This is a genomic window from Thalassorhabdus alkalitolerans, assembly GCF_042656525.1.
GTDB classification, from domain to species: Bacteria; Bacillota; Bacilli; order Bacillales; family Marinococcaceae; genus Thalassorhabdus; species Thalassorhabdus alkalitolerans.
Genome location: NZ_JBHSOZ010000009.1, coordinates 1 through 110,950, shown reverse-complemented (window position 1 = coordinate 110,950; position 110,950 = coordinate 1). Strand labels below are relative to the sequence as shown.

The 110,950-nt window shown below is 41.7% G+C and carries 110 protein-coding genes, 19 tRNA genes, 3 pseudogenes and 1 riboswitch; of the genes and pseudogenes, 34 read left to right on the top strand and 98 right to left on the bottom strand.

The window, feature by feature from the left end:
- Positions 1-81: 81 nt before the first annotated feature.
- The 13 genes from ACFPU1_RS14940 to ACFPU1_RS14880 all read right to left on the bottom strand — a co-directional run bounded on the left by ACFPU1_RS14940 (position 82) and on the right by ACFPU1_RS14880 (position 1,902).
- A tRNA-Ile gene (locus ACFPU1_RS14940) sits at positions 82-158 on the bottom strand.
- 103 nt (positions 159-261) lie between these two features.
- Positions 262-335: transfer RNA gene (locus ACFPU1_RS14935), tRNA-Gly, on the bottom strand.
- 6 nt (positions 336-341) lie between these two features.
- Positions 342-418 (bottom strand) — tRNA-Pro (locus ACFPU1_RS14930).
- A 4-nt stretch (positions 419-422) separates the two neighbouring features.
- Positions 423-499 (bottom strand) — tRNA-Arg (locus ACFPU1_RS14925).
- 21 nt (positions 500-520) lie between these two features.
- Positions 521-608, bottom strand: a tRNA-Leu gene (locus ACFPU1_RS14920).
- A gap of 30 nt (positions 609-638) precedes the next feature.
- A tRNA-Leu gene (locus tag ACFPU1_RS14915) sits at positions 639-724 on the bottom strand.
- Positions 725-733: 9 nt separating this feature from the next.
- Positions 734-808: transfer RNA gene (locus ACFPU1_RS14910), tRNA-Gln, on the bottom strand.
- 27 nt (positions 809-835) lie between these two features.
- Positions 836-911 (bottom strand) — tRNA-Asp (locus ACFPU1_RS14905).
- 23 nt (positions 912-934) lie between these two features.
- A tRNA-Val gene (locus ACFPU1_RS14900) sits at positions 935-1,010 on the bottom strand.
- 7 nt (positions 1,011-1,017) lie between these two features.
- Positions 1,018-1,092, bottom strand: a tRNA-Glu gene (locus ACFPU1_RS14895).
- 9 nt (positions 1,093-1,101) lie between these two features.
- Positions 1,102-1,192 (bottom strand) — tRNA-Ser (locus ACFPU1_RS14890).
- A gap of 2 nt (positions 1,193-1,194) precedes the next feature.
- Positions 1,195-1,269, bottom strand: a tRNA-Asn gene (locus ACFPU1_RS14885).
- Between the two features lie 180 nt (positions 1,270-1,449).
- Positions 1,450-1,902 carry a SprT family protein gene (locus ACFPU1_RS14880; protein WP_385942605.1) on the bottom strand — a complete coding sequence of 151 codons (453 nt, stop codon included), beginning with the start codon at positions 1,900-1,902 and terminating at the stop codon, positions 1,450-1,452.
- A gap of 106 nt (positions 1,903-2,008) precedes the next feature.
- Here ACFPU1_RS14880 and cmpA point away from each other — a divergent pair, with 106 nt between their 5' ends.
- Positions 2,009-2,125, top strand: coding sequence for a cortex morphogenetic protein CmpA (gene cmpA / locus ACFPU1_RS14875; RefSeq protein ID WP_157049861.1), 117 nt, complete (start codon positions 2,009-2,011; stop codon positions 2,123-2,125).
- Between the two features lie 14 nt (positions 2,126-2,139).
- Here cmpA and ACFPU1_RS14870 read toward each other — a convergent pair whose 3' ends face one another.
- The 14 genes from ACFPU1_RS14870 to acpS form a co-directional block, all read right to left on the bottom strand.
- Positions 2,140-4,323, bottom strand: a complete 2,184-nt coding sequence (locus ACFPU1_RS14870; RefSeq protein WP_385942603.1) for a Tex family protein — start codon at positions 4,321-4,323, stop codon at positions 2,140-2,142.
- 126 nt (positions 4,324-4,449) lie between these two features.
- The gene (locus tag ACFPU1_RS14865; RefSeq protein WP_100400722.1) at positions 4,450-5,052 is read right to left on the bottom strand and encodes a SpoIIE family protein phosphatase; all 603 of its coding nucleotides are present in this window, start codon (positions 5,050-5,052) and stop codon (positions 4,450-4,452) included.
- Positions 5,053-5,871 (bottom strand): RNA polymerase sigma factor SigB, encoded by an 819-nt coding sequence (gene sigB / locus ACFPU1_RS14860; protein WP_054636573.1) that lies wholly within the window; start codon positions 5,869-5,871, stop codon positions 5,053-5,055. It abuts the gene before it with no gap.
- Positions 5,828-6,316 (bottom strand): anti-sigma B factor RsbW, encoded by a 489-nt coding sequence (gene rsbW, locus ACFPU1_RS14855; RefSeq protein WP_054636572.1) that lies wholly within the window; start codon positions 6,314-6,316, stop codon positions 5,828-5,830. The genes sigB and rsbW overlap by 44 nt, the downstream gene beginning before the upstream one ends.
- A complete protein-coding gene (locus ACFPU1_RS14850; protein ID WP_385942600.1) occupies positions 6,313-6,648 on the bottom strand; it encodes an STAS domain-containing protein in 336 nt (111 codons plus the stop codon). Before ACFPU1_RS14850 ends, rsbW begins: the two co-directional genes overlap by 4 nt.
- Before the next feature lie 137 nt (positions 6,649-6,785).
- Positions 6,786-7,799, bottom strand: coding sequence for a PP2C family protein-serine/threonine phosphatase (locus ACFPU1_RS14845; protein ID WP_385942598.1), 1,014 nt, complete (start codon positions 7,797-7,799; stop codon positions 6,786-6,788).
- Between the two features lie 14 nt (positions 7,800-7,813).
- Positions 7,814-8,227, bottom strand: coding sequence for an anti-sigma regulatory factor (locus tag ACFPU1_RS14840; RefSeq protein ID WP_054636571.1), 414 nt, complete (start codon positions 8,225-8,227; stop codon positions 7,814-7,816).
- A 2-nt stretch (positions 8,228-8,229) separates the two neighbouring features.
- The gene (locus tag ACFPU1_RS14835) at positions 8,230-8,586 is read right to left on the bottom strand and encodes an STAS domain-containing protein (protein WP_054636570.1); all 357 of its coding nucleotides are present in this window, start codon (positions 8,584-8,586) and stop codon (positions 8,230-8,232) included.
- Positions 8,587-8,611: 25 nt separating this feature from the next.
- On the bottom strand, positions 8,612-9,439 hold the full coding sequence (locus ACFPU1_RS14830) for an RsbT co-antagonist protein RsbRA (RefSeq protein WP_054636569.1): 828 nt from the start codon (positions 9,437-9,439) through the stop codon (positions 8,612-8,614).
- 413 nt (positions 9,440-9,852) lie between these two features.
- Positions 9,853-10,143, bottom strand: a complete 291-nt coding sequence (locus ACFPU1_RS14825) for a CopG family ribbon-helix-helix protein (protein ID WP_374701240.1) — start codon at positions 10,141-10,143, stop codon at positions 9,853-9,855.
- 229 nt (positions 10,144-10,372) lie between these two features.
- Entirely contained in the window at positions 10,373-11,518 is a 1,146-nt protein-coding gene (gene alr / locus ACFPU1_RS14820; protein WP_385942595.1) for an alanine racemase, read from the bottom strand.
- A gap of 140 nt (positions 11,519-11,658) precedes the next feature.
- The gene (locus ACFPU1_RS14815) at positions 11,659-12,717 is read right to left on the bottom strand and encodes a LolA family protein (protein ID WP_054636567.1); all 1,059 of its coding nucleotides are present in this window, start codon (positions 12,715-12,717) and stop codon (positions 11,659-11,661) included.
- A gap of 49 nt (positions 12,718-12,766) precedes the next feature.
- A complete protein-coding gene (locus ACFPU1_RS14810) occupies positions 12,767-14,305 on the bottom strand; it encodes an NAD(P)H-hydrate dehydratase (protein WP_385942593.1) in 1,539 nt (512 codons plus the stop codon).
- A gap of 78 nt (positions 14,306-14,383) precedes the next feature.
- Positions 14,384-14,734 carry a holo-ACP synthase gene (acpS, locus tag ACFPU1_RS14805; protein WP_385942591.1) on the bottom strand — a complete coding sequence of 117 codons (351 nt, stop codon included), beginning with the start codon at positions 14,732-14,734 and terminating at the stop codon, positions 14,384-14,386.
- Between the two features lie 145 nt (positions 14,735-14,879).
- Here acpS and ACFPU1_RS14800 point away from each other — a divergent pair, with 145 nt between their 5' ends.
- Entirely contained in the window at positions 14,880-15,647 is a 768-nt protein-coding gene (locus tag ACFPU1_RS14800) for a rhomboid family intramembrane serine protease (RefSeq protein WP_385942590.1), read from the top strand.
- 122 nt (positions 15,648-15,769) lie between these two features.
- On the opposite strand, the gene ACFPU1_RS14795 is transcribed toward ACFPU1_RS14800, so the two are convergent.
- The 7 genes from ACFPU1_RS14795 to ACFPU1_RS14765 all read right to left on the bottom strand — a co-directional run bounded on the left by ACFPU1_RS14795 (position 15,770) and on the right by ACFPU1_RS14765 (position 21,916).
- A complete protein-coding gene (locus ACFPU1_RS14795) occupies positions 15,770-16,663 on the bottom strand; it encodes a metal ABC transporter solute-binding protein, Zn/Mn family (protein WP_385942588.1) in 894 nt (297 codons plus the stop codon).
- Positions 16,664-16,981: 318 nt separating this feature from the next.
- Entirely contained in the window at positions 16,982-17,287 is a 306-nt protein-coding gene (locus ACFPU1_RS14790) for a hypothetical protein (RefSeq protein WP_385942586.1), read from the bottom strand.
- Positions 17,288-17,823: 536 nt separating this feature from the next.
- Positions 17,824-18,885: an ABC transporter ATP-binding protein gene (locus tag ACFPU1_RS14785; RefSeq protein ID WP_385942584.1), complete on the bottom strand. Its 1,062-nt coding sequence runs from the start codon at positions 18,883-18,885 to the stop codon at positions 17,824-17,826.
- A 436-nt stretch (positions 18,886-19,321) separates the two neighbouring features.
- On the bottom strand, positions 19,322-20,557 hold the full coding sequence (locus tag ACFPU1_RS14780; RefSeq protein WP_385942583.1) for a hypothetical protein: 1,236 nt from the start codon (positions 20,555-20,557) through the stop codon (positions 19,322-19,324).
- Positions 20,554-21,093, bottom strand: coding sequence for an RNA polymerase sigma factor SigX (locus ACFPU1_RS14775; protein ID WP_385942581.1), 540 nt, complete (start codon positions 21,091-21,093; stop codon positions 20,554-20,556). Before ACFPU1_RS14775 ends, ACFPU1_RS14780 begins: the two co-directional genes overlap by 4 nt.
- Before the next feature lie 376 nt (positions 21,094-21,469).
- The gene (locus ACFPU1_RS14770) at positions 21,470-21,640 is read right to left on the bottom strand and encodes a transposase (RefSeq protein WP_083465429.1); all 171 of its coding nucleotides are present in this window, start codon (positions 21,638-21,640) and stop codon (positions 21,470-21,472) included.
- A 129-nt stretch (positions 21,641-21,769) separates the two neighbouring features.
- A complete protein-coding gene (locus ACFPU1_RS14765; protein ID WP_054636561.1) occupies positions 21,770-21,916 on the bottom strand; it encodes a BH0509 family protein in 147 nt (48 codons plus the stop codon).
- Between the two features lie 188 nt (positions 21,917-22,104).
- Here ACFPU1_RS14765 and ACFPU1_RS14760 point away from each other — a divergent pair, with 188 nt between their 5' ends.
- A complete protein-coding gene (locus tag ACFPU1_RS14760; protein ID WP_385942578.1) occupies positions 22,105-22,947 on the top strand; it encodes a GerMN domain-containing protein in 843 nt (280 codons plus the stop codon).
- Between the two features lie 252 nt (positions 22,948-23,199).
- On the opposite strand, the gene ACFPU1_RS14755 is transcribed toward ACFPU1_RS14760, so the two are convergent.
- Entirely contained in the window at positions 23,200-23,613 is a 414-nt protein-coding gene (locus tag ACFPU1_RS14755; protein WP_385942577.1) for a universal stress protein, read from the bottom strand.
- A 288-nt stretch (positions 23,614-23,901) separates the two neighbouring features.
- On the opposite strand from ACFPU1_RS14755, the gene ACFPU1_RS14750 reads away from it, so the two are divergent.
- From ACFPU1_RS14750 to trhA, 3 genes are all read left to right on the top strand, one after another.
- Positions 23,902-24,498 carry a cell wall hydrolase gene (locus tag ACFPU1_RS14750; RefSeq protein WP_385942575.1) on the top strand — a complete coding sequence of 199 codons (597 nt, stop codon included), beginning with the start codon at positions 23,902-23,904 and terminating at the stop codon, positions 24,496-24,498.
- A gap of 195 nt (positions 24,499-24,693) precedes the next feature.
- On the top strand, positions 24,694-25,002 hold the full coding sequence (locus ACFPU1_RS14745; protein WP_385942573.1) for a winged helix-turn-helix transcriptional regulator: 309 nt from the start codon (positions 24,694-24,696) through the stop codon (positions 25,000-25,002).
- A gap of 68 nt (positions 25,003-25,070) precedes the next feature.
- Positions 25,071-25,715, top strand: coding sequence for a PAQR family membrane homeostasis protein TrhA (gene trhA, locus ACFPU1_RS14740; RefSeq protein WP_385942571.1), 645 nt, complete (start codon positions 25,071-25,073; stop codon positions 25,713-25,715).
- A 69-nt stretch (positions 25,716-25,784) separates the two neighbouring features.
- On the opposite strand, the gene ACFPU1_RS14735 is transcribed toward trhA, so the two are convergent.
- From ACFPU1_RS14735 to ACFPU1_RS14720, 4 genes are all read right to left on the bottom strand, one after another.
- On the bottom strand, positions 25,785-26,396 hold the full coding sequence (locus tag ACFPU1_RS14735) for a nitroreductase family protein (RefSeq protein ID WP_385942569.1): 612 nt from the start codon (positions 26,394-26,396) through the stop codon (positions 25,785-25,787).
- 186 nt (positions 26,397-26,582) lie between these two features.
- Positions 26,583-27,230, bottom strand: a complete 648-nt coding sequence (locus ACFPU1_RS14730; protein ID WP_385942567.1) for a CAP domain-containing protein — start codon at positions 27,228-27,230, stop codon at positions 26,583-26,585.
- A gap of 232 nt (positions 27,231-27,462) precedes the next feature.
- Positions 27,463-27,615 (bottom strand): hypothetical protein, encoded by a 153-nt coding sequence (locus tag ACFPU1_RS14725; RefSeq protein WP_198509004.1) that lies wholly within the window; start codon positions 27,613-27,615, stop codon positions 27,463-27,465.
- A 151-nt stretch (positions 27,616-27,766) separates the two neighbouring features.
- Positions 27,767-28,768, bottom strand: coding sequence for a hypothetical protein (locus tag ACFPU1_RS14720; RefSeq protein WP_385942564.1), 1,002 nt, complete (start codon positions 28,766-28,768; stop codon positions 27,767-27,769).
- A 300-nt stretch (positions 28,769-29,068) separates the two neighbouring features.
- Between ACFPU1_RS14720 and ACFPU1_RS14715 the strand changes: the two genes are divergently transcribed.
- Positions 29,069-29,911 (top strand): STAS domain-containing protein, encoded by an 843-nt coding sequence (locus ACFPU1_RS14715; RefSeq protein WP_385942562.1) that lies wholly within the window; start codon positions 29,069-29,071, stop codon positions 29,909-29,911.
- Positions 29,912-30,056: 145 nt separating this feature from the next.
- Positions 30,057-31,643: a peptide chain release factor 3 gene (locus ACFPU1_RS14710; RefSeq protein WP_385942559.1), complete on the top strand. Its 1,587-nt coding sequence runs from the start codon at positions 30,057-30,059 to the stop codon at positions 31,641-31,643.
- 117 nt (positions 31,644-31,760) lie between these two features.
- Here the strand turns inward: ACFPU1_RS14710 and ACFPU1_RS14705 are convergent, their stop codons facing one another.
- Positions 31,761-32,432 (bottom strand): TVP38/TMEM64 family protein, encoded by a 672-nt coding sequence (locus ACFPU1_RS14705; RefSeq protein WP_385942557.1) that lies wholly within the window; start codon positions 32,430-32,432, stop codon positions 31,761-31,763.
- A 356-nt stretch (positions 32,433-32,788) separates the two neighbouring features.
- Here ACFPU1_RS14705 and ACFPU1_RS14700 point away from each other — a divergent pair, with 356 nt between their 5' ends.
- The 3 genes from ACFPU1_RS14700 (at position 32,789) to ACFPU1_RS14690 (ending at position 35,992) form a co-directional block, all read left to right on the top strand.
- Complete coding sequence (locus ACFPU1_RS14700; RefSeq protein WP_385942555.1) at positions 32,789-33,652, top strand: Cof-type HAD-IIB family hydrolase; 864 nt, start codon at positions 32,789-32,791, stop codon at positions 33,650-33,652.
- 322 nt (positions 33,653-33,974) lie between these two features.
- Positions 33,975-35,543, top strand: coding sequence for a Na+/H+ antiporter NhaC family protein (locus tag ACFPU1_RS14695; RefSeq protein ID WP_385942553.1), 1,569 nt, complete (start codon positions 33,975-33,977; stop codon positions 35,541-35,543).
- A gap of 209 nt (positions 35,544-35,752) precedes the next feature.
- Positions 35,753-35,992 (top strand): hypothetical protein, encoded by a 240-nt coding sequence (locus ACFPU1_RS14690; protein WP_100400692.1) that lies wholly within the window; start codon positions 35,753-35,755, stop codon positions 35,990-35,992.
- A gap of 157 nt (positions 35,993-36,149) precedes the next feature.
- Here the strand turns inward: ACFPU1_RS14690 and ACFPU1_RS14685 are convergent, their stop codons facing one another.
- Both ACFPU1_RS14685 and ACFPU1_RS14680 read right to left on the bottom strand, forming a co-directional pair.
- Positions 36,150-36,569, bottom strand: a complete 420-nt coding sequence (locus ACFPU1_RS14685; protein WP_385942550.1) for a universal stress protein — start codon at positions 36,567-36,569, stop codon at positions 36,150-36,152.
- 65 nt (positions 36,570-36,634) lie between these two features.
- Positions 36,635-38,074, bottom strand: coding sequence for a SulP family inorganic anion transporter (locus ACFPU1_RS14680; RefSeq protein ID WP_385942611.1), 1,440 nt, complete (start codon positions 38,072-38,074; stop codon positions 36,635-36,637).
- Positions 38,075-38,519: 445 nt separating this feature from the next.
- Here ACFPU1_RS14680 and ACFPU1_RS14675 point away from each other — a divergent pair, with 445 nt between their 5' ends.
- On the top strand, positions 38,520-39,131 hold the full coding sequence (locus ACFPU1_RS14675; RefSeq protein ID WP_385942549.1) for a YusW family protein: 612 nt from the start codon (positions 38,520-38,522) through the stop codon (positions 39,129-39,131).
- Between the two features lie 52 nt (positions 39,132-39,183).
- Here the strand turns inward: ACFPU1_RS14675 and ACFPU1_RS14670 are convergent, their stop codons facing one another.
- The 3 genes from ACFPU1_RS14670 to nirB (ACFPU1_RS14660) form a co-directional block, all read right to left on the bottom strand.
- On the bottom strand, positions 39,184-39,831 hold the full coding sequence (locus ACFPU1_RS14670) for an HD domain-containing protein (protein WP_083465425.1): 648 nt from the start codon (positions 39,829-39,831) through the stop codon (positions 39,184-39,186).
- 181 nt (positions 39,832-40,012) lie between these two features.
- A complete protein-coding gene (gene nasC / locus ACFPU1_RS14665) occupies positions 40,013-42,160 on the bottom strand; it encodes an assimilatory nitrate reductase catalytic subunit NasC (protein ID WP_385942546.1) in 2,148 nt (715 codons plus the stop codon).
- A gap of 35 nt (positions 42,161-42,195) precedes the next feature.
- Positions 42,196-44,553 (bottom strand): nitrite reductase large subunit NirB, encoded by a 2,358-nt coding sequence (gene nirB / locus ACFPU1_RS14660; RefSeq protein ID WP_385942544.1) that lies wholly within the window; start codon positions 44,551-44,553, stop codon positions 42,196-42,198.
- A 365-nt stretch (positions 44,554-44,918) separates the two neighbouring features.
- On the opposite strand from nirB (ACFPU1_RS14660), the gene moaC reads away from it, so the two are divergent.
- Positions 44,919-45,410 (top strand): cyclic pyranopterin monophosphate synthase MoaC, encoded by a 492-nt coding sequence (moaC, locus tag ACFPU1_RS14655; RefSeq protein ID WP_385942542.1) that lies wholly within the window; start codon positions 44,919-44,921, stop codon positions 45,408-45,410.
- 17 nt (positions 45,411-45,427) lie between these two features.
- On the opposite strand, the gene ACFPU1_RS14650 is transcribed toward moaC, so the two are convergent.
- The 6 genes from ACFPU1_RS14650 to ACFPU1_RS14625 all read right to left on the bottom strand — a co-directional run bounded on the left by ACFPU1_RS14650 (position 45,428) and on the right by ACFPU1_RS14625 (position 52,079).
- Positions 45,428-45,994, bottom strand: a complete 567-nt coding sequence (locus tag ACFPU1_RS14650) for a GNAT family N-acetyltransferase (RefSeq protein WP_385942540.1) — start codon at positions 45,992-45,994, stop codon at positions 45,428-45,430.
- A 7-nt stretch (positions 45,995-46,001) separates the two neighbouring features.
- Positions 46,002-46,556 carry a GNAT family N-acetyltransferase gene (locus ACFPU1_RS14645; protein WP_385942538.1) on the bottom strand — a complete coding sequence of 185 codons (555 nt, stop codon included), beginning with the start codon at positions 46,554-46,556 and terminating at the stop codon, positions 46,002-46,004.
- A gap of 279 nt (positions 46,557-46,835) precedes the next feature.
- Entirely contained in the window at positions 46,836-47,159 is a 324-nt protein-coding gene (gene nirD, locus ACFPU1_RS14640) for a nitrite reductase small subunit NirD (RefSeq protein WP_157049859.1), read from the bottom strand.
- 14 nt (positions 47,160-47,173) lie between these two features.
- Positions 47,174-49,612 carry a nitrite reductase large subunit NirB gene (gene nirB / locus ACFPU1_RS14635; protein ID WP_385942535.1) on the bottom strand — a complete coding sequence of 813 codons (2,439 nt, stop codon included), beginning with the start codon at positions 49,610-49,612 and terminating at the stop codon, positions 47,174-47,176.
- Between the two features lie 187 nt (positions 49,613-49,799).
- On the bottom strand, positions 49,800-51,260 hold the full coding sequence (cobA, locus tag ACFPU1_RS14630) for a uroporphyrinogen-III C-methyltransferase (protein ID WP_385942533.1): 1,461 nt from the start codon (positions 51,258-51,260) through the stop codon (positions 49,800-49,802).
- Positions 51,261-51,626: 366 nt separating this feature from the next.
- Positions 51,627-52,079 carry a hypothetical protein gene (locus ACFPU1_RS14625; protein ID WP_385942531.1) on the bottom strand — a complete coding sequence of 151 codons (453 nt, stop codon included), beginning with the start codon at positions 52,077-52,079 and terminating at the stop codon, positions 51,627-51,629.
- A gap of 129 nt (positions 52,080-52,208) precedes the next feature.
- On the opposite strand from ACFPU1_RS14625, the gene ACFPU1_RS14620 reads away from it, so the two are divergent.
- A complete protein-coding gene (locus tag ACFPU1_RS14620) occupies positions 52,209-52,574 on the top strand; it encodes a rhodanese-like domain-containing protein (protein ID WP_385942529.1) in 366 nt (121 codons plus the stop codon).
- A 72-nt stretch (positions 52,575-52,646) separates the two neighbouring features.
- Here ACFPU1_RS14620 and ACFPU1_RS14615 read toward each other — a convergent pair whose 3' ends face one another.
- On the bottom strand, positions 52,647-53,015 hold the full coding sequence (locus ACFPU1_RS14615) for a DUF2512 family protein (RefSeq protein ID WP_385942527.1): 369 nt from the start codon (positions 53,013-53,015) through the stop codon (positions 52,647-52,649).
- Positions 53,016-53,457: 442 nt separating this feature from the next.
- Between ACFPU1_RS14615 and ACFPU1_RS14610 the strand changes: the two genes are divergently transcribed.
- Positions 53,458-54,162 (top strand): C40 family peptidase, encoded by a 705-nt coding sequence (locus tag ACFPU1_RS14610; RefSeq protein WP_385942525.1) that lies wholly within the window; start codon positions 53,458-53,460, stop codon positions 54,160-54,162.
- A gap of 299 nt (positions 54,163-54,461) precedes the next feature.
- Here the strand turns inward: ACFPU1_RS14610 and ACFPU1_RS14605 are convergent, their stop codons facing one another.
- Together ACFPU1_RS14605 and ACFPU1_RS14600 are read right to left on the bottom strand one after the other, a co-directional pair.
- A complete protein-coding gene (locus tag ACFPU1_RS14605; RefSeq protein WP_100400675.1) occupies positions 54,462-54,698 on the bottom strand; it encodes a hypothetical protein in 237 nt (78 codons plus the stop codon).
- A gap of 77 nt (positions 54,699-54,775) precedes the next feature.
- Entirely contained in the window at positions 54,776-55,276 is a 501-nt protein-coding gene (locus tag ACFPU1_RS14600; protein WP_385942523.1) for a DUF421 domain-containing protein, read from the bottom strand.
- Between the two features lie 310 nt (positions 55,277-55,586).
- Here ACFPU1_RS14600 and ACFPU1_RS14595 point away from each other — a divergent pair, with 310 nt between their 5' ends.
- Both ACFPU1_RS14595 and ACFPU1_RS14590 read left to right on the top strand, forming a co-directional pair.
- Positions 55,587-56,063, top strand: a complete 477-nt coding sequence (locus tag ACFPU1_RS14595) for a hypothetical protein (RefSeq protein WP_385942521.1) — start codon at positions 55,587-55,589, stop codon at positions 56,061-56,063.
- Between the two features lie 40 nt (positions 56,064-56,103).
- The gene (locus tag ACFPU1_RS14590; protein ID WP_385942519.1) at positions 56,104-56,484 is read left to right on the top strand and encodes a YndM family protein; all 381 of its coding nucleotides are present in this window, start codon (positions 56,104-56,106) and stop codon (positions 56,482-56,484) included.
- Between the two features lie 19 nt (positions 56,485-56,503).
- On the opposite strand, the gene ACFPU1_RS14585 is transcribed toward ACFPU1_RS14590, so the two are convergent.
- The 8 genes from ACFPU1_RS14585 to ACFPU1_RS14550 all read right to left on the bottom strand — a co-directional run bounded on the left by ACFPU1_RS14585 (position 56,504) and on the right by ACFPU1_RS14550 (position 64,391).
- Complete coding sequence (locus ACFPU1_RS14585; protein ID WP_054636530.1) at positions 56,504-57,319, bottom strand: class I SAM-dependent methyltransferase; 816 nt, start codon at positions 57,317-57,319, stop codon at positions 56,504-56,506.
- A 233-nt stretch (positions 57,320-57,552) separates the two neighbouring features.
- Positions 57,553-59,190 (bottom strand): Na/Pi cotransporter family protein, encoded by a 1,638-nt coding sequence (locus ACFPU1_RS14580; protein ID WP_385942516.1) that lies wholly within the window; start codon positions 59,188-59,190, stop codon positions 57,553-57,555.
- Between the two features lie 326 nt (positions 59,191-59,516).
- The gene (gene arsA, locus ACFPU1_RS14575; protein WP_385942514.1) at positions 59,517-61,268 is read right to left on the bottom strand and encodes an arsenical pump-driving ATPase; all 1,752 of its coding nucleotides are present in this window, start codon (positions 61,266-61,268) and stop codon (positions 59,517-59,519) included.
- A 12-nt stretch (positions 61,269-61,280) separates the two neighbouring features.
- Positions 61,281-61,640 (bottom strand): arsenite efflux transporter metallochaperone ArsD, encoded by a 360-nt coding sequence (gene arsD / locus ACFPU1_RS14570; protein ID WP_385942512.1) that lies wholly within the window; start codon positions 61,638-61,640, stop codon positions 61,281-61,283.
- Between the two features lie 14 nt (positions 61,641-61,654).
- Positions 61,655-62,077 carry an arsenate reductase (thioredoxin) gene (gene arsC, locus ACFPU1_RS14565; protein WP_385942510.1) on the bottom strand — a complete coding sequence of 141 codons (423 nt, stop codon included), beginning with the start codon at positions 62,075-62,077 and terminating at the stop codon, positions 61,655-61,657.
- A gap of 16 nt (positions 62,078-62,093) precedes the next feature.
- Complete coding sequence (locus tag ACFPU1_RS14560; protein WP_385942508.1) at positions 62,094-63,398, bottom strand: arsenic transporter; 1,305 nt, start codon at positions 63,396-63,398, stop codon at positions 62,094-62,096.
- 15 nt (positions 63,399-63,413) lie between these two features.
- Complete coding sequence (locus ACFPU1_RS14555; RefSeq protein ID WP_385942506.1) at positions 63,414-63,767, bottom strand: ArsR/SmtB family transcription factor; 354 nt, start codon at positions 63,765-63,767, stop codon at positions 63,414-63,416.
- Between the two features lie 375 nt (positions 63,768-64,142).
- The gene (locus tag ACFPU1_RS14550) at positions 64,143-64,391 is read right to left on the bottom strand and encodes a GlsB/YeaQ/YmgE family stress response membrane protein (RefSeq protein WP_385942504.1); all 249 of its coding nucleotides are present in this window, start codon (positions 64,389-64,391) and stop codon (positions 64,143-64,145) included.
- Positions 64,392-64,718: 327 nt separating this feature from the next.
- Here ACFPU1_RS14550 and ACFPU1_RS14545 point away from each other — a divergent pair.
- Together ACFPU1_RS14545 and ACFPU1_RS14540 are read left to right on the top strand one after the other, a co-directional pair.
- A pseudogene (locus ACFPU1_RS14545) lies at positions 64,719-65,261 on the top strand (peptidoglycan-binding domain-containing protein); the annotation flags it as partial.
- Positions 65,262-65,423: 162 nt separating this feature from the next.
- Positions 65,424-65,774, top strand: a complete 351-nt coding sequence (locus tag ACFPU1_RS14540) for a C40 family peptidase (RefSeq protein WP_385942609.1) — start codon at positions 65,424-65,426, stop codon at positions 65,772-65,774.
- An 83-nt stretch (positions 65,775-65,857) separates the two neighbouring features.
- On the opposite strand, the gene ACFPU1_RS14535 is transcribed toward ACFPU1_RS14540, so the two are convergent.
- The 7 genes and pseudogenes from ACFPU1_RS14535 to rpsN all read right to left on the bottom strand — a co-directional run bounded on the left by ACFPU1_RS14535 (position 65,858) and on the right by rpsN (position 72,565).
- Complete coding sequence (locus ACFPU1_RS14535) at positions 65,858-66,721, bottom strand: MBL fold metallo-hydrolase (protein WP_385942502.1); 864 nt, start codon at positions 66,719-66,721, stop codon at positions 65,858-65,860.
- 251 nt (positions 66,722-66,972) lie between these two features.
- Positions 66,973-67,212, bottom strand: a pseudogene (locus ACFPU1_RS14530) (metal-sensitive transcriptional regulator).
- A 93-nt stretch (positions 67,213-67,305) separates the two neighbouring features.
- A complete protein-coding gene (locus ACFPU1_RS14525; protein WP_385942500.1) occupies positions 67,306-68,436 on the bottom strand; it encodes an NAD(P)/FAD-dependent oxidoreductase in 1,131 nt (376 codons plus the stop codon).
- An 83-nt stretch (positions 68,437-68,519) separates the two neighbouring features.
- Positions 68,520-69,833: pseudogene (locus ACFPU1_RS14520) on the bottom strand (6-phospho-beta-glucosidase); the annotation flags it as partial.
- A gap of 85 nt (positions 69,834-69,918) precedes the next feature.
- Positions 69,919-71,091: a GTP-binding protein gene (locus ACFPU1_RS14515; protein ID WP_385942498.1), complete on the bottom strand. Its 1,173-nt coding sequence runs from the start codon at positions 71,089-71,091 to the stop codon at positions 69,919-69,921.
- An 18-nt stretch (positions 71,092-71,109) separates the two neighbouring features.
- Complete coding sequence (locus ACFPU1_RS14510) at positions 71,110-72,261, bottom strand: FAD/NAD(P)-binding protein (protein WP_385942496.1); 1,152 nt, start codon at positions 72,259-72,261, stop codon at positions 71,110-71,112.
- Positions 72,262-72,295: 34 nt separating this feature from the next.
- Positions 72,296-72,565, bottom strand: a complete 270-nt coding sequence (gene rpsN / locus ACFPU1_RS14505) for a 30S ribosomal protein S14 (RefSeq protein WP_054636579.1) — start codon at positions 72,563-72,565, stop codon at positions 72,296-72,298.
- 346 nt (positions 72,566-72,911) lie between these two features.
- Between rpsN and ACFPU1_RS14500 the strand changes: the two genes are divergently transcribed.
- Together ACFPU1_RS14500 and ACFPU1_RS14495 are read left to right on the top strand one after the other, a co-directional pair.
- Positions 72,912-74,042 (top strand): metal ABC transporter solute-binding protein, Zn/Mn family, encoded by a 1,131-nt coding sequence (locus tag ACFPU1_RS14500; RefSeq protein WP_385942493.1) that lies wholly within the window; start codon positions 72,912-72,914, stop codon positions 74,040-74,042.
- Between the two features lie 172 nt (positions 74,043-74,214).
- Positions 74,215-74,952, top strand: a complete 738-nt coding sequence (locus ACFPU1_RS14495) for a ZIP family metal transporter (RefSeq protein WP_385942491.1) — start codon at positions 74,215-74,217, stop codon at positions 74,950-74,952.
- A gap of 78 nt (positions 74,953-75,030) precedes the next feature.
- Here the strand turns inward: ACFPU1_RS14495 and ACFPU1_RS14490 are convergent, their stop codons facing one another.
- From ACFPU1_RS14490 to ACFPU1_RS14480, 3 genes are all read right to left on the bottom strand, one after another.
- Positions 75,031-76,716, bottom strand: a complete 1,686-nt coding sequence (locus ACFPU1_RS14490) for an ABC transporter permease (protein WP_385942490.1) — start codon at positions 76,714-76,716, stop codon at positions 75,031-75,033.
- Between the two features lie 27 nt (positions 76,717-76,743).
- Positions 76,744-77,865, bottom strand: coding sequence for an extracellular solute-binding protein (locus ACFPU1_RS14485; protein WP_385942488.1), 1,122 nt, complete (start codon positions 77,863-77,865; stop codon positions 76,744-76,746).
- Between the two features lie 165 nt (positions 77,866-78,030).
- Complete coding sequence (locus ACFPU1_RS14480) at positions 78,031-78,900, bottom strand: VanW family protein (RefSeq protein ID WP_385942486.1); 870 nt, start codon at positions 78,898-78,900, stop codon at positions 78,031-78,033.
- A 235-nt stretch (positions 78,901-79,135) separates the two neighbouring features.
- Between ACFPU1_RS14480 and ACFPU1_RS14475 the strand changes: the two genes are divergently transcribed.
- Complete coding sequence (locus ACFPU1_RS14475; RefSeq protein ID WP_385942484.1) at positions 79,136-80,461, top strand: cytochrome P450; 1,326 nt, start codon at positions 79,136-79,138, stop codon at positions 80,459-80,461.
- Positions 80,462-80,746: 285 nt separating this feature from the next.
- Here ACFPU1_RS14475 and ACFPU1_RS14470 read toward each other — a convergent pair whose 3' ends face one another.
- On the bottom strand, positions 80,747-81,664 hold the full coding sequence (locus ACFPU1_RS14470) for an aldo/keto reductase (protein WP_385942482.1): 918 nt from the start codon (positions 81,662-81,664) through the stop codon (positions 80,747-80,749).
- 232 nt (positions 81,665-81,896) lie between these two features.
- Here ACFPU1_RS14470 and ACFPU1_RS14465 point away from each other — a divergent pair, with 232 nt between their 5' ends.
- Both ACFPU1_RS14465 and ACFPU1_RS14460 read left to right on the top strand, forming a co-directional pair.
- Entirely contained in the window at positions 81,897-82,625 is a 729-nt protein-coding gene (locus ACFPU1_RS14465; RefSeq protein ID WP_385942480.1) for a YetF domain-containing protein, read from the top strand.
- A gap of 29 nt (positions 82,626-82,654) precedes the next feature.
- Positions 82,655-83,017, top strand: a complete 363-nt coding sequence (locus tag ACFPU1_RS14460; RefSeq protein WP_385942478.1) for a DUF4363 family protein — start codon at positions 82,655-82,657, stop codon at positions 83,015-83,017.
- A 63-nt stretch (positions 83,018-83,080) separates the two neighbouring features.
- Here ACFPU1_RS14460 and ACFPU1_RS14455 read toward each other — a convergent pair whose 3' ends face one another.
- Positions 83,081-83,971, bottom strand: coding sequence for a hypothetical protein (locus tag ACFPU1_RS14455; RefSeq protein WP_385942477.1), 891 nt, complete (start codon positions 83,969-83,971; stop codon positions 83,081-83,083).
- A 478-nt stretch (positions 83,972-84,449) separates the two neighbouring features.
- Positions 84,450-86,252 (bottom strand): glutamine--fructose-6-phosphate transaminase (isomerizing), encoded by a 1,803-nt coding sequence (gene glmS, locus ACFPU1_RS14450; protein WP_385942475.1) that lies wholly within the window; start codon positions 86,250-86,252, stop codon positions 84,450-84,452.
- A 183-nt stretch (positions 86,253-86,435) separates the two neighbouring features.
- Between glmS and ACFPU1_RS14445 the strand changes: the two genes are divergently transcribed.
- A complete protein-coding gene (locus ACFPU1_RS14445; RefSeq protein ID WP_385942473.1) occupies positions 86,436-86,597 on the top strand; it encodes a hypothetical protein in 162 nt (53 codons plus the stop codon).
- Positions 86,598-86,787: 190 nt separating this feature from the next.
- On the opposite strand, the gene glmM is transcribed toward ACFPU1_RS14445, so the two are convergent.
- From glmM to sigW, 5 genes are all read right to left on the bottom strand, one after another.
- Positions 86,788-88,134 (bottom strand): phosphoglucosamine mutase, encoded by a 1,347-nt coding sequence (gene glmM, locus ACFPU1_RS14440; RefSeq protein WP_054636510.1) that lies wholly within the window; start codon positions 88,132-88,134, stop codon positions 86,788-86,790.
- Positions 88,135-88,170: 36 nt separating this feature from the next.
- A complete protein-coding gene (locus ACFPU1_RS14435) occupies positions 88,171-89,466 on the bottom strand; it encodes a CdaR family protein (protein ID WP_385942471.1) in 1,296 nt (431 codons plus the stop codon).
- Positions 89,459-90,286, bottom strand: a complete 828-nt coding sequence (gene cdaA / locus ACFPU1_RS14430) for a diadenylate cyclase CdaA (RefSeq protein ID WP_054636508.1) — start codon at positions 90,284-90,286, stop codon at positions 89,459-89,461. Before cdaA ends, ACFPU1_RS14435 begins: the two co-directional genes overlap by 8 nt.
- Positions 90,287-90,473: 187 nt before the next feature.
- Positions 90,474-91,100, bottom strand: a complete 627-nt coding sequence (locus ACFPU1_RS14425; RefSeq protein ID WP_385942468.1) for an anti-sigma factor — start codon at positions 91,098-91,100, stop codon at positions 90,474-90,476.
- A gap of 18 nt (positions 91,101-91,118) precedes the next feature.
- On the bottom strand, positions 91,119-91,682 hold the full coding sequence (sigW, locus tag ACFPU1_RS14420; RefSeq protein WP_054636505.1) for an RNA polymerase sigma factor SigW: 564 nt from the start codon (positions 91,680-91,682) through the stop codon (positions 91,119-91,121).
- A 215-nt stretch (positions 91,683-91,897) separates the two neighbouring features.
- Between sigW and ACFPU1_RS14415 the strand changes: the two genes are divergently transcribed.
- On the top strand, positions 91,898-92,065 hold the full coding sequence (locus tag ACFPU1_RS14415; RefSeq protein ID WP_269758173.1) for an aspartyl-phosphate phosphatase Spo0E family protein: 168 nt from the start codon (positions 91,898-91,900) through the stop codon (positions 92,063-92,065).
- Positions 92,066-92,237: 172 nt separating this feature from the next.
- Here ACFPU1_RS14415 and ACFPU1_RS14410 read toward each other — a convergent pair.
- From ACFPU1_RS14410 to ACFPU1_RS14370, 9 genes are all read right to left on the bottom strand, one after another.
- A tRNA-Ala gene (locus ACFPU1_RS14410) sits at positions 92,238-92,313 on the bottom strand.
- An 8-nt stretch (positions 92,314-92,321) separates the two neighbouring features.
- Positions 92,322-92,395: transfer RNA gene (locus ACFPU1_RS14405), tRNA-Gly, on the bottom strand.
- A gap of 6 nt (positions 92,396-92,401) precedes the next feature.
- A tRNA-Gly gene (locus ACFPU1_RS14400) sits at positions 92,402-92,476 on the bottom strand.
- A 214-nt stretch (positions 92,477-92,690) separates the two neighbouring features.
- Positions 92,691-92,766, bottom strand: a tRNA-Lys gene (locus ACFPU1_RS14395).
- Positions 92,767-92,782: 16 nt separating this feature from the next.
- A tRNA-Tyr gene (locus ACFPU1_RS14390) sits at positions 92,783-92,868 on the bottom strand.
- A 101-nt stretch (positions 92,869-92,969) separates the two neighbouring features.
- Positions 92,970-93,044 (bottom strand) — tRNA-Glu (locus ACFPU1_RS14385).
- Positions 93,045-93,210: 166 nt separating this feature from the next.
- A complete protein-coding gene (locus ACFPU1_RS14380; RefSeq protein WP_385942464.1) occupies positions 93,211-94,428 on the bottom strand; it encodes a D-alanine--D-alanine ligase family protein in 1,218 nt (405 codons plus the stop codon).
- A gap of 20 nt (positions 94,429-94,448) precedes the next feature.
- Positions 94,449-96,035 carry a UDP-N-acetylmuramoyl-tripeptide--D-alanyl-D-alanine ligase gene (locus ACFPU1_RS14375; RefSeq protein WP_385942461.1) on the bottom strand — a complete coding sequence of 529 codons (1,587 nt, stop codon included), beginning with the start codon at positions 96,033-96,035 and terminating at the stop codon, positions 94,449-94,451.
- Positions 96,036-96,041: 6 nt separating this feature from the next.
- Entirely contained in the window at positions 96,042-96,821 is a 780-nt protein-coding gene (locus tag ACFPU1_RS14370) for an alpha/beta fold hydrolase (RefSeq protein ID WP_385942458.1), read from the bottom strand.
- A 453-nt stretch (positions 96,822-97,274) separates the two neighbouring features.
- On the opposite strand from ACFPU1_RS14370, the gene ACFPU1_RS14365 reads away from it, so the two are divergent.
- From ACFPU1_RS14365 to cydS, 4 genes are all read left to right on the top strand, one after another.
- On the top strand, positions 97,275-98,165 hold the full coding sequence (locus tag ACFPU1_RS14365) for a manganese catalase family protein (RefSeq protein ID WP_054636500.1): 891 nt from the start codon (positions 97,275-97,277) through the stop codon (positions 98,163-98,165).
- Between the two features lie 253 nt (positions 98,166-98,418).
- Positions 98,419-99,750, top strand: coding sequence for a cytochrome ubiquinol oxidase subunit I (locus tag ACFPU1_RS14360; RefSeq protein ID WP_385942455.1), 1,332 nt, complete (start codon positions 98,419-98,421; stop codon positions 99,748-99,750).
- A gap of 13 nt (positions 99,751-99,763) precedes the next feature.
- Positions 99,764-100,780 carry a cytochrome d ubiquinol oxidase subunit II gene (locus ACFPU1_RS14355; RefSeq protein WP_385942452.1) on the top strand — a complete coding sequence of 339 codons (1,017 nt, stop codon included), beginning with the start codon at positions 99,764-99,766 and terminating at the stop codon, positions 100,778-100,780.
- On the top strand, positions 100,758-100,907 hold the full coding sequence (cydS, locus tag ACFPU1_RS14350; RefSeq protein WP_374701239.1) for a cytochrome bd oxidase small subunit CydS family protein: 150 nt from the start codon (positions 100,758-100,760) through the stop codon (positions 100,905-100,907). Before ACFPU1_RS14355 ends, cydS begins: the two co-directional genes overlap by 23 nt.
- A 55-nt stretch (positions 100,908-100,962) precedes the next feature.
- On the opposite strand, the gene ACFPU1_RS14345 is transcribed toward cydS, so the two are convergent.
- Complete coding sequence (locus tag ACFPU1_RS14345) at positions 100,963-101,256, bottom strand: hypothetical protein (RefSeq protein WP_385942449.1); 294 nt, start codon at positions 101,254-101,256, stop codon at positions 100,963-100,965.
- A gap of 312 nt (positions 101,257-101,568) precedes the next feature.
- On the opposite strand from ACFPU1_RS14345, the gene ACFPU1_RS14340 reads away from it, so the two are divergent.
- Entirely contained in the window at positions 101,569-102,957 is a 1,389-nt protein-coding gene (locus ACFPU1_RS14340) for an MFS transporter (protein ID WP_385942447.1), read from the top strand.
- Between the two features lie 31 nt (positions 102,958-102,988).
- Here the strand turns inward: ACFPU1_RS14340 and ACFPU1_RS14335 are convergent, their stop codons facing one another.
- Genes ACFPU1_RS14335 through eutH form a run of 3 tightly spaced genes read right to left on the bottom strand, consistent with a single transcriptional unit; the run spans position 102,989 to position 105,569 of the window.
- A complete protein-coding gene (locus tag ACFPU1_RS14335) occupies positions 102,989-103,651 on the bottom strand; it encodes an SOS response-associated peptidase (protein WP_385942444.1) in 663 nt (220 codons plus the stop codon).
- A gap of 39 nt (positions 103,652-103,690) precedes the next feature.
- Complete coding sequence (locus tag ACFPU1_RS14330) at positions 103,691-104,452, bottom strand: 3-oxoacyl-ACP reductase (protein ID WP_385942441.1); 762 nt, start codon at positions 104,450-104,452, stop codon at positions 103,691-103,693.
- 25 nt (positions 104,453-104,477) lie between these two features.
- A complete protein-coding gene (gene eutH / locus ACFPU1_RS14325) occupies positions 104,478-105,569 on the bottom strand; it encodes an ethanolamine utilization protein EutH (protein WP_385942438.1) in 1,092 nt (363 codons plus the stop codon).
- A 173-nt stretch (positions 105,570-105,742) separates the two neighbouring features.
- Between eutH and ACFPU1_RS14320 the strand changes: the two genes are divergently transcribed.
- A complete protein-coding gene (locus ACFPU1_RS14320) occupies positions 105,743-107,008 on the top strand; it encodes a Y-family DNA polymerase (RefSeq protein WP_385942435.1) in 1,266 nt (421 codons plus the stop codon).
- A gap of 54 nt (positions 107,009-107,062) precedes the next feature.
- Here the strand turns inward: ACFPU1_RS14320 and ACFPU1_RS14315 are convergent, their stop codons facing one another.
- A complete protein-coding gene (locus ACFPU1_RS14315; protein WP_157049855.1) occupies positions 107,063-107,206 on the bottom strand; it encodes a hypothetical protein in 144 nt (47 codons plus the stop codon).
- Positions 107,207-107,465: 259 nt separating this feature from the next.
- On the opposite strand from ACFPU1_RS14315, the gene ACFPU1_RS14310 reads away from it, so the two are divergent.
- On the top strand, positions 107,466-107,876 hold the full coding sequence (locus ACFPU1_RS14310) for an NUDIX hydrolase (protein WP_385942607.1): 411 nt from the start codon (positions 107,466-107,468) through the stop codon (positions 107,874-107,876).
- 118 nt (positions 107,877-107,994) lie between these two features.
- A riboswitch (cyclic di-GMP riboswitch) is annotated at positions 107,995-108,082 on the top strand.
- 53 nt (positions 108,083-108,135) lie between these two features.
- Positions 108,136-108,423 (top strand): hypothetical protein, encoded by a 288-nt coding sequence (locus ACFPU1_RS14305; RefSeq protein WP_385942432.1) that lies wholly within the window; start codon positions 108,136-108,138, stop codon positions 108,421-108,423.
- Between the two features lie 39 nt (positions 108,424-108,462).
- On the opposite strand, the gene ACFPU1_RS14300 is transcribed toward ACFPU1_RS14305, so the two are convergent.
- The 4 genes from ACFPU1_RS14300 to ACFPU1_RS14285 form a co-directional block, all read right to left on the bottom strand.
- Complete coding sequence (locus ACFPU1_RS14300) at positions 108,463-108,828, bottom strand: PH domain-containing protein (RefSeq protein ID WP_198153493.1); 366 nt, start codon at positions 108,826-108,828, stop codon at positions 108,463-108,465.
- Positions 108,829-108,924: 96 nt separating this feature from the next.
- Entirely contained in the window at positions 108,925-109,500 is a 576-nt protein-coding gene (locus ACFPU1_RS14295; RefSeq protein WP_269758168.1) for a DUF421 domain-containing protein, read from the bottom strand.
- A 570-nt stretch (positions 109,501-110,070) separates the two neighbouring features.
- Positions 110,071-110,535, bottom strand: a complete 465-nt coding sequence (locus ACFPU1_RS14290; RefSeq protein ID WP_385942427.1) for a hypothetical protein — start codon at positions 110,533-110,535, stop codon at positions 110,071-110,073.
- A gap of 163 nt (positions 110,536-110,698) precedes the next feature.
- Positions 110,699-110,774 (bottom strand) — tRNA-Thr (locus tag ACFPU1_RS14285).
- Between the last annotated feature and the right edge of the window lie 176 nt (positions 110,775-110,950).

Below are 110,950 nucleotides of genomic sequence, written 5' to 3'. Positions count from 1 at the left end.
AACTAACTTAACTTACTTTAATAGAAATTAACTGACGTTTGACTTTCATTCGATTTTCAAAGGACAACTTAGTATAATTGATGGTGGGCCTGAGTGGACTCGAACCACCGACCTCACGCTTATCAGGCGTGCGCTCTAACCAGCTGAGCTACAGGCCCATCAAGTGACAAGATATCTATTATAAAACATCTCGTTCGGTTTTGCAAGCATAAAAAAAAGAACTTTTCAGTTGATATTTTGTTTGCTTGCCATTTCAAATAATGGAGCGGGTGATGGGAATCGAACCCACGACATCAGCTTGGAAGGCTGAGGTTTTACCACTAAACTACACCCGCAAAAGATGGTCGGGAAGACAGGATTCGAACCTGCGACCCCTTGGTCCCAAACCAAGTGCTCTACCAAGCTGAGCTACTTCCCGACAATGGCGCGCCCGAGAGGAGTCGAACCCCTAACCTTCTGATCCGTAGTCAGACGCTCTATCCAATTGAGCTACGGGCGCTTGTGCTATTATGATTATATATGGTGCGGTTGAGAGGACTTGAACCTCCACGGGATTTAACTCCCACTAGGCCCTCAACCTAGCGCGTCTGCCATTCCGCCACAACCGCACAAAATCGTTATCGTTTTGTGAAAGTAAATGGTGCGGGTGAAGGGACTTGAACCCCCACGTCATAAAGACACTAGATCCTAAGTCTAGCGCGTCTGCCAATTCCGCCACACCCGCAATAATCAGTGGCTGGGCTAGCTGGATTCGAACCAGCGCATGACGGAATCAAAATCCGCTGCCTTACCGCTTGGCTATAGCCCAAAGATAACAGTATATAATATTTATAAATGGCGGGCCTGACGGGGATCGAACCCGCGATCTCCTGCGTGACAGGCAGGCATGTTAACCGCTACACCACAGGCCCAGCTCAATAGTCAATAATATAGATGGTGGAGGATGACAGGATCGAACTGCCGACCCCCTGCTTGTAAGGCAGGTGCTCTCCCAGCTGAGCTAATCCTCCAAATAAGTGGTGACCCGTACGGGATTCGAACCCGTGTTACCGCCGTGAAAGGGCGGTGTCTTAACCACTTGACCAACGGGCCAGTTATTCATGGCGGAGAAGGAGGGATTTGAACCCTCGCGCCGCTTACACGACCTACTCCCTTAGCAGGGGAGCCCCTTCAGCCACTTGGGTACTTCTCCAATGGCTCCACAGGCAGGATTCGAACCTGCGACCGATCGGTTAACAGCCGATAGCTCTACCACTGAGCTACTGTGGAATATTCATCATTTACCTTGCTTTGTCGTTTTTGGCGACAATTTATATTGTACATCAGCTAATGAATGATGTCAATAACTTTTTTAGTTTGTTTTTAGTTTGTTTTTTGTTTTTTTTTGAAGTTGCCGCTTGTCTTTCGGCGACTTTTATAATTTAACACAGCACCGTGAATTACGTCAACCTATTTTTCAACTTTTTTCAACTTCCCTTTGCATTTCCCACAAACATACTTTTCAAGGTTAATTCTTCGCTGTCTCGAAAACTGCGTCCGACACTCCAAGCATACATATAGCAGTTTTAAGCGTGTATCCCCATCACTTGGCAAAGTACTGCAGTGACGAGCACCACCGACTTTCAAAAGGAGTTCCTTAAACTCCCTGTCCTTATGTTTGTACCCTCGCCCTTCTATATGAAGGTGGTAATGACAAAGCTCGTGTTTCAATATACCAATAAGCTCTTTATCACCAAAATGCGTATAATGCTTTGGGTTAATCTCAATATTGTGGCTTTGTAATAAATAGCGTCCGCCTGTCGTTTTTAATCTGTAATTAAATACGGCTTGGTGAAGAAAGGGTTTCTTAAAGCTTTCTAGTGAGACTTTTTCTGTGAGCTCTTGCAATTGTCCGTTGTTCAAAACGCCCCCTCCCTTAAAATTTATCAACTCTGACAAACAGTTTATCATAGGATATAAAAAACCTAAATAGGTTTTCTCTTCTCAGCTGCTGAAAGGAGGTGAGTAAATGCCGGACTGGTTCAAGCGCCAAATTGAGCGCGCTTATTACCAAAAGAACATTTATGAAATTAAATTGCTAAACCAATGCTGGTTTAAATATAAGAAAAAGCAGACCCAGGAATAAGGATCTGCCTTCCGCTAACTTGTTTGCTTTTCTGCCTCTATCATGGTTAAAGAGATCCTTCCCTTTTTATGGTCGACACTTTCAACCCAGACAGTGACCACATCCCCCACTGAGACAATTTCCATAGGGTGCTTAACATACCGGTTAGACATTTTGGAAATATGAACCAAACCGTCTTCTTTTACTCCAATATCCACAAATGCTCCGAAGTCAACAACATTCCTTACTGTTCCCTGGAGCTCCATACCCTTGGTCAGGTCTTCTAAGCTCATTATTCCTTTTTTTAATACTGGCCTTGGAAGATCGTCTCTGGGATCTCTGTTCGGTCTGGCAAGCGCATCTAAGATGTCCTTTAACGTCGGCTCCCCCACTCCAAGCTCTTTTGCATATTGGCTGGCATTTATCCCTCGCACCTTTTCTATTAAGGCTGGAGACCCTACGTCCTCAATCGTTCCTCCAACTTCACGAATTAGCTGCTCTGTTACTTTGTAACTTTCAGGATGAATTGAAGTTTTATCCAAAGGATTTTTCCCTTCTGTAATTCTGAGGAACCCAATCGCCTGTTCATAGGTTTTGGAGCCTAAACGAGGGATTTTCTTCAATTCTTTACGGTCCATAAACCTTCCATTCTCATCTCTTTGTTTAACAATGTTGTTAGCCACTGTTTTTGAAAGGCCCGATACATATTGAAGTAAACTCGGCGAGGCGGTATTAACGTTAACGCCGACCTGGTTTACCGCCGTTTCCACTACAAAGGTCAGTGAATCATTCAGTTTCCCTTGACTGACATCATGCTGATACTGTCCTACCCCCACAGATTTCGGATCAATTTTCACCAATTCAGCTAACGGGTCTTGAAGGCGTCGGGCAATGGACGCAGCACTTCTCTCTTCCACCTCTAAGTGAGGAAATTCTTCCCTTCCAAGCTCTGAGGCTGAATATACACTGGCTCCCGCCTCACTAATAATTAAATAAGAAATGTCCCTTGTATGTTCAGTGATTACCTCCGCTATAAATTCTTCCGTTTCCCGGGACGCTGTTCCATTGCCAATAACAATAACTTCAATATTGTGTTCATCAATCAGCTGGTTAATCACACTCTTTGACTTTACAACCTGTTTTCTCGGAGGAGTCGGGTAAACCACTTCAACTGCCAGCACTTTCCCTGTTTCATCTATAACAGCCAGCTTACACCCTGTACGGTAAGCCGGGTCAACCCCCAACACTACTTTTCCTTTCATTGGAGGCTGAAGCAATAAGTTTTTCAGGTTCTCAGAGAAGATATGAATAGCTTGTTCTTCTGCTTTTTCTGTCAGTTCTTTCCGAACTTCTCTTTCAATGGCAGGGGCAATCAACCGTTTATAAGCATCCTGTATGGCAGATTGAATAAATGAGACTGTAACCGAGCCGTGGCGCTTAATGATTTTCTTTTCCATTCGAGAAAAAGCTGTGTCTTCCGAAAACACCACACTCAGCTTTAACGCTTCTTCCTTTTCCCCTCGGTTCATAGCAAGAATTCTGTGAGAAGGGACCTTTTTTAATGATTCTTCATATTCATAATATATTCCATAAACCTCTTGTTCATCTTTTTCCTTGTTTTTTAAGTAAGAACGAAGCTTTCCCTTTTGATAAGTTAATTCTCTTAATTCCTGCCGTATAGACGGCTCATCAGCTATCCATTCTGCAATAACATCATTTGCGCCTTGAAGAGCTTCTTCGCCTGTTCGGACTTCTTTTTCGGTGTCAATGTACTTATTAGCTTCCTCGTGAAGATCCCCTTCTTTAGGCAAGGAATAAATCCACTCGGCCAGTGGCTGAAGCCCCTTTTCCTTTGCTTTCGTTGCTCTTGTACGCCTTTTTTGGCGAAAAGGACGATACAAGTCTTCGATCATTTGAAGCTTCTCGGCATGTTCGATATCCGATTTTAATTCTGGTGTCAGCTTCCCCTGCTCTTCAATTAATCGCGTCACTTCTTGTTTTCGAGCCAGGAGCTGCTGCCCATAATTCCAAGATTCCTGGATATCACGAATACGGACTTCATCAGCTCCGCTTGTCATCTCTTTTCTGTACCTGGCAATAAAAGGAACGGTGTTTCCTTCTTCTAATAATTGAATAACATTATTGATTATCTTTTGTGAAATGGTAAGATCTTCCGATATCTTTTCCAGAAGTAATTGCTGCTGTTCCGCTGCATTCATTCAATTTCCTCCCGTACACTTCTAAAAGGTATTGTTCTTTTTCACTATAACACGGAAAGGAGTGTGGAAAAACGTGAGACCGTTTTTTCCAAAACCAACAAAAAAAGAGCCCCCTTGGAGGACTCTTTATCTGACTTGCCCGACTACTATAGTAACGTCATCGTTTGAGTTCTTTGCTGTTTCTGCCATACGCGATACTACTTCTTCGGGGTTCTTCATTTGACGAAGCCAGCGCTGCTGCTCTGTAGTAAATGTCGCTCCATCTGAATGAAGAATAAATGAAAACCCTTTCCGGTAAGGAAAATGCTCCATCCTGTATTGAAACTTCCTGCCGGAAAGATAGCCTGGAGCAGGAATTGGGCGAAGAGCTTGTCCATCATGGGTAAATAGCATACAGCCAATGTTCCCTATATTCCCATAAACGATTTCATTCGTCTGGTACATAACCTTCAATATCGTTATGACTACTCCTCTTTCATGCATAAGTGCTTGATTACACTGCTCTAAAAGGGATGGGACCGGGTCAGTATGGTGCTTCTCAACGATGTCCATAGCTATCATAGCTGAACGGTAGGCACCTTCGCCACTTCCCAGTCCATCAGCGACGGCACAAAGGAAATATTCATCAGTCTCGATGGTGACAAAAGCATCCCCACAACGCAAATTACCGCTTTTCCCTTTCTGGAAAGTAGCTAAGTCAACTTTTGTCAGTTGTTTGTTTTCGATCATTTATAGACACTCCGATGGCTCTACACGAATGGATTCCCTTAACTTCTGTAAAGCTCTGCGCTGCAATCGAGAAACATGCATCTGGGAAATCCCTAAACGCTCTCCCGTTTCTTTTTGGCTTAAATTTTCAAAGTACGTGCACTTTAATATTTCCTTTTCTCTTTCTGTTAACACTGTAAAAGCTTTCTCTAACAGCAGCTGTTGATCAGTTTGCTCATAGCCCTCTTCCTGTGAACCAACCAGGTCAAGCAGAGTGACCGCACTCCCCTCCTGATCCGCTTCAATGGAGCGATCGACGGAAAGCGCTTGATAACTTTTACCCATTTCCATGGTTTCCAAAACTTCTTCTTCGCTTACATCAAGGTACCCTGCTATTTCTTCAACACGAGGAGAACGCTGCAAATCATTAGTTAATTCCTCTACAGCTTTCTTTATCCTCGGACCGAGTTCCTTTATTCTTCTGGGGACATGGACGCTCCATGTTTTATCCCGGATAAATCGTTTGATCTCCCCAACAATGGTAGGAACAGCAAAAGATTCAAAGCTTCGTTTGTAAGAATCGTCAAACCGCCTTAAAGCTGCGAGCAGGCCGATCATTCCAACCTGGTACAAGTCTTCGTCATGTTCTTGGCCTCTGGAAAACTTACGGGCCAGTGACTGCACTAAAGGCTCGAACTTCCGAACCAGTTTTGTTTGTATTTCTTCTGTGGGATTTTCCTGAAATTCTTCTATCCACTTATAGACTTCGTCCTTTTCAACTTCTTTCCCAGGTGCATTATTGTCGCTGTACGTCTGCTGAGGTTGTGATTCCGTCGACATTCTGTTCCACCCCATCTCTTTGAAGGAACTTTGTCATAACAATTGCGACGCCGTCTTCCCCGCTAATTTCTACCTTGTCCATCAATGTATCAATTAGGAAAAGGCCGAGCCCCCCTTCTTTTAATTCCCCTACTGGTTTTGTAGCGTCAATGGGGCCTAGCTGCTTCTTCAGATCCTCTACGCTGAAGCTTTGTCCCTGATCTGATACGATGAACTCAATACGATCCTCTTCAGCCGAACAGATAAGCATCATTTCTCCGCCTTCTTTGTAGGCGTGATCCACGACGTTTGTACATGCTTCTGCCACGGCAATTTTTATGTCTTCGATATCATCATAGGTATAGCCCATTCGATTAGCGAGACCGGAAACGGTTAATCGAATAACTCCCACATATTCTGGTTTAGCAGGCACCTTCATTTCAATGTAATCTGAGGCTTTCTTCATTTCTTTGCTTCCTCCCTTTTTTCCTCGTCGATGTCCATAACCTCATCAAGACCAGTGATGGAAAAAATTCGGTAAACACGTTCATTAAGACCGACCAGCTTCAAGCTGCTGTCATTTGCATGAGATGATTTTAAAGCACCAACAAAAATTCCTAATCCAGTACTATCGATGTAATCTATTCCAGATAAATCTACAGTAACTGTCTTGCCCTCTTCCTCTGTTAAAGGTACAAGAGCTTCACGCAACGTCGGAGCTGTATACGCATCAATTTCACCAGAAAGGTAAAGGTGAAAATTATTGTCAACTTCTTTCTTTTGGATATCAAGATTCATTATTCCATCCTCCTATTTATAAGGCTCGCCATCTTTGTAGAAAGAGGCGAGTCCTTGTTTTAACAGTATATTATGCAGGTTAGAAATAATGGCAAAAAGGCCATACTCATATGAATATTACCCTTCATGATAAAACGTTAAACCTTTCTTCTAATAATAATCAGAGAAAAATCATCCCTCAATTGAAAGCCTTGAAGCTTTTCAAGTTGATAAAATACGTTGTTAACCATCTCTTGAGCTGGCATATGACTATATTGCCGGATCAAATTTGTAATTTCTTCCCTCTCGATGAAGCCTTCATCTGTTCTGCACTCTGTAACACCATCAGAAAGCAAAACAACAAAATCGCCGACTTCTACTTTTTTATGGTATTCCCGGAAATTTGCTTCTCGGGTTACTCCAAGCACAAGACCTTTCGCATAGAGTTCCTCAAACGAGTCATTTTTAGCATTGTAATAAAATCCAGGCTCATGTCCGGCCCCTGAATAATAAAAGTGATGTACACGAGGATCGTAGGACCCGTACATCATAGTAATAAACATATTAGCCGCTACGTTCTGTTCAACTACACGGTTTAAATTTTCCAGTAATGCCCCGGGCTGCAAGCGCTGTTCCGGTAAACTGTCCATTGCATACTTAATCATAGACATACATAAAGCAGCAGGCACACCTTTGCCAATGATGTCCGCAATAGCAACCCCAAGGCAGCCATTTTCGTCTTTGACAAAATGATAGTAGTCCCCGCTCATTTTAGAAGCAGGCACACTAATGACGCCAATGTCTAAAGAATCTATATAAGGAACTTCCTTTGGCAAAAGCGTCTGCTGCATATTAGCCGCAACATTAATTTCAGCTTCCAGTTCCTTTTGTCTGTCGCGCAGGCTCTGGTGCTCCCGGTAAGCAAGGCCATATCCGATCATAACTTCTAGAAGAAATTCAAATGAATCTCTTGCTCCAGCAGGAAGGTTAGGAAACAAATCTTCGATGATTTCAAGATGAAGACTGACCATTTCTTCAGGCGAGATTTGATTTTCCATCACCTTCTTGCTGAACTGCTGGGCGTGATACAGCCCCTGTTCATCTTTTTCCTGTAAATACTTATTAAGTATTTTTTTATATTGATCTTCCAATATCGCATATGAATCAGCCAACATTGATCCTCCCTTTAACGGAGCCACTTAATCGCACTAATGGTGGTTCCCTGTCCAGATTGTGAATCAATCTCGAATTCATCCATTAAGCGTTTTACACCAGGCAGGCCAGCTCCTAAACCTCCGGATGTAGTGAATCCATCCTCCATCACTTGCCTGATGTTATTGATTCCAGGTCCCTGGTCTTTTGCTGTAATCCGCAGACCACGCTTCATGCCGTTGCTTTGAACTTCTTCAACTGGTTCAATGATGATTTCTCCCTTTTCCGCATAAAGGTAAATGTTCCTTGCAAGTTCTGATATAGCTGTCGTAATACGTGCCTGGTCTACACTGCCAAACCCCAGGTCCTTCGCATGGTTTCTACCAGCCTGGCGGGCAGATACAATCCCCCATTCCGTATGTACTTCAACTTTGGATTGGATACCCATTCTTATCCCTCCAATTCCTGTTGAAGTTTCTCAAGACCCTGCTCTAAATCAAGGGCAGTTGGCACTTCATCCAGCTTGACACCCATATCAATCAGGGTTATTGCCACAGCCGGCTGAATGCCGGTTAAAACCACTCTAGCTCCCATCAGGTTGGACATTTCTACGACGTCCCCTAGTACTTTAGCGATGAACGAGTCAATCATCTCCACGGAAGTTAAATCAATTACAACTCCACTTGAACCTTCCTGGTGAATTTTGCTGAGTAAATCCTCCTGAAACTGAAGGGCCGTTTGGTCATCTAATTCTACTTGCACCGAAATCAACAAATACTCGTGTAGTTTCAATATAGGAATGCGCATTTTTACCCTCCGCTCTTTAATCCACTTACGTTTGCGTTTTTACAATCTTACGGTTTGTCATTTCAAGTCCCGCTTCGATTCCTTTACGCAAGGTGCTCTTTGTCGGGAACTTGCTTAAATCTATCCCCAGATTAACAATTGTCTGGGCAATTTCCGGCCTGATCCCCACTAAGACACATTCTGCCCCGACGAGGCGGACTGCTTCAGCTGCCTGGATAATATGGTGGGCTACCATAGTATCTACAACCGGGACGCCAGTTATATCAATAAGGACGACTTGAGAACGATATTCTATTAAACCGTCCAGTAAATTCTCCATGATGAGTCTTGCTCGTTCTGTATCAATTGTACCGCTCAATGGCATCACACTTATACTTTCAAAAACAGGAATGAGAGGAGCTGAAAGTTCCTTGAGTGCCATTTTCTGTATTTGTATAGTATTTTCCCATGAACCAGAATACTCGTCTACTAATAAGTTAACGATTCCATCAATCCAGCTCTCTACTTCATAAAACGTTTCAAATACTCTTTTCGAGGCGATGGATCCATCAGTTGTAATCATTTCCAGGACAACCCGTCTAAAGGCTTGCAAACCTTGAGTAAAATAACTTAATGGCCATCCAGAATACATGAAACGCTCAGCAAACGAATGAATCTTTTCTTTTGCCTGTGCCTTCTCTAATTCAAGTGTATCAATAATAACCTGTACAAACTCCCTGTTTGTCTTTTCATATAAATCATCAGGAGCTGTTGATAAGGACTGAGATGATCGGACTGCTTCAATTTCCTTCAGCCAGCGCTCTTCAAGCTCATAACGCTGACTAAATATCATCTCAATGATGGATGGTTTCATAAAAATTCCTCCAAATGAGCTGATCACTGCAAAAATATCTCCCTCTATTATTCCACGACTTTCACTATGGCGCAAACAAATCTAATTATCAGCAGGATATAACTTTTTCCTTTGGTGGCATTATCAGTGAGAAAGGGTGTTTACTTCTAAAATCAGAGGGAATGAAAGGATAATACAAAATACATAACAGGGGCAGAAGGAAAGGAAACCTTTCATCCATAAAATTAAGGAAGGATATTACCTTCTTTTAAAACGACCGGTATGTAAAGTATTTCTTAATCAAAAAAGTTGCTACAGAGCAGCAACTTTTTTGATTAAGAGCATAACTTGAAGTTATCGCATCCTGGCAATATAAAAATTGGGGTTAATAAATAATAATAAATCCGTTCTCTTAAAACAGGTGCCAAAGCAACTTATACTCCGCTCACTAAACGATCATCTAAATTACTCTCAGCCTCTTCTTCTGCTAAAAAGGATTCGGCAGCAATGTTCAAATTGATCTTCGCCATTTCTAAATAGCCCTTTTGCATGGATTCACGTGTCTTAGCTTTCTGACGTTCTTTCAAATAAACCTTTGTCGCCTGATGAATGAACTCACTGCGATTTATTTTGTCATAGCTAATAATACCGTCCACCTCTTGTAAAAGATTTTCCGGCAGGCTGATTTTGATCTGCTTTGTGCCTTTTTGGAACACGAAACACACCTCCAACGTACACCTTAACGACCTTTGATGTTCTTCCTTTTTATCATAGCATCCTAAAGTCGAATTTGCAAAAGGACAATTAAAATAAAATTCACCGCATAAAAAGAGCTGAAACCCTTGATATAATCCTGATAGATTTGTACATCTCTTAATGTGTATTCGATGAATAGTAAAAAATTCCTTCTTTTTTTACAGAAATAAATCTTCTTTATTCGACGAAAATCAAGTATTACGATTCGGCCTCCTGTTCACGGTATACTCTAGGCACTCGCTTGCTGATCATACAAGGCACTTCATAGTTAATCGTTCCCAGCCTTTCTGCAATGTCATCAACCATAATCCGCTTACCGCCTTGCTTTCCAATTAATGTGACCTTTGTGCCCACTTCCATTTTATAAGGAAGCCTCACCATCATTTGATCCATACAAACTCTGCCGATAATTGGAGCTTCTTCCCCTTCGACGAGCACATAACCGCCTTGAGTTGAATGATAGCGATACCACCCATCTGCGTATCCAATGGGAACGGTTCCTATCCATTCCTCATTTTGCGTAGTATAGGTAGCTCCATAACTGATACTCTCCCCTTTGGGTACCTTCTTAACCTGAACAAGTGTGCTGTGCAGAGAAAAAGCTTCCTTTAAAGGATATGGCAGGACATCTTTAATTTCTTCTGAAGGTGACAGTCCGTACATGGAAATACCAAAGCGAAACATGTTAAAGGCTTTTGAGGGAAAGCGAAGTCCTGTAGCACTGTTTCCGCAATGAATGTACTTTGGTTTCACACCCTTTTTCTCCACCAGATCCAGCACTTTCAGAAAACGCTCATACTGCTTGGTGAAATAAGAATTATCCAACTCGTCCGCTGTAGCAAAATGTGTGAAAATCCCTTCTGTCTTATATAAGCTGCTCCCTGCCAAATAATCAAGAATACTTTCAGCTTCTTGTTCTTCTCTAAGCCCTATCCTTCCCATTCCTGTATCAAATTTCAAATGAACTGCAAGAGGTTTGCTAAGGTAGCGGCTGGCGATCTTCAGCCATTCCTCCTGAAAAACTGTTAAAGTGATATTATGAAAGGCTGCAATGTCTGCATCTGAAGGCCTTGTTCGGCCGAGCACCAATATAGGAGCCTCTATCCCCGCTTCTCGTAACTCCATAGCTTCTTCCAAAAGGGCCACACCTAAATAGGAAGCACCAGCCTGCAACGCAGTTTTTGCTACTCTGACGGCTCCGTGGCCATATCCATCAGCTTTTACTACAGCCATTACATTCATTTCCTGTCTGAAATTCTTTTGCACTCTCGCTACGTTTTCATAGATGTGATCCAAGTTGATTTCTGCCCATGTATCTCTGAATGATGTCTCTGAAAAGGCCATGTCGGTTCCCCCTGGTATGTTTCTTTATCTCTATCGATTATTGAACCGAAGAACCAGTGTTGTCAACAAATGAGGTGTACTTGGCACATAAACTTTTTGTCAAAAAAAGAATCAGAGAGAGACTCTCTGATCCCCAAGACTTATTTCACCATCGTTCCTTCCATAGAACGAGCAACAGCCATCATTTCTTCTGGTGACAAATCGTTAGAAGCCAAAAAGTAATCGACTCCATCATAGGTCCAGCTCAAAGAATCTTCTGTTTGTATTCCCACTGTGAAAGTAAGGTCTACCGGGTCTCCAGCTCCGACTTCAACCTCAGCCATTGCAGGGACTGTCTGTGCCTCTTCTTGAATAATAGTAAAGGATTTTTCTCCAGTGTAAGAGAGGATCACTCTTTTTCCATCTTCACCTTGTATTTCTTCAGAATCAGTCAAAGAAGAACCTTGAGGCTCATAAGTCGGGTACGCCACTGCAAACTCCTCCGACTGCTGTTCTTCCTCAATAACTGTTTCTGTTCCTTCGGGTGCTTCATCAGCCATTGCCGGCACTTCCCAATCTGCTGCTGTCATGTTCTTTTCAGTATCAAAGTCTGCTTCATCAAAACTTTTATTCATTTCAAAATTAGTAAATGTTACTTCTACGAGGAGTTCGTAGTCAGGATCATAGATCTTTACTGACACTGGGACCAGGCTTTTAGAATCCAGAGTAATTTCTTGGTGATGGAGGTTTTTATTTTGATAATTCGTTTTTGTTTCGAATACATATTTGTCTTCATGGACAGCAAAAGTTCGTTCGGCATCCATTAAAATATCTGAAATCAACGACTCATAAAGATAGACCTGACTGTTGTTATTGGGCCAGTCACTTTGAAAACGGAAACTCTTATTCAATGCAGGCGTCAGTACAAATACACCATCATCATTTCGAATAATCATTTGATTTTGTTCTTCATTATCATTTTTCAAAGCAACCCGGTAATATTTGTTCTTCTCATTTTGCATATGCCAGACGTCCACTTCATAAGAACGGGGTTCCTGGCCAGTCTGCAGGGCCATTGTCGCTTCCGCTTGATACCCGCTCATTTCTTGAAGTGTTTTATCCAGATCTTTCACAACGTCTTCCTGGGACTTCTCCCCACACGCTGTAACAGTTATTACCAGGACGATCATAGTCAAACATAACAGCCAACGCTTGCGCACGTCCTCATCTCTCCTTTGTCCTAAAATACGACAAAGAAGGGAACCTGTGTTATGAATGGAGAATAGAACGAAATGTAAGTGGTAATTGTTGAACGACATCCCCAGCCACTACAGAATGGGGGGATGAGACATCATCAACGAGCATATCAGCCGCTTTCCCATGAAGAAATACAGCGTTGCTTAACGCCTCCTGGATAGCAGAATGACTCATGACAAACGAAAGGATCATCCCTGTCAGGACATCACCTGTTCCTCCTTTAGCTAAGGAAGGATTTCCGCTGTCATTTACGTACTGCCTGCCTTCTGGAGTCGTAACAATTGTATGAGGCCCTTTTAATATCAGATAGCAGCCGTGCTGTGCTGCAAAGGAACGACTTATTGAAAAACGTTGGCGGTTGACTTCAGCAGGACTTAAGCCGGTTAAGTGTGCTAACTCGCCTGGGTGAGGAGTTAAAATGAGAGGAAAGTCTCTCTTTCTCCACTCTTCCCCCAGCTCCTTCAAAACAAAGAGAGCATCAGCATCCAGAACCAAAGGCCCTTTCACTTCATTTAAGAGCTTTTGAACAAATGTCCGGGTTCCCTCATTTCTCCCAAGTCCAGGCCCAGCAGCCACTCCGTCATAATTACTTAGTGACAAGTCCAAGGTTCCTACTTCCTCTGAAACTTCCCCTTCTTTTGAAGGCAAAGGCAGAAAAGTGGACTCGGCAACCTGGCTTGCTACTGTTGAAAGAGCTTCCTCTGGCACAGCCGTAGTCAGCAGTCCGGCTCCTGACCTGAGGGCAGATGTCGCGGCAAGTACGGGTGCTCCTGTCATATGGATTGAACCTCCTGCAAGGAGCCCTTTTCCATAACTGCCTTTATGGGTGTGCTTATTACGCGCCGGAAAAGAAGCAGATACTTGTTCCCTGCTCCAAAGATACCTGTCCGGTTTTACAGCGTGATAAGCACGTATTGGAAGTCCAATATCCACACACTCCCACTTCCCGTAATATTCATCTGCTGGCGCCAGAAATGCACTAAGCTTAGGGCTTTGCAGAATGAACGTGACAGAAGCCTTTACGGCTTCACCCTCAACTTCACCCTTGTTTGCAGGAACACCGCTTGGAATGTCAACCGATATAACCTTACAGGAACTTTGATTAATTGATTGAACTATTGCATGATAGGGCTCTCTTAAACTTCCTTGAACCCCTGTCCCTAACAAGGTATCAACGATGACATCCCATTGCCCCGGAACTTCTTTCTCATCACTTTTAAAAGAGGAGTAGTCAGCAAAGGTGTAGCCCGAATTTTTAAATACATTGAGGTGGTAAAGAGCTGCCCCTTTCACCTTGCTTTCCGGGGGAATCAGCCATACATCCACCTTAAATCCAGCATCAAGGAGACACCTCGCTATTACAAATCCGTCACCGCCATTGTTGCCCGTTCCAATTAATATTCCAACATTGTCAGAAGGAGAAATACTCTCCATGATTTTATTTGCCGCCGCACGGCCGGCACTCTCCATTAACACCTCTTCCTTCAGCCCTATTTCTTCAATGGTAAAGCGGTCGATTCGCCCCATTTCTTCTCCAGTTACCACTTGCATGGTAGGTCCCTCCTAACCGCACTACATTTCTATGAACTGTATTCAGAAGTTATGCAGACAGGTTGACAAGCGTTGAAATTATTCTTCGATGATAACTTGAGCTACGGCATACTCTGTACTGTGTGAAATAGAAATATGCAGGCGTTCTGATTGACTTTTTCCTCTTATTTTTGGAACCCCCTTTTCATCAGGGAGTATTTCAATATCGTGAAAGCCTGTTTCCTTTGAAATCCCTGTTCCGCAGGCTTTAGCATAAGCCTCTTTTCCTGCAAACCTGCCTGCCGCAATTTCTACCTTGCGAGCAGGCGATACATTGTAAAGAAGCTCTTTTTCCCTGCTCGTCAGGATTCTATCAAGAAACTTTGGGTTTTCCAGCATTCTCTCTATCCTTTTTAATTCTATAATATCTATCCCAATTCCCTTAATCATCAATTATCTAATCCTTTCATTTCTCCGATAAAATCACCATATGCTAAGATAAATGTATAAACGGAATATCTATTTGAACATTTATTTGAGTGCTTCTTTGCGAGCAAGACCCAAATACAATTAATTCACACAAAGGAAGATGTTAATGTTTAGACGCCATGAAACCTTTTATACATTTAGGAGAGATTACCCGGTAATTACGGGCATAATTGCTATTCATCTTATCATATTTTTACTAATCAACCCTCTCACTCGTTCCATTTTCCCTCTGGGAGAATTAGTATACTGGCTTGGGATAGGGTTTAACCCATGGGTCGCTGCTGGAGAATACTGGCGCCTGGTCACTCCCATTTTTATGCACGTCGGCGTTGGCCATTTGTTGTTTAATTCTTTTGCCCTTGCCCTCTTTGCTCCCGCCTTAGAACAAATGCTCGGAAAAATCAGGTTTATCAGTGTCTATCTATTAACAGGGATATTGGCTAATGTCGCCACTTTCTTCATTGGCGGCCTTGGATATAATTTTCACTTAGGTGCCTCAGGAGCTATCTTCGGCCTTTTCGGACTGTATGCGTATATGGTGTTTATGAGAAAGGATTTAATTGATTCAGTTAACTCCCAAATCATTTTGGTCATTGTAGTGATCGGGGTTATCATGACGTTTCTCAACCCCGGCATAAACATTTACGCCCATATTTTCGGACTTCTGTCAGGAATCGTGATAGCCCCTCTCTTTCTGGGAAAAGCCAGACCCTTTTATGCAGCCCCCAGAAAAACTTATCAAGACACTGAAGTGACTTTTAACCCGAATCGATGGAAAAAAAGGCGCTTCCTAACAAGACAAAAGGTTTTGAATTTCATTGGCCTCCTCTTCATTATACTGGTCATAATCGGAGTAATTGGCCAACTGTTTTAAAAGGACACGTATCTTAATAACTCATCACCTTAGCTGTTTTCCCTTTCTGTAACATAGCCTCTAAATAAGAAAAAGGAGTCACCAAAATGTGTTTTGGGTGACTCCTTTTTCTTTTGAATGCTTTACTGAGTAAGCCCGCTTACAATGGTCTCCACATTGTGACGCATCATATCAATGTAGGTTTCTGCTCCGCTTCCTTCAGTTCCAAGAGCGTCAGTATAAACCTCACCATAGATTTCAACCCCGGAATTATCTGAAACTGTTTCCATGTATCTTTGATCTATGGTTGATTCTACAAATAGTGCCGGGATTTGTTGTTCTTCCACTAAATCCACCAATCTGTTTATTTGCCCGGGCGTCCCCTCTTCATGAGAATTAATTTCCCAGACTCCATCTGTTTCAAAGTTGTAACTTCTTCCAAAGTATTTAAAAGCATTTTCAGACATAACGATATAACGGTTTTCTTCCTGTACTTGGTCAGTCTCTTCTACGGTCCACTCATGGAGCTCCTCAAGCTCCTCCAAGTAGGCGTCTGCATTTTCCCTGTATTCCTCTTCACCTTCAGGATCCCGTTCAACTAAATCTTCAACCAGGTTTTCTATATACACATGAGCAAGCTCGGGAGACAGCCATGCATGAGGATCTGCTCCATCCTCTCCTTCCAAAGGCACCGGCTCAATTCCTTCTGTCAGTTCTACAATAGGTACATCTCCTACATTTTGCACCAGGCCAGACAGCCACTCTTCTAAATCAAGCCCATTTACATAGAAAACATCCGCGTCACTGACTTTTTGAAAGTCACTTGGGACAGGCTCATATTCATGAGGTTCTTCCCCTATTGGAACAAGATACTCTACAGTTCCCCGATCCCCCACTACTTGTTCTGCGAAATCAGCAAGAATAGAAAAGCTGACAGTCACTTGCATGCCCTCATTCTCGGTTTCTTGTTCACTCCCATCTCCGCAGCCCGCAAGCACCAGCACACAAGCTCCTGCACTCACTAACCATTTCTTCATTTTCATCCCCTCCAAGTTATTTAATCAAAACTAAAATAATTTACCAAGGGCAAATTATTAAGAAAAAAATATATTATTTCTCTTAAGTAAAAATAGTTTACCGTGGTCAACATTTATTATTTTGCCATACCTCATTCCTGGTGTCTAGCAAAAAACAAAAAAGCCCCGGAGCTTTTCTTTCATTCATTCACTCAGGGAATCTACAACAGGCTCAATAATAAATATTTGGCTATACCCTTTTTTATTCCTTTTATCACTGTTCCCCCCTCTTATTCCAAAAGAAAAACCGCCAGAAAGACTGACGGTTTCATCCATATACTACGCATTTATATAGTGACCTTTGTGGCTTTGGTTTTTTAATGTATAGTTGACAGCCGCTCTGTTTTTCCAGAGGAACGTAAGCAGTTCATTGTAAGTTAAAAACATTTCTTCAGGATCGCAGTATTCTTCTCCTTTTCCATGCACTGACCATTTTCCATTTGTATTCATTAAGGTCCACTGACCATTTCTTTGTCTATCCTTAAATACCAAATAGTACTTGTGGCCAGTCACATCAAAGTCAGCATACTGGGAGAATGCTCCAAGCACCTCTTCAATATCTGCTTTCTTTCTGATTGTTTTCACTTTTTCCCATCACCCTTTTTAAAATTTTTAGCTTCGGAATATGAAGCTTTGCCTGAAAATTCAATTTCGGCGCCGGGAGGCTTGCGAACTGATGCAATATTTTCCAGCTCTCCCCTGTAGCATACACCTTGTATACTACAGTTGGGCTGTCCCATAAACAGAAATTTCAGTTTATTGGAACCGAAAAGACTGTGCACAAATTAAATTACTACTTAAGTACACCTGGTTCTTCTATAGACTCTCTTTACAGCAGAAAGAGATTTAAGTTTATTACTACTATAGCATGATTTCTCTATGAAGTTTGAAGAATACAGAAGATATTCCCTCTTTTTCTTTCGACAAATGTCTCTAGCTGGAACTGAACTTTAAACACGTTGAGAGAAAATTAGCGTTTTTATCTCCACCATACTACTTATAAGAAATCACCATTTACCTTCTACAGAACCTATTAAAAATAGTCACAAGAAAAGCACCCCGAATTTCTATAGTACAAAAAATTCGGAGTGCTTATTTAAGAGGCTGGACCTTTCTATTTTCTACTCAACTAAAGCTACAAGTTCAGGAGTTATGTCAAACGAAACGGATGAACCTATTTCTATATCCTGCTCAATAGGTGCATAGATCACCATAGGCTCCACACTGTCACTGTTTCCTTCCTCAAGCCGCACTTGGAGTTCCTGATACTCACCGCCATAAGTGACTTGCACTACTTCTCCATTGTAACGTCCTTGCTCTGCAAGACGGCATCCTTCCGGACGTATTGAAACCTTAACATTTTCGATCATTGTTTCTGATTGCTGAGGAAGACACACTTTGCCTATATGAGTATTTACATGTTTCATATCCGGACACAGCTTACCGCTCAATAGATTAGTTTTTCCAACAAACTGAGCTACGAAACAGTTTTTAGGGCAACGGTACATCTCCTTTGGAGCAGCAATTTGCTGAATGACGCCTTCCTTCATTACTACGACACGGTCAGACACTGCAAAGGCATCCTTTTGGTCATGGGTTACAATAATAGCTGTTGTGTTTGCTTTGCGAAGGATGCTTGTCACTTCAATTCTCATCTTTTCTCTAAGACCTGCGTCCAGATTACTAAATGGCTCGTCCATTAATACTACATGAGGACGAGGGGCTAAAGCTCTTGCCAGCGCGACACGCTGTTGCTGCCCGCCGGACAGTTCATTAGGAAATCGATCAGCATAACTTTCAAGTCCAACTAGCTCCAGTACTTCAGCAGCTCTTTTTTTCCTCTCCCGCGGACGCCATTTATTTAATCCAAACATTACGTTCTTTTCAATATTAAGATGGGGGAAAAGAGCATATTCTTGAAAGACCATTCCAATTCCTCTTTTTTCAGGAGGCAATGAAAAGTTACTATCCGATACTGTCTTGCCGTCGATACTGATAGAGCCGACACTTGGCTGTTCAAAGCCCGCAATCATTCTCAATGTGGTAGTCTTCCCGCAACCGCTCGGCCCAAGAAAAGTAATAATCTCACCTTTTTTTATCTCTAAATCAATTTGGTCGACAGCTGGTTTTAATGAAGTTTTGTTAAAAAACTTTGTTAATTGTTGTAAGTGTATAAAACTCATGCTTGACCCTCCCAGGCGAGCAAAAAATATATGTTTTATAAAAAACTTCTATTTTAGAATTATTATAATTTAATTGATAATGATTTTCATTACAAGCTAAATTATAGCACCCTCCTATTTCCACGTCAACGACACATAGTATAACATTTCCTTATTTTCTGAATAATCATTCGTATAAGAAAGAATATTGGCCCGCCCCTTCATAGATAGCAAGCTTCAGAGAAAGAAACAGAGAACCGCCACGCGCAGTTCCCTGTACTTTATTTCATTTTTTAAGTGAGGTTAAATTTCTGCGGCTGATTTCATCTTTCTCAAAACTCACCCTCTATCAACTATTCGACAATAAATACTGGCGGCCGGAAGTATTTCCCGGGAAAAGTCGTATTCTTTCTATTTTTGTATCATCAGCATTCCTCGTCAACTTCAAAGAAGTGGATTAACGTTGATATCCAATGACGTTAGGGGCAATAGCAGCAGGCAGCTGTTCGTTTAATTTGTAAATCTCACCGTACTCACTTACATTGTGCTCTATTCGAACTTCTTCATAGTTAAAATCTTTCGCCGTTAACAAAAAAGCATCCATCATTATCTTCATGTGTTCTTCCTCTGGAAGAACACTTTCCTCGGAAAGCTTGATAGTGACCTCACTATTTCTCTCTATAACTTCCTCTACCGATACTCCTTCTGGAATGACGCTATCAGTCTCTCCCGTTTCTTCATACTCCTCCATAGCTTTTATCGTTTCTTTAAAGGAAAGAAGCTCATTGGCTTCGTTATATACTGGAGCCTGAACACTATTCCCGCTCACGAGTAATTGATAACCAGTTTCCGTTTCGTAAGCGTAATAACCTCTATTTGATTCCGAAACCTCCAATTCCTCTATCAACCCGTAGTTCCCTATAGAAACACCCTTATTTCCATTCTCGTAAAATAAAACCTTTTCAACGGAATTATAACGAAAGCTTTCTATCATTCCAGTAAAAAGCATTTGGCTTTCCACGCTGCTTAATCCTTGAGCATCTTTCAAGAAATGAGCTTCCATTACCTTGTCAGCTGTTGATTCCCACAAAATGTCCTCTGAAAACACCGGATCCAAACCAAGTTCTTCTCTTGCGTAATCATTAGCTAAATGAATAATTGCCTCCTCTTCCGTTTGGTCAGCTTTAACAATGAAAGTAAGTGGGATGACAAATTTGGCTCCTGGATCCATGTAAGGAGTTGTTATTGTTGTTTCATTGTTCTTCAGATCCTGTTGCTGAAGTGCCGGCGTATACTTCTCGCCTCCCATCGTCAAAGCTGTATCAACATCAGCCCTTTCAGCGGTAAAGTCCTCAGCAAAGTAATGTTCACTTTTTCCATTTTCCATAGGCCCCCTTTCCTCTATGGAAGGTTTAACTTGAGAATCCCCGCTCCTCACCAATCCTGCCTCCTGATTATGAGAAGAGACAGATTGAAACATTTCATTAAGCAATGAAGGAAACAGGAGAAGGAATACAGTGCAGGCGACCATAAAGGCTGTTGCGGGCATCAGCCATTTTTTCTTTCGGCCCTCTTTGCTCTGTTTCTTTTTAATAAGGGAATAGATTTCCGCTTTTGAACGAGAATCCCTGATCTCAGGCATATCACGGAGAGTGTTTTCTATGTGTTGTCTTTGAAAGTCTCTTATCTTCATCCTTCCCCCTCCTTTACCGCTGAAGATACTACTTCCCCCGTTAATTCTTTTAGTTTTTGTATCGCTCGGTGTTGAGTTGTTTTCACTTTGCTTTCTGACCAATTTAATATCTCAGCGGTTTCCTTGATGGTTAACGAGTCTATATACCTTAATATAATCACTTGCTGTTGATCTAAATTACATTTCTGCAAGCTCGAATAAATCATTTGAATACCATCTCTCGACATCACGATTTCATCTGGGAGTGGAGATGGATCTTTAATCTCTTCCTCTGAAGCCACAGAGAATAAGCCAAGCCACCTGCGTTTCTGCCGATTTTGCTTACGGATCCAGTCAATACCCACATGCCTGGCAACAGAATAAAGCCATGTTTTTTCACTGCTTTTGCCTTCAAAACCTGAATAAGACTGAAAGACCTTAATATAAACTTCCTGCACCAGCTCTTCTGCTGTGTCTCGGTTTTTTACTAAATAAAATAAGTACTGAAACAGGGATTGGTGGTAAGTTTCATAAATCCTGTCAAATTCTTCATTCACCATTCTCCCTCCCCTTTCTTAGACGTTCTTTCGTCATAAATGTTACAAGGGCAGAAACCCCTGTCTTATCTTTAAAACGATATATGTAAACGACGCTGACTCCAAGAAGAAAAGCCCTAACAGATAAACATCTGTAGAGCTTCCATCTTTTCAGAACGCTTATTAAGAATTTAAAGATAAAGCAAAAACCCAATATAATATGCCATATAAAACAGCAAGTGTAGAAATAAAGAAAAATAAGCCTTTGTTGGATAATTTCCTCAAGTGAATTCACCTTCCTGAATTAAATCACTAATATTATAGCATGCAGAGTATTATGCAGGAGGGAAAGTCTTACAAATTTTTTTGAGGAAAAACAAAAGACTTTAGCCAAGGGTTATCTTTCTTTGTTTTCTACTAACTTGCCTTCCTGGTATTCTACTATCCACCTGTTTACAAGACCTACACTAATAACATATTTTCTCGCTACCCATGACTGATTGCCTCTTTTCATTGCCTCCTTTACAACCTGGCATTTAAATTCGTTTGAATAACGTGTCCTTTTCATTACAACCTCCTTTGAAAACGCTTACATATTAACTGAATTTTAAGAAAATAATGAAAAGTTGTCAAGGGACCTTTCTCTCTATTCTCTGATTACATAAAAAAGGCCTGCTATTTCCAGCAGGCCTTACTCTTATTCAGTGATAGTTTCGTGAGAATAATACGTTCGTTCATAAATATGTTCCACTTCGTCATCTGTCATAATAGAAAGTTTACTTTCCTCCATTCCTCTGATACGTGAAATAAATGAGATCATGTTTGTCCGCTCTTTTCTACTCATCTTTTCTCCTCCTCTGTTTCATAACATAATTTATTTTGTAACTGTATTATATAACAGAGTTAATTGCAGTTCAATACTTTTTAGACTTTTTTAAAAATTTTTTTAGCTACTTTTTGTAACCTTTTTCTGCACGTATCGACTAACACATTGAAAGGGTAAAATAGCAAGGATTTAAGAAGGGAGCACTCATGAAACATTTATTATTTTTTATCACTATTGTAATGTTCAGCTTTATGGCATTAGCGGCTTGCGGTCAAGGGACAAGCCCTGATGAGGCCAACGAAGGTTCTGAAGTTGAAGAAACGACAAGTGAAGAAGCAACGGAAAGTACAGGAGAAGAAGCTGAAGAAGGAACTGCTGAAGGTGAAGAAGCTACTGAAGAAGAAACGGAAGACACTGAGGATGTAACAGAGGAAAGCACAGAAGAATCCACTGAAGAGTCTTCAAATGAAGCCGTTCAGGAAGAAGAAACGGAAGTCGACCCTGCTGCTGATCATGAAGACAATAATGAAAGCAGCACAGAAGACACCGTACCTGAAGAAGGACAAGAAGAAGCAGTAAATGAAGAAGAAACGGAAGCTGTAGAAGAAGAAGCTGTAGAAGAAGAAGGAGTAACCGAAACTGTTTCTCTTTATTTTTCTGACGATCAGTTAATGGAAATTTATCGCGAAGAGCATACAGTGGATGCAGAATCAGAGAGTGAACTTCCTCTGGCTGCATTGAGAAGCTGGGTTCAAGGACCTGAACATGAAAACCTTGTTTCTTTACTAGACGAAAATACAGAGGTACAGTCTGTCATCACAGAAAACGGGGTAGCTATTGTTTCTTTTAACTCGGCTTTCCTTGAGTCAAACCTTGGTTCAGGCGGAGAAATGGCTGTTATCAGCCAAATAACAGCCATTATGAAACAATTTGGATACAACCAGACTAAAATTCATATTAATGGCGAAGAACAAGAAACATTATTTGGACATTTGGATGGAAGCGAACCATTCTCTCATGAAGGCGAAGAATACAGTACGATAAATTAATGCCCAAGAGGGTGGCACAAAACTGTTTCACCTAAGCAAATAAGGCTCCAATTATCATCTTTTGATAATTGGAGCCTTATTTTTGTTCAAAACTGTTAGATTATCCGGCTGGGAGTTGTCCTTTATCAAGTTCACTATAATCAGGCAAACACGATTTCGTTTTTTTACCTGTACTTTGCCTCTCACGAGACGCCTGCGGAAAGAGCAAGAGCTAAAGCTCTGAAAAAGAAAAGAGGCTCTTTTCTTTTTCAGTTATTTAATAATAAGCACTGTACAAGGAGACGTGTGAAGCACCTTTTCACTTACACTCCCCAGAATAAATTGCTGAAGAGAATTTAACCCTCTGCTTCCTAGCACAATAAGATCACTCTTATTCGCTGCTGCAAAGGAAGTAATTCCCACGGCAGGATCCCCTCTTAGTATATGCTTTTTACAGCAAACTCCTGATTCTATTACTTCTTTTTCTAAATGTTTAAGCCTTTCCTCCTTAACTTTTGAAAGGCCCAGCCCTTTCCAGCCATCTGAAAAATCCACCTTCATATGTGATCCATCTACGACAAAAAGGAGGTCAACCTCACTTATAACTCCTTTTAAATTCAAAACATGAGTTATTGCTTTAATAGATAGCTCTGATCCATCAACACCTACCACAGCTTTCTTGAACATCGACTCCCCTCCTTGGTTACGAAAGGTTCGTTACCATTTTTACTTCATTCTATGTAAATAGCTTTAACCAAGGATTAAAAAAGGAAATTTTACTCTTTAAAACTAACATCTAGGTAATGTTTCAATTTCGTTACGTCTGTCATTTCTTTTTAAAAAACAGCCTTCAGCCCTTAAATGAAAAGATTCTCACCTTAGAAAATACACTATGGTTACTTTTTCCTGAAGATATATGACATACCTCTTGTTACTATACCCATAGTGAAAAAACACAAACAGGAGGTTTTTACCATGTTTAAAAAATTTAAAGGAATAAAAGTTGCTGTTTTTTCAGCAGCAGCATTTTTCACAATAGGAGCAGCTGCTCAAGCACAGTCTACTCATACTGTGGAGAACGATGAATCTTTATGGTCAATCGCAAAAGACTATGGTGTTGCTGTCGAAGAGTTAAAATCTTTAAACAACACAAGCAGTGCAGCTGTTAACCCAGGTGAGCAAATAACTGTTCCACAGAGCATCAGTGAAAATGAAAAAGATTTGCTGGCCCGTGTCGTGCACTCAGAAGCTAAAGGAGAGCCATACGCTGGAAAAGTGGCTGTTGCTACAGTTGTTCTTAACCGTGTGGAAAGCGATGAGTTCCCTAATACTATTAATGATGTAGTTTATGAAGTTTCTCCTACTGGCAACTATGCTTTTGAACCTGTTACAAACGGCTCAATTAATAACCCCGCTGACAGCGAAGCGAGAAAAGCTGTCCAGGAAGCTCTTGCGTTCGAAGGACAGGGAAATGGGTCTCTCTTCTTCTATAACCCGGCCACTGCATCTAACCACTGGATTGCTACCAGAGAAGAGACTATACAAATCGGAGACCACGTGTTTGCAAAATAAGTAATAAGAAGATAGCCTGGCGGAAGCCAGGCTTATTTTATAGGTTACATTTTTAAATCAAACGTTTGTTTAACATCTTATACAGCTTTACAATGCCTTGGATGCGATGGCCGGTCTTCTTTATTCCTTAATTTATTTATTGTGTGATAAGATAAACGTTAACGAGTTTATGATGGAACCAAAGGGGTGACGATGATGGATTATACACAAATGTGCCCTAAGTATGAATCAGCAGTAGACATCTTAGGCAAAAAATGGACAGCCCTCCTCATTCGCGTCCTTCTTGCGGGTCCAAGGCGCTTTAAAGAAATAAAGAGACAAATTCCTGATATGAGCGACCGGATCTTAACAGAACGCATGAAAGAACTGGAGGAGCATGGTATAGTAGAAAGAAGAGTTTTTCCCGAAAAACCTGTTCGAATAGAATATACATTGACAGAAAAAGGAGAATCCCTGGCTCCTGTAATTGAAGCCATACAAAACTGGGGAGAAAAATGGCTTTAATATTCGTTAGTTTTCAGTACTCTTACCATTAAGCCGCCTGCAGAATGTATAGAGAAAGGATTAGATATATGGGAGAGACGCATACCTTTTCACGGAAAGAAGAAATAGCTAACGCTGTTACCCACGGCATTGGCGTTGCTCTTAGCATTGCGGCCCTTGTGATTTTAGTTATTTTTGCCAGCTTTGAAGGAACAGCCTTACATGTAGTCAGTATGTCTGTATATGGTTCGACAATGCTGCTTTTATATGTTTCTTCTACACTTGTTCATAGCTTCCCTAAGGGAAAGGCTAAAGATATATTTGAAATTATGGATCACGCCTCCATCTATTTGTTTATTGCCGGGACCTACACTCCCTTTCTTTTTCACGTACTTGAGGGAGCCCTGAGCTGGGCACTGTTTGGAACGGTCTGGGGGATAGCCTTGGTTGGTGTAGTGTTTAAAGCTTTTTTTGTAAAAAGGTTTATTTTCCTTTCCACTCTTTTTTATGTATTGATGGGATGGATCATTGTCATTGCATGGATACCTCTCACAGAAGTGCTGCCGGGAGGCGGAGTTTTTCTGCTTGTATTAGGAGGGGCTTTTTATACCTTAGGTACCATCTTTTATGTTTGGAGAGGCTTTCCCTTTCACCATGCCGTATGGCACATTTTTGTGCTGGCAGGCTCGATTTCCCATTTCTTTGCTATATTCAGATATGTATTGCCTTTATAAAAAAGAGGCAGGGACCTAAATCCCTGCCTCTTTTCCTCTATTAAAATGAATCTTTAATAATCACATCATCTAAAATGAATCTTTAATAATCACATCATCTACAGGGAAACGAAAAGAAGGTCTTGGCTCTCCTGTGGCCTTTCCAACTGCAATTAACATGACCGGGATATAACGTTCTGGGATATTAAAGGTTTCAATCAGCTTCTCTTTATCAAAGCCTTCCATAGGAACAGTATCATATCCTTTTTCTTTTGCTGCAAGCATAAGCTGCATAGATGCAAGAGAGCCATTAATTAACGCTGCATCACGGTTATAGCCCTCTCTCTCGTATGCCCCATGTATGCTTGTCACAATTTTTTCTTTAATTTCTTCAGTCATAGCTCCTTGTTTTAAGGCTTCTCCAAACACCACGTCAGCGTTTTTGTTAGCTTCTTTGTCCCCGAGAACTGCAATGGTGACAGAGCCATTGACTACTTGCTGCTGGTTATAGGCAATCGGAAGAAGCTCTTGTTTCTTTTCTTCTGATTGAAAAACAAGGAACTTCCAATGCTGCAGGTTCCAGGAAGAAGGAGCTTCTGCAGCCGCTTCAATAATTTCACGCAACGTTTCTTCAGACATTTTATGCTCAGGGTCGAATTTCCGTACTGAATGTCTTTCTTTCATGGTTTCAATAACACTCATGTTGAGTCTCTCCTTTCAGATGTTTAGCTTGCTCTATGATTGCATTAACATGCGTATTCTGCAACTAATATGCTCATAGAAAAAGAAAACTCTCTTCACCACCCCTATGCCTTAATTTAATATCGTCTAAACGGAAAAAAACAGCAGTCCTCAAAGGACTGCTGTAGTATTATAAGAAAGGCTTTATTAACGAGTGACAAACATTTGTGTCCAATAATGGCCGTAGCTGCCGCCTTCAACGTGCCCCACTCCAATGTGGGTAAAGTCTGCTCTTAAGATATTTTCCCGATGTCCTTGGGAATTCATCCAGCCATCAACAACTTGTTGCGGAGTCCTTTGCCCTGCTGCAATATTTTCACCTGCTCCACGGTAATCTATCCCTTGTGAGCTCATCATGTCAAATGGACTTCCGTAATTAGGGCTGTTGTGAGAAAAGTATCCAGCATCTCTCATGTCTGCTGATTTTAACCTGGCTACGTCAGATAACTCGCTGTAGGATTCTAAAGGCGCTAATCCCCTTTGAGTCCTTTCCTCATTCGTTAAACGAATAACCTCTTGTTCAAACTCACTTTCAGACTGTGCTTGCTGCTGAACAGTAGGCTGTGCAGCTTGTCCACTTTGTCCTGGCAGCTGAATCACTTGGTTAGCATAGATCATATTAGCATTTTCAATGCTTGGATTTGCTTCAAGCAACTCATTGTAGTCAACACCATACTGCTGTGAAATATTCCACAACGTTTCTCCCGGGTTAACCGTATGTGTATCCTGGTCTTGAGCCGCTGCCGCGGTAGGGATAGCTACTAAAATAGTTAATGCTAGTAATATTTTTTTCATAATCCTTGCACCTCCGCTATTCATTATGCCATAGATTGATAGAGAAGAAAGGGAGGGGTAAAATTTCCCAAAGAGTAAGTTTTGCCATTACATATGGGATTTTCTAAGTTTTTTTCATCTATTACAATTTAGTTATACTTACGTAACAATTTTTAAATTTGTTACACAGAAGTTAAGTACAAAAAAAGACTGGAGGATGCCCCCCAGCCTTTTTGAAAAGGAAACGAAAGGCTTAGCCTTCCATTCCGTCATCTTCCATACCGCCATCGTCTTCCATGCCGCCGCCATCGTCCATGCCGCCGTCATCTTCAACGTCCCCGCATGCACCTAGGACACCGACTGCTAGTACGCCTGTTAATAAAGAATAAAGTAGTTTTTTACTCATCATAAAATCCTCCTTTAGTCGTTTGGGCTGATCTTATGTTGCGATCTTTTCCCTTGCCTATACAATACCACAGGGCACTGTTTCTTAAAGGTGTTCTACTCAGTTTTTACAGTTTTATAGAATCCTCACATATTTAATTATACTTTTCACATTATTCACTATAATTTAATTGTTCTATCTCTTCTTCATTCTTGCATTTCATTTTGTATCTGTCTCTTTCCAGCCTGTAAATCTGGCGGCGAATAGCATTCCAGTCATCCATCGCCAGGGATAAGCTTCTCAAATCCACAACGAGCTGATCTACCTCTTCTTTAGAAACATCCTCTCCTTCAAGCACCTTGCTTCTCAGCTCATAAATACGATCTTCAATTTTTTGCGAAGAGTCATCCCATGAAAAGTAAAGGTGACGCTCCTCTACCCCCTCGGCTAAAATGCCCATTACTACCATAACTTGTTTCTCAGGACCTATAATTGATATATCAGTGGAGTGAAGAATGACTTCAATTTTTTCCCCTTCTAATTCCCCACGTACGATCTTCATGTTTTTCGCCATTTTTTTCTTAAAGATGTGTTCCTGTACCCAAATTAAAGCAAGAAAGGGTACCCACAAATACTTTGGGGGATCAACTGGATAAACTTCTACCTCATTCTCTGTAAGCAGTTCTTGAACTTTTTCAAACACCAAGTCATATTTATCTTTCTTTATCATGATGGCAAAGTGTTTGAGTGAGCGTAAATTTATAATCTGAGGAAATCTGATTAATGGAACAATAATAATTAAGCATAATGCGAGCACACCGATTAAAAAAGCATAAGGATACCCCATTAGAAGCTGTTTAACAGAAATTTTTTCATGCTTCCGGTTTTCAACCCTGCATGTAATCGCGCCTGCAGTTATCGGCAAAAATATAAATAGAGCAAGATTTATCCAAAAAACAATGGTTTCATTCTCTGGAGCAAACGGGATGATCATCTGGGCAAGTTCCGGAACAGCAACCCCCACTGCTATAAAGATCCAATATAATGAAATAAGCCCAACTAAACTTACTTTTGAGTCATCCTTGGAAGGCACCCTTCCAAAGAATGTAGCTGTAGCCATGCTGAATATTTTACTCAACGTTTTAGCTGAAACAATAAGTACAAATCTGAACAACAGATTCTCCTCCCTTCTTCCATTTGTAATTTCCCTGTCTTAGTCTCTTGTAACCTTAAGCTGTAAAGAATGACAAAGGTTTGTATGGTAACACCGTTTCCATTGCACTCTAAAACCAGGATGGATACACTAATATCTAGATATTAGGTGCATACCATCTGCCATTCTTAATATTGTGGTATGATAGATACTGTGTTTTCTGCTTCTTATACGTCTATTTACCCACACATCAATCCATGGGTAACGCAATCACCATTCATATAGATTAGGCTAAAATCTAATACATTTGGGGGAACTTCAATGGGAGATAACAAAAGCTCAGCATTGCACTTGTTAAGTGATCTTATAAATGAAAATCGCCATGATTTATGCAAAAAAATGGAAGAAAAACTTACAGAAAGCTCTCTTTATTTTCCTGAGGAAGAAGAGAAAGATCTGTACGTAGAGGAACGAGGCAGCTTTTTTTCCATGATTGGTAATGCAATGACTTCTGAGGAAACAGCGGAACCAAAGAAAAAGATTGAAGAATGGGCCGTACAAACAGCCTACAAATCAATCGATAACAATGTTGATTTAAATCAGGCTCTCTTAATCATGCCAATGTACCGTGATGTGCTAGAGGAATTAATAAAAGAACAAAGTACGAAACAGGGATTATCTATCGATACAGCATTTTCCCTCTACAAAAAGGTGAATCACTTCCTGGATTATGCCATTCATGCCTTCAGCTATACTTTTGTGGCACACCACATTAAAGCTCTTGAACTGGCTAAGCAAGAAATGCAGGAAATATCTGTCCCTGTTGTCCCGATAAAAAAAGGAGTCGCTGTCCTTCCTATTATTGGTGATATGGATGATGAACGTTCAGAGTACTTGCAAAGCAAAACATTAGACCGGGCAGCAGAGCTCAGTCTCAGCTATATTATTATTGACCTTTCCGGAATTAATACTATTAACACCTGGTTCGCCCAGCATCTGCTTAATTTGATCCATTCATTGCAGCTCTTAGGGATTGATACAAGCATTACGGGGATGAGACCGGAGCTTTCGCAAACTATTGTTCACTTAGGCATCACTTTTAAAGGTGTACCCACATACCTCACTCTTGAACAAGCACTCAGTCAAAGTCCTTATATGAAATAAGAATGAGTAACCAAGGCACACTCTAAAGGAGAGTGCTTTGGTTATTTTTTCAGGGAATGATTGAGTCTGTTCTGTGAATCCATTATGATAAAGAAGTCAGAAATTCAATGTTTGCCTTTATGGTCCTATAGAAAGGAAGCTATATATGAGTAAGTTAAGTAATGAAATTTTGTCTCGGAAGACATTTGCCATCATATCACACCCTGATGCAGGGAAAACCACGTTAACAGAAAAGCTTCTTTATTTTGGGGGAGCCATTCGTGAAGCCGGTACCGTAAAAGGAAGAAAGAACTCCCGGCATGCGACCAGTGACTGGATGGAGATCGAGAAACAACGAGGAATTTCTGTCACAAGCTCAGTGATGGAATTTCTATATGAAGGGCACCAGGTTAATATACTGGACACACCAGGCCATGAAGATTTCAGTGAAGATACGTACCGTACCTTGACTGCTGCAGATTCTGCGACCATGCTGATTGACTCGGCTAAAGGAGTAGAAGCCCAAACGAAAAAACTGTTTAAAGTATGTAAAATGCGCGGCATTCCTATTTTTACCTTTATAAATAAATTAGACCGGCATGGCCGGGATCCATTTGACTTAATGGAAGAAATTGAAGAGCTCCTCGGTATCCGCTCTTATCCAATGAACTGGCCTATCGGTATGGGACAGGATTTCCAGGGCATTTATGATAGACACAATAAAAAGATCGAGTTTTTTAATCCAGAAGACCCTTCACAGGTTGAGGTAAAAGAAGTGAGCGGACCTGAAGATCCCGTTCTCGCTGATCTTATCGACAGCCAGCTTCTTGAGCAGTTCCGAGAAGAGATGGAGCTTCTTGACGTAGCAGGAGATCCCTTTGAGCAAGAAAAGATCAAAACGGGTGAACTCACCCCCGTCTTTTTCGGAAGCGCTATTTCTAACTTCGGCGTCCAAAACTTTCTGGAGCATTTTCTAACTATGGCCCCGGCTCCCGTTGGCCGTCATAGCGATAAGGGTCTTGTTGATCCGGTTAATAAACATTTTTCAGGGTTTATCTTTAAAATTCAGGCTAACATGAACCCTAACCACCGGGACAGAATTGCCTTTTTGAGAATTACTTCTGGAAAATATGAACGAGGCATGACTGTGAATCATGTGCGCTTAAACAAATCTTTGCGTCTCGCTCAGCCCACCCAGTTTCTGGCACAGGACAGAAGCATTGTGGAAGAAGCTTATGCTGGCGATATTATTGGCTTGTTTGACCCTGGTACTTTCAGAATTGGGGACACCCTTGTTGAAAAAGACTCTTTTTCTTTTGAAGAGATGCCTCATTTTTCACCCGAACATTTTGCTGCCATATCAGTTAAGGATGCGATGAAGCATAAGTCTTTTGAAAAAGGTATACATCAGCTGACAGAAGAAGGAGCTGTACAGCTTTTTCAAACGTACAACAAAATTCCAGAACAACAAATTGTCGGTGTAGTAGGGGTTCTTCAGTTTGAAGTGCTTGAGTACCGCCTGAAAAACGAATACAAGTCTGAAATCCGGCTGGATCGTTTACCGTTCTCTATCGCCCGCTGGGTAGACGGCGATGAAAAAGAACTAGAAGTATTTAAGAAGAAACAGCGGAACCTTGCCCTTGATAGAGATCAAAGAATTGTGGCACTCTTTGAAAACGAATTTCAAATGAACACGACAAGAGATAAGTATCCTAATTTGGTCTTCTCTGAAAACTCCTATATGAAACAATAAAGAAAGACGAGGTCTGTCTCACAGGAGGCACCTCGTCTTTTTGTATATATGAGTTTAGATGGTCCTTGGCTTTTTAATGTCTGTGCTCCTTTCGTATCTTTTAAAAGAGAATTGAATTTATCTGCTTTCGCTCCCTTCTAGCTCCTGCATTGCCTGCCGGGATCGCTTGAGTCTTTTTAACAGGAATGGAAGCAGGGACACTAATACAATAAGACCAAACCCAATAAATATAATGGTGAAATCCCCGCTTACGAGACCTGCACCAAGAAATGTATAAGCAAAAGCACCTGGTATGATCCCAAGGGCAGTCGCAGCAAGGTAGGATAAGAAACGAATCTTCGACACCCCTGCAACATAGCTGACCAGATCAAAGTTCAGTACAGGAATTAGCCTAAGCGTAAGCAAGTAGAGAAAACCATGCTCTTTCAATTCTTCCTGTATGACTTTTGCACGTCCTGACCACTCTTTACCAGCAATATTTTTCCCAAAAAGCCTGGCCACAAAAAAGGATAATGCTGCACCTCCAATTGCTCCTGCCATATTCAACATAACCCCAAGCCATGGACCAAACGCCAGTCCTCCTGCCATAGACATCACCGAAGCTGGAAAGAGCACTAAAGGACGCAGCGTGTATAGAAGAATGTATATGAGGGGAGCCCAAAAACCAAAGGATAAAACCCAACCTTGAATGGCACTCGGGTTGACCTGTATCACAGATACGTTTAACCAGGCCAGAAATATAATGAGGATGAGAAGGACTCCAAGCTTGATTATTGTTTTTTTGTTCATAGAACTATACTCCTTGTCTTCACATTACCTTCACTTCCCTTTTCCCGTTCTTTTTCCTCGTTAACCTTTTCAGCCTTTTCATGTAAAACATATCTACATTAAATTATCTAAATTTTCTTTCTATTTGTTCCACCTGAAACATTTTACTTTTTATTGGAAAAGCATCTTCAATTATTCGAGTTTTTTCGTCCTACGCGGTATGATAGATAATGGGTTATGAGTGGTAAAGCATCGTTATTGTTTCTGCTTTCAGATTTAACAAGAGACCTGACAGGGTTCTTATTACATTTGACAGCTGACGTGCTGAACGTTACAACTAAGTAAGTAAATTTCTTCAAAAAACCGAGGTGACCAACATGAGTATCGTAGCTATTGATATGGACGGGACATTACTTAATTCTAATGGAAAGATTTCAGCAGCCAATGCTGAGGCATTAAAGAAGTTAAAAAATAACGGATATAAAGTCGTGATTGCGACAGGTAGAGATGTAGATGAAGTAAAAAGGCTGACGGGAAATGCAAATGTGCAACCCGACGGCATCGTTTCTATAAACGGGGCAGTCGTGGAATGGCAGGACAAGATTCTCCGCGAAGCAACAATGCAAACGAAAGATGCTGCCGACCTTCTTGAATGGCTTGAAAACAAAGGCTATTACTATCATGCATACACACAGGAAGGTATTCATGCTTCTGCCCAGGGTAAAGAATTTTATGAAAATGACATCAAGGAATTTACGAAGAATAAGGAAGACGCAGAAGTCATTAGTGAAAGAATACGACAAAAAGCTGATGAGCAGATTAAAGACCTTGTTATTAAAGACATGCCATCTCCAGAGGAGTTAAAATCGAATCACTACAAGGTTTATAAGTTCTTAGTCGTTTCACTCCTTGAAGAAAAACTGCATCAGGCTCGTAAAGTATGGTCAGGTAGAGAGGAAATTTCAATCACTTCTTCCGGTCGCGACAATATTGAGATTATGCATCCGGACATTCAAAAAGGGAAAGGGCTGCTGTCTGTTCTTGAACATCTCCATATTGACGCCGAAAATAGCTTTGCCATTGGAGACAATTATAACGACCTTCCCATGTTCAACCTGGTTGGAACCAGTATTGCGATGGGAAATGCTGAAGATGATGTGAAAAAAGTCGCTACTCACGAGACTGCTCATCATGATGAAGACGGGGTGGCCCAAGCAGTTTATGACATCATTTTAAAATAACTTTTCCTCTTTTCTTTTTTCCCTGTTATAATTACCTGGGCCCCTAATATAATAATGGTAAATCTCCATCAAACACGTGGAGGAGTCAGAAAGAACAGTTGTGATCTCCCGCCTCTTACGCCTATTTTTGGCATTCTCTCAAGCAGTAAAGAGCAGCTTTTTAGAGCTGTATTGAATAAAAAACAGGACTGTCACTGTTCACGGGAAACAAATAAAGTCGGCAGCGTCTCGGCCTTCTGGCAATGGATATGCTCCATTGCCTTTTTTAGTGACAAATGTTTCAAGCTTGGGGAAAAAATTTGAATAGAAAGGAATTTGCGTAATGACAGAACCATCCTTTATCTCCTTGATTCCGCCCCTTCTTACCCTTCTTATGATTATAATAACGCGAAGAGTTATTTTATCTTTAGGTGCCGGGATTGTCATAGGAGGTCTTATTTTAAACGACTGGAGTGTTGTCTCCACCATTGATCAAATAACAGAAACTGCAGTCTCTCTTTTTTACGTTGACGGCGCTGTGAATGACTGGGAATTTTTCATCATGCTATTCTTGCTTTTTCTCGGCATGATGGCCGCTCTTATTACTTTTTCAGGCGGCAGCCGTGCGTTTGGGGAATGGGCTCTTTCCAAAGTAAAAACAAGAATAGGCGCCCAGCTCGCTACATTGGTATTTGGTATTCTTGTATTCATTGATGATTATTTTAATAGTTTAACCGTGGGACAGGTGAGCAGGCCTCTTACCGACAGACATAAAGTGTCACGAGCAAAGCTTGCCTATATCGTTGATTCAGCTGCTGCTCCTATATGTGTGATTGCTCCACTGTCAAGCTGGGGTGCCTACATCATAACGATTATTGCTGGAATCTTAGCTGATCATGGTCTGGGGCAGTATGGAGCTCTTGAAGCATTTATTTATATGATCCCAATGAATTTCTACGCCTTGACGGCCATCCTGTTTGTTTTTCTGGTTATTGTATGGAAGCTTAATTTCGGGCCTATGCGTACACATGAATCAAAAGCTATCCAAAAAGGTGTATTGTTCGATTCCTCCAGAGGAGCGATCCCCGGAGACCACAAAACAGATATTAATGAAGGAAAAGGCTCAGTCATAGACTTACTTCTGCCGATCGCGGTGTTAATTGTGAGTACAGTGGTATTCATGATTATTACTGGAATACAAGGAACAGAAGGAGAAGCAACCGCTCTTACTGTCTTTGCTGAAACTGATGTAGCATCCTCCCTGGTCTACGGCGGACTGATAGGACTGGGTACGGCTCTCCTTTTAACTGTAAGAAAAAAACCATCTGTAAAAGGAGTACTATCAACTTTAGGAAAAGGCATTCAATCGATGCTTCCTGCGATTTATATCTTAATATTTGCCTGGACAATGGTTACTGTTATTGATGGTTTAGGAACTGGAGAATATTTAGCCGGAGTTCTAGATGGTACGGTTCCTGCGTACTGGCTGCCAGCTCTGCTCTTTCTTTTGGCAGGATTTATGGCTTTTTCTACCGGGACATCCTGGGGCACATTCATTTTACTCCTTCCAATAGCGGGAGAAATTGCGGCAGCCCTTGATATCACAATGATGCTTCCTGTTCTTGCAGCAGTGTTAGCAGGTGCCATTTTTGGAGATCATTGCTCTCCTATTTCAGATACGACCATTCTTTCCTCTACCGGTGCAGGCAGCCATCACATCGATCATGTATTGACCCAGCTACCTTATGCCTTAGTCGTAGCGGCAGTATCCTTTTTAGGCTATTTAGTGCTCGGGCTTACAGGAAGCACTTTACTAGGTCTTACTGTATCTATTGTTCTCCTTATTCTCGCCGCTCTTATGTTGCGCGGGTTTATAAAGCCTATAGAATCAGGGTCAGAATCTTCTATTTAACAGGAAAGATGAAATTAATAAAAGCAAGCTGCCCTATCCTTTAAAGAAATCAAAGGACAGGGCAGCTTTTTTTAAGCCTGCAAATGAGTGATGTTTTCACCTTTCACTTGCAGATTGTGACTCTCTGCAATTCACAGTTTTCTCTTTCCAGTTTAGGGGCATACTTATTATAGAAGAAAGTTAATGTCTTGAGAGAAAGGATTTTGAAAATGGATGTACTTGTGATAATTCTGGCTATCATTGTACTCGCTGTTTATTTCTCACCGTTTATCTTTTCAAGCTTACAGGCGTCCTTTCCCTTTTTCAATTCCTTCATGAAAGTTAAGTACACTACAATTTTTGCGATTATAGCTGTCATGTTCGGACTTTATATGGATCCATTCCCAGTCCAGACCGTCTTTCTTGGAATGATTGCAGGAAGCTTTATGGATTTTTTATTACGAGATTAGAGGAGAGAGGAGAAAGGTGCCTGGCACCTTTCTGATGTGTAACATAATAAAATGCACTTTCCCTTTGCACTAGGGACTTCAGCAATAGTAATGTTACAAACCAAGAAGGTGCCAGGCACCTAAATAAAATCCCCCTTGGTGATAAGGGGGATTTTATTTATTTTACAATCATTACCGGACTTTGCACCCTTTTCGCTACTTTATGGCTGACACTGCCAAGCACCATGCTTTGAAGCTTGTTTAAGCCCCGGCTTCCTATAACTACACAATCATAGTTTCCTTCATTCGCAAACTCTACAATGCTAGGTCCTGGTTCTCCATGCTTTAAATGTATATCATAAGAAACGTTTTCTTCTTCAAACATTTCAATGATAGGTTTTAAACGTTCTTTTCGCTTTTTTTCGATTACAGCTGTATCGCCGAAGTGAATGACCTCAGATTTTGCTTTTTCCCCGTCTATTACATAAATGATATCAATGTGACTGTCTTTTTGACCAGCTCTTATACCCAAAGCGTGTCTGGCTGAACGTACCGCATTTTCTGAGCCGTCTGCAGCCAAAAGGATTTTTTTGTACATAACTGATCTCCCCCTTTTAGTATTATTATATATGAAAAAAGTGCGCATTACTGCGCACTTTTCCCTTAATGACCTGATGATAACCCTTCAAGCCTTTTCATAAGGTTTGAACTCTCCTGGTTCAAGCCGGTAAAACTGACTTCAACGTTATTTTGCTCATACTTTGCTCTTACTTTTTCCAAAGCCTCTACGGCGGAGTCATCCCATACGTGGGCTTTTGATAAATCAAGCTCCACTTTCTTCACATTCTCCTGGTAATCAAACCCTTTTGTAAAGTCAGTTACTGATGCAAAGAACAGTTGACCGTCTATGTGGTAGATCTTCTTCTCTTCTGCTCTTATAAAATGCTCGGTTACTTTTACTTTGGAAATCTTTGCGGCAAAGAAAATCGCACTTAACATTACGCCGGCAAATACTCCTTGCGAGAGGTCATGAGTGACCACTACTGTTCCCACTGTTACCAGCATAACTGCCGAGTCAGTCTTTGGAATTTTAGGTAGCATCCTAATGGATCCCCAGTCAAATGTACTGATTGACACCATAATCATGACACCTGCCAAAGCAGCCATTGGAATTTGGACAACCAGATTACCAAGGACTATAATCAAGAACATGAGAAATACACCGGCAACCAAAGCGGATAATCTTCCCCTGCCTCCTGACTTCACATTAATAACAGATTGTCCAATCATGGCACATCCTGCCATCCCGCCAAAGAAACCTGTCACTACATTAGCGTAGCCCTGTCCTCTGCTTTCTTTGTTTTTATTGCTGTCTGTATCTGTCATGTCATCAACAATCGTTGCTGTGAGCAAAGACTCTAACAAACCAACAACCGCAAGAGCCAGCGAGTAAGGAAGAATAATCATTAATGTTTCCATATTTAAAGGAATAGAGGGAATCAAAAAGACTGGCAATGTATCAGGCAAGGCCCCCATGTCTCCAACAGTCCGGACACCTGCATTCATAAAAACAGCAATAGCTGTCACAACCACAATGGCAACTAATGTAGATGGTACCGCTGACGTAACCTTCGGGAGCAGATAAATAATGGCAAGCGTTAAAGCAACCAATGCATACATAACCCATGTTTCTCCCACAAAATGCTCTAATTGTGCCATAAATATTAAGATGGCAAGAGCATTCACAAATCCCACGATCACAGACCTTGGGATAAACTTCATAAAGACGGCCAGCTTAAACACGCCAAATAATATTTGGATGATTCCCGTAAGAATGGTAGCAGCAAGCAAATATTGAAGCCCATGATCCGCTACAAGTGTAATCATTAACAATGCCATAGCTCCCGTAGCAGCTGATATCATGCCTGGGCGTCCACCAACAAAAGCAATCACCACTGCTATACTAAAAGAAGCGTATAACCCTACCATCGGATCTACTCCTGCAATGATAGAAAAAGCGATCGCCTCTGGTATAAGGGCCAAAGCCACCACAATTCCTGCAAGAACATCCCCTTTGACATTCCCAAACCACTCTTCTTTCATTTTTGCTGTATTCACTTTTTTGTTTCGCACCTCTTTCTAATTTTTTACTCATTTGCATGGATGCAATTAGAAAGATTATTTTTTTAACCAGCCACTCACATAACAGAGTACCGTTCTATTCCATTTAAAATCTGCTAATTTCAGCTAGGTTATCCGTCCGTTTCCCTTTCTTTTAACATCTTGTGCGCAGAGTATTTCATCTAAGATTCTTGTCCCTAACAAGAATCGGCGTTGTGAACAAAAGGAGTGTAGCATATTTACATCTATATCGAAAATATCATGTAAGCGCATAACATAATTACTTTTTTCTTATTTTCTCTTTTATTCTCTCTTATATGAGGACCATTACAGTTGTTAATAAAATTTCTCATTATTGTTTCAATCTTACCTTAAACGGGTATAAGTCACTCGTTACTTATGATTGATTAAAAAGGAGTTTTTTCATATGAAACGTTCTTTCATTGCTATGTCTTCCTTAGCCCTTGTGCTGGCTGCTTGCGGAGAGGGAGAAGATAACGGTGCAACAGAAGGAGATACAGAACAAGAAATATCTGAAGATGTCCAAACAGAAGAAACAGACCAGGAGGAGCCAGAGGAAACAGGCGATGTAGATGACGATGAGCAAACAGAATCACCTGATGATGAAGAAGAGGAAAATGGGGACGAAGAAACAACCGACGACACTAACGATGCAAACGGTGACGAGGAGGAAGCATCTGAAGATGAATCCCTGCTTGATCGTGGCATAGAAGAGTTCGATCTGGACATTGAATTTACTGATGGCAGCGAATGGGAATATGAATATGAAGAAAATGGAGATACAGAGGGCGAAATCGAAAAAGAAAATGGTGAGGAAGAAGAACAAGAAGGAGAGCAAGCCATCTCAGAACTAGAAGACCTTCTTGGCAGCCTTTATATTAATGAAGATATGTCTGATGATGAAATTATTGATGCAGTCCTGGAAGAACTTGATATCAGCCGTGACGAAATCGATGAATTTGAGCTTGAAATCGAGTTTCAAGATGGGACGAATCTTGAAGTAGAATTAGAACAATAAGCATGTAAATATGGATAAAGAGTCTGGCTCCGAGCCAGACTCTTTTTTATGCTCATTTCTCACCATTCCACTCCAGGTAAAACTGTTCGAGAAAATTTACCATAAACAAGTGTCTCTCTTCGCCCATTTCTTTTCCATAATTTGTATTCAATTTCTCTTTTAACAGGAGCAGCTTTTCATAAAAATGATTGACTGCCGAGCTTTGCCTTTTTTCGTATTCTTCTTTTGACATTGCTTCCTGAGGCTGCTCACCTGGGACGTATATAGGATGGCCATGGGCTCCTGAAAAAGCAAAGGTCCTGGCAATACCAAGAGCACCAATCGCATCAAGACGGTCTGCATCCTGAACAACCTTCCCTTCAATGGTTGTCATTGGAGGGTTGTGGCCTCCCCTGAAAGACATCGTTGAAATAATTTCTAAAACATGATCTCTTTCTTCTTTACGAACTTGCTTGTCATCCAGCCAATCTGCCACTTTTTGAATCCCTTTCGCTTCTGTCTCATTGAATTTTGAGTCCGCCATATCATGAAGCAGAGCCGCCAGCTCACAGACAAAAAGGTCAGCCTTTTCTTCCCGGGCTATTGTCTTTGCCAGCTCAACCACTCTGTATGTATGCCACCAATCATGTCCGCTTGCCTCTTCTTCAAAAAAATCTCTTACCCACTCCTGCGCCTGCTTTACTATTTCTTCAGTCTGCATAAATACCACCTGTCTTTTCCTTAGCCTGAATTTACTACTCTTTTATTATGTGGATTTTCTCAGAAAAGGTAAAGAACCTGGAAACCATTCTCCTCCCGTAAGGAACTCTCGGTTTCCAGAACAAATCTATTTGGCAGATAAACTTAAAAGCTTCCATAGCAAGGCTATGGAAGCTTTTAAGTTAAATCACTGCCGTAAAGGGCTGAACTTTCACTGCTGAAGTTTTGAACCCGGGCATTCTGCACTGAGGATCCAATTCCCTAGGAATTAAGTTATTTACATTCTGTGACTCGGCCCAGTGAAAGGGAACAAATACTGTATCTTCCCTAATATCTGTAGACCATTTACTTCTTACAACGATTTCTCCTCGCTTTGAAGTAATTTTGACAAGACTGTTGTCTTCAATCTCATACTTTCTTGCTGTGGAAGGGTGTATTTCAATAAATGATTCAAAGAACCTGGCATTCAACGCAGATGTTTTTCGTGTTTGCACCCCTGTTAAATAATGGGCCATTACCCGCCCTGTCGTTAAGTACACTGGAAATTCCTCAGAAGGTTCTTCCTTTTGAATGGAAGGCTCGTTTGAAACAGGCATCATTGCTGCTCTTCCATCAGCATGGTGAAACCTCTCTTCAAATAACCTGCTTGTTCCCTCATGAGTTGTATCAGGGCAAGGCCACAGGATTCCTTCCTTTTCCTTAATGCGCTCATAGGTCATGCCATAATAGTCAGCCATGCCGCCACGCGAAGCTACGCGAAGTTCATTAAAAATGTCTTCCACTGTTTCGTAAGTGAAATATTCTTCCTTTCCCATCACCCTGGCTACTTCACATAAAATCTTCCAGTCATGTTTCGCTTCTCCGGGAATTCTTCGCTGCCCTTCTCTGTGCATCACTCTTCCTTCCATATTAGTCAAGGTACCTTCATTTTCAAGATAAGATGTTGGGGGAAGAATCAAGTCAGCTAACTCAGCTGTTTCCGAAATAAACATATCAACCGCGACTAGATATTTCAGCTTTTTCAGGCCATTTTTGACTAATGTTGCGTTAGGGTTGGATACAATCGGGTTAGAGGCCATGAGAAACATCCCGGTTATTTCCCCTTGATGCACTTTTTCCATCATTTCATAGGCAGAAACCCCTTTTCCAGGGATATCTGTGTCCTTCACTCCCCAGACCTCGGCAATGTATTGACGGTGATCCGGGTTTTCAATGGAACGATAACCTGGCAGCTGGTCTGATTTCTGGCCGTGTTCTCTTCCCCCTTGTCCGTTCGCCTGGCCGGTAATAGCTCCGTATCCACAGTTTGGCTTCCCAATTTTTCCTGTAACGAGAAGAATGTTGAGAAAATTACGTACAGCCATATGTCCATCCGTCTGCTGTTCTACCCCTCTTGCTGTAAAAATAGTGCCTGTTGCAGCCTTACCAAATTTCATTGCCGCCTTTTGGATTTCGGCTTCAGCTACACCTGTGGACTGACTAATTTCCTCTAACGAGAAAGAAGCCACATGCTCCTGTACCTCGTCAAACCCATTGGTTCGTTCATCTATGAAACTTTCATCGATGAGGTTTTCTTCTATTAAAACTTTTAAAATACCATTGGAAAGAGCAGCATCCTTGCCAGGTTTTACTTTCAAATGTAAGTCAGCCATTTTAGTCGTTCCTGTTTCTCTTGGATCAATGGCTATTATATAAGCACCATTTGCTTTGGCTTCTTCAAAGTACGGCATAATCGTAGGCTGGCAGTCAGCAATATTTGTGCCTGCTAAGATAATAACTTCAGACTCTGGAATTTCTGAGAGAGTGTTGGTGAGGCCCCTGTCAATCCCAAATACCTTCGCCCCTGCTGAGGCAGCCGAGGACATGCAAAACCGGCCGTTATAATCAATATATTTTGTTTGTAGGCCAATGCGGGCAAATTTACCAAGTAAATATGCGGACTCGTTGGTTAAAGACCCTCCGCCATAGACAGAAAGGGCATCCATTCCATCCTCTCTTTGTATCTCTGTGAAATTCTCTTTGATAAGGTGTAAAGCTTTGTCCCAGGAGATTCGATGAAACTGTCCATCTTCTCCCTTTGCCATAGGATAAGTAATACGATCCTTGTGCACAGCATGGTGGTGGGCATTGAGTCCTTTAATACAGACTCTTCCTTGCGTAGTTGGGTTATCAAGCCCCTGGGCTGAGTATTTCTTTCTAGTAACTACAGTCTGCTCTACCAGTTGAATCTTACATTGCATGCTGCAAAAAGGGCACTGAGTGTTGTACACTTTTTCAGATTGAACCTTTTGTTCTTTTTCTCTAAAATACTTCAGCAATAAATCAGTCATGGAAACTCCTTCCTCCTAAGCGAACCTTCTCATTCTTAGCTGGTAACCTCTAGTCCATACTTTTTCTCAATCCTGACATTTCTATCATGATCCAATCGCTCAAGCAGATGATCTTGAAGCTCACTATCAAAGAGAACTTCACGCAAATGTATCTCTGTAATTCTCTGTGCCCATTCGCCCACCGTTTCTCTGAAATTACCCGTTTCCCGGTAATACTGGATAAGGGATAAAGTGAGGATCATAGCGTCTTCACTCGTCTCTGCTACTGAAAGAAGCTCTCCTGTCTGTGGCTCGCCTTTTGTCGTTCCTCCGATGTACACTTCCCATCCTCTGTTCATTGGAACAAGCCCGATATCCTGAAGCTTGGCATCAGCGCAGTCTTTCATACAGGAAGACACACTAACCTTAACTGTTGACGGTGTGTTTAAATACTCCAGTTCTCTTTCGATTTCTACAGCAAGCCTGGTTCCCTGCTCTTTTTCACAGTCGCACACATGAGGACTGTGACTTGTCTGAACAGGGTTAATTTTACAGGCACCTGAAGGGGTTAATTCTTTATTAAGTTCTTCATAAATACTCGCCAGATCACTTTCTCTAACTCCCTGTATATGCAGTCTCTGATCTTCTCCAATAGCCACCTCATGCAGGTTATACGCTTCTGCAAGATCGGCTAACAGTCGGAGCTGTTGCGGATTTGTAAGCCCTCCATAGATCTTTGGGGTAATTGTGTAAGTCCCGTTTTGCTGTTTAAAGGCATGCTCCTTTTCAGAAAACGTATGTTGTGCCTGATAGTTTTCATCAATCATTCCCAGGTAATAATGCAATGCAGGAACACAGTCTGCACAGCCATCCTTACTCTCCCATGAAAGTGTTTCAATAACCCCCTGCACACTTCTAAGGTTTTTTACCTGTATTTGCTGAACGACTTCTTCTTCTGTTAAGGAAGTACAAGAGCACATTGTTTTTCTTTCAATCTTTTCGTTAAAATCATCACTTTGGATGTACTCAAGAAGGTCTGCCACAAAAGGCTGGCAGCTTCCGCAGGATGTAGAGGCCTTGGTGCATTCTTTTACTTCGCCTAATGTAGCGCAGTTATTTTCCTGGACCTTTTCTATGATTGTACCTTTGGATACGTTATTACAATTACAGATGAGTTCTGTTTGTTCCATAGAAGCTACGGGACTGGTGCCTCCAGAAGCATCTTGGAGGAACGCTTTCTTATCTTCGTCTGACAGCTCCTTTTTCTGCAGTATCATGCCAAGAAGCTTGCTGCCCATGGAAATATCTCCGTAAAGAACAGCTCCTACAATGATTTCATCTTTAAAGAAGATTTTTTTATAGATGCTTTCCAACCCATCGTACATTTGCAAAGTAGTTGTTTCTGTATCTTCAGTGATTTGCCCGGCTGAAAACACATCCACCCCCGCTATTTTCAATTGTGTAGAAACAACTGAGCCTTTGTAGCCGTCACTCTGTTGTTCACATAGATTTCCAGCCAATACTTTCCCTTGTTCGTACAAGGGTTTTACGAGACCATAGGTCCGGCTTCGATGCTCGGCACACTCTCCAACTGCATATATGTTCGGTGTGTTTGTCTCTAAATAGTCATTTACTAAAATGGCTCGATTAGTATCAATTCCACTTGCGTTTGCTAATGCTATATTTGGCTTTACCCCCGCCGCCATGACAACAAGATCAGCCTCTATCTTTTCCCCATCCTCAAACTGCAATCCAGTTACGTGGTCTTCACCTAAAAATTCTTTGGTGTTTTTGGAAAGATAAAATTTCATACCCTGACTTTCAAGCTCTCTTTGAAGCATCTCGCCGGCCATTCTATCCAACTGATTATTCATCAAGTAGTCATCACGGTGGACCACTGCTACTTCCATCCCTCTATTAAGCAGCCCTTTGGCAGCCTCCAGCCCAAGAAGTCCTCCCCCTATCACCACTGCTTTGTTTACTGTTTTAGAAGCTTTTATCATTTGCTCACAATCCTCTATTGTTCGAAAAGAAATAATTCCTTCCTTTTCAACACCAGGCAAAGGAAGTATAAAAGGTACTGAACCAGTAGCCAGGATCAGTCTGTCATAATCAACTTCACGCCCTTTGTCCGTTACGATCATCTTGTTTTCACTGTCAATCTGCAGTACCTTTTCTCCTGTATAAAGCGTGATATTATTATCCTGATACCACTGCCAATCATTTAAGGTAATCTCTTCTACTGTGGAACTGCCTTGCAGAAGAGAGGAGAGCATGATGCGGTTATAGTTTATATGTGGTTCACTTCCGAAAATAGTAATCTCGTATTTCTCATTGTCTATCTTAAGTAATTCCTCGATACAGTGTAAGCCTGCCATTCCGTTTCCTACGAGAACTAACTTATTCTTGCCCATGGTGTACCTCCAACAAATTTATAATAATAAAGGAAAGACTGAGACAGGTTGCAATGACTAGAATATGCTTCTTATCTACTTGTTTATGGGGAAAAAAATACAGGCTGCCTTTACATTTCCAAATCGAATAGGGCAGCTGCTCTTTAAAGATTTGATAATAAAAGTTGTGAAACACAGAAAAAATAGTATAGTTCTTATATTTCCAAACTTTTCCCAAACCTTCAACAATTACGTTAGAAAACTTAACATACTTTTTTCTCAAGTGAACATTCTATGTTCTTCTATCTGACACCAAGGAATGTTACTATCGTTTTATGCAAAAGAAGTATCACACATATATTGATCCAGGAAAGGTGGCTGACCAAATGAGTGATTTTTCTCATTGGAATAAAGAGGGCAGACCAAAGATGGTTGATATCTCTCATAAAGAAGAAACGAAGCGGACAGCTCTCGCCCAAAGTACAGTATCTATTTCCGAAGAGCTGTATGAAAAGATTCAAAAGGGCGGAATAAAAAAAGGGGATCCCTTGCAAGTTGCTCAAGTAGCAGGAATCATGGCAGCAAAAAACACACCGGACCTTATTCCGATGTGCCATACTATATTGCTGCAGGGAACTGATTTCACCTTTGAATATCAACAAACTGAGCAAGGGTATGATTTACTTATTACTGCTGAAGTAACATGCAAAGGTAATACTGGAGTAGAAATGGAAGCCTTAACTGCCGTATCTGTTGCAGCCCTTACGTTTTATGACATGTGTAAGGCTGTGGATAAATCAATGATTATTAAAGAGACACATTTGGTGGAAAAAAAAGGGGGAAAGAGCGGAGATTTCTATCATCCGAACCGTTCGTAAAACACTGGCAAAACACTTCAGCTGTGCAGGATACTGGGTGTGTTTTGCCTTTCTTTGTCTTTGATTTCCTTCCACTCGTCCTCGAGCATGCTCATTTCCACCAAAGTCCAGTATTCATTTTCAAACCTTCGAAAATCTCTTTTTCTTCCTTCCTCAATAAATCCTATCTTTTTATAACAAACTAGCGCCTGTTCATTAAAATCCCACACTCCGAGACTGATTCTATGTAGGCCCAGACGATCAAATCCAAAGTGAATCGCTTCTTTGATTACTTGTGTTCCGTATCCTAAACCTCGGTACTTTTCATCTATAATAACCTTACCTATTCTCGCTGATCTGTTGTAGCGATTGACAGCACCAATCGATATGTGGCCAATCACTTCGCGGGTATTATTTTGAATGATTTTAAACACATAGCGAGTACTGTCTGTTTGATTTGCCTTACTTATATATTCCATCAGCTGCTCTTTTGTAAGGGGATAGGAAAAAGTAGGCCCTGCCCACTGCATGAGAAAGCGTGGAGAACAGGCCCATTTCATTACTATTTCAATATCATCCTTACCGAAATACTCCATTGTTATCATCCACTTGTTACCCCCTTTGCTTCATACGCGAAGAATGATATAAGTCTTCTGTTGAAAAAAGCATAGTCCACTCTCCTAAATCCTTGCCATCAATGGTAATGGTGTGTCTTCTTATAGATTTGGGTTCAAGCTTTTCGTAAAAAGGCATGTTAGGATTATCCACAAGGGCACGAATAATGAGTTCCTTCCAATTCCTTTCCAAAAACGCTTCAGACATAGAAGACACTAAACGCTTTCCTACCCCTTGTTTTTGACATTCCTCATACAAATAAAGGGCAAATAATTCTCCATCAGTCTCTTCCTCTTTGGGAGCAGGTCCTCCCAGAGCAAAGCCTATAATCCTATTATCCTTCATACTGACCGCTACTCTTCCGATGTTCTGTGCTAAAGGGAATTCTTTAATGAGACGTTTCCACCAGTCCGTTCTCTCTTCAAGATGTAAGGCATCTAAATAAGAGGCAGGAATGATTCCTTTATAGGTGGTTTTCCAGCTATCTATATGAACTTTTGCAATTTCTTTCTCATCACCTGGTTTCATTGGTCTTATCTCATAGCTCTCCATCCCATTCCATCCTCTCTGCAGGGTTTCTTTAACCACACATACCATATGATTTTCTATTATAAACCTTGAAACCCTGGTTGACTAAAAATCTCCTCGCCTGTCAAAAAGTAATGGCAGAGATACTCCGGTCGTTTACAACAAAAAAAAGAACACCGAAAGCACATTTGCTCGCAGCATTCCTTGGTTTGTAGTTATAGTTTTATATAGTAAAAGATTTGGAAAGGAGCAGACTGGGGTCCCGCTTTCCGGCAGGTCCCACCTACCCCTTTTTCCTGACTTTTAGATATACAGATATACAGAGTCGTCATCAACATCTACTTTGTACGTTTGCACGCAGCCTTCATCAGGTCCTTGAACCATTCCGTCATTAACACATACTTTCCAATCATGAAGGGGACAAAATACATTTTCACCGCTGACTATACCTTGAGATAAAGGACCGCCTTTATGGGGACAGCTGTTTTCTATGGCTTTGATTTTTCCGCTCTTTAGCTTAAAGAGAGCGATGGAATGGCCTTCAATTACCACTTCTTTCCCAATACCTTCAACCACTTCGGATACATCTGCCACCTTCAGTTTGTTCACTTCTCCTACCTTGCTCATTATCTGTCCCCTCCTTATTGTTGAGTAACTTGTACGTTTTTATTTTCAAAGAGTTCTTTTCTCTTGGCTTCATCCTCGACAATATCCTTCCATGGATCTTTAAGAGGTGATAACGCAACTTCCATCCGCTCTATTAATGCTTGTCGCTCCTCTTGGTCATCCATTACAACGGAACGGATATGATCAAGTCCTACACGCTCAACCCAGTGAGACGTTCTTTCGAGGTAGCGGGCATCCTCTCTGTAGTATTGTAAAAATGCGCTGATTGTATCTAGTACTTCTTCACTTGTTTTCACTTTACAAAGAAGGTCCCCGCCGCGAAGATCAACCCCGCCGTTACCTCCAACATACATTTCCCAGGCACCCTCTACGCCCACAATTCCTATATCCTTGATGCCTGACTCTGCACAATTACGGGGGCAGGCTGATACAGCCATCTTCACTTTGTGAGGGGTATTTAGCCGCTCGTATTTTTTCTCGATTTGTACCCCAAGTCCAATGGAGTCCTGCGTTCCAAAGCGGCAGAAATCTTCGCCTACACATGTTTTCACAGTCCTGATCGTTTTCCCATATGCATAGCCTGAAGGCATGTCTAAGTCGCTCCAAATACTAGGAAGATCTTCTTTCTTTACTCCAAGCAAGTCGATGCGCTGCCCGCCTGTAACCTTCAGCAGGCCTACTTTATATTTATCAGCTACATCAGCAATTTTTCTCAGCTGGTCTGAGTCTGTCACCCCGCCGTACATTCGAGGAACAACTGAGTATGTCCCATCATTTTGAATGTTGGCATGGACTCTTTCATTAATAAATCGGGAAGTATGGTCATCCTCGTACTCAAGTGGTTTTACCATACCGAGATAATAGTTGATGGCAGGACGGCATTTTGAGCACCCTTCATCATTTTTCCAGCCTAGAACATTCATTACTTCACGGGTGTGAGTAAGTCCTTTTTCTTTAATTTCTTCCACTACTTCTTCATGAGAATAATCGGTACACCCACAAATCGGCTCTTTCTGATCAGCACCAGCCACTTCATCACCAAGGGTAAGTGCCAGCACATCATTAACTAACGGTTTACACCCTCCACAGGAGCGAGCTGCATTTGTATATTGTTTAATTTCTTCTACAGTTGATAAACCTTGTTCATGAATGGCCTGGACAATGGCACCTTTGGATACCCCGTTACATCCGCAAATCGTTTCTTCGGCTGCCATAGATGCTACTGGACTTTCTGTGGCTGCATCTCCGTTTTCAGAAGGAAGAAGGGCTACTTTGTTCATTTCGGAGATGTCTTCTCCCTTTTTCATCATGTCAAGAAGACGAGGGGAATCTGAAGTGTCACCAAACAGAACGGCTCCAACCACTTTATTATCCTTGACTACTACTTTTTTATAAATTCCGTCAAATTCATCATGGACTCTGATCGCACGATATCCTTCTTGATCCTGAAATTGCCCTGCTGAAAACACGTCTACACCAGAAACTTTTAATTGAGTGTATACAAGAGATCCCTGGTATCCAGGCTTTAACTTGCGCTCTTTATCACACAAATGCTCTGCTAACACTTTTCCTTGTTCATATAATGGAGCAACGAGACCATAAGCTATGCCGCGATGTTCTGCGCATTCTCCGACTGCATATACATTTTTTGCGCTCGTTTCCATATAATCATTGATTACAATAGCACGGTTTGTTTCAAGCTTTGTTTTTTGAGCTAAATCAATATTTGGCTTTATTCCCACAGCCATGACGACAATATCGGCGTCGAGAACCTGGCCGTCTTTAAAGCGCAAACCTTCTACGTTTTCTTTTCCTAGAATACGTTCAGTTTGTTTTCCCATATGGAACCGCATCCCCTGGCTCACCAGTTCTTCTTTAAGCATCCGAGCAGCAGGCTCATCTAGTTGACGCTCCATTAAATGATCAGCCAAATGAATGACGTCAACCTCCATATCGAGATTTAACAAACCACGGGCTGCTTCCAAACCTAATAATCCACCGCCGATAACAGCTGCTTTTTTGTACTTTTTAGAAGCTTCAATCATTTTTTCACAGTCTTTAATATCACGAAATGCCATCACGTCTTTTTTATCTGCTCCTGGAAGAGGAAGCATGAATGGATTTGAACCGGTAGCGAAAATTAAGTGATCGTAGGAAGAACTAATGCCGCCTTCACTATAGACAACCTGGTTTTTTGTATCTATTTCTACTACAGGATCTCCGACATAAAGAGTAATATTGTTGTTTTTATACCAGTCGTAATCATTGAGAACAATGTCGCTTACACCTGTGTCCCCTTGAAGAACAGAGGAAAGTAAAATACGGTTATAGTTTGGGTGGGGTTCTTTTCCAAATACAGTAATTTCAAAGCGGTCTGGATTTCTTTTCAAGATCTCTTCTAAGGTTCTTATACCGGCCATACCGTTTCCTATGAGTATCAGTTTCTCTTTCACTTGTCATCCACTCCTCTTTCCTTCTTTTTTCTGGAGAATAAAAATTGTCAGCTGCTCGCCAGTTTCAGTGTCATGTCTTCCACAGAATAATTTATCTATTCTACATGCATATTTAACGAGTTAAAAAACAAAGTCTCTGAACCTTTCTAACCAGGATTATAGAATTCACCTGCCCCTTCTATTTTCATTAGGCTTTTGCCGCTTGAGATAACGAGCTTTCAGCTGTCAGCCACTCAGTAAATTCTTCTTTGCTGCTAAATACTAAGGAGATAGGCACCCCTTCCCTTTTCACTAGCTCTGCTGTCTCTTTTCCTATACAGAAAACAGATAAATATTCACCTGCCTGATCAGAGTCTATTCCTTGCTCTTTCATAAAATGGAGAAATGAGTGGGCCGATTCACAATCTGATAGAAGAAGTGTATCTGCATGTCCGTCATCAATCAGACGATGAAGCGTTTCTGAAAAGACTGATGAGATTTTCTTCTGATGTGTTACAGCAAATTCTTTGTTCATAGAACTAGATAATGAGAATCTGTCTTCCTCCCGGCCTAAAAATAAAGGTCTCTCCATTTTCATCCTGTCTCCTAACAGGCTTGATTGAATTCCATATGTTTGAAGCTCTTCTTGTGCCTTAGAATCAACTGTGTAAACAGTCTGCTGTACTTGTCTTACATCCTTGCCTTTACGTCCAAGACTCTTGATAAAGATTGAGATACTTTCTTTAGAAAGGAAGACTAATTCCTTAAAGCTATCTAGCTTTGACAAATAGGAGGTGTCTTTTCCTTCTATTACATTTTGACTAGGTTCGTATACATCTAATCTGGCTTCAGCAAGCATAGCTTTAAGATAAGAATGGTTGTTTCCTTCCGGAAGTATAATACCTTGGCTCACTACAGTAGAGCGTTCAAACCATTTCAGCTTTCTTCTCAAGCTGACAATGTCTCCCACAAGAGTAATGGCCGGATTGGCTATCTTCTGCTGAACCACTTTATTTGAGATAGTAGAAAGTGTTCCTTCTACTGTTCTCTGTTTGCCAAAGGTTGCCCATTCTACAACAAGAACTGGTGTTGTGGAAGGTTTCCCGTACGTAATGAGCTGTTCACATATATAAGATAAGTTCTTCATTCCCATGTAAAAGGCGATCGTATCAATTCCCTTTGCCAGTGAGTCCCATTCCAGCACAGGCTTACCATGTTTATCCTTGCTGTGACCGGTTACCATTGCAAAGGATCCACCAAACTTCCGGTGAGTAACGGGCACCCCTGCATACATAGGGGCTGCAATTCCGGATGTGATCCCCGGGACAATTTCATAATCAATCTCATGTCCTGCAAGGAGTTCTGCTTCTTCGCCCACTCTTCCAAATACTGATGGGTCGCCGCCTTTAAGCCTTACAACTTTAAGCCCTCGCCTTGCATATATCAGAAGCTGTTTTTGAATATCCTCTTGCCTTAACGTATGCTGGCACGGCTTTTTCCCGCAATAAACTAACTGGGCATCTTCCCTTGTTTCCATCAGTAAGATGGGATGAACCAAACGATCATATACAATTACATCTGCTTCCTGAAGCAGCCGTCTGCCTTTCACTGTCAGCAATTCTGGATCTCCAGGTCCGGCTCCTATAAAATACACAATCCCTTGTTTCATATTTCCCCACCTTTTGGTCTTCATCTTTGTTAGCATTAACGTTTGATGTGAAGTTCTTGATATAAAGTATTGTAAAGGAGGAAATGTTTGTTTTGTTAAATGGTGTTAGATAACCTCACACAAAAATTCCCACTACTCTTACTCTTGTGAAAAAACACTTTGTCGCGGGCGGGAGGAGGTAACGATTAGAACGATTCAGAATGAACAAGTGTGATCAAAAGGTATTCATGAAAAATACATTTTAATTGTTCACACTAGATCACCTCAGCTTTTTGCATAGTTTCCCATTACCCTCGAGTAACGGAATAAAAAAGACACCCGCCCTTCTAAGAGCAGGTGTCTTTCAAGAAACTCTCTATTATAATGTCACCGGTTTTCCAAAGCTTTCTCAAAAATATACTTCTTTTCAGGTAAAGGAAGCATACAAAAAGTATTCTTTGTTTCTCCTTTTTTCTTCATCTTCATAATAGATTGGCAGAAACCGCATGTATCATTTGCATGAATTAATGGATTTTCATCGGGAAACCAATCGTTTTCTTCTTTTACATAGTAACCGTGGAGCTTATAAATCGTCCCATCCTTTAACTTTGCAATTATTTCAAGGTGAGACCCTTGCTGAAGCTCTCCATCATTTGAATAGTTCGTAACTAGCTTTTCCTTTTTCTCTTCCAGACTTACATGTTCAAGCTTAAGAAAATCCTTTAATTCATTTGTTCTCAGTTCATGCCAGCCTTGTGTTTCCTGTCCAGTTTCCCGCAGATAATTAAGATGCTCTTCATACCTTGAAAGGTAGAGATGAACAGGCTCTCTTCCAGGCATACTACTTCCCCCCTTTTTCCTGCATTTTAACATATGGTTTAATTATGTTACTTTATTAACAATGAACATTCGAGCAACAGAAGAGTCCCCCTTACCAATAAAAAATTCTATAAGGACAGGTGAGCACCATTGTCAAAAGAAATGGATGGAATTAAACAACTTTCTTACGAAGAGTTAAAAGAGATCTATGAGAAGAGTGATCAGGATAAAATTTTAGTTGATGTCCGGGAAATAGATGAATATATTGCAGGACACATTCCTCGTATCCCGCTCATTCCTATGAGCGAAATTGCAGAGAAGGCTGGAGACTTTGATAAAAGCAAAGAACACATTTTTATTTGCCGAAGCGGCCGGCGAAGCCAGCAGGTGGCTCTCTTCTTTCAATCACAAGGAATCACTTCCTATAATTTCTCTGGAGGCATGCTTACTTGGGAAGGACCACAGGAAACAGGGGAAGAAAACATCGTTACAGAAGTAAAAGACATCTACAAATAAAAGGTGCCTGGCACGCCCCTTGTCTCTCCAAAAAAGAGGACGACCTTTTCAGGATCGTCCTCTTTACCTATTCTAAGATGAATATACTCCCTCGATTTCTGGATGAACCTGCTTGGACACATATTTGTGAAAGACCCATTCTCCCGCTGCAATAATAATTGCAGAAATAAGTGCAGGGATAAATGGTACTTCCGTTCCGTAGATTGGAATAGCAGCAAACCAGGTCATAAACAGGACAACAGCAAAGTCACTTATGGTTGCTGTCGTGTTATTGGCCTTCCTTAAAATCAATAAATCCCCAACAATATAAGAAACAGCCACAATAAGAAGAGACAATACAATGGTGCTCAGTACCGGGTAGCCGTAAAATCCGCTCAAAACAACAAGTAATACGAGGGCTACCATGGCAATTTTCATTGCTAACGCTTTGATGTGTGCCATAACTCCACCTCCTTGTCACATCACATACCCACTGTTTTCCAAGTTTAAAACCAAATTTCAAATCTCTTTCCAACTCTTTCTATATTTCTTTAATGTTACAAAAGTAATTCCAGTAATCCAGACTTTTGATTATAAAAACAAAAAAAACCTGCTAGCAAAGGGAGAAAGACAGCTACCCGCTTTTTTCCCTCTATTACATAATATTACAAGCAAAATAACAAAGATTACCTTTGTATAACAAAGAGATAGGATGTATTGTACCAGGAGTTTCAGGGTGGTACATTACTCATTGTAGTCATGACAACAACGAGCCAAGCGGTTAATTAAATAATAAATTTATGAAGAAAAAATAAGGAGGTGTAATCCAGTTTTATAACTGTCAGTTTAGGTTTCTTAACATAGAAAACAAACATAGGGAAAGTTATAAAATAGGATTAAACATATGAAGAAATTTGTAATTTCAGCAGCTTTAGCAGGTGGACTCTTTTTAGCCCCAACAGCAGCGGACGCAGCATTCGGAGATAACACATTACGAGTGGGCATGAGTAACGGGGAAGTTTCTCAACTTCAAGAAACTCTTAAAGAAGAAGGACATTTTAACCATAGTGTAACTGGTTATTTCGGACCAATCACGAGACAAGCAGTAATCGACTTTCAGCGTGAGCAAAATATTCAAGTAGATGGAATTGTCGGGCCGCAAACATTTGGCGAAATGAACGTGAGCGGAAATGGATCCAGCACAACCACTTCAACATCTTCAAATCAAACACAAGTAGCGGGAGCTTCTACTACTTCTAACGCTACAGGTATTGTAAACACAGCTAAATCATTACAAGGAACTCCTTATGTATGGGGTGGGACATCACCTAGCGGATTTGACTGCAGCGGTTTTATTCAATATGCCTTTAACCAAAATGGAAAATCAATTCCAAGAACAGTGTCCGAGATGTATAATGCTTCTACAAAAGTTTCTAATCCTCAGGTTGGTGATCTAGTATTCTTTGAAACTCGTACGGGTCCTTCCCATGCAGGTATCTATATCGGAAACAACCAGTTTGTGCACTCTGGATCTTCTACTGGAGTAACAGTTGCAAGCTTGAGCAACTCTTACTGGAGTCAAACTTACATCGGTGCAGGCCGCATATAAATTAATTCGGCTTAAATTTCTCTTCCTTCATCCCGTTCTGGGGTGAAGGCTTTTTTATTTATGTAATTTCACTTCCCCTTTCTTCTTACACTTAAAACTCCATTTTCTAAAAAACTTCTCTTAAAAGTAAATATTTATTTGAACAGGCAATCATGCTTATTAAAAATTCAAACTCTCCCTAGCTGACCTTTTTCAACACCATATCTAATTTGCAGTGCCTAGAAAAACAAGTCTTCTTACCATAGCACCAGTAGCTTAACAGAAAAAAGAAGACTCACATACGTAAGCCTTCCTCATATTTATATGGTAAGCCAGCTGGTTGGTGAACTGGATTCATAGTACACTTTTCCAAATTCTTTACCTTCTTGTTCTTTCTGCGCGTTAATTAAAACGACTAAGCAGTCTTTACAAGAATCGTCCACCCCTGTACAGCTAGCCGTTATCTCTTTTGTATTATCACTGGATGCCCATGATACCTCATGAACGACATGTAACTTTCTACGATGACAATAAGTCTGTTCCCGGTGTATATCCATATATTCACCTGCCTGTGGGGTTTCTTTTCTATTCCCACTTCTTAACTAAAGAAAACTTTTAAAGGGACCAAATTATGCTATTTTTTTACATCCTTTAATGCCTCTCCCTCTTCTTCTCCTTGAATTACTGATAGTGAGCCATCCGTCTCCAGCACTACTGCTTTTACATGATGTAATGAAGGCTGACCATTTGTTCTGACGGCTTGCTTTATTTCATCTTTGTTTATCCTTTCTTTTTTCATAGCTTCTATATTAAAATTCCCATCATAATAAAGTAATCGGGGTTCCGCTTTAATCATTCTGTTAACAGCAGAAACCCTGACAGAGAGCGAGGTGACTATAAATTGCAGAATAATAAGCATGGCTAAAGCCGCCACCCCTTCTGCATAGGTAACCTCTTCATTGAGAAGTATAGTGGCCACTGTTGAGCCTAGAGCTATAGTAATAATAAAATCAAACATATTCATTTTTGAGAGCGTTCTTTTACCTGATATTCTCAGCATGAATATAAGAAGGGGATAAATACACAACGAGATAATAACCACTCTTATGATTCCTTCCCAGTCCTCAAAAAACATGTTCCAATCCTCCTTCTTTATGAATGTAACTGATAAGCCTTTCCAAAGGAAGACCCCGGAGAGTACCTAAAAAAGATTAAAGAATGTTTATTGTTTTCTTTATTTACCTCTTTCTCAGACCTGAAACGTCTTTACCGTTTTCCTATACACGTCCCCCCACTCTGTCTCCTCTAGCCCAATACCCATTTGTTAAACGGCTTCCTTCGCAAAAATTAATTGTTTAACTGTGCAAAAAAGGTGGAAGAACATGTACAAACCGCACTGATAAACTAAGCTCAAAAAATCCAAAAAAAACACAGGAGGGATGACCGTGTCTAAAGAACAAAAAGGGAAAAGCGGAAGTAAATTAGTTACTGCCATAACTGTAGGGGCCCTGGCCGGGGCAGCCGCAGTATTGATCGACTCAAACACACGCTCTAAAGTGAAGGGCAGCACAACACAAATGAAAGATTCAGTGGCAAAAGTGGCGTCTGATGTAAAGGAAGATCCGGCTGGCACAAAAGATCAAATGATGGACCGTGTACAGGAAGCTACAAATGTATTGAAGGAAGCAGTAGATGGCTTGCAATCTCTATACGATAAAGCAAACGATGAATTATTTGATAAGGTATCTGAAGTAAAAGAAGATACCCAGGAAGTCATTTCCTCAGCTAAAGAAGCAGGGGAAGACTTGCAGGAAGTAGGAAGCAAGGTAAAAGAAGCAAAAGACGAATTAACAGGGAGCGATAATCAATCAGCGGCAGAAAATAACGGGGCCGTAAACAATATTACTGACCGCCCTGTTTAATATAGATTAATAGACCAGTGTGAAAGGAGAGGTGAAGAACATGGAACACTTAAAAGCGCTAGGAATTAAATTCGTGATGGTTGCTGTGGCTCTTTTCATAGTGTTAGGTTTCTGGGGAGTGCCATTTGCAGAAATTCTTATTACCAGCTTAATTCTTACTGCAGGCGCTTATCTATTAGGCGACCTATGGGTGTTCCCTTCCTTTGGTAACTGGACAGCCGCCTTCACCGATCTTGGTCTAGCTTTTGCAGGAATCTGGATTTTAGGCGCCTTACTGTTTCCTGGTATTAACTTGCCGCTTGCTGCGTTTGTATCAGCTGCAGTGATAGCAGCAGGTGAATACTTTTTCCACAAGTTTATGGCAAGAAAGGTACTGAACAGTAACAATCGTCATGTCAGAGAAGAAGCCCAAAGAGCTTAATAGAAAAACAGGCCACAGCCTACTCGACTGTGGCCTGTTTATTTTTTTTTAAGATGCTGACGTAAAATTCATGAGGTACTGCATGAATAGTAGATCCAAAAGTTTCTGTCACGTTATCCTGCACCTCTTGAAGAACCCGTTCTCTCTTACTTCTCTCAAACATTGACAGCCACGACAAAGAACCTACTCTCCCCTTCCATTCACAAGGAGTAAAGCTCACCTCATAGCTGAATTTAAAGCAGTCTGTTAACTCAAAGCTATTCTCTTTCCATTCTTCAAACCACTCGACTGGGAAGCTATTAATTAACTGAGTTGAACCTGATTTGGACCCTGGAGACGTCATCTTCTGATGGGGCATATGTTTTTTTATAACCCGCAACGTATTTCTGATCAAAAGGCTTTGCTTTGGCAAAAACCCTGAATCCATTACAAGGAAGGTGCCGTCTTCTTTAAGGATTCTCCTTACTTCTTGTAATGCTTTTTCTCTGTCAAACCAGTGCCATGCCCTCAGGACGGTAACGTAATCATAACGATTGCCAGGAAGAGCGGTGTTTTCCGCTGTACGGTTAAAATAAGTAATGGAAACACCTTCTTTAGTGTCTATTTTTCCACCGAGATCGGTCAGATCCTTTGAAGGCTCAATGGCAATAACATTAGCTCCTTGCTTTGACAGCCCGCGTGTAAGGACCCCGGTACCCGCTCCAAGGTCTGCAATGTTACTCCCGTTAACCTCTATCCCTCTATTGGAGAGTTTAGTAAAAAGTGTATCAGGCAAATCATTTCTCCATTTAGCGTAATCATGAGCTACTGAGCCAAAGTTTACTTTCCTTGTCACGCTATCCCCTCGCCCTTTATTGGATGTAATTATGTTCCTATAATGGCACTTGTAACATTGTGAAGGTTATTCTGCTTCTCTTTGACAAGCATATCCTTCTATATATTCCAAGGATGCTGTCATACTCTCGTTAATGGTTTCTTGTTTGTACCTGATATTTCCTTTGTTTTTATTTCAATTTCCCTCTACAAAAAAAGGTTGTCACCAATTGGGACAACCTTAACTTATTACTACTAGCTTGCTTGATCCGAGGTTTGAATCAAGCTTTCTACAATATTGGAAGCATGGTCTCCTATTCTTTCGAGATTACTTAGCATATCTAAATAAATCATTCCATTTGTACCTGAACATTCTCCTGCATTCAATCGTTCCACGTGTGCTTTTCGGTTCAGCTTTTCTGTCTGGTCTATTTCCCCTTCAATCTCTAAAACTTCCATAGCTATATTTACATCTTCCTTTTCTAATGCCATTAAAGCCTTTTCCACAGCCAGCGAAGTAATAGAAACCATGTGAGCCAGCCCTTCTTTTGCTTCATCAGAAAATTTCACTTTATGAACCATTGCATGTTCTGACAGCTCCATAATGTTTTCACAATGGTCGCCAATTCGTTCAATGTCTGTCACGTTATGCATAAGCTGAGAATGAAGCTCTGATTGAGTCGGGTTTAAAGAAGCTTTTGAAATGTGCGTAAGATAACTGATTATCTGTTTGTTTAAGTCATTTATGACTTCTTCTTTTCTTTTTGTAAGCTCCCCCTGCTTAGGATCCCTGCTGATCAGCATATCTGTAGAGTGGTGAACACATTCTCCTGCCAGTGACCCCATACGCAATACTTCGAGTCTCACTTTTTCTAGTGCAAATGACGGCTGCTTTAATAATTCTGGTTCCAGGTGCTTTGGCCCCTGCTCGACAATCTCATCTTCCCCTCTTATAATTTTTGGAATAAGGTAAGCGTACAAAGCAATTAGCGGCAGCTGCAGCAGGACGTTGACGGAGTTGAACAATCCATGGGCATAAGCGATTTCTCTTGCAATGTCGCCTCCAAGAGTAGAAGACATAAATAAAACTACTATTTGTACGACTGGCAGTATGATAAGGAACATTACTGTACCTATTACATTAAAAAATACATGAGTTAAGGCTGCTCTTTTGGCAGCAACTGTGGCTCCCAAAGAAGCCAGAACAGCAGTGATTGTCGTTCCAATATTGTCACCAAAAAGAATCGGGAGTGCTTGTTCAAGATTGACAAGTCCATCAACTGCCATAGTCTGAAGCACACCGATGGCAGCACTTGAGCTTTGAACCAGCATCGTAAAGAAGGCTCCGGCTACTACGCCTAAAATAGGGTTTTCGCCTAACGTAGCCATCATGTCCACAAATTGCGGCATATCCCTAAAAGGGTACAGCCCATCAGACATCGTACTAAGGCCAAAGAAAATCATTCCAAAACCAAAGAAAACTTGTCCAATGTTATTTATAGACTTCTTATTAAAAAAGAAAATTAAGAATGTACCAAATGCCAGAATCGGCAGAGCATAATCACCAATTTTGAAGGAAATCATAAATGCGGTTAGCGTTGTACCCAGGTTTGCGCCCATAAGCATGGGAATCGCTCTTCTAAAGGTAAGCAAACCAGCGTTAACCAGCCCTATAATCATAACTGTTGAACCCGTGGAAGTCTGGAGCAAGGCAGTTACAAGGGCACCGGCTATCACACCTTTAATAGGATTATCCGTGGCTTTCTCCAAAATACCACGAAGTCTGTCTCCAGCTGTGTTTTGGAGGCCGTCACTCATATATTTAATACCAAAAAGAAAGATTCCTAACCCTCCAAAAAATAAAAAAGCCATGGTTTGCATATCTATATCCATCGGTTGTTCCTCCTAAATTATCATTTCCATAGCTGATCATAACAACCGATTGTTAATAATATATAGATTCAATGTAAAGGTTTTGTAAATTTCATCTTTGTTTTATTAAACATAACTGCTGTCATTCTCGAAAATGGTGGTGAGAGGAAAAAAACAGGTGAAAAACGAAATATGATTTGCATTAATGGCGGTGAAGTTAAGAAAGTACACCGTCCGTAAGCCCCATCATTCCATTTCTGATCAACAAAAAGGCGTCAGTTATCGAAAATCGATAACTGACACCTTTTATTACTTTTCAGAGACCGTTTTGTCCCAGCTCTTACGTATTATTTCGTTCTAACTGATAAAAGGGAATCACTTTTCCAGGGAAGTAAGCAAACTTGTTCAGCTTCCTTACTCTTCACTCGTTCAATCCACTTTTGTTCCACCAGTCCTTTTGCTTTTAATATCGGGTCCTCCGTATGGGCTGCTGACAAGCTCTGATTTAACACCCACCAGCTGGGAAACAATTCTGCCCGCTTCAAGTCTTCCTGTAAACGGCTCGCTTCAAGAACTGGAGTTGCTTCCGGCAATGTTATTACCACGATGTCTGTTTGCTCAGGATCACGGAGCCGAGGAAGGAGCTTCTTAACCTCTTCAGGAACTTGTCCTGCCGTGCGCTCAAGTTCCTGATTATAAGACTCGGAAGCATCAAGAAGCAATAATGTATGGCCGGTAGGTGCCGTGTCTATAATGACAAATTCTCCTTCTGCTCTCGCCACAACTTTAGCGAAGGCCCTAAAAACGGCTATTTCTTCTGTACAAGGGGACATAAGGTCCTCTTTCAAAAAATCCATCCCTTCTTCATCCAGCTGGTCTTTTGACTGCGCAAGCACTTCTGATCGGTACTTTTGCACTTCAGCCTGGGGATCGATTGAACTTATACTTAAGTTTTCAGAAAGGTCATTTTCCTTTATAAACATGGAAAGGTGAGAAGCAGGGTCTGTTGTTGTTAAATGTACACGGTGTCCTTGTGAAGCAAGTTTCATGGCAATTGTTGCAGCAACCGTTGTTTTTCCAACTCCTCCTTTTCCCATGGTCATCACCACTCCAGCAGACTTGGAACTCAAATGGGTGATAAACCCTTCCAGTCCAGGCAGGTCTGTTTGAGACACTTCCTCAAGAGGAGTAACATCAGCTTTTTCACTGAAAAACCAACGAAGAGAATCAATGCCTGTTAAGGAGTATGGAACATATGGAAGCTGATAAACAGGTCTTTCTCCAAACAAGGATTCTGTTTCCTTTAATGCTTCCTGTTGCTTTTGGTAAAAAGCCTGAGCTGTCTCGTCCTCTATATCAGCAGGGGTATAAACACCATTAATAATAGCATGCTGGTTTGAAAGGCCCGTTTCTTTTAGTTCTTTAGCGGCCCTTACGGCCTCTGTCAGGGAAGAATAGTCCGGCCTTGAAACTAGAAGAAGCATGGTCTTTTCGTAGTCAGACAGCGCATGTACTGCAGCTTTGTAAAGTGCTTTTTTCTCCTCAAGTCCTGCGAGCGGACCTAAGCAGGACGCTCCGTGGGTACTTTCTTCAAGAAACCCTGACCAGGCTGCCGGGAGCTGGAGAAGACGCAGAGTATGTCCGGTTGGTGCTGTATCGAAAATAATATGATCATACTCATTTTCCAGCTTCTCCGTTGTCAGAAGGCCCGCAAACTCATCAAATGCTGCAATTTCCACTGTACAAGCTCCTGAAAGCTGCTCTTCCATTTGATTAATCGCTGATTCTGGAAGAAGGCCCCGGTATGGACCAACCACCTTTTCTCTGTACTGTTCTGCTATTTCCTCAGGATTAATATTAATAGCAAAGAGACCTGGGACCTTTTCAATATCTGTAATGTCTGTTTGGATTTCCTGTTCAAACACGTCCTGGAGATTAGAAGCAGGATCCGTGCTTACTATCAGCACACGTTTGCCGCTATCAGCCAGATTTACAGCAGCTGCACATGCAGTTGATGTTTTTCCGACTCCCCCTTTTCCTGTATAAAAGAGAAAAGGGGTTAAATCTAAATTCATAGGGTTAAATCTAGGATAAGTCATAGTAATGCTCCTTTAAAGCAAAGTAATATTGTTCCCACTAGAAGGCTTGGATGATATTTTATCCTCACTGAGCCCACTCCACTTGGCAAATTCCTGGTTTGTCGGGTACTTCCCTGTTTTCACAATTGTCCCATCAACCATGACAGCCGGAAGGGCGTCGTCCGCTCCCTTTTCGTGTAACAGCTCTTTAATCGCTTTTTCTTCAATGAAAGCTTGCGGCTCTGATCCTAGGTTAAACCTTCTTATATCTATATTTTCTTTTTCGAGCATAAAGATTGCTGTCGCTACTCTTGTCAGCTCAGGATCTACACTTGGACCACAGACTCCTGTGTCACAGCACATCGCAGGATCGTATATTCGAATAATTCCCATTCAGATCACTCCTTTTATTCCTTCCCCGTCTCGGCAAACCTCTTAATTCTTGTACCGATTTCATCACGGACCCGCTGGAAGAACTTCCACTGTTCTTCATCTGTCCCCTCCGCCTTTGCAGGGTCATCGAATCCCCAGTGTTCCCGCTCTTTGTTTGGAGGCGTTGCCGGACAGACATCATTTGCATGGCCGCATAAGGTCACAACTAGATCTGCTTTACTTAATATATCCCGATCAATGGTGTCAGACGTTTGATTTGAAATGTCAATTCCTATTTCTTTCATAGCCTTTACAGCCTTAGGGTTCACTCCGTGAGCTTCTATGCCCGCTGAATAAACCTCATACCTGTCCCCTAAATAATGGTGGCCAAACCCTTCTGCCATTTGACTGCGGCAGGAGTTGCCTGTGCACAAAAAATAAATAATGGACTTTTCCATTTACCATTCTCTCCTTTTATATCATTGATAATATAAGAAGCCATAGATACAGACCTACAAGGGTGATAAAGAGAGTCGGCACGGTAAGGATAATCCCTACTTTAAAATAATAACCCCATGATATCTTTACACCCTTTAACGCAAGAACATGAAGCCACAGCAACGTAGCCAGTGATCCTATCGGGGTAATTTTCGGTCCTAAATCAGCTCCTATAATATTGGCATAAATTAATGCTTCACGCAGAATTCCAGACGTATCTGTTTCGGCTATCGCCAAAGCATCAATCATAACGGCAGGCATATTATTCATGACAGAGGAAAGAATCGCTGCGATAAATCCCATTGAAATGGTAGCAACAAATAACCCTTCATCGGCTGCAGCCTGAATGACCACAGCAAGTAAATCTGTCAGACCGACATTGCTCAAGCCGAAGACGACGACATACATCCCTATTGAAAATACCACTATGGCCCACGGTGCACCTTTCATGACTTTCCCAGTATTTACGGCAGGGCTTTTTCTTGCCATGATAATAAAAAAGATGGCAATTGCACCGGCTACAAAGGAAACCGGCACCTCAACAAACTCACTGACGAAGTATCCTGTAAGCAGAAGGCCAAGAACTACCCAGGATAAACGAAACATTTTATCGTCTCGTATCACTTCTTTTGGTTTTTTCAGCATCGACATATCATAGTTCTTCGGTATATCTTTTCTAAAGAATAAAAAAAGCACTAAAATACTGGCGCCTAAAGCAAAAAAGTTCGGAACAATCATTCGTGATGCATATTCTACAAAGCCGATATTAAAAAAGTCAGCTGATACAATATTAACGAGGTTGCTGACGACTAATGGCAGCGACGTCGTATCTGCAATAAATCCACTCGCCATAATAAAAGGAAAAATCATTGCTTCTTTAAAATGAAGAGCCCGCACCATCGCTAATACAATAGGTGTCAGAATCAACGCCGCTCCGTCGTTAGCAAAGAATGCCGCAACGATTGAGCCTAATATGGTTACGTAGATAAACATCCGGACACCATTTCCTTTGGCAGCCCTTGCCATATGTAACGCAGACCACTCAAAGAAACCAATTTCATCTAAAATAAGTGAGATAATAATAATAGCTATAAACGTTAACGTTGCATTCCATACGATTCCTGTCACTGTCGATACATCTTGAAAGCTTACAATCCCGGCTGCCAAGGCAAGCACTGCTCCAATAGCGGCAGACCAGCCAATGGACAGACCTTTGGGCTGCCAGATGACCAGCACTAATGTAAACAGGAAAATAAGAACTGCAAGTACAGTGGTCGTCATTTCCTACTCCTCCTACTAGTCACACCGAATACGCAACCCATTCTGTGCTAAATCATCAAGCACTGCTGTCTGATCTGGTATATATGACAATATATCCTCAATTACCGGGTATAGATCAGTTTCTTTGTTAAGTGAATAAAACATCCACTGTCCTTTTCGTTTTTCTTTTACGATCCCCACATCTCTAAGCTTTCGTAAATGTTGACTGATGGCTGGCTGACTGACTTGAAAAATTTCAACAAATTCACACACACAGCACTCACTATTCTCAAGCATTTTAAGCATCCTTAACCTGTTTTGGTCTCCCAGCAGCTTAAAAACTCTCGCTGCGTCTGCAAACTCAATCTGTTTAACCTTTTTAACTGACATAGGCCGTTCACCTCCTAAACCTAGGATAACAAATCATATAAGCATATACTAATATGATAATGAAATGTAATTAAACATTTACAATTTTTACTGATTTAGTTCACTTATACGAAATGGAAGTTCTTAATATCGAGGTTCGTGTATAGGGAGGGACATAAAAACAGAACGTGGAACTTAAATTCTAGAAACTAGTGCTGGAGGCCCTAAGCTTGAGACAGGGTCATTTTTCCATATCAACTAGTACTTAATATAAACAAACATTTTTTTCGGAGAGCTCTCCAGCTAAATTTATCCTTCCAACACGTGAAAAACCCGAATATGGACACTTTTTATATGTGTCCAATATTCGGGTTATGAGTCATGTCTGCATTTTTTTTACTTTCTAATTACACGGAGAATGATCGAAACAATGGCTATGAAAATAATGGCCCCTAATAGTGCCGGGAAAATAAAAATGTCACCGAGTTCAGGTCCCCACTCTCCAAAGAGATTGCCTCCTATCCAGGCACCTACTACACCGGCAACAATATTGCCGATAATACCTCCTGGCAAGTCTTTACCTAAAATCATGCCGGCAATCCAGCCAATAACACCGCCTACAATTAATGTAATTATTAGTCCCATTTTCCTATACTCTCCTCTCTTTCTAATAATGAAAAAGAAGAATAATATCTTCTTAGAAAGAGCTATTCCTCATTTAAAGCTTAATAAATCACCTTTTTTTATGAAAAAATTAGTGAGAATGTAAAACTATTCATGCAGACACTGAAAAAATGTCAATAAGCCTTCTGTCGTTTTTTGATTATTATGTTTCCCCCTTATCCTGACATTTTATTTTTTATATTATTACAATATTCAACCTAATATTACATTTATATTTCAATTGACCATATCTGTTGTTCACTATAATGAAATTTTAGTAATATTTAGATAACACATTTAACGGATATTATGGCGGGAGGTGGCCTCACCTGTAAGGTGAGGGAAAAAATGAAAAAGTTTATGATTTCTACAATTTTTGTAAGTACATTGCTTTTAACACCTAAAGTTGCTGATGCTGCTCTCGGCGATCAAACACTGCGTATTGGAATGAGAGATAACGATGTTACTGAGTTACAGGAACTTCTTAAACGAGAAGGACTGCTTCGCGGCGGCGTGGACGGAATCTTTGGGCCACAGACCAAGCAGTCGGTCAAGGACTTCCAAGCACGCAAAGGGTTAACGGTTGACGGCATTGCCGGCCCTCAAACTTTCAGTGCTATGAATGTCAGGAGCTCTTCAGCTGCCTCTTCATCTTCATCATCGAATTCCAGCTCTTCTACCTCTGCTCAACAAAGCAGTTCTTCTTCAAATAATTTCAGCTCGACTCTTAGACAAGGAATGCGAGGAAGTGAGGTCTCAAGCTTGCAATCAGCACTTAAGGACAAAGGATTTCTGCAGGGAAGTGTGGACGGTGTATTCGGGCCCCTAACCGCCCAGTCAGTCCGTAATTTTCAGCGCTCTGCCGGTATTGCTGTTGACGGCATTGCCGGTCCTCAAACGTTTAATGCTCTAGGAAGCAGTGCTGTTTCTAATAGCAGCAGTAACAGTAATTCCAGCAGCTCAGCAGCAAGCAACACATCTGCATCTAACCAGCAGAGCTCAGGTTCCTCCACCATTGAAAGCACTATTCGTACAGCCCAAAGCTTAACAGGTACACCATATGTATGGGGAGGCACAACCCCAAGAGGGTTTGATTGCAGCGGCTTTATCCAATATGCTTTCAAGCAGCATGGAGTAAATCTGCCCAGAACAGTCGCTCAAATGTATAACCAGCTTACAAGAGTTTCTTCTCCTCAAAGAGGAGATATTGTATTCTTTAATACAAGCTCAGGACCATCACATGCCGGGATCTATTTAGGTAACGGGCAATTTATTCACTCGGGAGCGTCCACTGGTGTTATTATTGCCAGCATGAGTAATTCTTATTGGGCACCAAGATACTTGGGAGCGGCAAGAGTAAATTAATCACCTACATATAATACTAAAACATCATGAACATATAGTTAAAATAGGCACCCTGTCTTTCATAGCAGGGTGCCTATTATCTGTTACACCTTCTTATAGGAAGCTGCATACTTCCCATTATCAGGAACGGCAATTTCCTGAAAGTTTTCTACCAGGCTTCTTAATCCTTCCTTTAATTGGTCACCTGCCATAGGGAGGCCGTGTCCTGTAACAGCCACTGCCGGCTGCAGTTGATTTATTTTTTTCACAGAATCCTCTGCCTGAAACCAATCTGGTGTAAAGTACCTTGGCGGCCCGCTGATTTCTTGCTCTTGTGTTAAGACTTTATAAAGGTATTCCTGTTTCACTGTGACAAATGCATCTCCCGCTATCAATGCCCGGTCTCTCTCACGAAAGAATGAGACATGCCCCGGAGTATGTCCAGGAGTATGATGCCATTTCCATTCCTTCAGAAACGGAACAGTGCCATCCGGGGGAAGCTGTTGTACATGATTTCCCAAATCTACAGGTTCATTAGGAAACATTCCCGACAGCTTAGCAACCATCCCTCCTTCTACACTCGGATCAGGCTCTGGATAGCTTTTATTTCCTTGGAGAAAGGGCAGTTCCTCTTTATGAGCAAAGACAGGTACTTGCCAGTGAGTAATTAATTCAAGGATTGCTCCTACGTGATCAAAGTGACCATGGGTTAAAAAAATAGCTTGAGGCCTGGCACCTTCCCCGAAAGTCTCTTGGACAGCTGCTATAATTTGCCTGGCTGAGCCAGGCATGCCTGCATCTACTAGGACAAATTCCTTTGTATTTGGAGAATCACTTATAAAAGCAATGTTTACAATTTGAATCGTCTTGCTGTAAATATCCGGGAGCACTTGGACACTCAAGCCGTCTGCCAGTGATGTAGCCGGTATGATCTTATAATCTCCCCCCAGGTGCATTTCTTTTTCCACTTTACCTCCACCTTTCGTCTAACAAGCAACGTCTTTATTATCAGTCCCTGTCCTCCCTTTTATGTAAAAAGAACAGCTAAAGGCCAATCACCATTTTTAAGCAGACCGCAGACCAAGGTATGGAAGTGATTTTGTTTTTCAACACCACGCAGTACGCTTTTGGGGCATGAAATACTCCAAAAGAAGACACTATGAATAACAAAAAGCAGACCAAAAGTTAAAATACAATGATCTGCTTGGTGGCATAGATGTTATCTGCTTTTCACCAAAAGATTAACGGCTTCTTGAATAAGCTCTTCTGTATTTTCATCTTTTTACATTTGTTCTCTTACATTTTCTAAATTTGAACTAACGACAAGACCAATGCCTCTGTCCAAGGCATTTCTCTCTGCTGACATTTGGCTGACTAGATCTTTGCAGTCTTTTTCTTCCTCCATCATTCTAAGTGTTCCTGTGACTTGTCCTTCTACTCTTTTCACTCGATTTTTCATCTGGCCGTTATATTTATCATGTACCCATCCTAGTATACTTTCAAGTAGGAGAGAAAGAACGCAAAAAAGAACCCTTTGAAGGGCTCTTGATCTTTAAGAATGAGGATCGCTTTCTGCTATTGCCTGCAGCAAAGAATAATTTTCCAGATCCAAACCAACTTCCATACCCATTGCTACATTGGCAAGCTCTGAACCGAGATAAGGGCCAACAGTAAGACCCGAAGCCCCTAACCCATTTGCAATAAGAAGACCTTCTTTTTGAGGAGCTTTCCCTATTACAGGCAGAAACCCAGGAGTCATAGGCCGAAAGCCAACTCTTGTTTCAAGGAAAGTGCTATGATAAAGACCTGGCGCTACATGTAGTGCCTTTTCAAGGATCCCATGCACCCCGCCAGCCGTTACTCTGTTATCAAACCCTGCCTCATCCTCGTGAGTTGCCCCCACGATGATTCTTCCCTCTTCAAACGAGAGGAGGTAATGATTGCTTGGCGGCATGACAACTGGCCACTTGTTAGTTGGTACATCCATTTCAAGGTGAACAATCTGGGCTTTCTGGGCGGAGACCAACAGATTGATCCCTAAAGGTGCCACTAACTCTCTTGCCCAGGCTCCTGCTGTGACAATTACCTGGTCTCCATATATTTGATTTCCTTCTACTTCTACTCCCGTTACCCTGTCTTTAGTAAAAAGTAAAGATGCGTCTCCGTAAGTGATCGAAGCTCCTTTTTTTTCAGCCGCGTTTATAAGAGCCTTACATAAGGCTCTCCCATTCACTCTTGCCCCTCCGCTGACATGGACAGAGCCATACTCTTCCGAGATTGGCGGAAAGAGAGATTTCGTTTCAGCAGGGGAAAGCAGAGTAATCTCCCCTATTTCTGGAGCATCCTCTCTTCGTTTCATCGCTCTTTCTACTGTTTTTTTAAGCTTCTGTTCATCGGTATGAAGACTGATTGCTCCTACCTTTTCATATCCTGTCTCGTATTCGCCTTCCTCGGCAAGCTCTTTGATTAGCTCTGGATAATACTTAGCTCCGTTTTTCGCCAAATGATACCAGGCTTTGTTTCTTCTTTGAGTAAGCCACGGACAGACGATACCAGCAGCAGCGTCAGTCGCCTGGCCAGGACCTCTCCGGTCAACTATTGTAACCCTGGCCCCGCTTTTAGCTAAATGATAAGCAGCAGAAGCTCCTAATATTCCTGCTCCAACTACTACATATGACGTCAATTATATGCACCTCGTTCCTGAGTTCTCGTGGCTATTTTACCAGCCTTGCCCCTGTGAACAAAGCCGTCACCCCCAAGTATGTGAAAAAATTGCGGGAGGTGCTCCCTATGTGCTTCCATCATTTCTTTCACAAGCTGTTTTGAAGTCCGAAGAGATGGTACTAAAGGATTAGCATACATTGCTTTTACTGCTTCTGTAACGTCACCGCTTACAGCTGCACTGACTGTTTTTTCCTCAAACTCTTTCAACTCTTGAATCAGCCTATACCCCTTAGATGGAAGCTTACCTGCATTGCATGGTACAGGACCATCTTTTGTAATGAAACAGCTGACTTCAACAGCTGAATCAGAAGGCAAGGATTTAATTGCTCCATTATTTCGAGTATTCACTGCTTGAATATCACCTTTGTCTGTGTAAATGGAAGTGATTAAGCGTACGGCAGCTTCCGATTAGTAGGCCCCGCCCCTTTCCTCAAGCTGGTGAGGCTTTACAGCGAGAGATCGATCTTTATAGAGTGTAAAAAGATCTTTTTCTATTTCCTTCACTACTTCTGCACGTGTTTTGCTCTGGGCTGCTTCTGTCTTGCACACTTTCACGATATCCTCGGTCTTTATATAGTATTTATAATATGGGCTGGGCAGAGCTTCTAATTCCTTAATAAATTCCGGCTCCCACCCCAGCCTTTTTATATCCTTTTTCATAAGCTCTATCTGTGGAGCTGTCAGGAGGTTATGTATTTTTTGCGTAACGTCCACTCCATCAACTGATACACTAAGTCCAAACACCATGTGATTCAAACCTGCAAAATCAATATGAATTCTAGAAGATGGGTGCACATTCAGTAATTTTGCTACAGCTCTTTCCATTTTGACAGGGACATTGCACAGCCCAACTGCTTTCTTAATGTTAGAATGGCGAAGAACGGCTTCAGTAATAATACCAGCGGGGTTGGCAAAGTTGATCAACCATGCATCTGGGCAAAGCTCTTCCATGTCCCGACAGACATCTAATACGGCTGGGATTGTCCGCAGTGCTTTAAAAAAGCCTCCAGGGCCAGTCGTTTCCTGGCCCAGAATACCATGTTTTAAAGGAAGCTTTTCATCTTTGACTCTCGCATCCAACAGGCCGATACGAAACTGCGTAATCACAAAATCAGCACCTATCAGTGCTTCTTTTCTTTTTAAAGTCTGAATAACCTCAATGGGCAATCCTGCTTTGGCAATCATCCTTCTGGCGAGGTTCCCGGCTATTTCCATCTTTTCTCGTCCTGCTTCAATATCTGTCAGCCACAGCTGCTTAACGGGAAGAGACAGGAAATTTTTAATAAGCCCTTCTACAAGTTCAGGAGTATAACTGGATCCGCCTCCTATGACTGCTATTTTTACTCCCTTTCTCATGCCCTGTCCTCCACAATTTTATCTATTCTCTCTATCATCTGTTTCTTTCTTTGATATGTCAAATATTGGCGTTTGAAAGGAGCAGTTAAAGAACCGTTTTTTCTTGCTGGGCTTTCCATTCATGATATTCGTCTGGCCGAATTAAACATCGATCGAGTGCTTCTTCTATCTCAGACTGCTTCATATCAATTCCTATAATAACTAATTCATTGATTCGATCTCCAAATTCATGATTGATTAACTCAACCGCTGTTTCAGGCTCCTGATCAACCAGTTCCTTCTTCTCTTCGTTCGGGAGTGCCGCTGCCCAATAAGCTGCGGGTTCTAAAGATACGGAGCTTCCTGCTTGTGACAACAGTACTGCGTAGTCATGGTGTGTAGACAACCATGCCATTCCTTTCGCCCTGACCACTTCCTTCGGGGTGGATGAAAGCCAGGCAGTTAGTCTTTCCGTGTGAAAAGGCCAGCGTTTTCGGTACACAAAGGAGCTTATGCCATACTCCTCTGTTTCAGGTGTATGATTTTCCATTTCCAGTTCTTTCAGCCAGCCAGCTGATTGACTTGCATGTTCAAAATCAAACAGACCAGTACCCAGAACTTCAGAAGGTTCAATGCGCCCATACATCGTTTCAATTAAATTGGCTTCGGGCTGAAGCTTTTGTAAAAAGGCAATCAGCTTTTTGCGGTCTTGAGGTTGTAAACAATCAATCTTATTTACTATAAGAACATTGCAAAACTCTACTTGGTCAATAAGTAAATCCACAACGTCTCGCTCATCTTCCTCGTCTGCGTTTTGTTTCCTATCTATTAATGTTTCCCCTGATGAATAATCCTCCCAAAAGCGATTAGCATCTACTACTGTTACCATTGTATCCAATCGGCATTGTTCACTTAAGTCGATTCCCATTTCATCATCCAGGTAACTAAACGTCTGGGCTACAGGTATTGGTTCACTAACCCCTGTAGATTCAATCAAGATGTAATCTATATCTCCTTGTTGCACCAAACGGTTTACCTCAACAAGCAGGTCTTCACGTAATGTACAGCATATGCAGCCATTTGATAGTTCTATCATTTTCTCCTCTGTGCGTTTAAAGCCGCCACGTTCTATTAAATCAGCATCAATGTTAATTTCACTCATGTCATTTACAATGACTGCGACTCTTATCCCATCCCTATTTGCTAATATATGATTTAATACAGTCGTCTTGCCTGCCCCTAAATAGCCGCTTAAGACTGTAACCGGTACTTTTTCCATCTATCTTTCCCCCTTGGTCTAGTTAGCCAGTGCAGTGATAATCTCTGCAGTTTTCCTTGCCCCGGCAATGTTGCGTGATACGGGCCCTATTTCCAATTCTGCCAGTGGACCAGAAACATGGAGCCCGTTTTCCCATTCCAAATTTTTATTAATAATAGGAAAACCACATGATGTACACTTGGGCATATGAGTCAGCCAGTCGTGAATTGGATGACGAGAGGCGGCCCCTGTCGTTAAAATAACAGAGGATACTTTTTGGCTTTGATTTTCTTTTAACCTGATATCAATATAAGATCCTGCAGCTCTTACACCTGAAATTTCATCAGTAATTACTTCAAGTTGTCCGCGTCCGTACAATCTTTTAGCTTTCATAAACAAATTTCTTGGCATCGATCCCCTGTGCCTTGCCTGAGTAATCATTTTCCTCCGTATATTCAGGTCATTCTCTTTTCTGAAAGAAGTCAGGTATTTAGGCCCCAGCCACCCGGGATCACTATCAAAGTCATGAACTCGAAAAGGATGCCGTTTGATAAGTTTGACCTTTTCATTATGCACATTACATAAATGGACAGCAGTATGTATGGAAGAGATACCGCCGCCTACAATGCCAAAAGAAGGGGGCATTTCTCTTATGGATTGCAAATCATCATCGAAAATGTGATGAATTCTGTGAGGGTTGCTTTTTGCCAGTTCTTCAGCCCACGCTGGATAGGAAGGCTGAGTATTCATGCCTATGGCAAGTACAACCCGCTTGGCTTCTAATCTCCCATTGGTTGTATGAACCATCCACTTTTTCTTTCCTGGAGCAAGATTCTCTACTTTTGCCCTAAACCAGCAGCTGTATAGATCAGTTTCCGCAAATAGTGCTTCACAATGGGCGTTAAAAAGAGAAAGGCTCGGTCTTTTGAACCTTCCAATAAAAGGAGCTGTAACCTTATTATCCCTTGCGTATTTCTGCAGACTAAAGGGGGCAGGATCCAAATGATGCACGGAAGGAGACCTTAAATAATCCATTCCTATTTTGCTTGTAATGGTTTTCCACTTGTATAAAGGGACAGGATATGGATCAATAATCAGCAATTCGTCTTTCTTTACTTTTCCACTCTTTAATAAAAATGTGGCGATCGTGCATCCATGAATGCCGCCTCCAATAATGATCCATTTATACATAGCTCCCTATCCTCCCTTTACATAGTTAATCAGTTTACCAGCTGGATTTCTTTACACCTGGAATCTGCCCTTTATGAGCCAGCTCACGAAAAGTGATACGGGACATTCCAAACTTTCTCATATAGCCTCTAGGTCTGCCGGTTATTTCACAACGATTATGAAGTCTCGTGGGTGCCGAGTCTCTTGGCAGTTTTCTTAATGCTTCGTAATCCCCTTTTGCTTTTAGTTCTTTTCTTATTTCTGCATATCTCTCCACTATTTCCTGACGTTTTTTTTCTTTAGCTATCTTAGATTTTTTAGCCATTTTCATTCTCCTTTTTAAATCATAATCGTTTCGATTTAAATCCGAAATTTTTTTCGTGAATAAATAGTAATTGTTACGATTTATATTTGAAATTATAATGACTTCTTTTCCCTGTGTAAAGTCTTTCTTTCTTACGCTCACTTATCTACGTCATCTGCATGTTTTAAAGTTGCCTGTAATACACTAAAATTGGCTAATTTCAAAAGCCTGATTTATGATTTTGAGAAAAAAATCATCTACAAACTGAACAAATTGTAACAATTACGGTTTACAAAGCAATCAATACCCTTTATACTCTTTTTTAGATTAATAAAACAGAATGATTACGAAGAGGAGATTACATATAATGAAAGCTAAAGCAGGAATTGCATGCACAATTGGGCTTTCTGCCGTTTTGGCAGCTTGTGGAGAAGCTGATCAAACGGAAGAAACAGCTGAACAAGACGAGGGTAACGGTGAAGAAACTGAAACAATTGATGTTTACACTACGTTATTTGCTCTAGAGGATTTCGCTAATCGTATCGGCGGGGACGCTGTGAATGTAACAAATATTGTGCCCGTTGGTGCTGATGCCCACAGCTTTGAACCAACTGCACAGACAATGATTGATATTGCCGAATCAGATATGTTTCTATACAACGGTGCAGGTATGGAAGGATTTGCGGATGCAGTTGAAGATACTCTTCAAGGAGAAGATGTGAAGGTTGCGAAAGCCGTAGAAGGCATCAATTTGATTGATTATGATCATGATCACGACCATGATGACGAGCACGGACACGATGACCACGGTCATGAAGAGGATGAGCACGAGCATGATGATGAGCATGGGCACGATCACCATGCCCATGAAGAAGATGAGCACGCGCATGATGATGAGCACGGACACGATGACCATGCTCATGAAGAAGATGAAGATCATTCACATGACGATCATGGACACTCACACGACCACGGAGACGAAGATCCTCATGTCTGGCTTGACCCGGTTTTATCCATAGAAATGGCAGAAAATATTAAAGAGGCGTTAGTAGAGGTTAACCCTGAGGAAAGCGAGACCTTTGAAAACAATTTTGAAGAACTCCAGCAGGAACTTGAAACCCTCCATGAAGAGTTTGAAGCAATGGTAGAAGCTGCAGACAAGGATACATTTATCGTTTCACATGCAGGGTACGGCTACTGGGAACAACGTTACGGATTAAACCAGCTTGGAATATCTGGACTTTCTCCTACAAATGAGCCCTCTCAAAAACAATTAGAAGAAATTATTCAATACGCAGAGGATCACGATATTGAGTATGTTATGTTTGAACAAAACATTACTCCTCAAGTCGCTGAAGTTGTCCAAGATGAGGTAGGAGCTGAAGCCTTACGTCTTCATAATCTTGAGGCTTTGGTCGAGGAGGATGAAGAAAACGAGGAAGACTACTTTAGTCTTATGAGAAGAAACATTGAAAACCTGGAAACTGCTCTTCAATAAACTAGTAAACCCAACTATCTACAAAGCCTGCAGGGACACTGCAGGCTTTTTTTAAACCCAATATATTTCTTTTTCTCCAGAGACAGGTCTCTTAAATTTATATAGTCCATGCTCTTCTATCCCTTCCTTGCACTGAATAAGGTATAAGAAAACGGCAGGACTGGAGGAAAGAATGGAAGAATTTCTTATTGCCAGTTTTTTATCGGCTCTTGCTACAGGAGCAGGTGCCGTGCCGGCACTCTTTATGGCAAGTGCAACACATAGAGCAAGAGATATTCTGATTGCCTTTAGTGCTGGATTAATGGTAGCCGCTTCTACGTTTGAACTTATCCCCGAGGCGCTGGAATTAGCAGGCTTTCCTGTTATTGCGGCCGGACTGCTTATAGGTGTACTGGGACTTACTTTTCTTGAGCAAAATATTCCTCATATCCACACAGAAACATCACCTGGAAAAAGCATCCCATACCCTTACCCAGCTCAAGCCATACTCGTTGTTACTGCAATCACTCTTCATAACATTCCAGAAGGTCTATCGGTAGGAGTAAGTTATGCTAGTGGAGTGGAAGGGTTAGGAATGTTGATCGCTTTTACCATCGGCCTGCAAAATGCTCCGGAAGGCTTTATCATCGCTTTGTTTCTTATCCAACAAAAAGTTCCTCGCTGGAAAGCACTTTTGATTGCTGCTTTTACTGGTATTATTGAAGTCGCTGCAGCCATCATCGGTTTTTGGCTCACAGCTTACGTGTATGTCCTCCTCCCTCTTGGACTGGCATTCGCTGCAGGCTCAATGCTTTATATTGTTTATAAAGAGCTTATCCCTGAAAGCCACGGTGATGGTCATGCGCTTAGCGCCACCTATGCCTTTGTTTTCGGCCTGGTCGTCATGCTTTTTTTCAGCAGAATGTTTTAGGACATTTAAAAATTAGAATATGGTACGTTAAAAAAAGAGACAAGCAACATGTGCTCGTCTCTTTTTCTGCCTTGCTTTTCAATACTTTTTCAACATATATCGAAGTGGAATAATCGACACCAAAATAAGAATCAAAGCAGCCGGTGCAGCCTGATGATAAATAGCTTCAGAAGCTTCGTAATAGATTCGCACAGCCAGCGTATCAAATCCAGGCGGCCTTAGCATCAGGGTAGCAGGCAGTTCTTTAATTGCACTGACGAACACGAGCGCGCCACCGGCAAGTACCCCAGGCAGAATCGAAGGGATAATTACTTTAAACATTACCTTCCATGGCGGATAGCCTAAGCTCCGTGCTGTCTCGTCTACTCTCGGAGAAACTAAGCTGAGTGATGCATCTCCTGCTTGCATCGCTTGCGGCAAGAATCGTACGACCATAGCAAGCGCTATGAGATAAAAAGTATTGTACAGAAACGGAAAGTGATTATTAAAAATAAACACAAACCCTAAGGCTACAATCACGCCTGGCAGAGCGTAGCCAGCGTAGCTCATTTTATCAATACTGCTGGAGATCACCGACGGATACCTTGAACGCAAGTAAATGATCGGCAGTGCTAGGAGCATACATAATAAAGCCGCCATTCCTGAAACGAGGACACTGTTCCACGCAAACTCGAAAAAGCGTGCATCCACAGCTCCTCGGTCCAATCCGATAATTGTCCAATAAATTAAGACGCTAATTGGCAATAGGATTGAGAAAACAATAACCAACCCGATAAAAAGCACAGCCACTGGTTTCCACTTGCCAAGAGACAAAATATCAGGCTCTCTAAAAGTGTTGGAAGTTTGATAGAATTTATTTTTCTTTCTTGTTCTGGATTCAATCCATAATATAATAACAGTCAACACAATGAGGACCAGGCTTAAAACAGAAGCCGATTCTGTATCAAAGCTTGCCCGCTGAAAGTAAATGGCCGCTGTAAATGTTACGTATCTGAGCATAGCAATGGCTCCGAAATCTGAGAGAACATACAAGGCGATCAGGATAGCCCCTGCTCCGATAGCCGGGCGAAGAAAAGGAAGATTCACCTTCCAGAACACTTGTCTTGTATTCATCCCTTGAGACCGGGCAACTTCTTCAAAATTACGATTCATTTTTCGAAGAGAAGCACTTGCTATGAGAAAGACATAAGGGTAGGTAAACATTGTGAGTACGAAAAAGACACCCCAGAATGAATATATCGATAAAGGATAGTCCCCAAAAATGTTCACCAGCCAAGGAGTTTCTCTCCAAAGATCACGCATCCACCCACTTGGTCCAAATACAATAATATATGTCACTGCTCCCACATAGGGAGGGATCACTAACGGAAGAGCAAGCATCCACTGGAGCAGTTTTCTCCCAGGTACATCAGTCCGCACCACAAGCCAGGCCAGTGATACTCCGAGAATAACTGCACAAAGGGTAACGGCAAAGGTCAATGAAAGAGTATTCCACAAAAGCTGTGGAATTCTGCCATCCAGGAGCCTCATCCAGCGGTCTGTTCCAGCAAAAAGCGACCTCCAAATGACGTAAATGATTGGGACAGACATAAGCAGACCGACAAGGATCCCAAGCGTAAGAAGAAATGGCCCTGGAGGATTCCCACGCCAAACTCCCAGCCAGCGCCTTCTCAAGAAACGGAGAAGGGTTGGAGAAGTATTTTCCCCAACCTTGGCATGTTGATCATTATCTAGTTGTCTATTTTCATTCTTCCTCATGCTCATTATGCCCTCTCCTATATGTGGAAAACTCTATCTTAAATCAAGGTCAAGACCAGAATCTTCAATCAACATTCTAGTATCTTCAAAATAGTTTCCAAGTTCTCTTAATGGCATATCCTGGATCTTAAGCTCATCAAATCTTACAGCTTCTTCGTACGGCGGATCAAGTTCCGGATTTATAGGAAGTTCCAGTGACTCCCCAACGAAAGCAAGCTGGTTCTCTTCTTCAAGAACCCAGTCCATAAATGCCCTTGCATTTTCTTCATTCGGTCCACCGGCAACCATTCCTACACCAGCTGCGTTCGCAATGGCTCCCATCTCCCCTTCTTCCTGATCAGGGTAGACAAAACCGACATTATTATCAGTTGGCTCTTCTAACTGCTGATGATAATAATAGTTGTTAACAAGTCCAAAGGCATGTTCACCCGCACCCACAGCTCGACGGATATCACCATGACCCTCGAAGATTCCTGCAGCATTTTCCTGGATGGATTCGATCCATTCTGCTGTTCTTTCATCGCCCCACTCATAACGAAGAGCTGAAACATTTCCGATCATACCGCCATTGCCGCCACGGGTAATGGCATAGCCATTCTCTACGTCTGCCCACTCAGCATCGAATAAATCTTCCATGCTTGATGGCACTTCATCTTCGGAAACCATATCTTTATTGTAAATAAAACCGCGGGCTCTTGCAGAAATTGCTACCCACTCATTATTCTCAGCTCGGTACTGGCTGTCTATGGATTCAACGTTTTCAGGATTAGATGCCTCTAGTAAACCCTCTTGATTTAAATATTCTAAGGCTCCTAGGTCATTAGAAATAAACACGTCTGCTTGTACATTCCCTGCTTCTTCTTGCAATTGAAGAGGCTCTGCTTCATGTAACGCGCTTACTTCAATGCCTGTTTCTTCAGAAAATTTGTCCAAAAGAGCCTGCACAAATTGTTCGTTCCTAGCCGAGTATACCACAAGTTCCCCGTCTAATTCACTAGCCGCTTCTTCCGTTTCATCCGTATCTTCTGTTTCTGCATCTCCGCCGGCATCATTATCACCGGAAGCATCCTGCTCCTCTTCCTGGCCGCAAGCAGCAGCGATAATTAGAAAAGCTGCCAAAACCAGTAGAAGAAGATACTTGCTGTACTTTTTCATACTCTCTTCCCCCTTGAACTATGTAAATGAAAATGATTATCAATCTAAACACAACTATACGGTGATTGATAATCATTGTCAATACTATTATTTTGGGGGTAAACCATTTTTCTGAATCCTCATCTTCAAAAAAGAAGCCTGAATGTTGATTATATAAATGAAACCCTAATTTATATCTCTAGGTTCTGCATTCACCCTGTCTGAGGAGAACACTTGCACCACTACCATACCGCCGACCGTTTTCGCCCGAAGAAGAATTGGCTGGTTATACCCGTTTTTAAAGGTGAAATCAGGACCATGCCAGCTGACTGTAGCATCTCTTCCAGGGGGAACGTAGGAAACCCGTTTACTATGAGTGTACCTTTGGGTAATTTCCATACCTGCTTTGTCTACAGCGTTAAACAAGGTTGAAGAAACCTGGCAGATCCCTCCGCCTATCCCATCATACATTTTTCCTTTAATAATAATAGGGGCTGATAAATACCCTTTTTCTTTTGTTCGCTGCCCCACTACTTCATTAAATGAAAATGTCTCTCCTGGAAATACGACATGATTATTGATCGCCTCTACGGCAAGAGAAATATTTGTTGCTCTCTCCTTCTTTTTTCGATTGAAGTAAGTAATGTACTGCCCAATCTGTTTTTCACGAATCTCCGATAAGAGCTCCACGTCAACTTTTGGGTGAATAGGGATGAGAGGAGCGCTTACTACAGTCGAACCACCGCTGTAATAAAATTGTGATACTCTACCGAACATTGCCTTCCGGTCAAGTTTATATCCTTCTTTTCCCGGGATAATATTTTCCCCTTTATCAATGGAGGCATTTACCGGGCTTTGGAATACACGTTGTTCCATCCTATCTAAAAATTCCTCTATTTTTTCATGATCAATGACAGGCTCACCAAGCAATGGTTCTGTAATCACTTCCTTAGGAAGAACACCTACGACTTCCCCTTCATTTTTTACAGATAATTCACTTGTTCCGCTGTGAGCGAAAGCAATGATAATGGATAAAAGCAAATATGTACCTTTCATGGCCTTCAACCTCCCATCTGTAGTATGAGTAAGGTAAAGATTTTTCATGTACATTGTCCATGTTTTCTAAAGTAAATGGTGACTATTCGGTTAACCCGCTACACAGGAAGCAATCAAGCGTTTATCTTCACTTGCCAAGGGTAATTATTATAAATAGAGTAATTTAAGCCGCTTCCAGAGAGTACATAGCCTCTATGAATGACGAATTTAAAATGTGAAAGAGGAGTTGGAGCCTGTGAAAGTAAAAACACCTATTCCACGTGAAAAAGGGTTCGACAAGACCCTATCACTCATCAAAGAAGGATTTCATTTTATCCCAAGAAGACGTGAAAAGCTGGGGTCTGATATTTTTGAAACTCGGTTGATCGGACAAAAAACAGTCTGCATGGCCGGTGAAGAAGCAGCCAGAGTGTTTTATGATAATGACAAATTTAAACGTAAAGGAGCTCTCCCAAAACCTCTGAAAAAATCGTTACTCGGCGAAGGTGGCGTCCATGAGCAGGACGGGGAAGCCCACAAGCACCGTAAGCGGATGTTTCTGGCAATGATGACTCCTGAACGGCTTGAGGATATGAAAAGAATTGCCGTTGAAGAGCTGGACAATAAAGCAATAGAGTGGGGAAAGAAAGATGAAGTGGTGCTTCTCAACGAGATTCAAGAAGTCTTTGCAGTAGCAGGCATGCGCTGGGCCGGGCTGCCTTTGAAGGAAGAGGAAATTAAAGAGCGAACCCAGGAGCTGGTGGACATGGTTGATTTCGGAGGTTCTGGCGTCGGCAGTTCTGCAGCCAGCTTTAAAAAAGGGGTTAGTGCCAGAGACAGCCATGAGAAGTGGCTCCAGGGAATAATAAAAAAAGTGCGGGCCGGGAAGTTAGAAGTTCATCCAAATACCGCTCTCTATATTGTTGCTCACCACACAGAACAAAATGGAAAAAAGCTTGATTTAAAAGCCGCTTCAGTCGATCTGAATAATTCCTACCGTCCGCTGATTGCTGCTGCTTATTATATTGCCTTTGGTGTTCTTGCACTCCATGAGAATCCGGAGGTGACAGACAAACTGAAGGCAGATAAAGACAACTACAGCCAAATGTTTGCCCAGGAAGTTCGCCGTTACTATCCTTTTGCACCTGCCATGGCGGCCAAGGTGAAGAAGAACTTTGAATGGCACGGTTATAAATTCAAAAAAGATATGCTTGTCGTATTGGATTTATTTGGAACCAATCGGCATCCGGACCTGTGGGAGAACGCAGATGAATTCTGGCCAGAAAGGTTCAAAGATTGGAAGGAAAGTCCTTTTGCCTTTATTCCTCAAGGCGGAGGCGACCATCATGCCGGACACCGTTGTGCCGGTGAATGGATGACGGTCATGGTTATGCGCTCTTGTTTTAAGTACCTGACAGAAAACATTACTTACAAGGTGCCTGAACAAGATCTTGAGTACGATATGACCCGTATTCCAACGTTTCCTAAGAGCGGCTTGATTATTTCCAATGTAAAAAGAACGACTGCTTCTCCAGTAGATTTAATGCTCCATGAACAAAGTCAGACTGTTGTAAAATCATAAAGGGTAAATTTTTGTCGTCGGCTGATCAAAATTTACCTGCGGGAAAAGCATGAGCTGAAGATTTAGCGGCGATTTTCCCCGGTTAGCTGAAGCCTTAGCTTGAACGGATGTTGTACTTGTGCTTTTAGGTGCAAGCGAGTGTATTTTTGAACAATCAACCAATAAAAATACTGAAAGCCCTCACCGATGGTGAGGGCTCTTCTCTTTAGCCAGTTTTTGTCCTATCCTCTTGCCTTCTCTTCCATACCCTTCTCCATGAGCTGTGGAAAGAGTCTTTTGCTCGTCTTATGGCAGCTCATTTCCTGCTGCTCGGTATAACTCATACCACTCTTTTCTTGTCAGTTTAACCTCTGAGGCTTTGACTATATCCAATAGTCGTTCAGGGTTCATGCTCCCAACAATAGGTTGAATTTTTGCAGGGTGACGGAGAATCCACGCAATCGCAACAGCCGAAGCTGTGATGTTATACTGCTCTGCCAGCTCCTGCAGTTTCGTGTTCACCTCTGGAAACTGATCATTTCCTACAAATGAACCTTTTATCATCCCATACTGAAAAGGAGACCAAGCCTGTACGGTCATATTATGTAAACGACAATAATCCATAACACTACTATCCCGCACAATACCAGCACTGTTTTGCATATTCACATTAAGTTCTGCATCAAGCATGACAGTATGCATGAGGCTGAATTGAAGCTGATTTATGATTAAATTTTGCTCTATGTATTGATTTAGAAGTTCTATTTGCATAGGGTTTTGATTGCTTACCCCAAACTGACGTACTTTCCCGCTTTTCTCAAGAATACTGAACGCTTCTGCTACTTCTTCTGGTTCCATAAGAGCATCAGGACGATGAAGGAGCAATATATCAATATAATCTGTTTGCAGCCTTTGAAGACTGCCGTCTACTGATTCAATAATATGTTTTTTTGAAAAGTCAAAATAGCCTTTCCTGATCCCGCATTTCGTTTGAAGAAGAATATCTTCACGCTGTATGGAGGTCAGTTTGATTGCCTCGGCAAACGTCTCTTCTGCTTTTCCCTTTCCATAAATATCTGCATGATCAAAGAAATCGACACCGGCTTCCACTGCATTTTGAATAACTCTGGCAGCTTCCTTTTTAGAAAGAGTGCTTAACCTCATACAGCCCAAACCAATCCCTGAAGCGCTGATATTACTAGTTCCTATTTGTAACTTTTCCAAACGGTCTCACTTCTTTCTCTAAGAATACTTCCATAATAGCAGGAGGTTCCCAAAGTAAACAAATCTTTTCATTACCTGCCGCCCTTTGGCCTTTCTTCGGAATTCTATAACCCGTCATAAAAGCACCGTAACCATGGGGGTGAGAGCCTGTTTCTATCCAGAAAGATCAGTGGTATAAATGCAAAAAAGCAGGGGATTTTATGTTTATCAGAGTAAGAAGGTGAGATTGTTTATGCAGGAGCCCCTGGTAGTTCTCGTTCGATCGATCATTACTTTTTTTACTATACTTTTATACGCGAGATTAGTTGGGAAACAGCTTATTGGGAATTTTACAATGTTTGATTACATAAACGGAATTACGATAGGATCAATTGCTGCTACGCTAGCCACCGACCTTTCCTCAAAAGCCTTGGTACACTGGATTGCTTTAACGGTTTTTATTGTTTTGACTATTATTCTCCAATTTATTGGCAATAAAAATCGTTTCCTGTCTAAAGTTCAGGATTCAGAACCGGTCGTACTTATGCAAAATGGAATGATTTTGGAAAAGAATCTGTCAAAGGTACGAATAACAAAAGATGAACTTATGCAGCAGCTTCGCTCAAAAAATATCTTTTCTCCTGTGCAAGTAGGAATTGCAATTTTAGAACCCGACGGCTCTGTTTCTGTTCTCCCCCACTCTGACTACCAACCGGTTCAGAAAAGAGATTTTAACCTTCCAGGCCAACCGCCGCAACTCACTACCGAGCTGATCGTGGATGGAAAGATTATTACACAGAATTTATCTCAGCGAAAAAAAGATGAGGATTGGCTAATGGAGCAATTAAAGAAAAAGGGGATACATTCATTAAAAGAGGTTTCCTATGCTGCACTGCTTCCGAATGATTTATTTTACGTTGATAAGTTTGAGGATAACATAACTGATAAATTAAATATCAGTGACTACAAAGGACCTTACTAACAAGGGAATGTTTTAAGGAGGTAGCTTTCATGAGAAAATTCTTTCTTTACCTTGTTCCGTCTCTGTTTTTTGTTGCTTCTTTACTCTTAATGACCAGTGGCGGGTGGTTGAAAGAACCAGTCGGTAAAAGTGACGATGTGCTTTTTCACGTAGAAAATATAGAACAATATATACAAGAAAAGAGATGGGAAGAAGCTGCAAGTGAACATAAAAAGGCTTTGCAAGCATGGGATCAAGTTTCTAAGAGGGTGCAGTTTAGTGCAGAAAGAGACATAATAAATGAAATTAAAGGCTCCCTTTCTCGAATAAAAGGAGGGATTAAAGCGCAGAATGCCAACACTACATTATCAGAGATATATTATTTCTATGGCCTGTGGGAAGACTTAACCTAAAAGGGTAAATGTCCTGCAGGATTTAATTTTTCCCTCCTCCTGGAGAGTAAAAATTCTTTTTATTTATCGCTCTAAGAATTCCTCACAGTACATCTCCCACCGATTTGTTAAGATATCTTTTTTTAAGCCAAAGGTAAATATATCACTCCTTGTCCCTTCTCCATGAGCTGAATATTTAAGCTTCACTGGCACTTCAAGTGCAAAGACAGGGGTAAGCATTGTCTCCTCGGCTTCAACGTGCTTTGAAACAATACTGATTTTGCTTATTTCCTGTAAGATCTCCTTCCCATTTTGTGTAACGTATTCTGGTCGAGCAACCCGTAGCAGATACAAGTCATCCTGGTGAAGAGCGGTAAGAAATAACTCAACTACTTCATATGGGCCCATTTTATTGCGATACTCCTCAAGTTTTCCCGCCGCCTTTAAGACCATGAATTGATGAGCAGGATCCATGTTATTCTTTCGGTGCGTTGTGCTTCCTGCAAAGTGAATACAAAAGTGGCCCGGAAATCCGTTTGACAAAGCTCCTGCCCCATGAGGCATACCATTCATGGAAGCGGCGATCATGCGTCCATCAAGATGAACAAGTACTGCTCTACGTTTCCAGCTCCACTTTCCTTCATATATTTCTTTCATGATTTCTGTGTCGCTTGTTGTTAATGGTTGTACATCGGCGTGTTGCTTTCCAGCTCGTTTTTGCACATTAAAGGTGAGGCCAGTATCAAGATCTGTAACCTGAAAATGGGCTTTCCCGGGCATAAGAATTCGAACTTCCGGCCAAAATAGCATTTCACCAAATGGCTGCTCTCGCACCATATGTTCAAGCGGGGAATGAGAAGAGATACCTGGTTTGTACATTTGATCTGATTCCTTCATGGCAGCCGCTTCTGCAGAACTACTCACTGCCAGGGAAAAAAGAATAAGAAGTGAGACCATTTTCAATACTGTTTTCACACCATCACCTCCCCATGTTATTTCTCCATCTATTTTGTACTGCTCGGCTCACTTTATGCTTTTAACAATCAACTTACTGAACAGGAAAAAATGTTAGTAAGTTCTTACCCATAATGAAGGAAAGGATCGGGAGAATAGACGAAAAAAGTTTATGTCTACTTGAAAATGAACTGAATACTATGGGGTTGGACAGTGAGGAGAACAACCGTGTGGAATGATAGGAAATGTAAAAAGCGATTAACCTATTGGACAAGAGATTGAGGATATATTGAACAATTAAAGTATTGGAGCCAGCATCAAATGTGTAGGGATGTTTGATTAAACAAACGTTTGATTAAGATAAAAACCATTGAAATACCTAGTGATTTCCTCCTGAAATTCCTCAATTCCCTTTGAAACAGCCTTTTTAGCGTGGAAACGAAAAGCATAAAAAAACCCTGATCGTTTACCAACGATCAGGGTTTGTATGAAACAGCCTCTATTCCACAGTAACTGACTTTGCCAGGTTACGTGGTTTATCCACGTCGCATCCTCTGTGAAGAGCCGCAAAGTAGGAAATCAGCTGCAATGGAATAACACTTACAAGAGGAGTCATATATTCATGGATTTTTGGAAGAACGATGTTATCTTCTTCTTCTTCCATTCCTTCCATTGAAATCAAGCATACATTTGCTCCTCGTGCTGCTACCTCTTGAATATTACCGCGAATGTTCAGATTCACATGCTCCTGAGTAGCAAGGCCAATCACAGGGGTCCCATCTTCAATTAAAGCGATGGTACCGTGCTTCAGTTCTCCACCTGCAAACCCTTCTGCTTGGATATAAGAGATTTCTTTCAGCTTTAATGCACCTTCCAAGACAACATGGTAATCAAAGGCACGGCCGATGAAGAAGCAATTACGAGTTTCCAGCAAATAGTCCCTCGCAATCTGCTCCATGGTATCCTTCTGATCGCAAAGGGTTTCCATCGCGTTTGCCACAATACCAAGTTCATAAATTGCATCAAAGTCCGTTTCAATCCCCTGTGCTCTTGCCGCATCCATAGCTAAAATGGAAAATACAGCCATTTGGGCAGTGTAGGCTTTTGTAGAAGCAACTGCTATTTCCGGGCCTGCATAGGTGTGAAGAGTGAAGTCTGCTTCACGGGAAAGGGTAGATCCTGGAACATTCGTAATCGTTAAAGACTTAAAGCCTTTTTTCTTAATATTTACAAGTACGCCGCGGCAGTCTGCTGTTTCGCCGCTTTGTGAGATAAAGATAAAGAGCGGATTTTCTGATAACATCGGCTCATTGTACAAAAATTCACTTGCAATATGGACTTCTACCGGTTTTTTTGCCACCTTTTCCATGAGTTCTTTTCCAACAAGACCTGCATGGTAGCTAGTTCCAGCAGCAATGATATAAACGCGGTCAGCCTCATTCACAGCCGAGCGAATATCTTGTTCAAGCTTTATGTCACCAGAATCATTTTGATATTTTTGGATGATATTTCGAATAACGAAAGGCTGTTCATCAATTTCTTTTGCCATAAAATGAGAGTAGGTGCCTTTTTCCGTATCACTCTCATCAAGCTCTGCGGTGAAAGACTCTCTGGAAATAATCTCGCCCTCAAGGCTCTTAATTTCAACCTTGTCACGAGTAACAATCACCATTTCCTGGTCCATTAGCTCCACAAATTCTTTTGTAACGTGCAGCATAGCCATTGAATCAGATGCTACAACGTTAACCCCATCACCAACCCCTACAAGAAGCGGGCTCTTATTTTTCCCTACATAGATCGTATCGTTATTTTCTTTATCTACAAGAGCCGTAGCATAAGAACCTTTGAGCAGGGAAAGTGTTTTACTGAAAGACTCTTCTACATTCATGCCTTCTTCCACAAACAATTCTACAAGCTGCACAATGACTTCAGTATCTGTGTCACTGGCAAGGTCGACATCTTGTAAATATTCACGTGTCAATTGAGCATAGTTTTCTATCACGCCATTATGAACAAGTGTAAATCGACCAGAAGAGCTTTGATGGGGGTGGGCATTTAACTGGCTTGGCGGTCCGTGTGTAGCCCAGCGTGTGTGACCAATCCCGAGAGTTCCTGAAGCGTCCCCGTTAATTGATTCCTCAAGGGTGGCAATTCGTCCTTTTTCTTTGTAGAGCTTTACTCCGTCTTCTGCTGCTAAGGCAATCCCAGCTGAATCATAGCCTCTGTATTCAAGTTTCTTAAGACCCTTAATTAGTATATCTTTTGCTTCCTCATTTCCAGCATATCCAACAATACCACACATACATTAATACCTCCCATAAAACAGGGCAGGTTTGCACGGGGCAGCCTGCCCCGCTCTTCTCTTTTTTTAAATGATTTCCCTCTGGCCGTCTGCAGGCTGGGAATCGTTCTCTATTTCCAACGTGTCATTACTCCAGCTTTTGTACAAAGAGTTGCCTCTCTGCTTTACCAGGAGCTTTCGGATGTGACACTGCATCCGGGAGGTATCCGCCGATCACTCGATAAACCTCCTCCTCGTCAACTGCTCCTTTTCTCACCGTTTCAGGAACAGCCCGGGCGCTTTTATGACTTCTTGCTTTCTTTTTCTCTCCTTTCCATTTTAGAATCTGGGATAATCTTACTATAATGACTCCTGCCGGTCAATTGTAAATTTGTCTAGTTCTTTTTATGAAAATGGCAAACTAATGAACACTTACCCTTGATTTCACTTTAGTAAACAAGGGAAAAGCCTACTGATAAAACTTTATAGCAGGTCTGTAATATAAAAATATGCACAGGCCGGCTCTATTGTGAGTCAGCCTGTGCTGTGTTTTTGTCTATTGAGTGCGGCCCATCTGCTGTTCTACAATCTTTACAATTTCATCTACATACTTTGAGCAAAGTTCTTCTGTCTCAGCCTCTGCCATCACTCTTACAAGAGATTCTGTACCAGAAGGACGGACGAGGATACGCCCATTGCCCCCCATTTCGCTTTCAACCCGCTCGATAGCCTCATTGATTACTGTATTGGAGTGGATTTCTTCCTTGTTCACTACAGGCACGTTGACAAGCTTTTGAGGGAATTTATCCATTTCAGCAGCTAACTGTGAAAGAGGCTTCTCCGTTGCTTTAACAATGTTTGCAAGTTGGAGAGCTGTTAACATCCCATCTCCGGTTGTCACGTAATCGAGGAAAATAATATGCCCGGATTGCTCACCGCCTAAACTGTAGCCGCCTTTACGCATTTCTTCCATTACGTACCTGTCTCCCACAGAAGTCTGCTTAGTTTCTATTCCCAGAGTTTCAAGAGACTTATACAACCCTAGATTACTCATTACCGTAGTGACTAGTGTATTGTCGTTTAAAAGTCCCTCTGACTTCAGGTACTTTGCACAGATAAACATAATCCGGTCCCCGTCAACAATGCTGCCATTCTCATCAACTGCAATCAGACGGTCAGCATCTCCATCAAAGGCAAGCCCCAAGTCAGCACCCTTTTCTTTTACGAATGCAGATAGTGTCTCTGGATGAGTAGAGCCCACACCTTCGTTTATGTTGATTCCGTCCGGATTGTTTCCAATCGTTGAAATATCAGCTTCCAGATCAGCAAACAAATGTGGAGCAAGGGAAGAAGCTGCTCCGTGTGCACAATCCAACGCGATGTGAAGACCAGAGAAATCCTCCTGAACCGTTTGTTTCAAAAACTGCAGGTATTTCTGTCCGCCTTCAAAATAATCATTTACCACACCAAGGCTCTTTCCTGTTGGACGAGGCAACTCATCTTCTCCTGTAAGGTGATTCTCAATTTCTTGTTCCATGGCTTCAGATAATTTAAATCCATCGGAACTAAAGAATTTAATGCCATTGTCTTCTACTGGGTTATGAGAAGCAGAAATCATGATTCCTCCTTGAGCACTCAATGCTTTCGTTAAAAAAGCTACACCAGGAGTAGAAAGAACACCCAGTCTCATTACTTCGACTCCCACAGATAAAAGCCCGGAAATTAATGCTCCTTCAAACATTTCGCCTGAAATTCTTGTATCTCTTCCTATAACGATTTTTGGCTGTTCAACATCCTTTGTTAATACATAGCCGCCCGCACGGCCAAGCCTAAATGCTAATTCAGGAGTCAGCTCGGTATTTGCTACGCCTCTTACACCATCAGTGCCAAAATACTTTCCCATTTACTATCTCTCCTTCAATGACCAACTCACATGACCCTACTCTTCGGTTTCGTCATCATTATCGTTCCCATTTTCTTCTTCATCATTGTTATCTTGTTCTTCTTCTTCTTCAGATATTTCTACCTCAGCTTCTTCCACTTCAGGTTCCACTGTAATTTCTTCTGGTCCTTCACCTTCTAAAGGGACTGTTTGTTCACCATCTTCCCCTTCTTCTACTTCACCAATGATACGAATATCTTCCTCTTCAATGGCTTCCAGCTCATTTTCTGACCCGTAAACATCTACGTCCGTAGTTTCTTCTTCCGGATCAGTAATTTCAATGGTGTCACCATCTTCCCCTTCTTCAATTTCAATAGGGACATCTTCGATTGTTGCTTCTTCCTCATCTGCCACTTCTATTGTGACAGTGACGGTATTCGGTCTTACCTCTTCTACTCCTGGAGGGGGTTCTACCTCCAGCTCTAACGTCTGACTTTCAGTTATGGCAGACAAGTCTAACACCACACCCTCGACCACTTGTATATCGTCGATTACTTCCTGAGGCCCAAAGATCGTCACCTCAGTAGGTTCAAGTTCTAAATCTACTATGGTCAATCCTTCTTCCAGGCTGCCTTCCCTTGTTAAATTAACAGGTACAGAGACAAATGGGCTTGTTACAGGAATTTCCACATCTACGGTTTCAGGATTCACCTCTACATTCAGCTCGTTGCCAAATTCGTCATATACAGCTACGGTTCCTGTAGTTTCTACTCTTTCGTTTGTTCCTGCTACATCAATAAAAGTCCTTACTGCACTAATTTGATTAAGGACTGCCCTCGGTGCTGTCACTTCTACTTCTGACGGGGACACCTGGGGGGCGCCTAAAGTATAGCCATCTTCCACTCCCTCAGTATTCTGCAATTCCACTTCTACAGGTAGAGAAACGGTTTCCCTCTCCTGGAGTTCTACCTGAATGTTTTGAGGAACAATGGACACAGCCAGCTCTGCAGGAAACCCGCTATGCTGAATATTAACATGATGAATGCCTTCTCCCCGGTCTTCTAAATCTACATAGACCTCATAATTCGGGTTCACCAAAAACATAGTAATAGAGCTCTGGGGTCCTGTAAGAGTGATATCAACTGTTTCTGCTATCTCTACAATTGCGTACTGTTCATCGTCATAATATGCTTCTATTTCCACATCTTCGATCATATGTGTGGTTTCGTTAACTGTTGGGAGTGCTCCCGGCTGATTATTAACATTCTCCATGTTTACCATTGTATAGAGCATCACAGCAATCATTAATGAAATAAACTTAATAAACCAATGATTGTTGAAAAGTTTATCCATTCTTTTTCCCTCCCCACTGCCAGAGAGTAGAACCATTTTGCTTTTGATCTATTACTAAATCCTTTTCAAGCATTGCTCTTAGTGTTTCTTCATCAATATCTCTGTGAAGGTCTCCGTTTTTCGTGACGGATATGCTTCCTGTTTCCTCTGATACAGCTATGGTCAAACTATCGGTTACTTCACTGATGCCAAGAGCAGCTCGGTGCCTTGTACCTAGCTCCTTCGAGATAAATGGATTCTCAGATAAAGGCAGGTAGCAGGCAGCAGCTGATATTTCATTGTTTCTAATAATGACAGCCCCATCATGGAGGGGGGTGTTTGGAATAAATACGTTAATCAAAAGCTCCGAAGTAATGCTTGCATTCATGGGGATACCGGTTTCTACGTAATCATTCATACCTGTTTCCTTTTCAATGGACAGCAGCGCCCCGATCCGGCGTTTAGCCATGTAATTTACAGACTTTATAATTGCCTCCACTGTCTTATAAGAGCTTTCTTCCTCTGGAGCCGTTCTGCCGCCAAATATTCTGCCGCGTCCCAGCTGTTCCAGCGCCCTTCTTAATTCAGGCTGAAAGATTATGATAATGGCAAGCAAGCCGTATGTAACCATCTGTGACATGATCCACTGTAACGTTCTCAGACCAAAAAAGCTGCTCAAAAACCAGACAGCCAAAATCACAGTGATCCCTTTAACAAGCTGTACCGCCCGGGTCCCCCGGATTACCATAATCATTTTGTAAATGACATATGTGACTAATAATATATCGACAATCCTTCCAAGCCAGGTAAGGAATTGAATATCTTCTCCAATAGGGAACATCGCTCTTCCTCCATTTTCTTCTTTACGGAAAAAGCTAACCAACGACCAATATATTATAGCATAAAATCCTTAGGAGCCGTTTTGCTTCTTCGGTGCTCCAAAAGTTTTGTTTCTTTCTTGGTCAGAGTACAGCTTTCTTGCCTTACCACTATTTAATCATGAAAAACCACCCGGTGTCAGCGGATGGCTATTCCTCGTTTCCAGACAGGATATCCCCAGTGAGTCTTTTTGCATGGTACCAGATCCATTCCAGCACCTGATCCACCTCTTCAATTTCTCCGGCTACTTCCCCGGCTGATGCCAAATAGGGCTCTCCATTAATCACGGTTAAGTCTCCTAAAACTTCACCATGGACTTCAACACTGCCATTTTGGACAATTAAGTCTCCTTCTACCACTTCATCTTCAGGAATGACAACCATTCCGTTTTCTTTGTTGATGTGAACATTCCCGCTCCCCTGGACTGATATTTCCTGGCCGGATTGATCATTCCATATTGAAAATACACTTGAAGACATTAAAAGAAGAAAGATAGCAGAGGCTGCAGCCACCGGGTGGTTATACGCCCATTTTTTCCAGGCAGCTCTTTTTCTTTTTTTAGGGAGCTGTTCCATTACACTGGCTGTGAAAGAGCCAGGAGCCTCTAAATGCGAGGCACTTTGTATAAAAGCTATTGTTTTTGTTGTTTCATGATAATGGGAATGGCAAGTGCTGCACTTTTTTAAGTGCTCATAGAACGAGGCTCTTTCTTTCGCGTCTAACTCTTCGTTAAAATAGCTTTTTAGCACTCGATCATGGTAGTGATCACAAGCCATGGTAATTCCCTCCCTTCATCATGCGCCGCCAAGTCGCTTTCTTAACGCTTCCCTTCCTCTATGCAAGTGAGTTTTCACGGTATTTGCCGGCAGATCTAATATGTCACTAATTTGTTTTATGGGCAAATCTTCTATGTACCTTAAAATAATAGCTGACCTGTATTTAGGAGGCAAGTAAGAAATTTCCTTTTGAATCCACTCCTGCATTTCTACAGTTACCACTTCTTCCTCAGGCAATGGCCCTGCTGCTGCAACCTGTGAGTAACCTGTGACGCCCTCTGTACCTTTCACCTCTGCATCCAGTGAATAATCAGGCTTCTTTTTCCGTAAGCGGTCAATACATAAATTTGTAGCAATGCGGAACAGCCAGGTAGAAAACTTCCTTTGCTCATCAAAGCTTTCAATATTGGCATAAGCTCTTAAAAAAGCTTCCTGTGCAACATCCTGTGCTTCATGAGCGTTTCCTGTCATCCGATAAGCAATTTGGTATACTTTATCTTTATAAAGATCGATCAATTCTGCAAACGCCTCTTGATCCCCGTTTTTCACTTCTTTAATCAGCCGTTTTACCAGGGCATCCATTATCTCAACCTCCGCCCAGCTCGGGTCCTTCTTCTACGAAAGAAGGAGCTTTAAAGTTTCATTATCTCGATAAGAAAATCAATCTTCCTTATTGTACCAAAAATTTTTTCGCACCAAGATATGCATATGGAAGATTTTTTAAAAATATGCTATTTGTAATGTTTGCTTTTCCTAAATTGGGGGTATACCATATTTAGGAAAAAGTGGAGGAAGAGGTGAAGATTGTGCCGGAAGAAAGCCTCATCAATGAAATTGAGATGATCAGGGAGCAATTGAATAAAGAAGCGTGGAGTAAGCCTCTGTTCTCCAACGAGGTCGTTCAACTAAGCAAGAAACTCGACTCATTATTAAATAAATATGACTCTTATTTTGCAAAGCATTAATTACCTTCAGTGATGACTGAGGGATATTTTTTTCTTCTCTTGTTCTTTGGGAAAGCTGTTTTACCGATGACAGTCTCTAAACATGCGTTCATTTTCTTCTGCTTCCTGAACTTTGGTATGTATAAAAACACAAAAAAAACCTTAGTGTATCACTAAGGATCGTTATCATTATTGGTGGAGCCTAGCGGGATCGAACCGCTGACCTCCTGCGTGCAAGGCAGGCGCTCTCCCAGCTGAGCTAAGGCCCCTTCTTATATGGAGCGGGTGATGGGAATCGAACCCACGACATCAGCTTGGAAGGCTGAGGTTTTACCACTAAACTACACCCGCAGATTATGGAGCGGAAGACGGGATTCGAACCCGCGACCCCCACCTTGGCAAGGTGGTGTTCTACCACTGAACTACTCCCGCATGCAAGAAGACAAACGAGAATCCGTACTTATGTAAATCATATTAAAACATGTCGGCAAAAAAGCCGACTCTAACACGTCCATGAATGGGGAACTATTAAGTAAATGGTGAGCCATGGAGGATTCCGACGCAACGCTAGTCCCGTCGCTTCCTTGCTGTGCTTCTCTGTTACGGGAGAACCGTAGGTGAGAATCACGCGACTCATGTGTATAAATGGTGAGCCATGGAGGATTCGAACCTCCGACCCTCTGATTAAAAGTCAGATGCTCTACCAACTGAGCTAATGGCTCGTACATATAAATAAAATGGTGGAGGGGGACGGACTCGAACCGCCGAACCCAGAGGGAGCAGATTTACAGTCTGCCGCGTTTGGCCAACTTCGCTACCCCTCCAAAAAAGATACCTTCCAATTAAAACATATTGAGGCTTTCATGTCAACCTCAATTATATTTTATGAAAAAAACAAAGCCCTCTTCCATGAGAGCAAAAGTAGTGGTGACCCGTACGGGATTCGAACCCGTGTTACCGCCGTGAAAGGGCGGTGTCTTAACCACTTGACCAACGGGCCATGTTGAAATGAATATATATTGTCTTACTGACAAAAAATATTATATATCAAACTATATTCTAAATCAATAGGTTATTACTATTTTTAGAGAAAAAATTTAAGATCTTTTTATTTCTTTTAAAAAAAGGGAAGAGGCTGCCTTTGATGGCTGCCTCTTTTAGCTTTCCTAACGGTTACTCGATTTTGAGCCGCCTTTGCTTCCACCTTTTGCTCCTTGAGCACTATGCAAAGAAAATAAGTTAGAATCAATCGAAAACGTAAGCTTTTCTCTTTCTCTTTTACGCTTTAAAGCAAATTGAATCATTTGGTGAGTAAGCTGCTTGAAGTCTTTTCCAGCTGGATCCCATAAGTAAAAAGATAAAGAACCGGGAATGGTGTTAATTTCATTTATATATACTCTTTGTTCGCTGTTATCAATAAGGAAATCAATACGAGAGACGCCGCTGCAGCCAAGAAGCTGAAATGTATCAATGGCAAGGTCTTTCACTTCTTCTTCAAGGTTTCCTGGAATGTCTGCTGGAATAATACGGTCTGTGCTTTCCATTCCTTTAGAGGCTCCGCCTCCTCCTTTACCGCCACCTTGATATTTGTCCTGGTAGCTCAAGATTTCTTCGGTTTTCAGAACTTCTTCAATAACGGAAGCTTCTGCATCCTCGTAATCTCCTAAGACAGAGCAGTTTACCTCTTTCATATCGGTCACCATTCGTTCCACAACAATTTTGGCGGCAAATTCCATGGCTTCCTCTACAGCTGTTTCTAATTCTTCCCGGTTTCCTGCTTTGCTGATTCCCACACTAGAGCCAAGATTAGCCGGCTTGACAATTACCGGATATTGAAGCCTTTCTTCTATCTCTTCGATAAAATCCTCGCTGTCTGCATTCCACTGGCTATTATAAAACCATACGTAATCAAGAATCGGCAGACCTGAGTCCCTTAATACCTGCTTCATGAGAATTTTATCCATTCCAACAGCAGATGATGGAACATCACAGCCAACATAAGGCAGGTCAAACAATTCAAATAGTCCCTGAAGCACGCCGTCTTCTCCAAATGTACCGTGAATGATTGGGAAGGCTACATCAATCTCAGCCATTATTTTCTTTCCAAATTTAGGGGCAGGGTCTTTCTGCAGAGCAACTCCGCCCGCCTCATTCTTCGTGACAATGACCTTTTGAGCCTCTGAAAGAAGCTTTTTGATATCCTTATAATTATCAATATCCAGGAGCTGTTCTCCCGTATACCAGTTCCGATCCTTACTTATATATACTGGTATAACCTCATACTGGCTGCTGTCCATCTCATTGATGGCCTGGAGAGCTGAGATTACAGAAACCTCATGCTCAACAGAGACACCGCCAAAAAATACTCCGACTCTAGTTTTCATGCCGCTTTCCTCCTAATTTCTCACTCATTGAATGTATCGGGTAAATCATTCTCTAAAAGAACCACTGATTTTTGAGTTGCAAGCTCATTCATTTTGTCTAAAGCTTCTTGCAGGTTTCTTGCTACAAAGTACTGGGATTCGGGGTACCCTTTTTCCTTTAAGCCATCCTGCAAAGGAATTGTTTGTTTTTTTCCGACGAGAATAACAAAGTCACAAGCGTCAGCTGCGTGCATCCCTAACGCTTTGTTTAATTCATACTCTCTATCTCCCAGTTCAATCATCCCGGGAGTAATCAGAATCTTGTATTCTGGCATCTGTCCCAGAACCTCAAGAGCCATCTTTGAACCAACCGGATTGGAGTTAAAGGCATCATCAATGATCGTGATATTTCCATTCGGCTTTTTAAGCTCAAGACGGTGCGGAACAGGCTGTGCCTTTTTGACTGCTTGTGCAATCTTTTCAAGGGGAATACCCTTCTCTGAACCAATGGCTACCGCTGCGAGGATGTTGTAAATATTATGACGGCCAAGCAGCTTTGTCTGCATTTCCACAGAGGTTCCATCGTACTTTGTAACGGTAAAATGAGTTCCTTTTGAGGAATAAGTAATATCAGTAGCCCGGTAATGGAGGTCCTCTGCATCAATGCCGTAATACATGGTTCTGACTTTATTTTTTTGTTGGTATGCCATAATGTTCTCATCGTCTTTATTTACAAACGCTGTCCCATCATGAGGCAATGTTTCTACAATCTCATATTTTGTTTTCTTAATATTATCAAGAGTCTTGAAAGTGTCCAGATGCTGTTCTCCGATAGCAGTCAGAACACCGTATTTGTGATGAACTAACTCACAGATTTCCTGAATATCATGCTCTTGCTTAGCGCCCATTTCTGCAATGAAGATTTCGTGGTAGGGCTTAAGCATTGTTCGAATCGTTTTTGTTACGCCCATTTTGGTATTATAACTTTCAGGAGTCATCAGGACATTAAATTGAGAGGAAAGCACTGTTTCAAGCATATGCTTAGTACTTGTTTTTCCATAGCTCCCTGTTATCCCCACTACCTCCAGGTTAGGCATACTTTTAATGATCTTTTCCGCATCATTAAAGTAATACTGGTTAACCTGGCTCTCAATCGGCCAGTTAATGGTATTGGCAGCAATCATGACAAAGTAGGCCAAAATATTGCTCACAATCAGCGGAATCATAAACCAAAGAAGGGAAACCTCGGCTCCTGCCCCAATCAAAGCTGCAACGACCGCAACGATAAGGTAAAGGATACCTATAGTTGCTAACAACCGTTTTACCCTCGGGGTAAACACTAGCTTTTTCTTTTCAGTAACCTTTGGCTGAAAATAAATATTTAATCCATAAAGAGCAGTACCAAGAAGAAGTGCAGTGTTTTCAGCCCCGAAAATCAGTGGGATAATGGCAAGCAGAGGCCAAAAGTCCTTTCGCTGGTACACCAAATCTTTATGTTCGTTCATCCACTTCCAAATCCGCTCATTGCGGTAGGAGTTAAGCTGGAGCATATGAGTGCTTTTCTTTATTCTGATCGCTGTATAAAAGCCCCAGACACTTAAAAATAGTATAATCAATAAACTTGTCATAAAGCGTTATTCCTCCTTGTCTTTCTGAAGGAAGTTATCGATAATCATCAGAAACTCATTTAAATTATCCAGGTACGCGTAGTGGCCTGCACCTTTAAGAACCACCAGCCCGGCATCGGGAATCTTTTCTTCCATCAGTTTTCCATCTTCCACCGGAGTTGCCTCATCATTTTCCCCCCACACAAGCAAGGTAGGAACTTTTATATCCGGCAAATGATGCTGCAGGTCTTCGTTGACTACATGCACCAGAGATTGCTGCATCACTCCTGATACATTCTTGTAGTCTGCCGAACCCACTTTTCCTTTTATTTTGTTTAATATTTCTTCCCGGTATTTGCTTAAGCCCGGGAGCCTTAGTACTTGTTTGCATGCTTTGTACGTATAGACCTTAATATAATACTTCAATTCTCTTTTTGGCTTTACCCCGGCGCTGTCTACCAGAATAATCTTACGGATCGGGTGTTCTGAAGCATACTCAGATGCATACTTAATAGAGACCCTCCCCCCAAAAGAATGGCCTACCAGCACAGGATCTTCAATTTCCAGCTTCTGCAGAAACTGCTTAAATAAATAAGTATATTGACCTACGCCCCAAGGTTCCGGTGGCTCGTCACTTTCCCCAAAACCAGGGAAATCTATCGACCACACGCGAAAATTCTTTTCTAAAAATTGATGCACAGGGGCAAATGCTTGTATATTCGCTCCCCAGCCATGAAGCAGAACAATATTTCGGCCTTTGCCGGATACATGATAGTTTACGTTCACTCCGTCAATGTCTATGAACACAAAAATACGCTCCCATTCTTATTTTCTTCAGTACCTGTTATGTAAAGTGCTCATTCACACCATCTCTTCAAGACTGGCTTTATAAAAGAGTTTCTTTGAAAATAATAAATATAAGTAGTTTTGCACACATTTACACCACTTTATCTTACCACAGATAAAAGCAAACGAGAATGAACTCTTTGTCACATTCCCTTGCTGTCACACTTACTTATTATCTACACCTCTCTCCCTACCCTGTATTAAAAAAGAATAATCTCCTTTCTTACTTTTCACGGGCCTTTTCCTGCTTGCTGAAAAATATCCTTTTCTAATTTATGCGAAATCTTTTGACGGTATGAAGGGACAGACAAATTTCGGCTCCAAAAACCTATTTTTAATGAGTTTAAATAGGAAAGAAGAGGGTAGAAGAAACAGGAAGATTTTTCTTCAATTTTCTAAAGGAGTTGTTTATTCATGTTCCAAAGATTCGATCGTTTACAGATTGAACTTCCAAAGCCCGACAAACCAGATCCGGATGCAGCAAACGCGGTACAAGAGTTAATGGGCGGACGTTTTGGTGAAATGTCAACCTTGATGAACTACATGAACCAATCCTTTAATTTTCGCTCTAAAAAGAAACTAAAACCCTATTATGACCTTATTGCAAGCATCACTGGCGAAGAGCTTGGACATGTAGAACTGGTAACTGCCTCTATTAACTCATTGATGGAAGGTGCTACGGATCATAAATCTCCCTTAGATGCCCCGTTAGAACCAGGTAAATCTGCAGCTAACCCGCACCATTTTATAGTAAATGCCCAGTCCAGCATGCCTGCAAATGCCTTAGGCCAGCCATGGCAGGGAGATTACGTTTTTAACAGCGGAAACCTTGTACTCGACCTCCTTCACAATTTCTTTCTTGAATGTGGAGCCCGGACTCATAAAATGCGTGTCTATGAAATGACAGATAACCCGGCAGCACGAGAAATGATTGGTTACTTACTTGTTCGCGGAGGTGTTCATACAGTAGCATATGCGAAAGCACTTGAAACATTAACAGGAGTAGATGTGAAAAAGATGCTTCCAATTCCAGATCTAGAAAACAGTAAATTCCCTGAGGCAGAGCAGCATGAAAGACGAGGCCTCCACAGAAAGCTTTTCACCTTCTCTCCGGAGGATTATAAGGATATTGATAAAATCTGGGTCGGGGAGCACCCCGAAGACGGCAGCACCCTCGAAGTGGTTGAAGGCATGCCTGAAGGAGGAGAAAAACCTGACTTTGAACCAAAACCGGAAGAGTTTGCACCAGGCTATAATATAGAAGATTTCTACGAAATTGCTGCGAAACTGCAAAAGAATATGTAAGCTTCATCTTAGAGCACCGGCTGGTATCAATTACCGCCGGTGCTTTTTATGTCCAGAGCTTATACATAAAAGCAGTCAGGCCCTCATAGATTGTTACCATATTGCCTTCCTTCCCCCTTTTCGTTGTTGGCCAGGCGTAAGAACTACTGATTTAAAGTCAGTTACTACCCTGCCTTTTTTAAACCTTATTACGCTGTAAAAAAACTATACTTTCAAAGCATTTAAATATATGGTCGGCCGGGAGGAAAACGTTATGTTTATCGAATATGATCCTGCTGTCTACAGCCGGATCCTCACTGCTTTGACCCTTAGTTTTCATATTCTGTTTGCGACCATTGGTGTTGGCGTCCCGCTCATGATTGCATTAGCAGAATGGACAGGTATTCGCAAAAATGATCCTCACTATATACTCCTTGCCCGCCGCTGGGCGAGAGGATTTGTAGTAACTGTAGCTGTAGGTGTTGTGACCGGTACAGCTATAGGCTTGCAATTAAGCCTCTTATGGCCTGATTTTATGCAGTTGGCCGGGCAAGCTATCTCTTTGCCATTGTTTATGGAAACTTTCGCTTTCTTTGTTGAGGCTATATTTTTAGGAATCTATTTATACACGTGGGACCGCTTTACAAATCCGGTAAAACACTTGCTGCTCCTCATGCCGGTTGTCATTGGAGCAGCTTCCTCAGCTTTCTTTATAACGACAGTCAATGCATTTATGAATGCCCCCCAGGGTTTTGAAATTATTGGAAACACTTTAGTTGATATAAGCCCCCTTACAGCAATGTTTAACCCTGCTGTCCCTACAAAAACAGCTCACGTGCTCATTACCTGCTATCTTGCTTCAGCCCTTATCCTCGCAATGATAGGAGCCTTACGGATTATCAGAGGGGAAACACATGTCTACCATAAAAAAGCTCTCCACCTTACGATGACAGCTGCATTTGTTTTCTCCATCAGCACTGTCTTGATAGGAGATTTGTCAGGCAAGTATCTTGCTCACTATCAGCCTGAAAAGCTTGCAGCAGCTGAATGGCATTTCGAAAGTACTGCTCATGCCCCTCTTTTGCTTGGGGGAGTCTTACTTGAAAATGGAGAAGTCCGTTATGCTCTAGAACTCCCTTATGCCTTAAGTATCCTTGCTCATGGAAGGCCTGACGCTCATGTAACCGGGCTTGATCGATTTCCTGAAGAAGACATCGCCCCGTTATGGATACATTACTTGTTTGATGTCATGGTTGGAAGCGGGGTGTACTTATTGTTTATTTCTGCTCTGTACTTGCTTTATTTCTGGAAATTCCCCGGCAAGCTTTATCACCGAGCATTGATGAAAGGGATCATTATTTCAGGTCCACTTGCTATGCTCGCTGTGGAAGCAGGATGGATTTTTACAGAAGTTGGTCGTCAGCCCTGGATTCTCTACCAGGTTATGCGTACCACTGAGGGGGCAACCACTGCTTATCATGTGGATGCTGTGCTCTATCTATTTACCGGCTTATATGCCGTTTTAGGTGCAACTGCGGGGATCGTCCTCTGGAGAATGTTTACACATAACCCTGTTGACCGTGAGATCTTTAAACGAGGACTTTGACAGAGGTGATTTTATGAATTATGAAATCATTGGTATTGGTATTCTCTGGCTGTTTCTTTATGGCTATTTACTTGCGGCCTCTGTTGATTTCGGGGCGGGCTTTTTCCACTTTTATAATAAGGCCACAAAGAAAAGCGCTGAAATAGATCAATTAATTCAACGGTACCTCTCTCCGGTCTGGGAAGTCACCAATGTATTCCTCGTTTTTTTCTTTATAGGCCTCGTAGGCTTTTTTCCTGCCACTGCCTACTATTTCGGTACAGTCCTGTTAATTCCCGTAAGCATTACAATAGTACTTCTCGCTGTTCGGGGCTCTTACTATGCTTTCAACACATATGGCTCGAAAGAGAATTTATTGTATTCTTTTTTCTATGGAACTGCCGGCCTTTTCATACCGGCCTCTCTCATGGTAATTCTTGCTATTTCAGAAGGCGGTTTTCTGCAGTTTTCTAACGGAACAATTGAACTTCTTTATCATGACCTTTTAACAAGCTGGCTGCCCTGGAGCCTGGTATCTCTGGCCATGGTGAGCGTTTTGTTTATTTCATCATCTTTTCTTGCCTTTTATAGCTGGAAAGCTGCCGAGGAAAAAGCATACAGACTTTTCCGTAAGTACACCTTATTTTTGGCTTTCCCTGTAATGCTCGCAAGCCTTTTCGTTGTGTTCGCCATCAGCCGCCACAGCTCTCTACGCTTTCAAATCCTGGAAGATCTCAGCTGGATATTTATGTTCTCATTCTTCTTTTTCTGCGGAGCCGTTTTTTTGACATGGAAGAGAAGAAAACCGGGGCTCGCTTTTGTATGCGTGATGACCCAGTACTTTACCGCCTGGTTTGGGTACGGAGCCTCCCATTTACCCTACCTGCTTTATCCTCACCTCACCATTTATGACGGAGTCGTTAATGATTCAATGGCCTTTGCCTTACTTTTGGCTTTTGCAGGCGGAATGGTGCTGCTTATTCCTTCACTGCTTTTGCTTATGAGGCTCTTTTTATTTGATACCGAGTATGTACAAGGAAAAAAACAATAGGAGGAATGCTATGTCTGGATGGAGTTATTTTCTGATTATGGTTGCGCCGTTCCTTATCGTCGGCTTCTCTCTTTTGTTTTTGTTTTTGTGGTGCGGGAAAAGGAAGAATCACTTTCCCCCTCAATGACTTCTTTTACTGCTTTCAAAATTCCCGCCCCCTTTTTCTTTCCAAAGGGGGCAGCTTAATGAGTTAATATCATGATCATTTCGTACAGGGTCTCCAAGTGGTTGAGAAGCAGAACGCCGGATATGGTTAAAGATCCAACGATCCAGCCTAATCCTTTTCTTGCTTTTTTTATATCTGAAAAGAGAGCTACAACACTGGCTGTAAAGGCAGCTACGATAAAGCCGATCCATAGGAGATGTAAGACATTGCTAATCCTTGGTATGCTCATGACAAGCGCACTGATTGTTTGTCCTACCAGAATAAAGCCAATCAAAAAGTAAGCAATATTATCTTTCGCTGCGTTTACCACCTGACCACCTTCTTTCCCATTTTTAGAAAGCGCTTACATAATATTTTTCTTTTTCTTGTATGCTGACTTCTAAAATTTTCTGCTCTTCCGCCAAGCCCTCTATCTTTATTCCAAAAGCTTCTGGGGTATGCCTCTTCACTCTTCCAGCGTTATAGAAAGGCGCGTCTGTTGACAATATATTTAGAGACTCGTAATATTAACATCTGGTCTTTAAATAAAATAAAGCTGGCTGAGTACAGTTATAGTTCTTTTCCCTGCCTTACTTCATTTTACTCATTAGGCCAGAGAATTCGTTGTGAAAGAAGGAAATGTATGACTACTTCTGCAACTAGTGCTCATTCTCCTCCTGAGCTTGAGCCCTTATTAAAAAAACGACTTATTCGTCTCGTTGCTCTCATTCTTATTTTTTCTGTTATGAATGGGACGATGTTTAATGTAGCCATACCGGATATCGCTGATCACTTTAATCTGCTTCCTTCGCAAGTCAGCTGGGTGATGACCGGTTACATCATGGTGAATGCTGTCGGTGCATTAATGTATGGAAAGCTTGCAGATATCTTTCCCATCCGTTCGATTCTTACATTTGGGATCAGCATGTTCGCTCTAGGCGCCCTGTTAGGCTTCCTTTCTCCTTCCTATGGTTTTTTGCTTGCATCAAGGATTTTGCAGGCAATCGGAGGTGCGACTATTCCTGCCCTGGCGTTTATAATCCCAACCCGCTTTTTCCCTAATGAACGGGGAAAGGTGTTTGGTATCATCTCCTCTACTATTGCCTTTGCTTCAGGCATCGGTCCTATTGCCGGAGGGCTTATTGCCGGCATCCTTGATTGGCGTTATTTGTTTTTATTTTCTGTTGCCTCCGTTTTCGCCATCCCGTTTTTTCGTAAGTGGATGCCTGCAGAAGAAAAGAGAGAAGGAAAAATAGACTACCTTGGTGCACTCCTATTTAGTATAGCGATTGCTTCTTTTCTAGCCTTTGTCACCACGCTCATGATGTGGCTCATCCCTGTCGCTTCTTTATCTTTTGTACTCTTTATCCTTAGAATTGTGAAAGCTGAAGATCCCTTTATCAGGCCTGAAATGTTAAAAAACCGGGCCTACACTATTACCATACTGACAAGCTTTCTAGGAACCAGTGTATTGTTTGGCCTGATTTTTGTCATCCCTATTATGCTTCGGGACCTCTATGACCTAAGCACCTTAGCTATTGGATTCGTTCTTTTTCCGGGGGCTATGATCGCCGGTATACTAGGACGTTCCGGGGGAGAGCTTGTAGACAAAATAGGCGGGGAAAAGGTGGTGGTCCTGGCTTTAGTTCTCATAGGCTCCGGAACAATACTTCTTTCCACCTTTGCCGGATTTGCTCCCTGGATTATTGCTGTGTGCCTGGTTATCTCCTATATTGGCTTCCCGCTTATTCAAAGCTCAACAGCAAATATTCTCTCTGCTATCCTGCCTGCTAAACAAACAGGAGTAGGGATTGGACTGTTTAATTTGTTAAACTTTGTAGCAGGAGCTTTTAGCAGTGCTTCCTTTGGAGCAATTTTAGATATTCAGGATACAGGGATTGTGTTGAATCCTTTTGCTCTGCAGGGGGAGAATGCCATCTTTTCCAACCTGTTTCTTGGACTCACTGTCCTTTCATTTCTCGCTTTGCTCTTGTTTTCTATGACATTTAAAAAACACTCTTCTGCGGATTAGAAACAGGCGCCATCAAGGATGACGCCTGTTTTTACAATGAGTTAATCAGGCTGGCGTATTCATTTTTTGGATGATTGACCTGGGGGGAAACGGGATAAGCCTCCATTTTCTCGGATGGAAAAGCCTCTAACAATGTTGTTAGATGATAAGGATCATCCTCTTCTTTATCGAGCCACTCTTTTTCCCTTTCCGCCCTTAAAATGACAGGCATTCGGGCATGAATATCTTCTACAAGAGAATTGGCCTTCGTCGTAATAATAGTGCAGGAACTAATAACTTCCCCTTTTTTCTCCCACTTGTCCCACAAACCGGCAAACGCAAACAGGGGCTTTTCTTTTACCTGAATGTGATAAGGCTGTTTTCCACCGTTTTCCTGTTTCCATTCATAAAATCCATCGGCTGCAATCAAGCAGCGCCGGCGTTGCAACAGCCTTTTAAAAGCCGGCTTTTTATGCACTGTTTCAGCTCTTGCATTGATCATTTTAAACCCGATCTTCGGGTCATCCGCCCAGGAAGGCACCAGTCCCCAGCGCATAAAGCCGGCACGGTTACTTGTCCCGTCATTTATAATGCAAAGCACTTCCTGACTTGGAGCAATGTTGTACCTTCCATCCACTCTTTCTGGAATGACTTCTGCTGCGAACCTTCTTTGGATCATTCTTTTGTCCGCTGTCAACGTATACCGCCCGCACATTCCAATCACTTCCTTTATCTAACAGCGCTCTCTGCCTCTTTACTTCATCACGAGACCGCCGTCTACAATAAGATTTTGCCCCGTCACCGCTCTGCTTAGGGGGGAGGCGAATAACAAAACGGCATCAGCCATTTCTTCAGGTGTAATGACCCGCTGAAGAGGGGTATTCTGCTGAATGATTTGAAATACCTCTGCTGATGTTGCTTTACTGGCATCCGTTTCTTTTAACAGTCCGCCAGAAGCCATGTTCACGGTGATTCCGTATGGCCCGAGATCACGGGCCATGGTTCTTGTAAGCCCAAGCAATGCAGCTTTTCCGCTTGTATAATCGTGGTAGGGAACCACTGGATTTTGCACAAGGTTCGTTCCAATGTTAACTATGCGACCGAATTCCTGTGCTTTCATGTCAGGAATTCCCGCTTGTGCAGTATTCAAAGCAGCTTGGACGCTTCCTTCAAATTGAACGGAAAAATCCTCCCAGCTGATGTCCTCCGCATTTTTTCTTTCCACTGGATCAAAGCTGAAACCAACTAAGGCGTTATTTACAATGGTCGTGATCGGCATCTTAAAGTATGACACCGCTTCCTTGAAAATCTTCTCAACCGCTTCTTTGCTACGTACATCTCCCTGGAGAGCAACCGTTTGTTCACCGAGTTCCTCAGCAAGGTTCTCGGCTCTTTCTTTGCTTTGATAATAGTTAATGACGACATTGGCCCCTTCACGGGCAAATGCCCGCACCACTGCTTCGCCCAGTCCTCTGCTTCCTCCTGTAACAAGTACTGTTTGACGTTTAATATCCATATCCTTTCCTCCTTTTTGTGGTTTATTACTTTTGAACCTCTGTTTCCAGGCCCCTTGTTAACACAAAGGCTGCTATCATTGCCGTGATTCCTCCCGTGATCTTTCCGATCATCATAGCTGTAATCATTTCCTCTTCTACAGAGGCAGTAAAAGCAAGGTGTCCTCCTAAAATGAATGCTCCGCTCACTGCAAAAGCAAAGTTCATTACTTTTCCACGGGGGTTCATATCCCGAGCCATCCCAAACATAGGAATGGCATGAGCTAAAGAGGACAGCCAGCCAACAACTGAGATTTCATTCATATGTACCTTATTTCCTAATGGAGACAGAGCCTTCCCAAAAACCTTTTTTAAAAAATGGACCAGAGGGAAAGCTCCTGCGAGCATAATGGCTATCATGCCGACAATTTGGATCCCTTCACTAATAGGGGCCATGCCAGAAACAAGTGTCCAGCCTGTGAGCGTTTGAAAGGTGATAACAGCTGTTGCTCCAACCATCAAGGCCGTCATCCCCTGGCCGAACAGCATAAAAAGAGTCACCATAACACGGGGCTGAAGCCACAGGCCTAAAGCAATCCCCCCGGAGAAAATCACAATGGGCACAATGCTTCGAAGCATCATCTCCATTGAAAAACCTGCAGCCGCCCCTCCCGCAAGAAGGCCGAGAGGGATCGTAGTAAGCCCTGCCAAAACTCCTTTTGCTAAGTAAGGACGATCTTCTTTTTCAAGGAGACCTAAAGCCACTGGAATAGTAAAGGTAAGGGTGGGACCAAGCATCGTGCCCAGTAAAATGCCGGCAAACAAAGCAGCATCCCTGCTTTCAGCTAACTCCAAAGCCAGTGGATACCCTCCCATATCCAAGGCAAGCAACGCAGTAGCAAACATAGCGGGGTCTGCCCCCATCCATGAGAAAAAGGGAACCACCACCGGCCGGAGAAGCTCTGCAAGAACTGGAGCCAAGGAGATAATTCCGATCATGGCGATCGCTAAAGGGCCCATCGCCATAAATCCCCGCTCAAACTGTTCACCGTAGCCGAAACGATTGCCGCCTATCTTATCTGCAGCCCCTATGATCATAAAAACAACAAGAACTAGTACCACTATTTCATTAATTGACATCAGGCTGACCACCAGCTTTACATTTTAATTCTCTTTTTCATTCTACACGACGCTTCCGGACACCTCTTTTGGGGTGCCTGGCACCTAATCAATTTTTACCAGCACCCTTCTCCTTGAATTAAGAACCTATGTTCTCATATAATAAAGAGAAACTGCATGACGAGGTGAAGCTCATGGATACTCTGTACAGTCAAATTAAAAGAAAAACCATTCTCTGTATAGACATGAAGAGCTTTTATGCAAGCTGCTCGGCAATTGACCTGGGACATGATCCTCTCACATGCTGCCTTGCTGTCGTAGCTGATACAAAACGGTCAGGAAGCGTGGTTCTGGCAGCAACACCAGCTATGAAAAAGAAATTTGGCATCAAAACAGGAAGCCGTCTGTTTGAAATTCCGGACGACCCTGACATACAGATCGTAAATGCGTCGATGAGTGCTTATTTAAAAACTTCTGTAGAACTGACTAAATTCTTTGCTGAATTTGTTCCCTCCGCTCATATTCATACCTATAGTGTGGATGAAAGCTTTCTTCAAGTGGATGGCTCTCTTCACCTTTATGACTCTCCCCGTCAGATGGCAAAAATGATTCAGCGCAGCATGCTCAGACGTTTTGGACTCATGTGTGCCATTGGTATCGGCCCAAATATGCTTCTCTCAAAATTGTGCCTTGATCTTGATGCAAAAAAGAAAGGGATCGCTGAATGGCAATTTGAAGACGTAAAAGAAAAGCTCTGGCCCGTGGAGCCCCTTAGCAAGATGTGGGGCATCGGCAACCGGATGGAGAGAAACCTGAACCGTTTAGGAATACGAACAGTTGGGCAATTGGCCCGAACTCCCATTGAACTTCTTGAAAAACAATTTGGTGTTATGGGCAGCCAGCTGTACTATCATGCGTGGGGAATTGATCTCTCAGAAATAGGAGCTCCTATTCTGCACGGGCAAATCAGCTACGGTAAAAGCCAGATTCTTCTTCGTGATTACGAAAAGGAGGAAGAAATAAAGCATGTCATTCTTGAAATGAGCGAAGAAGTGGCAAGACGAGCCAGAAGAGAACGAAAAGCCGGCCGGACGATCAGTCTCGGCGTTGGATACAGCCACAAGGAAGCAGGCGGTTTTCACCGTTCCTATACCGTATCTGAGCCGACGAATGAAACAAAGGAAATCTACCATATCTGTCTTCATCTTTTTCGAAAGCACTACCGCGGTGAAACGGTGAGAAGCCTGTCTGTTACCTTATCGAAGGTTTGTGAAGACAGCTGCACCCAGCTCAGTCTGTTTGATCCGAAAAAGCCAAAGCGAAAAGCTTTGGGCTATGTAATGGATCAAGTAAGAGCAAAACATGGGGCGGATTCTCTTTTGCGGGCCGTCTCTTATACAAAGGCCGGCACCGCCCGCCACCGTTCTACCCTGGTGGGAGGTCATAAAGCAGAAGGATAGGAAGTTGCAGTAAAAAACAAAGGGGCACCCCATCATAGGGAAGCCCCTTTGAAATCATTTGGCCTCTTCAGTCTTTTTCTCATGTATTTGTTCACCTGTAAGATACTCGATCTTTGATTTGAGCAAAGCATTTTCTTTTGATAAGGATGCTACCTGGTCTGCCAAGTAATCAATCAATTCGTTAACTTCGGTTTTCATTCGTTACTTCCTCCTATTATGTTATCCTCTAAGGGGTTATGGAATAAACACTGTCATTAAATGAGCAAGGTTTATTTACCCCCGGTTCTTCCGACTTAAACTTTCTTTCGCACCAGCAAGCCATGAAGAACTCACACACTTTACTATGTTATTCATTCCAATTCAAAGAGATGACAACGATTTTAAAAAGGGAGTGTTTTTTTTGAAAGAGGATTATATTACATACTTACGAAGCTTTACAGGCAAGAACAAGGTAATTATGGTGGTTGCCGGAGTGCTGATCTTTGATGAAGAAAACCGTCTTCTTCTGGAACTTCGCTCAGATAACCAAAAGTGGGGACACCCCGGAGGCTACATGGAGTTAGGAGAAACAATAGAAGAAACAGCTAAAAGAGAAATATTTGAGGAAACAGGACTTACCTTGGGTGAGGTAGAGCTTTTTGGAATCTATTCAGGGAAAAAACAGGAACGTATTTTACAGAATGGAGATGAGGTCTCTCTCGTTAAAATCATGTTTACTTGCAAAGAATTCAGTGGACAGCTAAGAAAAAGTGAAGAATCTCTTGAACTGAAATTTTTTTCCTTGGATAAGCTGCCAGACATTTGGCCAGCCCAGAAAGCGGTATTTAATGATCTCCTGTCAGGCGCCTCGCGCCCTATTATCAAGTAACACAGGTGAGTACAAAGTGATATGCATATAATTATAAAAGTTGGATCATCGAGAGCTTAACAGAAAAATCCTTTTAAATTCTCTGTTTTCTTGTAAAATAAAGGCTATAACATAAGTTTAAATGAAAAGACAAAGTTGCTGAAAAGCAGTGACGAAAACACTAGGGGCAAAGGTATGAAGATACACTATGCCAGCCAGCTGCTGTACTTCTTTTTCTCTTTTTTGAACCATAATAAAAGAAAAGCGAGTGTATGTGTCTATGAAATTAGAAACCATTGTTATCGGTAATGTCCAATTAACAGAGGAGCCCAGGAATACGTTCTATCACTTTGCTGTTAACGTGGAAGAAACCTTAAAGCGCGCACCTGAAATTGACGCAGTAGCAATTTTTGGAATGATCACTTTCCAGGGAAGGTCCTGTGAAACTGTGATCCAGCAAGACCTCAATATCCCATGGAATGCTCTACTAGAAAGCACACAAGAACAAATACGACAAAAAGCTTTTCGGCAAATTGAAAAATATGAAAGCCATTGTAATCAACAGTAGAAACCCTGTCATTACAATGGCTTTGCTTTATTCAAAAACTTACTGTTTAGACCTTTCGCAAATACGCTGAGAGAGCTTTCGATAAAATTCCATTACATCCGTATCCTTTAGAAACTGAAGCTGATGAGTTCCTCTTTTTGTTGCGATTTCGATATTATTTGAAAAAGCAAACACCCCAGTCTTTTCAATGGCTATTTCCTCAATTTTTTCATAAGGAATACTGTATACTGCTGACCGGGATTTAGAAATAAGGGAACGGTCAACAAAGAGAATACGGTGACTCGTAAAAGCAACGAAGTCGACCATGAGTCCATATGTACTCTCAAGCTCTTCTCCTTCAAATAAAAACTCCTGTGCCTGGTCTATATGCTTTCTCTTATTGTCTCCTCTCCGAAACAAACTCACCTTTACCATCCCTCCATCTATAAATTCTCTGCATGCCTCTTTTATTCTCTCACTAACAAAAAGTGATTACAATCCATTGACTCATCATGCCCTGTCCTAGTCCAATTTTTCCGGGGGAGGATTGAGATGTTTCCCTTCTTCAGCTTCTCTAAACAAATTACCTTCTTTCGGAGGCGGTTCATTAGACTCTCGCAATAAACGCTTGAATTCTCCCACAGTAAGCGGCCGGGCGTCTTCTGTCAGCTCATATCCTAAACGTCCATTTGGTTCAATGGTTGCTCTCTTTACACTTTCCATGCTGATGATCCCATTTTGCCTGAGATGCATTTCAATTTTATCTACTGTAAGCCTTACCTTTTTGATATTTTTTAGAAGAGGTCTGCCATCTTTTATTACTGGTACCGATCCACCAGTAAAAAATTTTTCCATTCGGTTTGATTTCACTTGGAGGTATTCAACGATCAAAAGCACCAATACAAAAATAGCAACAGAAATAACCGTTTTTACTACACTTGTTTCAATAATGGGCTGTACAATAATTGAACCGATTGAAATTAAGATAACAGTGGCCGGGATTGTCAGCTGGGAAATTGATTTTCTGCCTGTGACTCGCAGTAATAAGAAACCTACCAATACCATCAAAACTGACTCCCATATAAAATCAGTTTCCACGCCTTACCCTCCTTTTCTAAACACATCCTCTTTCATATTCAGCATCATAGACAGCCGATAGATGCTAAAGCTTGTCTCCCATTGTCATGTTTTTAGATTCTCCTTCCTGTCCATTTTTAAACACGGTCCCAACGTTCTTTAGAAAGAGAACTGAAGAACAAGAGGATCTTAGTATAAAAGCAAACCAAACGATCAAGAGGGAGAGACCAAACGAAAAATCAAAAAGATGGGGGTGTGTTACACCTTTTATGGAGTAAATTAAATCAGGCGGTAAAGTGGGAGATATGCAGGTGAAGTCCCTCATTGAGACACTAAGACTGCAAGTATTTTTCTTAGAACAAAGGGTGGGGTAATGTAAGCAGATTCCTTCTTGGATGGGGTTAATAAATGTACATAAAGAGGAGCCCCAAAAGTTCAACTTAGGGGGCTCCTCGATCTGCAAGTACACTAGAGAGGTGCTGAGGATATCTCTTATTATACTCTTATTTCCAATAAATGAAATGATCCCCAAGGTATGGGTATATCATCATCCTGAAACACGAGCAGTTCATTGATTAAAGAATGTACTTACTACATATTCATGCTGCTGATTGTAGATCGTTCTCTCCAACAGTTAAACTTGTATAATAAGTAAGCTGGAAACAAATAAGAAAGAAAAGTTTTATAGATATTCCAGCCATTGCGATACTCTACCCTTCCTGCTGCTACAGCAATGAGTTCAAAGAATGTACTGAGAAGAGTGCATAGAAAAAGATCTGCTTTTTCTGAAAAAACTCTTTTTTTCCGCCAATAAATCATCAGAGCCCCTAGGATCGGAAAGTAACCAAAATTATGAGGCATGGTAGTCAAAAATTGCAGCTTTCTTGAAGAAATTTGTGGTTTAACAACCCAGTACCTGTTTCCAAGAATGTTTATGATCAGCGAAATAACAGAAACAAACGGCACGGCTCTCGTAATCACTTGCTTATCTTTTTTATAAAGAATCAGACCCATAACCCAAGGAAAAAGAAAACCAATCATAATATTAAAGAACATTTATATCACCTCTTTTTCATGGTGCCCGGCTGCCATTTTCCCTATGTATTCTTATGGGCATGCTTGGATTGGCGTAGTGTCCCCTGAATACATTCACACAGGTGCAGACACAAAAAAAGCAGATTCTATTTAAACAGAATCTACTTAGAAATTATATGTATAATGGAGCTTCCAAGCGGGCTCGAACCGCTGACCTCTTCCTTACCATGGAAGCGCTCTACCGACTGAGCTATGGAAGCATGGAAAGTTAGCCTCTCCTGACTGACAGCTTCTATTGTACTACTTCAAGCATACCATGTCAATACATCTTAAGAAATAAGAGACACTTAAATGCTAACTGTTTATAAAAAAGCACCCACAACATGGGTGCTTTCAGAGTTTGCCTGGCAGCGTCCTACTTTCACAGGGAGTTGCC

Excerpts from the sequence above, each read along its gene's own strand:
- acpS (WP_385942591.1), bottom strand. The coding sequence starts at position 14,734 with ATGATTAAGGGAATTGGGATAGATATTATAGAATTAAAAAGGATAGAG.
- ACFPU1_RS14700 (WP_385942555.1), top strand. The coding sequence starts at position 32,789 with ATGAGTATCGTAGCTATTGATATGGACGGGACATTACTTAATTCTAAT.
- sigB (WP_054636573.1), bottom strand. The coding sequence starts at position 5,871 with ATGTCGACGGAATCACAACCTCAGCAGACGTACAGCGACAATAATGCA.
- ACFPU1_RS14670 (WP_083465425.1), bottom strand. The coding sequence starts at position 39,831 with ATGCAGACTGAAGAAATAGTAAAGCAGGCGCAGGAGTGGGTAAGAGAT.
- ACFPU1_RS14330 (WP_385942441.1), bottom strand. The coding sequence starts at position 104,452 with ATGGATATTAAACGTCAAACAGTACTTGTTACAGGAGGAAGCAGAGGA.
- nasC (WP_385942546.1), bottom strand. The coding sequence starts at position 42,160 with ATGACTGATTTATTGCTGAAGTATTTTAGAGAAAAAGAACAAAAGGTT.
- ACFPU1_RS14870 (WP_385942603.1), bottom strand. The coding sequence starts at position 4,323 with ATGAATGCAGCGGAACAGCAGCAATTACTTCTGGAAAAGATATCGGAA.
- ACFPU1_RS14550 (WP_385942504.1), bottom strand. The coding sequence starts at position 64,391 with ATGGGACTAATAATTACATTAATTGTAGGCGGTGTTATTGGCTGGATT.
- sigW (WP_054636505.1), bottom strand. The coding sequence starts at position 91,682 with ATGGATGCCCTGGTAAAACGGCTGATTAAAGAAGTGAAAAACGGGGAT.
- ACFPU1_RS14795 (WP_385942588.1), bottom strand. The coding sequence starts at position 16,663 with ATGAAGAAATGGTTAGTGAGTGCAGGAGCTTGTGTGCTGGTGCTTGCG.
- ACFPU1_RS14690 (WP_100400692.1), top strand. The coding sequence starts at position 35,753 with ATGGATGTACTTGTGATAATTCTGGCTATCATTGTACTCGCTGTTTAT.
- ACFPU1_RS14335 (WP_385942444.1), bottom strand. The coding sequence starts at position 103,651 with ATGTGCGGGCGGTATACGTTGACAGCGGACAAAAGAATGATCCAAAGA.
- ACFPU1_RS14710 (WP_385942559.1), top strand. The coding sequence starts at position 30,057 with ATGAGTAAGTTAAGTAATGAAATTTTGTCTCGGAAGACATTTGCCATC.
- ACFPU1_RS14785 (WP_385942584.1), bottom strand. The coding sequence starts at position 18,885 with ATGAGTTTTATACACTTACAACAATTAACAAAGTTTTTTAACAAAACT.
- ACFPU1_RS14310 (WP_385942607.1), top strand. The coding sequence starts at position 107,466 with ATGGTGGTTGCCGGAGTGCTGATCTTTGATGAAGAAAACCGTCTTCTT.
- glmS (WP_385942475.1), bottom strand. The coding sequence starts at position 86,252 with ATGTGTGGTATTGTTGGATATGCTGGAAATGAGGAAGCAAAAGATATA.
- ACFPU1_RS14365 (WP_054636500.1), top strand. The coding sequence starts at position 97,275 with ATGTTCCAAAGATTCGATCGTTTACAGATTGAACTTCCAAAGCCCGAC.
- ACFPU1_RS14485 (WP_385942488.1), bottom strand. The coding sequence starts at position 77,865 with ATGAAAAAGTACAGCAAGTATCTTCTTCTACTGGTTTTGGCAGCTTTT.
- glmM (WP_054636510.1), bottom strand. The coding sequence starts at position 88,134 with ATGGGAAAGTATTTTGGCACTGATGGTGTAAGAGGCGTAGCAAATACC.
- ACFPU1_RS14315 (WP_157049855.1), bottom strand. The coding sequence starts at position 107,206 with ATGAAAACCGAAGTTAACGAATTGATTGATTACTTGGCAGACCAGGTA.
- ACFPU1_RS14320 (WP_385942435.1), top strand. The coding sequence starts at position 105,743 with ATGGATACTCTGTACAGTCAAATTAAAAGAAAAACCATTCTCTGTATA.
- ACFPU1_RS14695 (WP_385942553.1), top strand. The coding sequence starts at position 33,975 with ATGACAGAACCATCCTTTATCTCCTTGATTCCGCCCCTTCTTACCCTT.
- ACFPU1_RS14705 (WP_385942557.1), bottom strand. The coding sequence starts at position 32,432 with ATGAACAAAAAAACAATAATCAAGCTTGGAGTCCTTCTCATCCTCATT.
- ACFPU1_RS14755 (WP_385942577.1), bottom strand. The coding sequence starts at position 23,613 with ATGTTCAAGAAAGCTGTGGTAGGTGTTGATGGATCAGAGCTATCTATT.
- cmpA (WP_157049861.1), top strand. The coding sequence starts at position 2,009 with ATGCCGGACTGGTTCAAGCGCCAAATTGAGCGCGCTTATTACCAAAAG.
- ACFPU1_RS14580 (WP_385942516.1), bottom strand. The coding sequence starts at position 59,190 with ATGGATATAGATATGCAAACCATGGCTTTTTTATTTTTTGGAGGGTTA.
- ACFPU1_RS14305 (WP_385942432.1), top strand. The coding sequence starts at position 108,136 with ATGAAATTAGAAACCATTGTTATCGGTAATGTCCAATTAACAGAGGAG.
- ACFPU1_RS14680 (WP_385942611.1), bottom strand. The coding sequence starts at position 38,074 with ATGAAAGAAGAGTGGTTTGGGAATGTCAAAGGGGATGTTCTTGCAGGA.
- ACFPU1_RS14375 (WP_385942461.1), bottom strand. The coding sequence starts at position 96,035 with ATGACAAGTTTATTGATTATACTATTTTTAAGTGTCTGGGGCTTTTAT.
- ACFPU1_RS14685 (WP_385942550.1), bottom strand. The coding sequence starts at position 36,569 with ATGTACAAAAAAATCCTTTTGGCTGCAGACGGCTCAGAAAATGCGGTA.
- ACFPU1_RS14765 (WP_054636561.1), bottom strand. The coding sequence starts at position 21,916 with ATGAGTAGAAAAGAGCGGACAAACATGATCTCATTTATTTCACGTATC.
- ACFPU1_RS14725 (WP_198509004.1), bottom strand. The coding sequence starts at position 27,615 with ATGAGTAAAAAACTACTTTATTCTTTATTAACAGGCGTACTAGCAGTC.
- ACFPU1_RS14770 (WP_083465429.1), bottom strand. The coding sequence starts at position 21,640 with ATGAAAAGGACACGTTATTCAAACGAATTTAAATGCCAGGTTGTAAAG.
- nirB (WP_385942544.1), bottom strand. The coding sequence starts at position 44,553 with ATGGGCAAGAATAAGTTAGTTCTCGTAGGAAACGGAATGGCAGGCTTA.
- ACFPU1_RS14760 (WP_385942578.1), top strand. The coding sequence starts at position 22,105 with ATGAAACATTTATTATTTTTTATCACTATTGTAATGTTCAGCTTTATG.
- ACFPU1_RS14495 (WP_385942491.1), top strand. The coding sequence starts at position 74,215 with ATGGAAGAATTTCTTATTGCCAGTTTTTTATCGGCTCTTGCTACAGGA.
- alr (WP_385942595.1), bottom strand. The coding sequence starts at position 11,518 with ATGGCCTTTTCAGAGACATCATTCAGAGATACATGGGCAGAAATCAAC.
- ACFPU1_RS14675 (WP_385942549.1), top strand. The coding sequence starts at position 38,520 with ATGAAACGTTCTTTCATTGCTATGTCTTCCTTAGCCCTTGTGCTGGCT.
- ACFPU1_RS14745 (WP_385942573.1), top strand. The coding sequence starts at position 24,694 with ATGGATTATACACAAATGTGCCCTAAGTATGAATCAGCAGTAGACATC.
- ACFPU1_RS14425 (WP_385942468.1), bottom strand. The coding sequence starts at position 91,100 with ATGGCTTGTGATCACTACCATGATCGAGTGCTAAAAAGCTATTTTAAC.
- cydS (WP_374701239.1), top strand. The coding sequence starts at position 100,758 with ATGTACAAGGAAAAAAACAATAGGAGGAATGCTATGTCTGGATGGAGT.
- ACFPU1_RS14865 (WP_100400722.1), bottom strand. The coding sequence starts at position 5,052 with ATGATCGAAAACAAACAACTGACAAAAGTTGACTTAGCTACTTTCCAG.
- ACFPU1_RS14480 (WP_385942486.1), bottom strand. The coding sequence starts at position 78,900 with ATGAAAGGTACATATTTGCTTTTATCCATTATCATTGCTTTCGCTCAC.
- ACFPU1_RS14645 (WP_385942538.1), bottom strand. The coding sequence starts at position 46,556 with ATGGAGAGCTATGAGATAAGACCAATGAAACCAGGTGATGAGAAAGAA.
- trhA (WP_385942571.1), top strand. The coding sequence starts at position 25,071 with ATGGGAGAGACGCATACCTTTTCACGGAAAGAAGAAATAGCTAACGCT.
- rsbW (WP_054636572.1), bottom strand. The coding sequence starts at position 6,316 with ATGAAGAAAGCCTCAGATTACATTGAAATGAAGGTGCCTGCTAAACCA.
- ACFPU1_RS14605 (WP_100400675.1), bottom strand. The coding sequence starts at position 54,698 with ATGGATATACACCGGGAACAGACTTATTGTCATCGTAGAAAGTTACAT.
- eutH (WP_385942438.1), bottom strand. The coding sequence starts at position 105,569 with ATGTCAATTAATGAAATAGTGGTACTAGTTCTTGTTGTTTTTATGATC.
- ACFPU1_RS14625 (WP_385942531.1), bottom strand. The coding sequence starts at position 52,079 with ATGCCTGGAAGAGAGCCTGTTCATCTCTACCTTTCAAGGTATGAAGAG.
- ACFPU1_RS14465 (WP_385942480.1), top strand. The coding sequence starts at position 81,897 with ATGCAGGAGCCCCTGGTAGTTCTCGTTCGATCGATCATTACTTTTTTT.
- ACFPU1_RS14290 (WP_385942427.1), bottom strand. The coding sequence starts at position 110,535 with ATGTTCTTTAATATTATGATTGGTTTTCTTTTTCCTTGGGTTATGGGT.
- cobA (WP_385942533.1), bottom strand. The coding sequence starts at position 51,260 with ATGAAACAAGGGATTGTGTATTTTATAGGAGCCGGACCTGGAGATCCA.
- ACFPU1_RS14490 (WP_385942490.1), bottom strand. The coding sequence starts at position 76,716 with ATGAGCATGAGGAAGAATGAAAATAGACAACTAGATAATGATCAACAT.
- ACFPU1_RS14515 (WP_385942498.1), bottom strand. The coding sequence starts at position 71,091 with ATGGAAAAAGTACCGGTTACAGTCTTAAGCGGCTATTTAGGGGCAGGC.
- ACFPU1_RS14380 (WP_385942464.1), bottom strand. The coding sequence starts at position 94,428 with ATGAAAACTAGAGTCGGAGTATTTTTTGGCGGTGTCTCTGTTGAGCAT.
- rpsN (WP_054636579.1), bottom strand. The coding sequence starts at position 72,565 with ATGGCTAAAAAATCTAAGATAGCTAAAGAAAAAAAACGTCAGGAAATA.
- ACFPU1_RS14810 (WP_385942593.1), bottom strand. The coding sequence starts at position 14,305 with ATGCAAGTGGTAACTGGAGAAGAAATGGGGCGAATCGACCGCTTTACC.
- ACFPU1_RS14360 (WP_385942455.1), top strand. The coding sequence starts at position 98,419 with ATGTTTATCGAATATGATCCTGCTGTCTACAGCCGGATCCTCACTGCT.
- ACFPU1_RS14715 (WP_385942562.1), top strand. The coding sequence starts at position 29,069 with ATGGGAGATAACAAAAGCTCAGCATTGCACTTGTTAAGTGATCTTATA.
- ACFPU1_RS14460 (WP_385942478.1), top strand. The coding sequence starts at position 82,655 with ATGAGAAAATTCTTTCTTTACCTTGTTCCGTCTCTGTTTTTTGTTGCT.
- ACFPU1_RS14340 (WP_385942447.1), top strand. The coding sequence starts at position 101,569 with ATGACTACTTCTGCAACTAGTGCTCATTCTCCTCCTGAGCTTGAGCCC.
- ACFPU1_RS14735 (WP_385942569.1), bottom strand. The coding sequence starts at position 26,396 with ATGAGTGTTATTGAAACCATGAAAGAAAGACATTCAGTACGGAAATTC.
- ACFPU1_RS14355 (WP_385942452.1), top strand. The coding sequence starts at position 99,764 with ATGAATTATGAAATCATTGGTATTGGTATTCTCTGGCTGTTTCTTTAT.
- ACFPU1_RS14600 (WP_385942523.1), bottom strand. The coding sequence starts at position 55,276 with ATGTTTTTTGAGGACTGGGAAGGAATCATAAGAGTGGTTATTATCTCG.
- moaC (WP_385942542.1), top strand. The coding sequence starts at position 44,919 with ATGAGTGATTTTTCTCATTGGAATAAAGAGGGCAGACCAAAGATGGTT.
- ACFPU1_RS14800 (WP_385942590.1), top strand. The coding sequence starts at position 14,880 with ATGTTTAGACGCCATGAAACCTTTTATACATTTAGGAGAGATTACCCG.
- ACFPU1_RS14610 (WP_385942525.1), top strand. The coding sequence starts at position 53,458 with ATGAAGAAATTTGTAATTTCAGCAGCTTTAGCAGGTGGACTCTTTTTA.
- cdaA (WP_054636508.1), bottom strand. The coding sequence starts at position 90,286 with ATGTTCCCTATTGGAGAAGATATTCAATTCCTTACCTGGCTTGGAAGG.
- ACFPU1_RS14510 (WP_385942496.1), bottom strand. The coding sequence starts at position 72,261 with ATGTATAAATGGATCATTATTGGAGGCGGCATTCATGGATGCACGATC.
- ACFPU1_RS14835 (WP_054636570.1), bottom strand. The coding sequence starts at position 8,586 with ATGCGCATTCCTATATTGAAACTACACGAGTATTTGTTGATTTCGGTG.
- ACFPU1_RS14500 (WP_385942493.1), top strand. The coding sequence starts at position 72,912 with ATGAAAGCTAAAGCAGGAATTGCATGCACAATTGGGCTTTCTGCCGTT.
- ACFPU1_RS14615 (WP_385942527.1), bottom strand. The coding sequence starts at position 53,015 with ATGGCACACATCAAAGCGTTAGCAATGAAAATTGCCATGGTAGCCCTC.
- ACFPU1_RS14750 (WP_385942575.1), top strand. The coding sequence starts at position 23,902 with ATGTTTAAAAAATTTAAAGGAATAAAAGTTGCTGTTTTTTCAGCAGCA.
- ACFPU1_RS14650 (WP_385942540.1), bottom strand. The coding sequence starts at position 45,994 with ATGATAACAATGGAGTATTTCGGTAAGGATGATATTGAAATAGTAATG.
- ACFPU1_RS14555 (WP_385942506.1), bottom strand. The coding sequence starts at position 63,767 with ATGTCAGTTAAAAAGGTTAAACAGATTGAGTTTGCAGACGCAGCGAGA.
- ACFPU1_RS14435 (WP_385942471.1), bottom strand. The coding sequence starts at position 89,466 with ATGGATAAACTTTTCAACAATCATTGGTTTATTAAGTTTATTTCATTA.
- ACFPU1_RS14850 (WP_385942600.1), bottom strand. The coding sequence starts at position 6,648 with ATGAATCTTGATATCCAAAAGAAAGAAGTTGACAATAATTTTCACCTT.
- nirD (WP_157049859.1), bottom strand. The coding sequence starts at position 47,159 with ATGAGCAAGGTAGGAGAAGTGAACAAACTGAAGGTGGCAGATGTATCC.
- arsA (WP_385942514.1), bottom strand. The coding sequence starts at position 61,268 with ATGACTTATCCTAGATTTAACCCTATGAATTTAGATTTAACCCCTTTT.
- ACFPU1_RS14840 (WP_054636571.1), bottom strand. The coding sequence starts at position 8,227 with ATGGGTATCCAATCCAAAGTTGAAGTACATACGGAATGGGGGATTGTA.
- ACFPU1_RS14560 (WP_385942508.1), bottom strand. The coding sequence starts at position 63,398 with ATGACGACCACTGTACTTGCAGTTCTTATTTTCCTGTTTACATTAGTG.
- ACFPU1_RS14780 (WP_385942583.1), bottom strand. The coding sequence starts at position 20,557 with ATGAAGATAAGAGACTTTCAAAGACAACACATAGAAAACACTCTCCGT.
- arsC (WP_385942510.1), bottom strand. The coding sequence starts at position 62,077 with ATGGAAAAGTCCATTATTTATTTTTTGTGCACAGGCAACTCCTGCCGC.
- arsD (WP_385942512.1), bottom strand. The coding sequence starts at position 61,640 with ATGGGAATTATTCGAATATACGATCCTGCGATGTGCTGTGACACAGGA.
- ACFPU1_RS14730 (WP_385942567.1), bottom strand. The coding sequence starts at position 27,230 with ATGAAAAAAATATTACTAGCATTAACTATTTTAGTAGCTATCCCTACC.
- ACFPU1_RS14590 (WP_385942519.1), top strand. The coding sequence starts at position 56,104 with ATGGAACACTTAAAAGCGCTAGGAATTAAATTCGTGATGGTTGCTGTG.
- ACFPU1_RS14830 (WP_054636569.1), bottom strand. The coding sequence starts at position 9,439 with ATGAAACCATCCATCATTGAGATGATATTTAGTCAGCGTTATGAGCTT.